The organism is uncultured Xanthomonas sp. (genome assembly GCF_964278005.1).
GTDB lineage: Bacteria > Pseudomonadota > Gammaproteobacteria > Xanthomonadales > Xanthomonadaceae > Xanthomonas_A > Xanthomonas_A sontii.
Genome location: NZ_CAXYKF010000018.1, coordinates 1 through 115,343 on the forward strand (window position 1 = coordinate 1; position 115,343 = coordinate 115,343).

The following is a 115,343-nucleotide window of genomic DNA, read 5'->3' on the forward strand; positions in this document are numbered from 1 at the left end:
AGGACTTCCCCGGCGTGTACGGCGAACTGAGCAAGGGCATCAACACCATGATGTTCGAGCACCTGGACGCCATCGTCGAGGCGGTCGAGATCCTCAACGAATACGCCAACGGCGATCTGCGCCGCGATGCGCGCCGGCTGCCCGGCAGCCGTGCGGTGCTGCACGAGTCGATGGATGCGGCCAAGGCCAGCCTGCTGGCGATCAATACCGAGATCAAGCGCCTGGCCGCCGCAGCGGCGGCCGGCGACTTCAGCGCCCGCGGCGATGCCGCGCGCTTCCAGCACGACTTCCGCCTGATGGTGCAGGACCTCAACGCGATGATGGAGGTCAGCGACGTCAATCTGGGCAAGCTGTCGGCGTTGCTGCAGTCCATCGCTGCGGGCGACCTCACCACCCGCATGCATGGCGACTTCCACGGCGTGTTCGCACGGATGCGCGAGGACGCCAACGCCACCACCGACCAGTTGACCGGCATCGTCGCGCGCATCCAGACCGCCGCCGGCAGCATCAGCGCCGCCGCCAGCGAGATCGCCAGCGGCAACGACGACCTGTCGCGCCGCACCGAGCAGCAGGCCGCCAGCCTGGAGGAAACCGCGGCCTCGATGGAAGAGTTGACCTCGACCGTGCGCCAGAACGCCGAACACGCCCGCCAGGCCAACCAGTTGGCGGTCGGTGCCGCCTCGGTGGCCTCGCAGGGCGGCATGGTGGTGGGCCAGGTGGTCGAAACCATGAGCGGCATCGAGGCCTCGTCGAAGAAGATCGCCGACATCATCTCGGTGATCGACGGCATCGCCTTCCAGACCAACATCCTGGCACTCAACGCCGCGGTCGAAGCCGCCCGCGCCGGCGACCAGGGCCGCGGCTTCGCGGTCGTCGCCACCGAAGTCAGGACCCTGGCGCAGCGCTCGGCCAACGCCGCCAAGGAGATCAAGACGCTGATCGACGAGTCGGTCGGCCGCGTTGCCGAGGGATCTGCCCTGGTCGACCAGGCCGGCAAGACCATGCAGGAGATCGTGGGCTCGGTGCAGCGGGTGACCGACATCATGGGCGAGATCTCGGCGGCGTCGCAAGAACAGTCGGCGGGCATCGAGCAGGTCAACCAGACCGTCACCCAGATGGACGAGGCCACCCAGCAGAATGCGGCACTGGTGGAGGAAGCCACGGCGGCGGCGCGCTCGATGGAAGACCAGGCCGGCCAACTCACCCAGGCGGTGGCGCTGTTCAAGATCGACACCCGCAGTACCGCGACGCGCAGCGCAACAGCGCCACGCACGCGTGCGGCCGAGGTGCTCGACCCCGCGGCCTGAGTCGCCTCGGCACGGCGGGTGATGCGCCTTCCCGGCGCGTCACCGGCCGTGCGCTGGCGCCCACACCTGGCGGCGCCGGAGCCGGCTGCGGCACACTGTGCGCCTCCCCCTCGCGAGCGCGCCCATGAAGATCGTCGAAGTCCGTCACCCGCTGGTACAGCACAAGATCGGCCTGTTGCGCGACGCGGCGCTGAGCACCAAGGGCTTCCGCGAACTGGTCACCGAGCTGGGCACCCTGCTCGGCTACGAGGCCACCGCCGACCTGGAGACCGAGACCCACACCATGGACGGCTGGGCCGGCCCGACCCAGGTGCAGCGCATCGCCGGCGCCAAGATCACCCTGGTGCCGATCCTGCGTGCCGGGCTGGGCATGCTGCCCGGCGTGCTGGCGCTGATTCCCGCCGCGCGAGTCAGCGTGGTCGGCCTGCAGCGCGACGAGGAGACGCTGCAGCCGGTGCCCTACTTCGAACGTCTCACCGGACGACTGGAGGAGCGCGACGCGCTGATCCTGGATCCGATGCTGGCCACCGGCGGCACCCTCATCGCCACCGTGGACATGCTCAAGCGCGCCGGTGCGCGGCGGATCAAGGGCATCTTCCTGGTCGCCGCGCCGGAAGGCCTGCAGGCCCTGGAAGCGGCGCACCCGGACGTGGAGGTGTACACCGCCGCCATCGACGACCATCTCAACGAGAAGGGCTACATCCTGCCAGGCCTGGGCGACGCCGGCGACCGCATCTTCGGCACCCGTCTGGGCTAGGGCGTGTCATCAATCCCCGAGCATGCCGCGCCGCGGTTGCGCATGCCTGTGGCAAGGAAGAACGAGGAAGTGGATGTGCGTCCACGCCCGAGCGATAACGCGGCCATGGGCGCGCGCAATCGCGGCCCTTCGGGTTGGGCCTGGCAGGCGCGCTGCCGGCGCCGCGCGGCTTGACCTGACGGCCAACGCCGGCAGCGCGCCTGCCAGACCCAACACGGCATACTCGGGAATCGGTGACACGCCCTGAGCGGCGCCATCCGCGCCGTCCAGCATCAGCGCTGCAGCACCTGCAGCGCGGCGCTCACGTACACCAGCGGCGCATTCCAGTTGATCGCCACTTCGTTGGTGGCGTAGCTGCATTCCTTGTCCAGGTACGACAGCGCCGGCAGCGACGACGTGTAGGCGTGCTTGCACGCGTCGGCGTCCTGCTGCCCCGGCTGCGGACCGCCCACCAGCCATCCCGGCACCGGCGTGGCCACGCCGTCGGCGATGGAGATGCGATGGTGGATGTGCATCGGCGAGCGCGCGCCAATGCCGGTGACGAAGGACAGGCCCAGCGGATTGCGGCCGAGCACGTAGTCCAGCTGCGACTGCGCGGCCTGCAGGTATTCGGGCTTGTGCTGCAACTGGTAGGCCTGCAGCAGCATCATCGCCTGGTTCAGCGCGGTGGCGTTGCTGCCCCAGTGGAAGTCGGCGTCGCGCATGGTCACGCGCCAGGCCGAGCCCTGCCACACCTGCACCAGGTGATCGGCCAGGCCCTCGATCTCGTCGGCGATCCGCGCCTGATCGGCGCGCGGGGTCAACCGCGCACGGTGCTGCGCCAGCGACATCCACGCCAGCCCGCCGACCTGACGCCAGTCGGGCACGCTGGCCGGCACCTTGCGTGCCATCGCCGCCTCGTAGAAGGCGTCGTCGGCGGTGGCCAGGTACAGCTCGGTGGCGGCCCAGGCGAACTCGTCGTCGAACTCGGTGTCGTCGTAGGCACCGGTGTGCACGTCGTCCGGCTGCCGGTAGGCCACGTCCGGATGCGCCTGCGCCCAGGCCCAGGCGCGCCGCGACGCCTCCAGCATGCGCGTGGAGATGCCGCCGAACTGCGCGTCGTACGGCGCGTAGATGCGGCTGGCCTGGGCCATCACCGCGGCGAAGTCGAGCGTGGCGGCGGTGCTCTTCTGCACCACGTAGCGCGGCGCGCGCGCCTGGTCCGGCATCTGCATGCCGGCGAAGTCCAGGTTGGTGAGCTTGTGGTACACGCCGCCGTCGTGCGGGTCCTGCATCGCCAGCAGCCACTGCAGGTTCCAGTCGACCTCGCGAAGGATGTCCGGCACGTCGCCGCCGCTGTCGGGAATGCCTTCCGGGTGCGTGCTGAAGTAGGTGGGGAACTGCTCGTAGGCGGCCAGCAGGGTATAGACGGTGATGCCGGAGCTGACCACGTACTTGTTGTAGTCGCCGGCGTCGTACCAGCCCTTGGGCGCGGCGATCACGGTGCCGGCCGGGCGCTCGGGCGAGGCCGCCGAGGCATGCACCAGCACGTGGTCGTCGGGATGGCCGGCAGCGCGCGCGTGGCGGCCGGCGTAGGTGCCGTCCAGCGCGGTGCTGGCGCGGTTGTAGTAGTAGGCCTTGAGCGCGGCGCGCGACAGCGCGTTGTAGGCGTCTTCGCCGATGGCGAAGCTGTCCGAGGGCGGCAGGCCGTCGACCTGCAGGCGGTAGCGGCCCGGCGTGCGCAACGCGGAGAAATCGGCGATGCGCACGGTCTGCTGCGCCGGCGGCCACGCCGCGGCGGCGCCGAGGGTGCCGCGCAGCACCACCTCGTCGCTGTCGGCGCGCACAATTGAGAACGCGTCGCCATGCCCATCCGGCACTACCGCCAGCTTGCTCGCGGCAGGCAGGAAACCGACCTGGTTCAGGCGGATCGGCGACGGCACGGTAGTGTCGGCATGCGAGGTGCAGCCGCCCAGCAACAGGCAGGCGAGGAACAGGCAGGACAGGGCATGGGGCAGCTTCATGCGCCGATACTGGCCGGCCATGATGACGGCTGCAAGCGCCACGTTGCGGACGCGCTGGCAGCGGTTCAAGACGCGGCGTTGGACGGCCGCATGCTGCGTTTCTGACAGCGCCGTCAGTGAGGCGTCAGCGTGGGGTCGCCATGCGGCGCCTACGGTGACGGCCTGTCCCCGCTGCCGGCGCCGCCCCGTGACCGCCCTGCCCCCACCGCCCGTTTCCCGCCGCCTGGTACCGCTCGTGCCGCTGCTGAGTGTGCTGCTGCTCGGCGGCTGCATGGCCGGCCCGGACTACGTGCGGCCGGCGCCGCCGGCCGCCGCGCAGCAGCCGTTCGAAGAGGCCGACGGCCGCTGGACGCCCGCCGCGCCGGCCGCGGCCGAGCCGGAGGTGGCATGGTGGACCCGCTATGGCGATCCGCAACTGGATGTCCTGGTCGAACAGGCCGACCGCGCCAACCAGACCCTGCGCCAGGCCGAGGCGCGCTATCGGCAGGCGCAGGCGCTGGTCGGCAGCGCGCGGGCGGCCGAGGCGCCGACGCTGGGCGTGCAGGCCGCGGCCACGCGCGAGCGCAGCGTCACCCCCAAGCCGGGGCTGCGCGACGCCGATACGCTGGGGTTCAGCGCCAGTTGGGAGCCTGACTTCTGGGGCAAGGTCCGGCGCAGCGTCGAACAGGCCGGCGACAACGCCCAAGCCAGCGCCGCCGATCTGGCGCAGGCGCGGCTGTCGCTGCAGGCCGCGGTGGTCGCCGATTACCTGCAGTTGCGCTTCGACGACCAGACCCTGGCGCTGTACCAGCGCACCCTCGCCGGCTACCGCGACGCGCTGCGGCTGACCCAGGCGCGGGTGCGCGCCGGCGTTGCCAGCGACGCCGATGTGGCCGCGGCCGAGGCCACCCTGCACAGCACCGAAGCCGCATCGACCGATCTGGCGCTGTCGCGCCGGCAACTGGACCACGCGCTGGCGGTGCTGCTCGGCCGAACCCCTTCCGAGTTCTCGCTGGCGGCCAGCGACGCACCGCTGCCGGCGCTGCCGCCAACGCCGGAGGCCCTGCCCTCGGTGCTGCTGCAGCGGCGCCCGGACATCGCCGGCGCCGAACGGCGCATGGCCGCGGCCAACGCCGGCATCGGCATGGCCGTGGCGGCCTGGTTCCCGAACCTGTCGCTGAGCGCCAGCGGTGGCTACGACGGTGCCGGGCTGGCCTCGCTGCTGAGCGTGCCGAACCGGGTCTGGGCGGTGGGCGCAGCGCTGGCCGGCACGCTGTTCGACGGCGGCGCCCGCCGCGCGCAGCGCGCGCAGGCGCAAGCCACCTTCGACGCGACCGCGGCGACCTATCGGCAGACCGTATTGAGCGCGTTCCAGGGCGTGGAGGACCAGCTCGCCGCCACGCGCGAACTGGCGCGCGAGGAGCAGCAACAGCGGCGCGCCGCCGACGCCGCGCAGCAGGCCGAGCGCGTGCTGATGGACCAATACCGGGCCGGCACCGCGCTGTACAGCGCCGTCATCACCGCGCAGGCCAACGCGCTGGACGCGCAACGCAGCTTGCTGCAGGTGCAATCGCGCCAGTTCGGCGCCCAGGTCGCGCTGCTGGTCGCGCTGGGCGGCGACTGGGACAGCGCCCGTCTCCCCGCCGTGCGCGGCGCCTCGCCGGGCGCCACGCCGGCTCCTGTCCTCCCGGAGTAACCCATGTCCACCGCCGCGCCCACCCGCCCCGCCGATCCGCCACCGCGCCATGCCATGCCACGGCGGCGCTGGCCATTCGTCGCCGCCGCAGTGCTGGTCGCGCTGCTGCTGGCGGTGTGGTTGCGCCCGCGCCACGCACCGACCAAGGCCACGCCGCCGGTGCCGGTGACCAGCGCGCCGGTGCTGCGCAAGGACGTGCCGATCCGCCAGACCGGGATCGGCACGGTGCTGCCGATCGCCTCGGTGACCGTGCACTCGCGCATCGATGGGCAACTGATCGACGTGGGCTTCAGCGAAGGCCAGGACGTCAAGGCCGGGCAGGTGCTGGCGCGGCTGGATCCGCGCATCGACCAGGCGCAACTGGCCGCGGCCACCGCGCAACTGGCGAAGGACAAGGCACAGCTGGGCAATGCGCAGGCCGACCTGCAGCGCTACACGCAACTGCTGCAGGACAACGCCACCACCCGCCAGACCCTGGACACGCAGAAGGCGCTGGTCACGCAACTGCGCGCCACCCTGCAGAGCGATGCGGCGGCGATCGACAACGCGCGGGTGCAACTGGACTTCACCACCATCCGCGCGCCGATCGACGGCCGCGCCGGCGCGCGCCTGGTGGATTCGGGCAACATCGTCCACGCCAGCGATGCCGGCGGCCTGGTGGTGCTGAACCAGATCGACCCGATCGCCGTGCAGTTCACCCTGCCCGAAAGCGCCTTCCAGCAGATCAACCGCGCACTGCAGGCCGCGCCGGCCAGCGTGGGCGTGGACGCGGTCGAGCACGGCAGCGTACAGGTGCTGGCGCACGGCACGCTGGCCCTGCTCAACAACCAGATCGACACCAGCACCGGCACCATCGCGATGAAGGCGCACTTCGCCAATTCCGGGCACACGCTGTGGCCGGGGCAGACGGTGGACGCGCGCATCACCCTGGGCATGCGCAGCGGCGCGCTGGTGGTGCCGAGCGCGGCCGTGCAGCGCAGCCAGGACGGCGAGTTCGTGTACGTGGTCGGCAGCGACGGCAGCGTGCGCGACCAGCCGGTGCGGGTGCTGGACGAGGCCGATGGCGAGAGCGTGATCGGCCAGGGCCTGCAGGCCGGCCAGCGTGTGGTGGTGGATGGGCAGTACCGCCTGCATCCGGGCGCGAAGGTGGTGGAGGCCAAGCCGGCCAGGCACGCCAAACCGGCCGCGGCAGGAGCGCACGCGTGAGCGTCTCGGCGGCCTTCATCAAACGCCCGATCGGCACCTCGCTGCTGGCCATGGCGCTGCTGTTGCTGGGCCTGGTGGCCTGGCCGCTGCTGCCGGTGGCGCCGTTGCCGCAGGTCGATTTCCCCACCATCCAGGTTTCGGCCAGCCTGCCCGGCGCCAGCCCGCAGACCATGGCCTCGAACGTGGCGCAGCCACTGGAGCGGCAGCTGTCGCTGATCCCGGGCCTGAGCCAGATGACCTCGACCAGCGCGCTCGGCTCGACCCAGGTGACGCTGCAGTTCGACCTGGACCGCAACATCGACGCCGCCGCGCTCGATGTGCAGACCGCGATCAACGCCGCGTCCGGGCAGTTGCCGAGCGGGCTGCCGAGCGCACCGAGCTTCCGCAAGATCAACCCGGCCGAATCGGCGTCGCTGATCCTGGCGGTGCAGTCGCGGGTGTTGCCGCTGACCCAGGTCAACGACTACGCCGACAACGTGCTCGCGCAGCAGATCTCGCGCATCTCCGGGGTGGGCCTGGTCAACCTGTACGGTGCGCAGAAGCCGGCGGTGCGCGTGCAGGTGGATCCGGCCAAGCTGGCGGCGCTTGGCCTGAGCCTGGAGGACATCCGCTCGGTGATCGCCACCACCACGGTGAACGCGGCCACCGGCTCGATCGATGGCGCGCGCCAGGCCTTCACTGTCTCCACCAACGATCAACTGCTGCAGAGCCAGGCCTGGAACGACGCGGTGCTGGCCTGGCGCAACGGCGCGCCGATCCGCGTGCGCGACGTCGGCACCGCGGTGGACGGGCCGGAGAACGCCAAGATCGCCGCGTGGGGCTTCGCCGGCGCCGCCGCGCCGGCCGACAGCGGCATCGTCGATGGCCGCGCGATCATGATCGCCATCACCAAGCAGCCCGGCGCCAACGTCATCGACACGGTGGAACAGGTCAAGGCCGCGCTGCCCAGGCTGATGGCCTCGATCCCGCCCAGCGTCAGCGTCAAGATCCTCGCCGACCGCACGCAGAACATCCGCGCCTCGGTCAGGGACGTGGAGTTCACCCTGCTGCTGTCGATCGTGCTGGTGGTGGCGGTGATCTTCGTGTTCCTGCGCAGCGCGGTGGTCACCCTGATCCCGAGCCTGACCGTGCCGCTGGCGATCCTCGGTACCGCCGCGCTGATGTACGTGCTCGGCTACAGCCTGGACAATCTGTCGCTGATGGGCCTGACCATCGCGGTCGGCTTCGTGGTGGACGACGCCATCGTGATGCTGGAGAACATCTACCGGCACATCGAGGACGGCATGGCGCCATTGCAGGCGGCGCTGCAGGGTGCGGCCGAGATCGGCTTCACCCTGGTCTCGATCTCGGTGTCGCTGGTGGCGGTGTTCATCCCGCTGCTGCTGATGGGCGGCATCGTCGGCCGGCTGTTCCGCGAGTTCGCGGTGACGGTGAGCCTGACCATCCTGGTGTCGCTGCTGGTGTCGCTGACCCTGACCCCGATGCTGTGCGCGCGCCTGCTCAAGCCGCACGCCGAGCAGGCGCAGGGACGCCTGGCGCGCGCGTTCGAGCACGGCTTCGACGCGCTGCTGGCGGCCTACCGGCGCGGGCTGGAGACGGTGCTGCGACACCCGCGGCTGACCCTGGCCAGCTTCCTGCTGACCGTGGCCACCAGCGTGGCGCTGTTCGTGGTGATGCCCAAGGGCTTCTTCCCGCAGCAGGACACCGGCTTCATCTCCGGCACCGCCGATTCGGCGCAGGATTCGTCCTCGGCGGCGATGCGCACGCGCATGCTGCAACTGGCCGACATCATCCGCCGCGATCCGGACGTGCTGTCCTTCGGCATGCAGACCGGCGCCAGCACCTTCAACTCCGGCACCTTCTCGATCGCGCTCAAACCCAAGGACGCAGGCCGCACCGCCAGCGCCGACCAGGTGATCGCGCGGTTGCGCAAGCGCCTGGCGCACGTGCAGGGCGTCACCCTGTTCATGCAGGCCGGGCAGGACATCAATGTCGGCGGCCGCCTGGCCCGCACCCAGTACCAATACACCCTGACCGACGCCAACCTCGACGAGCTCAACACCTGGGCGCCCAAGCTGCTGAAGGCGTTCCGGGCGCTACCGCAACTGACCGACGTGGCCTCCGACCAGCAGAACGCCGCGCCGATCGCCAGCCTGACCATCGACCGCCAGCGTGCGGCCAGCTTCGGCATCACCCCGCAGCAGATCGACGCGACCATCAACGACGCCATCGGCCAGCGCCAGGTCGCGCAGTACTTCACCCAGCTCAACAGCTACCACGTGGTGCTGGAAGTGACGCCGGCGCTGCAGGGCGATCCGTCGCTGTTCCAGCGGCTGTACGTGACCTCGCCGTTGACCGGCAAGCAGGTGCCGCTGTCCACCTTCGCCACGCTCGACACCAGCAAGACCGGCTACCTGTCGGTGAGCCACCAGGGCCAGTTCCCGGCGGTGACCATCTCCTTCAACCTGGCGCCGGGCGCGGCGCTGGGCGATGCGGTGGACGCGATCCAGCAGACCCAGGCGCAACTGCGGGTGCCGGCCACGCTCAGCGGCAGCTTCCAGGGCACGGCGCAGGCGTTCAGCGCCTCGCTGCGCACCCAGCCGTACCTGATCATGGCGGCGCTGATCGCGGTCTATATCGTGCTCGGCCTGCTCTACGAGAGCTACATCCACCCGCTGACCATCCTCTCCACCCTGCCCTCGGCCGGCGTCGGCGCGCTGCTTATCCTGATGGCCGGCGGCTACGACTTGAGCGTGATCGCGATGATCGGCATCATCCTGCTGATCGGCATCGTCAAGAAGAACGGGATCATGATGGTGGACTTCGCCCTGCATGCCGAACGCGAACGCGGGCTGTCCTCGCGCGATGCGATCTTCGAGGCCTGCCTGATGCGCTTCCGGCCGATCATGATGACCACCCTGTGTGCGCTGCTCGGCGGCCTGCCGCTGATGCTCGGCCACGGCGCCGGCTCGGAACTGCGCCGACCGCTGGGCTATGCGATGGTCGGCGGACTGCTGCTGTCGCAACTGCTGACCCTGTTCAGTACGCCGATCGTGTACCTGTACCTGGACCGCCTGCACGGCTGGTACCTGCAGCGGCGCCATGCACGTCGCGCACGCACTGCCGCGCCGGAGGCGCTGCAGCCATGAAGGTGCTGATCGTCGAGGACGAGCGCAAGACCGCCGACTACCTGCAGCAGGGACTGAGCGAACAGGGCTGCACGGTCGACGTGGCCTACGACGGCATCGACGGCCAGCACCTGGCCCTGCACTACGACTTCGACGTGATCGTGCTCGACGCGATGCTGCCGGGCCTGGACGGCTTCGCCATCCTGCGCTCGCTGCGTTCGGTGAAGAGCACGCCGGTGATCATGCTCACCGCGCGCGACAGCGTGGAGGACCGGGTCAAGGGCCTGCGCGAGGGCGCCGACGACTACCTGATCAAGCCGTTCTCCTTCATCGAACTGCTGGCGCGGCTACAGGTGCTGGCGCGGCGCGGGCGCGCCCAGGAAAGCACGCTGCTGCGCGTGGGCGAGCTGCAGATCGACATGATCAGCCGCAAGGCCATGCGCGGCCGGCAGCGGCTGGACCTGACCGCCAAGGAATTCGCGCTGCTGGCGACGCTGGCCCGGCACCAGGGCGAGATCCTGTCCAAGACCGCGATCGCCGAGATGGTCTGGGATATGAACTTCGACAGCAACACCAACGTGGTGGAAGTGGCGATCAAGCGCCTGCGCGCCAAGATCGACGTGCCGTTCGACGCCCCGCTGCTACACACCGTGCGCGGCATGGGCTACGTGCTGGAAGAACGCGAGGACGCGGCCGGGTGAGCGCGCCGGCGCGGCCCTCGATCGCGCTGCGCCTGGCCGGCCTGTTCGCGGCCACCGCGCTGCTCGGCTTCGCCCTGATCGGGCTGGTGCTGCACCAGGTGCTGGAGCACGAACTGCGCCGCCACCAGCGCGAGGAACTGCGCTCGCGCATGGACGCGGTGCAGTACATGCTGATCAACAGCCGCTCGCCGGACCTGGCCGCACATGCGCGCACGCGCCTGGCCAGCGTCTCCAGCGCGCCGGACCTGCGCTTCTGGCTGTGGAGCGAGGACCCGGCGTTCCGCTACGGGCGCGGCGCCGAGGCGATGGCGGCGGCCACGCGCGGCCGCAGCGGCCTGGTGCGCATCGGCGATCCGCAGGCGCTGGGCATTGCCGACGCGCAGCCGCTATCGTGGCAGGCCATCGGCCAGGCGCTGCCGGCCACGCCGGTGCGCCCGCCGGTGCAGTTGATCGCGGCGATGGACAGCGCACCGTTCGCGCTGACCCGGCGCCGCTTCGACATCGCCCTGGCGCTGGTCACGCTGGCCGGCACCGCGCTGGTCGGCGCGCTGGGCTACTGGACCGCCAAGCTCGGCCTGCGCCCGGTGCAGCGGCTGTCGGCCGATGCCCAACGCATCGGCCCGCACGACCGGCGGCGCCTGGACCTGCCGCGGCTGCCGCGCGAACTGGAAGATCTGGGCGCCTCGTTGAACGCGGCCTTCGACCGGCTCGATGCCGCCTACGCGCAGCAGGAAAGCTTCAATGCCGACGTCGCCCACGAACTGCGCACGCCGCTGGCCAGCCTGATCGGCCAGACCCAGGTGGCGCTGACCCGCCACCGCGACGCGCAGCAGTTGCGCCAGGTACTGCAGTCGAACCTGGAGGAACTGGAACGGCTGCGCGCGATCGTCGCCGACATGCTGTTCCTGGCCCGCGCCGAGCAGGGCCAGCGCGCGCGGCAATGCGAGGACGCGTCGCTGGCCGAGGAAGTCGGCAAGACCGTGGAATTCTTCGAGGTGCTGCTGGACGAGGCCGGCCTGCGGGTGGAGGTGCGCGGCGACGTGGTGGTGCCGGTCGAGAAGTCGCTGCTGCGGCGCGCGCTGTCCAACCTGCTGCACAACGCCATCCAGCACTCGGCCGGTCACGCGCCGATCGTGGTGGAGATCGCACAGCGCGGCGGCGAGGCGCTGATCGCCTTCTCCAACCCCAGCGTGGCGCTGGCGCCGGAGCATCTGCAGCGCCTGTTCGATCGCTTCTACCGCGGCGACGCCGCCCGCGCCAACAGCCGCGAAAGCCACGGCCTGGGCCTGGCCATCGTCAAGGCGGTGGCGAGCATGCACGGGGGGCGCGTGTTCGCGCAGCACCGCGACGGCATCACCACGATCGGGTTTTCGGTGGCACTGGACGGCACGGCTACCGGCGTGCCGGCGCACGCCGCGCTGCGCTGGTAAACCGCAACGCCGCGCTCAGGCGGCCAGTGCGCGCGCCTGCAGCGCCGGCAGTTCGTGCGCGGTGACGAAACGGCCCTTGGCATCGCGCTGCAGCTGCGCCAGCGCGCAGTCCGGATCGTGGGTGAAGAACAGGCGCACGTCGCGCGCCAGCGCGTCTTCCAGGAACGCGCGCTTCTCGTCGATCAGCAGTTCGGCGTTGCGGTCGTAGCCCATGGTGATCGGCACGTGCACCCACGAGCGGCCCGGGATCAGGTCGGCGCAGAACGCCACCCCGCCGTGCGCCAGGCCGTCCTCGCCGTGGCCGGGGCCGACGATCTCGGCCAGCATCAGCCCCGGCGTGTGGCCGTCGCTGAAACGGAATCGCACCGCCTCGCCGAGCGCGCGCGAATACTCGCCGTCGACCAACTCCAGCCGGCCGCTGGCCTCGAGCAGGCCGGGCAGCTCCGGGATGAAGCTGGCGCGGTCGCGCGGATGCGGGTGCAGCGCGCGTTGCCAGTGCGCCGCGCCTACCAGGAACTGCGCGTTGGGAAACAGCAGTTCCGGCGTGGCGCCCTCGCGGTAGGCGGCCAGCAGGCCGCCGGCATGATCGAAGTGCAGATGGCTCAGCACCACCACGTCGATGTCGGTATGGGCGAAGCCGGCGTCCTGCAGCGAATCCAGCAGCACGTGGCGCGCCTCCTGCACGCCGTAGCGCTCGCGCAGCGCCGGCGGGAAGAACGCGCCGATGCCGGTCTCGAACAGCACGGTCTTGCCGGCCAGCGGACTGGCCAGCAGCGCGCGGCAGGCCAGCGCGATGCGGTTGCCGTCGTCGGGCGCGGCCCACTGCTGCCACATCGCCTTGGGCGCGTTGCCGAACATCGCGCCGCCGTCGAGTTTCTGCGAGTTGCCTTGGATGGACCAGAGTTTCATGGCGGGGATTCGGGATTGGGGATTGGGGATTCGCAAAAGCGGGCGACGTGCGGCTCAGCGCGCCGGCGCTGTCAGTTGCAGCACTTCGGCGCTGCCGACTTCGTTGCGCGGGTCGCTGCCGCCGCTGAGCACGTTGCGGCGCTTGTCCCATTCCACGGTCTGCAGGTTGCCCCAGACGTGGCTGGAGCCGTGGCCGTCCTCGGCCGTGTCGCCGGGCAGCTTGAGCGTATGCCCCATGGCTTCCAGGCCCTTTGCGGTGGCCGCGTCGAAGGTGCCGGTCTCGGCCTCGATCACGTCCGGCAGCCACTGGTGGTGGTAGCGCGGCAGCGCGGCGACCTGCTGCGCCGTGAGACCGTCGTCGTAGCCGAGGATGCCGAGCAGCACCATGGTGATGATGCGGCTGCCGCCCGGGGTGCCGAGCACGATCGCCTTGTCCGCGTTCTCCATGAAGGTCGGCGACATCGAGCTGAGCGGGCGCTTGCCCGGCTTGGGCGCGTTGGCCGCGTAGCCCATCACCCCGAAGGCGTTGGGCGTGCCCGGACGCAGCGCGAAATCGTCCATCTCGTTGTTGAGCAGCACGCCGGTGCCCTTGGGGATCAGCCCGGAGCCGTACAGCAGGTTGACCGTCTGGGTGGCGCCGACGCGGTTGCCCTCGCCGTCGATGATCGAGAAATGCGTGGTCTCGTCGTCTTCCAGCGGGGTCGGCTGGCCGGACAGCAGGTCGCTGGGCGTAGCCTTCTCCGGGTTGATCGTCGAGCGCAGGCCCACCGCATAGTCCTTGCTGAGCAGGATGCGCTGCGGCACGTGGGTGAAATCCGGGTCGCCCAGGAAGAAGGTGCGGTCGCGGTAGGCCCGGCGCATCGCTTCCACGGTCAGGTGCACGCGGTGCACCGGGTCCATGGTCTTGAGGTCGTAGCCCTCCAGGATCTGCAGCATGCTGGCCAGGGCGATGCCGCCGGAGGACGGCGGCGGCGCGGTGGTGATGGTCCAGCCCTTGTAGTCGAAGCGGATCGGGGTGCGTTCCTTGACCGTGTAGCCGGCCAGTTCCTCCGCGGTCCAGCGCCCACCGGCCTGCTTCACGCCGGCCAGCAGCTTCTTGGCGGTGGCGCCGCGGTAGAAACCGTCGAAGCCCTTGTCGGCCAGCAGTTGCAGCGTGTTGGCCAGTTCCGGCTGCTTGAACACGTCGCCCACCGCGATCGGCCGGCCGTTGCGCAGGTAGACCTCGCGAGTGCCGGGATAGCGCTCCATCACCTTGCGCCGCGACTGGTAGCCCTCGGCCATGCGCGCGTAGACCGGGAAGCCGTCGCGGGCGATGCGGATCGCCGGCGCCAGCGACTGCCGCAGCGGCAGCCGGCCGTGCTTGGTCGCCAGTTCCACCAGCGCCGCCGGCAGCCCAGGGATGCCGGCCGACCACGGGCCGTTGATCGAGCGATCGCGGTCCAGCTCGCCCTTGGCGTCCAGGAACGCGGCCGGCGTCGCCGATTCCGGCGCGGTCTCGCGCGCGTCCAGCATCACGTCCTTGCCGGTCCGAGCGTCGTGCAGCAGGAAGAAGCCGCCACCGCCGAGGCCGGAGCTGATCGGTTCGACCACCGACAGCGTCGAGGACACCGCCACCGCGGCGTCGAAGGCATTGCCGCCCTCGCGCAGGATCTGCAGGCCGGCCTCGGTGGCCAGGCGATGGCCGCTGGCGATCGCGGCGCCGGGCGGGTGCGCGGCCGGGGCGGTGGCGGTCGCCTCGGCGACCGGCGCCTCGGCCCACGCCGACGGCGTCAGGACCAGGGCGAGCAGCAGGACACGGCGGACGAGGCTTCTCATGCGGCGGGGGGCTCCTGTGGGTACAACTCGGGGTGGTCGCGCTGCAGGCGCTGCAGCTTGGCCAGCAACTGGGCGTGGGTCTCCGGGATGGCCGGGTCGGGGTCGATGCACTCCACCGGGCACACCACCACGCACTGCGGCTCGTCGAAATGGCCGACGCATTCGGTACAGCGGGCGGGGTCGATCACGTAGATCGTCTCGCCCATGGCGATGGCCTGATTCGGGCAGGCCGGCTCGCAGACGTCGCAGTTGACGCAGAGCTCGTTGATCTTGAGGGACATGTGGCGCACTTCGGCACTGACCCGGGCAGTTTACCGGATCGGGGCGGGACGGCCCTGCGAAGGCGGCGCCGGGCGCGGAACGCTGTATCCGCCAACGTCGCGGACCGGCGGCGCTGCGTGTGCATAGTGCAAGGGCCAAATCACCTTGGACGCTCCCGTCGCCGCGCGCCGACAGGCACTGGTGGCAACTCGGCCGATGCCGGGCGTGGTGCGGGCCGGCTAGCCCAGCGGCGGCGGCAACCGCGCGCGGCTGTGGCGAATCAGCAAGGTCCTGGCGCGGAACGGAGCAAGCTTGGCCAATAGCAGCGCTCGCTCTTCGCGGTGGTAGTCGCGACTCCAGGCCAGCATCCGCGGCAGCCGCGCCAAGGTCGGCCGGTAGGCGGCGGCCTCCAGGCCCAGCCATTGCCGGCCCAGTCGCAGCACGATCTGCGCGGTGGTGCGCCAGGGTGCCGCATCGATCACCACGATGTGGTCGGCGCGCGCGAGCGCCGCGTCGGCCCATTTGAACTGCACGCCTTCGACGATCCAGTGCTCGCCCTCGACGATGCGCTGCAGCAGCGGCAGCTTCTCCTCGAGTGGACGGCGGACGTCGCCTTCGGGACGGCGGAGCCAATGCAGATCGTCCAGCGCGTGGCAGGCAATGCGGTGACGGCGGCCGAGCCGGCGCGCCAGGGTGGTCTTGCCGGCCCCGGTGGGGCCGGTGATGAAGATCCGCATCGCCTGTGCCTTGCATGGAACTGCGGAACTGCGCGACGGCTCCCGGCACGTCGGCGCGACGCGACCGCCCGTTGCGGGCGGCGCGGGATGGCGGAACCGGCACGCATCGGCGCGCCGGCCCGCGCAGGGCTTACTTGGCTTCGACGAAGATGTAGTCGGCGCCGGTCGGCTTGACCACGGCTTCGACGCGGGCGTTGTCGGCCGGAGCGCCGATGTAGACCACGCGCACGCCCTTCATGCTGTTCGCCTCGACCTTGGCGAACGCGGCGGCGATCAGGTCGGCCATCTTGGCCGAGGCCGAGGAACCGAACGCCAGCATGTTGCCCGGCTGGATGCCGCGGCCGATGGCAGTGGTGGCGCTTTCGACCTGGCGCTCGTACTTGGCCTGGAACTCCGGATCCGATTCCGGCGGCAGGTAGTACAGGAACGGGCTGTTGGTGACGTTGCCCATGTTCTGGATCGCCACTTCCTGCAGGTACTTCTTCCAGCCGGCGTCGTCGTCCTTGGCCGGGGCGGTCAGCGCGGGCTGCGCGTCGGCGGCCGGCTTGGCGGCCTCTTCCTTCTTGCAGGCGGTGAAGCCCAGGGCCAGCGAAGCGATCAGCAACGCGCGTGCGGTGGTGTTCATGGAACGGCTCCCTCTGTGTCGTCAGTGAATGGTGGTCGGCTCAGCGCTGCGCGGCGGCCTGGCGGGCCTGGACCAGCGCCTGCACCACCGACGGCGGCACGAAGCCGGAGACGTCCCCGCCCAGGCGCGCGATCTCGCGCACCAACGAGGACGAAATGAAACTGTGTTGCTCGGCCGGGGTGAGGAACAGGGTCTCCACCTCCGGGATCAGATGCCGGTTCATGCTCGCCATCTGGAACTCGTATTCGAAGTCCGACACCGCGCGCAGGCCGCGCAGCAGCACGCCGCCGCCGACCGAGCGCACGAAATGCGCCAGCAGGGTGTCGAAGCCCAGCACTTCCACGTTGCGGTGCCCGGCCAGCGCTTCGCGGGCCAGCGACACGCGCAGGTCCAGCGGTAGGGTCGGCCCCTTGGACGGGCTCTGCGCCACGCCCACGATCACCTGCTCGAACAGCGGTGCGGCACGGTTGACCAGATCGATATGGCCGTTGGTGATCGGATCGAAGGTGCCGGGATAGACGGCGATGCGGCTATGGGCCACGGTCATGCGTCGGGTACCGCGTGAAGGTCGCCGGGAAGTGTAGCAGCGGTGCGCCGGTACAGGGCAGCGCGCACCTCGCGGCTGCCGCCCTCACGGTACAGCGCCCAGGACGCCGGCACTGCGGGCGCCTGCCCGGCCGGCGACTCGAGGTACAGCCAGGCATCGGCCGCCAGCCGCGCCGGCAGGCGCTGCAGCACCGCGTCCCACAGCCCGGCGGCGAACGGCGGGTCGACGAAGGCGATGTCCGCCAGTGCCTCGGCCGGCGCCTCGGCCAGCCAGCGCAGCGCATCGCCCTGCACCACCTGCACCTGGTCCTGCGCCTGCAGCCGCGCGACCGTGGCGCGTAACTGCGCCGCCTGGCCTAAATCGCGCTCGACCAGCACCGCAGCGGCCGCGCCGCGCGACACCGCCTCCAGCCCCAGCGCGCCGCTGCCGGCGAACAGGTCCAGCACCCGCGCCCCGGGCAGCACCGGCTGCAGCCAGTTGAACAGGGTCTCGCGGACCCGGTCGGAGGTCGGGCGCAGCCCGGCCAGGTCCGGCACCGGCAGCCGCGTGTTGCGCCAGCGCCCACCGATGATCCGCACCTGGCCGCCGCCGGGACGGCTCATCGGCGGCCTCGCAGGGGCCGGGACAGGCGGGACGGGGAATGCAGGAACGGCATGGGCGGCGGGCGCGGAAACAGGGTCCGGATCATAGACCAGCGCGGTGTCGCGCGTATGCGCGGCGAGGCGCTTGAAGCCGGCCGCGGTCGCCACCATGTCGGCCGGCAGAGCCGTGCCCTCCTCCGCGCGGCCGCCCATCCTTCATGGAGCACCTACCGATGAGCGTGGAAACCCAAAAAGAAACCCTGGGCTTTCAGACCGAGGTCAAGCAGCTGCTGCAGCTGATGATCCATTCGCTGTATTCCAACAAGGAGATCTTCCTGCGCGAACTGATCTCCAATGCCTCCGACGCCGCCGACAAGCTGCGCTTCGAGGCGCTGGTCAAGCCGGAGCTGCTGGACGGCGATGCGCAACTGCGCATCCGCATCGGCTTCGACAAGGAGGCCGGCACCGTCACCATCGACGACAACGGCATCGGCATGAGCCGCGAGGAGATCGTGGCGCACCTGGGCACCATCGCCAAGTCCGGCACCTCCGAGTTCCTCAAGCACCTGTCCGGCGACCAGAAGAAGGATTCGCACCTGATCGGCCAGTTCGGCGTGGGCTTCTACAGCGCCTTCATCGTCGCCGACCAGGTCGACGTGTACAGCCGCCGCGCCGGCCTGCCGGTCAGCGAAGGCGTGCACTGGTCCTCGCGCGGCGAAGGCGAGTTCGAGGTCGCCACCATCGAGAAGGCCGAACGTGGCACCCGCATCGTGCTGCACCTGAAGGCCGACGAGAAGGACTTCGCCGACGGCTGGAAGCTGCGCGGCATCGTGCGCAAGTATTCCGACCACATCGCGCTGCCGATCGAGTTTCACAAGGAACACTACGGCGAGGACAAGGACAAGCCCGAGTCCCCGGAATGGGAAACCGTCAACCGCGCCAGCGCGCTGTGGACGCGCCCGCGCACCGAGATCAAGGACGAGGAATACCAGGAGCTGTACAAGCACATCGCCCACGACCACGAGAACCCGGTGGCGTGGAGCCACAACAAGGTCGAAGGCAAGCTGGAGTACACCTCGCTGCTGTACGTGCCCGGCCGCGCGCCGTTCGACCTGTACCAGCGCGACGCCTCGCGCGGGCTCAAGCTGTACGTGCAGCGCGTCTTCATCATGGACCAGGCCGAGCAGTTCCTGCCGCTGTACCTGCGCTTCATCAAGGGCATCGTCGATTCCAGCGACCTGCCGCTGAACGTCTCGCGCGAAATCCTGCAGTCCGGCCCGGTGATCGACTCGATGAAGTCGGCGCTGACCAAGCGCGCCCTGGACATGCTGGAGAAGCTGGCCAAGGACGACGCCGAGCGCTACCAGGGCGTGTGGAAGAACTTCGGCCAGGTGCTGAAGGAGGGCCCGGCCGAGGACTTCGGCAACCGCGAGAAGATCGCCGGCCTGCTGCGTTTCGCCTCCACCCATGGCAGCGACGGCGCGCAGACCGTGTCGTTGGCCGACTACGTGGCGCGGATGCAGGAAGGCCAGGACAAGCTGTACTACCTGACCGGCGAGAGCTACGCGCAGATCAAGGACAGCCCGCACCTGGAGGTGTTCCGCAAGAAGGGCATCGAAGTGCTGCTGCTCACCGACCGCATCGACGAGTGGCTGATGAGCTACCTCACCGAGTTCGACGGCAAGTCCTTCGTCGACGTGGCGCGCGGCGACCTGGACCTGGGCAAGCTCGACAGCGAAGAAGAGAAGCAGGCCAAGGAAGAAGCCGCCAAGGCCAAGCAGGGCCTGGTCGAGCGCATCCAGAACGTATTGAAGGACGAGGTCTCCGAGGTGCGCGTCTCGCATCGCCTGACCGACTCGCCGGCGATCCTGGCCATCGGCCAGGGCGACCTGGGCCTGCAGATGCGGCAGATCCTGGAAGCCAGCGGCCAGAAGCTGCCGGAGAGCAAGCCGGTGTTCGAGTTCAACCCGGCGCATCCGCTGATCGAGAAGCTGGACGCAGAAGCCGATGGCGAGCGCTTCGGCGACCTGGCCAAGGTGCTGTTCGACCAGGCGGCGCTGGCGGCTGGCGACAGCCTGAAGGATCCGGCGGGGTATGTGCGTCGGCTCAACAAGCTGTTGTTGGAGTTGTCGGTGTAGCCCAAGGCGCGTGATCGCGAAAAGAACGAAGCCGGCACATGCCGGCTTCGTTCTTTTGGACGAATCCTGAGTGATCGATCATTACAGTGCCTCGGAACGAGGTGACGCTATGCACGGCACCGGCCGACGTAGATAGAACTTCGAGATTGCATGACGCTCCCAGGCTTCTCGCGAAGCGCCTTGCGGGCGAGAATCCAATGACACTTTCGGATCATTTTTCGATGAACCCCAGCGACGCCATCACCCTGTCCCTGGACCAGGCCACTACCCTGGTCGAACGCATCCTGACCCACGCCGGCTTCAGCCCCGCGCACGTGCAGGCCCTCACCCACACCATCGTCGCCGGCGAACGCGACGGCTGCGCCTCGCATGGGTTGTACCGGACGCTCGGCTGCGTGGCGACGCTGCGCAACGGCAAGGTGGTGGGCGATGCCGAGCCTGTCGTGCACGACCATGCACCCGGCATCGTGCGGGTCGATGCGCGCGGCGGGTTCTCGCTGCTGGCGTTCGAGCGTGGGCTGCCGCTGTTGATCGAGAAGACCCGTGCCAATGGCCTGGCGGCACTGGCGATCAACCATTGCGTGCATTTCTCTGCGCTGTGGCCGGAAGTCGAACGCATCACCGAGGCCGGGCTGGTCGCGCTGATCTGCAATCCCAGCCACGCCTGGGTCACGCCGGCCGGCGGGCGCACGCCGCTGCTGGGCACCAACCCGCTGGCGTTCGGCTGGCCACGCGTGGACGCGCCGCCGTTCGTGTTCGACTTCGCCACCAGCGCGGTGGCGCGCGGCGAGATCGAGCTGCGCCGCCGCGGCGGCCAGCCGATTCCCGAAGGCTGGGGGGTGGACGCGACGGGCGCGCCGACCACCGATCCGGCCGCGGTCGCCGACGGCGGTGCGATGCTGACCTTCGGCGGGCACAAGGGGTCCGCGCTGTCGGCGATGATCGAACTGATCGCCGGGCCGTTGATCGGCGACCTCACCAGCGCCGAATCGCTGGCCCACGATGCTGGCGCCGGTGCGGCGCCTTATCACGGCGAACTGATCCTGGCGCTGGATCCGGCGCGCTTTCTTGGCGCCGACCGCACCGCGCATCTGGCGCGTGCGGAAGCTTTTTTTGCGGCCTACGAGGCCACCGGGGCACGCTTGCCGTCGCAACGCCGTTACCAGGCGCGGGAACGCAGCCGCAGCGAAGGCGTGCGGATTCCGCAGGCCCTGCATCAGGATCTGCTGGCCTTGCTCGACTGAAGAAGACTATTGGTAACGCGCTTCAACGCCACTCAGCGGGACATGCCGTTGTCGCGTAGAAGCGGCGTCAGCCGCGACCGGTATTACTGGTGAGGCGTCGCGGCTAAAGTCGCTTCTACAATTGAGCTTCAGCGCATCGTGTGCTCGTGTCATGCGCGCGCCAGATGCGGGTGAGCAAGCGCCCCGCCCGCACGATCCGCGGGCAGGAACGGCATTACCGCCGACGTGGAATCTCGCTAGCAGGTGGAATCGCGCCTGGCCGAGCATACCGCGGCGGGCTCCACCCGCCACGGCGCTGTCACCTGGTCGCCTGCGCAAGCAGGCTCCGCCTCAGAACTTCACCGTCGCCCGCGCCCAGTAGTAGCGGCCGAGCAGATCGTAGGTGGCCACGTCGGTGTTGGCGTTGGTGACGTTGTTGGCGTAGTACAGCGGCGGCTGCCGGTCGGCCAGGTTGTCCACGCCCACTTCGAAGCGGGTGTTCCAGGGCTTGACCTGATAGCCCACCTGCACGCTGTGGTAGACGTAGGCGCCGATGTCGCGGACCACGGCGGGCTGGTCGGCATCGGCCGACAGGCTCTGGCGGGTATCGGCGCTGCCGATCTCGGTGCGGCCGATGTAGCGGACGCGCCACGACGCGCTCCAGTCGCCCAGGTTCCAGTTCAGCGTGCCCAGTGCACGCCAGCGCGGGAAGTTGCCGTAGGCGTAGGTGTACTTGCCGGCGTTGTGGATGGTGACGGTGCTGGGGTCGGTGGTGTCGGGGTTGATGTCGTAACGGATCACGTAGGTGCCGTTGAGGCCGGCGCTGAAGTTGCCCCAGGCGGTGTCCGGCAGGCGGTAGGTGAGGCTGAAATCCGCGCCGCTGGCCCACAGCTTGCCGAGGTTCACGGTGGGCTCGGCGATGTAGTTGACGGTGCCGTTGTCGTTGCGGTGGATCAGCGCGCAGAACGCGCTGGCGTCGTTGGCATAGCACTGGTTGAGTACGGTCTGTGCCGAGACCTGGGTGATGGTGTCCTTGAGGTTGATCTTCCACAGGTCCGCGCTCATCGACAGGCCCTCGACCCAACCCGGGTCGTAGACCACGCCGAAGTCGTAGGACATGCCGGTCTCCGGCTTGAGCTGGTAGCCGGCCACTGCCGCGCCGGAGGCCTTGGCGCCGACCTGGTTGTCGGCCTGCTGGTAGCTGCCGTCGGTGGGCACGTTGGCGCAGGCGGCGGCATGGCCGCCGGTGTAGCCATTGCACGGATCGGTGACTGACGGCGAGTCGCCGGCCACGCCGGCATACAGTTCGCTGATGTTCGGCGCGCGGAACACCTGCGAGGCGGTGCCGCGCAGCAGCAGGTTCTCGATCGGGCGATACTCCAGCGAGACCTTGCTGTTGGTCTTGCTGCCGACGGTGTCGTAGTCGGAGAAGCGGCTGCCCACGGTCAGGTTGAGCGAGTGCACGCCGGGCAGCCCGGCCAGCAGCGGGAACAACGCTTCGGCATAGGCTTCCTTGACGCTGAAGCTGCCGCCGAGCACCGAGGCGCAGTACTCGATCACGCCGCACATGCCGTTCTCGTCGCCGGTCCACAGCGAATCGGCGGCGGTACTGGTGCTTTCCTTGCGATAGGAGACACCCACGGCCAGGCTCGCGGTGCCGGCCGGCAGCGCGAACAGCTCGCCGTTCGCGTTGGCTTCGAACTGCTTGACCGTATAGACGTTGGTGACGATCGGGTTGACCACCAGCGCTTCCAGCGCGGCCTTGTTGCTGGCGGCGTTGAGGTTGAACACGTCGATCGGGGTGCAGCCGGCGATCGGCGCGCCGGCGCTGCCGCACTTGACCGTGCCGTCGGCGGCCAGGAACGACGGCCCCACCGCGGCATTGAAACCGGCGTAGTCGAGGAAGCCGTAGTTGATCGACTTCTGCTTGACCTTGCCGTAGTTGAGGCTGGCATCCCACTGCCAGGAACTGTCGCCGAAGCTGCCGCGCAGGCCCGGATTGATCTGGAAATTGTAGGTGTTGTACTCGTAGCGGCGGTTGCCCAGCACCGTGGCGCGCGTGTTGAAGTTGTTGTACGAGGTGCCGGTGCTGCGGTCGGTGCCGAAGTTGACCCCGAACGGGTTGTAGTAGCTGGCCGAGGAGACCAGGAAGTTGTCGCCGTTGGCGAAGATCGGGATCGGCGCGATGATCGAGGACGAGGTGGTCTTGCTGAAATAGGTGTTGACGTAGCCTTCCAGGTGGTCGCTGAAGCGGTAGCTGCCGAGCAAGAAGGCGTTGGTGCGTTCCTGCGGGGTCTGCAGCAGGTTGTACGGCTGGTAGTTGTAGGAATCGGTGGAGGCGACGTAGCAGTGGTACTGGCTGGCGTTGGTCGGGCTGCTGCTGCCGCCGTTGAAGGTGACCCGCGAACAGCCGTTGCTGGCCGCCAGCGCCTTGGCCGCGGCCGAGCCGTCGTTGAAGCTGATGCTGCCGGTCGGCGTGGCCGAGGAGCCCTGCTTCACCCCGACGCCGTCGATCAGCGACAGCGCGTCCTTGGAATACGCGCGCGCGCCAGCCGAGACCGGATCGATGTCGTGGTAGGACAGGCCGGCGACGATGCTGCCGCGCTCGCCGGTCTTGCCGGCGGTGAGCGAGAAGTTGCGGCGGTTGCCGTCGCTGCGCGAACTGGTGCCGAAGTCGGCGCTGGCCTCGACACCGTCGAAGCCCTTGCGCAGGATGAAGTTGACCACGCCGCCGATCGCGTCCGAGCCGTACACCGCCGAGGCGCCGTCGCTGAGCACTTCCACCCGCTCGATCATGGTCGCCGGGATCGCATTGACGTCGTTGCTGGCCAGGCGCGTGCCGTTGACCAGAACCAGGGTGCGCTTGTCGCCGAGGCCGCGCAGCGAGATCACCGAGGCGCCGGTGCCGCCACCGTTGTTGGTGTTGGGATTGGTGGCGTTGCCGGCGATCGACGGCAGTTCCTGCACCAGATCGCCGAGCGTGGCCTTGCCGGTGGCTTCGATCTGCGCGCGGCTGATGGTCACCACCGGGTTGGCGGTCTCGGTATCGACGCGGCGCAGGCGCGAGCCGGTGACCACGATGCTGTCCAGGGTCTGGGTGGCGCTGTCGGCGCTCGCCTCCTGCGCCTGCGCCGCCCCTGCGCTCCCCAGCGACAGGGCAGTGGCGACTGCCAGCGCCAGCGGCGTCGCGGCATGGCGGAAGGAAGGGCGTGGCTGCGGAAACGACATGGGGCGGGCTCCTGGAAGGTGGCGAGACGAGACAGCGGAGAAACGCAGGCCGAACGACGCCATGCCGGCGCCATGCCGACGGACGGACCTGCTGGACGGTGGCGCCTGCGCGGCGCCTGCGGTGGCGTGCCTGCACCGGACCACGACGGCCTGGCGCACAACGGGGAGGCCGATCTCCTGCGCGCACGGCCGTGCGCGGCTCCCCGCTCCTGCAATGACGTCCGACGACGATGGCGGCGCTCCGGTGGCGCACGCCGGCGCCACGGCCGGTACGACGATGCGATCAGATTTTCATCACGCGGTCACACTGTGCCGTGGATGCATGGCCGCGTCTTGTCGCGATTCGCGGTTTCGCATGCGGAATCATGCATGGTCGTGCGGGGCTGCGCGCCTGCATGAGGCGCTCGTGACGAAACGTGGCGTTGTGTCGTGCAGACACCGACACGGCAGGCACACACTGTCATCGGCTGCGCACGGCGATGCCGCTGGTTGCGGTCACGCCGGGATCAGCCAGCCGCCGAACAGCGGGCCGGCGGTGTCGCCGTGCTGCGGCTCGATGCGCACGACCAACGGCTGCGCATCCCGGGTGAGCGCCGGCGGCAGCGGGTAATCGCGGTCGACGAAATCGATCACCTGGCCGCGCTCCACCGCCACTTCCACGGCAAGCTTGCCATTGATCAGGATGTTGAAGCGCCCCTTGTCGCTGCCCCAGAAGCGCAGCCGCAGTGCCAGTGGCTGCGCGCTGCCGCGCATGCGGAACTCGACGAAGCCCTTGCCGCGCACGTCGCGGCACTGCTGCCGACGGTAGGCGCCACCGAAGGAGGTATCGCTGCGCAACTGGTGCGCCTGCTCGGAGGCCTCGTCGCCGAACTGGATCATGTCCACCGCGATCGCACGCAGCTTGTCCTGCTCGGCCTGGCGCCGCGCCCGCCGCTGCGCTTCCTGCGCCCACTGCGCAGGATCCATACGCTTGAAATACAGCGCGCTGCGGCGCTCGTACTGTGCGTAGAACGGGACGAAGGTCAGGCCCGTCGGTTGCGTGCTGCTGGCCAGGAAATGGCCGGGCTGCGGCAGCTCGACGAAGCCGCGCAGCGGATCGGCCGCGGCCACAAGCGCCGGGTCCGGCGCGTCGTACGGCGTACTCACCGGCCCCAGGTCGGCGGCCAGCGCCAGCGGACCGCGCATCACCACCACCGTGTCCGCATCGCCGGCGGCGTGTTCCAGCCGCAGCGGCGTGGCCAGGTCCAGGTCGATCACGTCGCCGGCGCGCCAGTCGCGCTCCAGCGCCAGATAGCCATCGGCCAATGCCGCACGCGCGGGCTTGCCGTTCACGCGCAGGGTGTAGCGGCCCTGGCACCAGGCCGGCACCCGCAACAGCAGCCGCCGCGGCGCGCGTGCGCCGGCACGCAGTACCTGCAGGCGCACCTTGCCGTTGTCGGGCACGCCACTGTCCAGTTCCAGCGCCAGGTCGCGCTCGCTCCAGTCCAGCCGCGAGGGAATATAGAGATTCACGTACAGCGAGGTGGCGTCCTGCCAGTAGATCGCATCGCCGAACTGCGCGTGCGCTTCCATGCCGCTGCCGACGCAGCACCAGAACGAATCGAACTTGTCGGAGAAACCGCGCTCGCCGCCGCTGATCATCGGCGTCATGTAGGTGAACATGCCGGTGGCCGGATGCTGCGCGGCCATGGTGTGGTTGTGCAGCGTGCGCTCGTAGTAGTCGAAGTAGCGCGCCTGCGGCGTCCACTGGTACAGGTGCCGGGTCAGCTTGAGCATGTTGTAGCTGTTGCAATGCTCGCAGGTCTGCTCGGTCAGGAAGGCGGCGATGGTGTCCGGCTCCTGGAAATACTCGCGGTCGGCATTGCCGCCGATCACGTAGCTGTAGTGCGCGGTCACCGTCTCCCAGAAGAAGCGCGCCGCCGCGGCCGCATCGGCATCGCCGGCGACCTCGAACTGGCGCGCCTCGCCGATGAACTTGGGCACCTGGGTGTTGGCGTGGATGTGCGGCAGTTCGTCGCGCCCGGCCACGGCCGGGTCGATCACCTTCTCGTGGCGCAGGCGCTTGCCGATGGCGATCCAGCGCGCATCGCCGGTGCGCGCGCCCAGTTCGATGTAGGACTCGTTGAGCCCACCGAACTCGGTATCCAGCAGGGTCTGCATCTGCGCGTGGTCGAGCGCGTCGAACACACTGGCAAGGTAGCCGGCCAGCGGCAACAGCACCTGCAGCGCTTGTGCGTTGCCGGCCAGTTCTTGCGCGTCGAGCAAGCCGGCGAACAGTTTGTGCACCGTGTACAGCGGCGACCAGCTACCGTTGAGATTGAACTTGCTGCCCTTGATGACGCCGCGGCGCACTTCCTCGAACACCACCTTGCCGCTGTCGATGGCGCCGTTGTCGTTCTTGCGGGTGAGCCCGCCGACGTAGCCGTCCGCGTCCTTTGCCTGCGCGCGCGCCAGTTCGGCGACGATGTAGTCGATGCGCTCGCGTAGTGCGGGATCGCGGGTCTGCGCGTGCATCTTCGCCAGTGCGCTGAGGTAGTGGCCCAGCGTGTGGCCGGCGATGGTGTCGCCCTCCCAGCCGCCGTACACCGCGCCCTTCGGCGGCAGGCCGGCGTACTGCAGGAAGTTGTGCAGCAGGCGGTCCGGCTCCAGTTCCAGCAGGTAGCGGCGGTTGGTCTGCAGCGAATCCAGGAACAGCGACGGCTTCAGCGTGACCTGCTGCAAGGGCAGCGCCTGCACCCGGCCCGGGGTGGAAGCGGCGGCGTCCAGCGGGAAACGCAGCAGCCCGGCGGCTACCGCCAGTGCGCTCCATTGCAGGAAGCGGCGCCGCGAAGGATCCAGCGCGGCGCCGGCCGCGTCGGCAGCTGCGTGCGCGCAGGCGGCGCCATGCCGATGCATGCCCTGCCCGCTCATCGCCGGCCTCCCGCGTGCGAGGCGGCATGCGGGAAAGAAACGCATCGAGGCATGGACTGCTCCTGTATGAGATGTCGGGACGCCGACGCCGCAGGGCAACGACCAGCGGATCCATGGTCACTGTGTCATCCGGGTGACAGCGCGTCTTGTCCCCACTGATGCGTGCAGATGCGGATTTCTGCCGAATCACCGTGCCGACCCGGCGCTGGCGACCAGGCCCCTGCGGACAGCGTGGGCGAACGCGGCCGACACGCCAATGCGCTGCGGCTCATGCGCCACCTGCACGACGCGTCGCGTCATGCCGGGATCGCGACACCGCAGTGGTGTCGCAGCGAATGCACCGTGCATCCGCCACGACACCGCCTGGCAGTCATTGCCGGTCGATCATTGCGGCTTCGCCGTGACCTCTGGCACCGCGTCGGTCAGGTCGGCGCCATAATCGGGGTTGGTCACGGTATTCGCATCGACGTAGCCGTAGAACACGCCCTTGCTGGCCGACGCGCCGCGTTGTTCGACGTCGCCACGCAACTGCGCGGAACCGGACAGCGTGAACCCGCCGAACGCCCCCGCCGGCTTGAACACCGTATGCAACCGGGCGCGATCCTTCACCGTCACCCCGTCCTGCAGCAAGCTCAACCCGCCAACCACGGCGCCGTCCTGCACCTGCCCGCCCAGGATCGTCGCATGATCCTCGATGCGCGCATCGCCCAGCACCTTGCCACCCAGCACCCGCGCATGCGGGCCGACATAGGCGGTCGACGCGACATACGCGTTCTGGGCGACCCAGCCACCGCCGTTGGGGTGACGGCCGCCCACGCGCGTCGGCGTCGGCGCCCCGGGCTGCTGGCCCGACGGATACGCGTTCTGCAGCGTGACGCTCCACGGGTAGCGGTAGACCGAATAGTAGGACTGATCCCACTTGATCTTCTGCATCTTGCTCGGCGTCCCCATCACCACCAGATACAGGTCGCTGTCATCGCTGCGCACCTGGAACGACAGCGCGGCATCGGCGCCTCGCTGCAACGCGCTGTAGCGCGGCTTGCCGTTCGCCTCGATTGCGACCAGGCCCCAGCGCCAATCCGAATCCGGCGTACCGATCGTCTCGGGATCGTTGACCAGGCCCGGCAACGTGTCGACCGCCGACTTCTGCTGCACGTTGCCATGGAACTTCACCACGACCGCATTCGCACCCACGGTGGAAATCAGCCGGACCAGGTTGTAGCCCCACCGCTGCGGCGCCCAGTCGAACGGCACCTGGTAGACGCCTGTCTGGCCCTGCACCGGATCCAGCTGGGTCAGGCGCAGTGCGCGATCGCGATTGGTCTCATCGGCCGGGTTTTCCGGATCGAACGCGGTATTGCTGCCGTACTGCTGGCGCATCACGGCGCCATGGTCGCGACCGTCCGGGTCGGTGTAGTCCCACTGCACGTTGTGCATGGCCCAGTCGCCGAACACGTCGTTGAGCTGCGACTGGCTCCAGCCCATATTGTCGCGAATGATCGAGAACGGATCGGCATCGGCCTGGCGGGAATCGCCGGGTTTGGGCGCCTTGGCCCACAGATCGTTGATGATCGCGTAACCGAAGCGATCCTTGAGGTACTCCATGAACTGCCAGTTGCAGTAGCGGTCGCGGGTCGAGCCAAGATAGAGATGCGGGTAGTTCACCAACATCTCCGAGCACTGCACGTCGTCGTGGAAATACTGGTGCGCCATCCAGTTGGCATGCGATTCCCAGATCCAGCCGACGTACGGCGAGTCGCGCAAGCCGCCGGTACTGCCCTGCAAGCCATGGGTCAATTCATGCGCCAGGCCCCAGTGATACCCCAACTGGTCCGGATTGATCCACATGCCCATGCCGCCGCTGGCGGAGGTACCGCCGTTCAGGCCGAAGCTGTGGTCGAGGTAGACGCTGACCTTGTACTTCGTTGCCGTGTTGCAGTACGGCTCGGGAAACCCGACGCGCCCCATGTAGTCGTCCCAGATCAGCTCCAGCTCCTTGGCTGCGGAGGTCACATCGTCCTGCGACACGGCTTGTCCGTCCTTCCAGCGGAACGCGAAGTGCTGGGTTTCGTAGCGGACGGCCGGCATGTCGGTATCGCCGGGATTGGCGATCCATTGACCGGCAGTGCAGACCGCCGCGGCAGCCGCCTGCGCATGCTGCGCAGCCAAGGCCAGAACGGCCGACAGGCACATCGTGGAGACCAGACGCACGAATCGAGAAGCAGCAAGTTTCACGGCTCTACACTCCTCTTGTCCGACGACATTGGATGAATAGGACGATCGACGCGCGTTCCGCCGCACCAGCCTGCAGTGATTGAGGCATCCGCCGCCCCCCGACGGCATGCGGATCCAGGTTCGCCTCCGGCGAAACGCCAGGAACACGCCGCACGGCAGCCACTCGCGTATCGGCAATGCGTCGCCAGACTAATCCACCAAAACGCCATGCACTCGACGTTTATCCTCATGGAATCGGGATAATTCCGCACAGAGTCCGAAAATCAAACCGACGTCACAGCAGGAACATGATGCGGCCGGTACATGCCGCCGACATCAGCGGCAGCTGCTGCAACCGAAGCGCCTGCGAAGGTCGGCGAGGTCGGCTCGATCGGCATGCACGCCTCGCCTCAAGGCATGTCGCAGCGCTGCACATCCGCCGCGGTCGCCTGCGGCAGGCGCTGCGCCTGCGGCGCCAACATCTCCCACTCCTGCACCGCCAGTGCGGCGTAGCGCTCGCCGCCGCCGGATGCGTCCAGCACCGCGCGCGCGCAGCGCGTGGTCACTGGCGCGAAGCGCAGCGTCTGCCAGCGGCCGGCGACGGGCGCGCGCGCACTCTCTGCCAGCGGCCACCAACGGCCGTCGCGACGGTACTCGAGCCGCCAGCGCGCCGGCGGCGCCACGCCACTGTCCGCGCCCGGCGGATGATCGGCCCAGAACAGGATGCGACTGCCCTGCAGCGTCACCGGTTGCGCCCAGCTGTACTGCAGCCATTGCTGCGGTGGGTTGTGCGGTGTCCAACTGCCCCATAGCTGCGGCGGCAACGGATTGCGCTTGACCCGGCCGTCGTTGAGCGCGGCGATCCAGTACTGGTGCGGGATGTCCGGGCCGTTGGACGCGCTGGCCTGCGCATAACGAGCGAGGTTGCGCTGCGGCGGCAACGGCGGCTGCGGCCGCTGCGTGGGCACCACCGGCAGGATCCGCGCCGGCTGCCGGGTGTCGTCCCACTGCAGCCGGTCGATCGCCACGCTGCGGCGGAAATGCCCGCCGCCCTTGGCGTCGGCGGTGTGGTAGACCAGGTACCACTGGCCCTTGAATTGCACGATGCCCGAGTGCGAGGTGGTCGAGGACACCGGCGGCAGAATCACGCCGCGGTAGGTCCATGGCCCCAACGGCGAGGGCGCGCTGCCGTAGGCGATGCACGCGTGGTACAGCGTCGGCGTGCACTCCGACTCCGGCCCGGCATGGTTGTCGGCGTAGGCCATGTAGTAGGTGCCGTTGCGCTTGAACAGCCACGGCGCTTCGAAGTAGCCGTCCAGCGTGGTCACCGCCACCGCCTTCCCCTTCGGCGTGACCATGTCGCGTTCCAGTTCGATGCCGAACAGCTTGCCGAAGGTGCCCCAGTACAGATACACGCGGCCGTCGTCGTCGACCAGGACGGTCGGGTCGATGTTCTGGATGGCGTTGGGCACCGGCAACGACTGCGACAGGATCGGTCCCTGCGGATGCGCATCGCGCCACGGCCCCAACGGGCTGTCGCCCACCGCCACGCCGATCGCGAACGGATCGGCATTGCGCGAGTGTGCTTCCTGCACCGGCGCATACAGGTAATAGCGTTTATCCGGGCCCTGCACGATCTGCGCCGCGTAGGCGTGGCCGGGCGCCGCCCAGGCGAATACCTGCTGCGGGCGCAGCAACGTCGGGTAGTGGGTCCAGTCGCCGCGGCCGACATCGTCGGTGACCAGCAGCTGCCAACGGTCGATCACGAAGTCGTTGACCTCCGGCGGCGCTTCGTCGCGGCCGGCGATGATGTAGAGCTTGCCGTCGGCGACCAGCGGCGCGGGGTCGGCCGAATAGGCGCGGCCGTCGGCCAGGATCGGATTGCCCGGCGCATGTACCTGCCGCGACCACGGCACCGCCGGTGTCGCGGCGATGGCCGCGGCAACGCCGATGCAGGCAGTGCAGGCCACCAACAGGCAGGCGACGGCACGGCGCACGGAATGGCGGTTCATGGTGTCGTCTCCGCCTCGATCACCAGGTCCAGCCGCACCGGCAGCGTCCCGGTGCCATCGCGGCCCCGCGCCTGTCCGACCACGCTCAGGCGTGCGGGCTTGGCATAGGCGGCCGGCGCCAGCGGCGCCCAACGCACCGGCACGCGCTCGCGCGAGCCGTCGTTGTACTGCACGGAGACCAGTTCCGGCAGCACCGGCGCCTGCCCCGCAGGCATGTGCAGCGGCGGCGGCGCCTGCACGGTGGTGAGCTGGCCCGGCGCGGTCGCGCGGACCCAGATGCTGGCCGTCACCGGCACGCCGCCGTCGGCCAGGCCCTGCACCTGCAGGCGGCCCTCGCCGGCCAGCGCCGCCGCATCGACCTGCGACCAGCGCACGCCCAGCCAGGCCCAACGGCCGCCGGCGAAGTAGCCGGCGATGCGCGCCGGCAGCGTCGGCGCCTGACCCGGCGCGATGCGCACGTCCACCGCTTCGGTCGCCACCGCGCGCTCGGCGAACACCTGCCATTCGTCCAGCCCGACCGCATAGTGGCCCTCGCCCTGCGTCGCGGTCTGCAGCACCGCGCGCAAGGCCGTGGTGACCACCGGCGCGAACGTCACCCGGCTCGGCGCGCCATCGCCATGCACCGGATAGCCGCCGCGCATGGCGATGTCGCGCCACTGCGTGCCGTCGCGGTATTGCAACGTCCACGCGCGCGGCAACGCCACCCCGCCCTGCGGCTGGTCGTCCCAGAAATACAGCGCCGCCGCGTTCAGTCGTTGCGGTTGCGGCCACTCGTACTGCACCCACACCGAAGCCGGCTGCGCGCGTCCCCAACTGCCCCAGCGGCGGTCGGCGGCCGGCACCTGGTCCGGCGCCGGCAGCAGCCCATCATTGAGCGCCTGCAGGCGGTGATGGCCAGCGGTGAACTGCGCGCTCGGCGTGGCCTCGCCCTGTACTTGCAGCGTCTGCCCGGCCGGAGCCGCCGCCGCGATCACCTTGACCTCGGCGTGCCCCTGCAACGCGCCATCGTCGGCCTGCAACTGCAAGGTGTAGGCGCCGGGCACGGTGAAGCGCACCTCAGTCGTGGCCGCCTGCGGCTGCTCGAACAGCGCCGCACCGCCGGGCGGCGCCTGCAGCGTGCGCCACTGCAGAGTCAGCGTGCCGTTCGGCAACGCATCGTCGCCGACCCGGCCGGCCAGGCGCACCACGCCACCGGCACTGCTGCCGTCTTCCTGCCAGGCCTCGACCTCCGGCGCCTGGTTGCCGTGCACCGCCGGCGCCGCGGCGCCGCTGGCATAGGCCTGGATCTCCTTGATCCCGGTGCGCAGCGGGCCGGCATGGGTGACCTGCACGCGCCAGCGCTGCGCGCGCAGCGGCGGGAAACGGATGCGGTTGCGGTTGCCCTGCGCGATCGGTGCGTCACGCACCTGGCCCGGCACGGTCTTCCACACGCCGGCGTCGAAGTACTGCAGCACGTACAGCCACGGCGGCGCGTAGCCGGCGCGCGTGCCCGACGGGAAGCCGTGCTGTTCACCCGGAGGCGAGGAACTGCGATAGAAGTACACGCGTACATCGTCCAGGGTCTGCGGGCGCTGCAGATCCAGTTCCAGCCAATCGCTGGCGGCAGGCGAACCGGCGGTGCCCCAGAACGGTTCGTTGGCGGTGCTGCCGTCGACCGCGGCCGTGGCCGGGAACCCGTCGGCCGCATAGCTCGCGCTGACCGCCGCACCCTGCGCCAGATTGCGCGCGCCGGGCGGCAGCGCGATGTCGAGTCCGGCCTCGGCCAGCACCGCACCGATCCGCGCCGCGGCAGGAAACCGCACCTGTTGCGGCGCCTGCAGCGCCAGCCGATGCGCGGCCAGCACCTGCATCTGCGCGGCACCGGCATTGACCACATCCGGCAAGGCCTGCACGCGGCCACTGGCCGGGTCGTACAGCACGTGCGCCAGGCGGTCGACGGTGAAGGCCAGGTGGCCGTCCAGGTACAGCGAATAGCCCTTTGGCGCCGCTCCGCCGTAGCGGCGGCCGTCGCGATCCCAGACGATGCTCAGGTCGCGATCGCGATAGCGCAGGCAGTCGGCGACGAAATGATCCCAGCCGATATCGATGGGATACAGCTCGATCAGGGCGTCGCTGCGCGGGCGCAGGCCCATCGCATCCTCGATCACGGTGAAGTTGGTGGCGCCGAGCTGGGTGTGGTGGATCCACGAGCGATAGCCGATGTGGCCGCCATCGGCGGCGCTGCCCTGCGCCCAGAATTCGTTCTGGTCCGGGTAGCGGTTGTCGCCGTCGATGTAGTGCGCCCACGCGTTCCAGTACAGCAGCTTGCGGTAGCTGGAGGCGTCCAGGTACGGGCTCGGGTAGTCGCGCAATACGCTGCCGAGCAGGCGGAACGCCACGGTGGAATTGATCACCGAGAAATTGTTGCTGCCGCCGGCGCCGCGCGCCTGCGCGTCGGCCTGGTTGGCGGTGTAGAACGGAAACAGCGGGAACTGCCGCGCATCGGCGAACAGACGCAGCGCGCGCACGTACTTGGGGTCGTCGTCGGCATCGCCGTGCCTGGGCATCAGGCCGACACTGAAGGGGTAGTAGTTGTTGGTTTCCTTCCAGTCCACCGGCAGGCGCGGCCCATCGGCCTGGCGCTGCTTGAGCAGGTCGCCGTGCAGGCCCATGCCGTCGGCATGTGCACTGTGGTCCTGCCACAGCACATCGAGCACGGCGCGGCGGATCTTCGCCGCCAGCGCCTGCATGCGCACCGCGGTGGCGGCATCGCCGGCCAACTGCGCGGCCTGCGCGGCAGCCAGCGCATTGGCGTACACGTACGCGCTCTCGCTGCGGTCCATGCGCGGCGCGCCATGCCGCTTGGCCCAGTCGAAGGACACCGCATCGGCGTCGTTGCCGGTCATCGCCGCCCAGTCGTATTCGATCAGGCCGTTGCCGTTGCGGTCGTAGGCGCGCAGCAGCGCGTCCACGTCGTCGCTGGCGTAGCGCGCCAGTTGCCCGGCGATCGCCGGCGGGCCGCCATGCACCTGGTAGGCACGCCAGGCGGCGGCACTGAGGTACTGGGCGTAGGAATTGGACCAGTTCTCCGGCGCGCCGGGATTGTCCACGTACTTGCCGCCGCCGGCGGTCTCGCCGGCGCCGAGCCAGGAGCCGTAGGCGTAGAGCGGATCGCGCAGGTACTTGAGGTCGTCGATGAACATGCCGGTGGTGAGCACGATGGCGTTGTCGTAGCCGAGCACGCCTTCGATCGCCACCGGGAACTGGTAGTCGTTGCCGGGCACCGCCGCGTCGAGGAAATTGAAGCGCAGCAGCCACCAGCGGTAGAACAGGGTCTTGTCGAGATTGTCCTCGGGCGTGTCCAGGTACGGCAGGTTGTCGGCCCACCAGCGGTTGTAGGCGACGACGTGGTCGCGGTAGGCCTGCTGCGGCGACTGCGCGGCGATGCGCCGGTATTCCTGCAGCGAGGCAGGCAGCTCGCGCGCGATCAGCCCCAGTTGCACCTTCAGTGTCGGCGCGGTGCCGTGCGCCGGCACCGCCAGCGGCCGCGCGATGCTCGCACCATCGACCGCGAAGCCGTCGCCGGACAAGCGCGGAAACAGCGTGGTGATGGCGTTATGGGTGACGAAGGCGCCGGTTAGTTCGGCACTGTCGGGATGCGTGGCCATCGGCGAGACCGCACGCACGGTCAGGGTATGCGCCGCGCCGTCGACACTGGACACGGTGACTTCGGCCACCGCCACGTTCTGTTCGCTGATGAACTTGACCAGTTGCAGGCGCACGCCGCCACCGGCATACGCGCTGCTGAAATAGCTCGGCGTCTGTCGCCGCTGCGCGCTGTCCTCGACCAGCGCGATCGGCGCGCCGTCGCGCTCCAGTTGCAGGCGGAACAGCGCGTCGTGGCCGGTCTTGTGCACGTAGGCCACGTCGCCGACGAAGCCAGGCTCCTCCGGCTTGTGCGTGTACAGGTAGGCGGCGCGGCCGCGGGTGAACAGCCAGTTGTTGCTGTCGCCGAAACCGCCGCCGGTGCCCTGCCGCGCGAGCAGACGGTCGATCCAGAAATCGCGACCGGGCGCGCGGCCGGCACCCGTCGCCAGGTCGGCGGCGAACACCCGCTGCAACTGGCCCTGCCCCTGCCCCAGCGTGAACGCCACGCCGCTGTCCGGCAAGGGATGCGCATCACCCTTGAAGTGCGGCATGCCGATCGCGGCATTGCTGGGCTGCAGGCCTTCGCCGTCGCGGTCGAGGTCGCCGACGGCGGCTGACGCCGCCACCGCAGTCGCAGCGAACGACAGTCCAACCAGGAGAGCGATGGCGCCGCGCCGCACGCGCGATGCGGCGCCACCGAGGACAGGCATGCGACTCAAAACTCGGTCCTGATCCGCGCCCAGAAGTAGCGCCCCAGCGTGTCGTAGGTGAACGCATCGGTGTTGGCCGCGCTGGCATAGCCGTAGTAGCGCGGCGGCGTGCGATTGCCGAGGTTGTTCACGCCCAGCGCCAGGGTGGTATGCAGGCTCTCGAACTTCCGGCTCACGCTGGCGTCGTGATAGGTCACCGTGCCGACCGGGAAGTACACGCAACTGCCGTCGGCGGCGGTGTTGACGCAGAAGTCCTCGTAGGCGCTGCCGACGGTGGTGCGCCCGATCAGCCGCGTGTTCCAGCTCGCGTGCCAGGGGCCGTTGTCCCAGTCGAGGGTGAAGTTGGCGCGCCAGCGCGGCAGGTTGCCGTAGCTGGATTGTTCGCCTACGTAGTTGTGCGGATCGCCGCTGAACTTGTAGCTGGACAGGTAGGTGGCATCGACACCGGCGCGGAAGCGACCCCACGCCGTCTCCGGCAAGGCGTACTTGATGCCGACGTCGTCGCCGCGGATGTCGACCTTGCCGCTGTTGATCGCGAACGGCACGGTCACGCTGACCAGTTGCCCGGTGGGGCCGCGCTTGATCAGCGGACAGTAGGCGCTCTGGCCGTCGTAACAGTTCTGCAGCACCTGATCCAGGCCGGTGCCGTTGATCATGTCGTCCAGGGTGACGCGCCAGCTGTCCAGATTCAGCGACAGACCCTCGGCCCAGCCCGGGTCGTACACCGCGCCGATGTTGTAGGAGCGCCCCTGCTCGGGCTTGATCGCAAAGCCCGCGTTGGCCGAGCCGGTGGTGAGCACGGTGAACGAGGAGCTGTTGACGAAGCTGCCGTTGGTCGGCACGTTGGCGCAGGCCGCGGGATTGCCGCCGCCGGTGTAGCCGTTGCACGGATCGGTATAGGTGCCGGCGTCGTCGACCACGCCGTTGAACGGGGAGCCGTACAGATCGCCCAGCGCCGGCGCGCGGAACACCTGCGAGCCGGTGGCGCGGATCAGCAGGTTGTCGATCGGTCGCCATTCCAGCGCCACCTTGCTGTTGGTGGTGCTGCCCCAGTAGTCGTAGCGCGAGTAGCGCGTGCCCAGGTTGAGGTTCAGCGCCTGCGCGCCGGTCACGCCCTTGAGCAGCGGTACCAGCACTTCGGCATACGCCTCCTTGATGGTCTCGTCGTGGCCCTGGTTCATGATGCAACCGTCGTTGTAGTCGCAGTTGCCGTCGGCATCGGCCGCCGCCACCGGATTGCTGGTGCCCTGCGAGAAGCCGTTCTTGCGGAACGACAGGCCGAACGCGGCCTGCACCGCTCCGGCCGGCATCGCGAACAGGTCGCCGTTGACGCTGGCCTCGGCGAACTTCATCGTGCTCTCGTCGATCAGGTCGACCGCGCTCTGGGTGGCCTTGATGCCGGCGATGGTGGCCGGATCGTCCGGGTTGAACACGTTGATCGGGGTACAGCCGGCGATGACGTTGCCGGGCGTACCGCACTTGATGGTGCCGTCGCTGTCGCGGAACGAGGCACCCACCGCGTTGTTGAGCGCCGAGGTGATGGAGAAGCCGTTGCGCACCAGGGTGTCCTTGTAGTGCGCGTAGCCGGCCGCCGCATCCCACTGCCAGCTGCTGTCGCCGAACTTGCCGCGCAAGCCGGCGACGATGTTGGTCTGGTACATCGTCGAGGTGTAGACGCGGGTGTTGGCCGGCACCGAACGCAGCAGGTAGCGGCTGAGCTGGGCGCCGAAGGGGTTGTAGTAGTTCTGCGCGGCGTTGGGCAGTTCCAGGCCGTAGGCGGTGAGCTGCGAGGTGGTCTCGCTGCGGGTCCAGAACATGTCCAGGTAGCCCTGCACGTTCGGGGTGAAATCGAACGTGGCGTGTGCAGAGGCGTTGGTGCGCTGCACCGGGGTGATCAGGTACTGCCCGGTGTAGGAGTTGTAGCCTTCCACCGCCTGGCTGTAGGTATGGAAGTCGCTGGCGGTGACCTGGCCCGGCGCCAGGTTGGCGTTGGGCGTCAGCACGCTGCCATTGCGCAGGAAGGCGCGGGTGCCGTTGCCGCGGCGCTCCACCACCTGGCCGTTGAGATAGTTCTGCGCGGTGCGCGCGTAGTCGCGATCGCTGTCGTACAGCGCGTTCATCGAGCTGCGGCTCACGCCCAGGATCAGCCCGCCGCGGTCCCAGGTCTTGCCCCACTCCAGGCCGAGCGAGCGCCGGTTGCCGTCGCCGTGGGTGCTCAGGCCGTAGTCGGCGGTGGCGGCGAAGCCGTCGTACTTGTCCTTGAGGATGATGTTGACCACGCCGGCGATGGCGTCGGAGCCGTACACCGACGAGGCGCCGTCGGTGAGCACCTCGATGCGCTCGACCATGGCCGCCGGAATCGCGTTGACGTCCACGCCGGGCGCGGCGGCGACGCTGCTGGCCGGCCCGGCCATGCGATGGCCGTTGACCAGCACCAGGGTGCGCTCGGGGCCGAGGTTGCGCAGCGACACCAGCGCGCGACCGTGACTGAAGCCGGAGTTGAGCGCGACGTTGGGCATGTTGCCGGCCATCGCCGGCAGTTGCTGCAGCAACTGGCCGAGGGTGTCCTGGCCGCTGTCCTCGATGCGCTGGCGGTCGATGGTGATGACCGGGCTGGCGGTTTCCGCATCGACCCGGCGCAGATGGCTGCCGGTGACGCTGATGCGTTCCAGCGTGGTCGCCAGGCTATCCTGCGTCGGCGCATCCTGCGCCTGCGCCGCCGGCGCGAGCAGGGCCAGGGCGGTGCAGATCGCCGCGGCCAGCGGACCGGGCTGCGGCGCGGCGCGCCAGGAACACGGGAGCAGCGGCGCAACGCGTTCGAGCAAAGACGGCATCGGAAATCTCCTGAGCGGCAGCCTGACGATCGCCGGAACGCCGCCCTTCCCCAGGCGGCCGCCCCGTCGCCAGCGCGTGTGGCGGATACGAAAACGGACGTGTCCACGCATGCGCCATCGGATGGGACGATCCCGACGCCGCCTGCACGGCGACGCGCACGACCCATGCGCTGCGTCCCCGGTGACGTGCAGGAATCTCCCCCTTGGACATTCACTGCACGGTCACAATGTGCGCGTACGACGCGCGTGGCGTCTTGTCGTATTTATCGGGAAAACGTGCGGAATACCGCACTGCCCCGCAGGCAGGCGGGACGTTTCCGACTTTTTCGCCACTCAGCCGTAGACGGCGGAAATCGCCACCGTCGCTGCGCTGCCGGCCGGCACCAGCACGCGCTCGTTGCGCGGCCCGGACAGCGCCGCCGGCTGCCCGTCCAGTTGCACCTCCTGCAGGCGGGTGCCGGCCGGCACGCGCAGGATCAGCCAGGTGCGTGCCGGCCGCTGCGCCGGCAGCGTCACGCGGCCGTCGATGCGCTTGCGCGCCGGATCCCCGCGCAGCGCCAGCGACACCCTGCCCCAGCGCGTCGGCGCGGCGTCGATCGCGATCGTCTCGCCGCTGCCCAGCCAGTCGCGCGGCACCGCCCGCGCCAGGAACAGTTCCTCGCCGGCGCTGTCCTCGAACACCAGCATCCAGCGCAGCAGCAGCGGGATGGTCAGCTGCGCCGGGATGCAGAACAGCGGCATGCCGCCGGTGATGCCGGTGACCTCGCCCGCGGTCCAGCTGCCGCGGGTATGCACGTGGAAGCGGTGCGCGTACAGGAACAGCAGGTATTCCTCGATCCGGTCCAGGCGCAGCAACTGCTGCGCGTAGCCGTAGGAGATGAAGCCGAGCAGGTCGCGCGCCTCCGGGGTCGGCGCGGTGATGTTGCCGACCACACCGAGGCTGGTGCCGCCGTGGCCGCGCACGCAGTCGATGACCAGGTGCGCCAGGTCGTCGGGCAGCACGTCGGCCTGCAGCAGTTCGGCATAGGCGCGGTGCGGCCAGCCCTGCTCGCTGGGATGCTCCTGCTGCAGCGACTGGCGGAACGTCAGCTTCACCCCCGGCAGCGGGCCGATGTAAGGCGGCTGCAGATCGCGGCGGATGTTGCCACGCAGCGTGCGCAACAATTGCGCGGACAACTGCTGCGCGCGCCGCTGCCATTGCGCCGCGGCGGCCTGCCCACCGGGCCCGGCGATGCCGCTCCACACCGCCGCCAGGTCCTGCCAGCCGCGCACCGTCAGCGCGCTGTTGGCGTAGTACGGCTTCCACCACACCTGCGGATCGGGGAACAGGCAGGCGTCGGATTCGTTCCAGCCGTGGAGCAGGCCATGCCCCGGTGCCGATGCCGGCAGGCGCAGGCTGGCGTCGTGCAGCTCGACCAGCACCTGCGCGGTGGCGGCGATCTTGTCGCGGTGCTTGCGCAGCAGCGCGGCATCGCCGGTGTAGCGCAGGTAGCGCGCCAGCAGCGACAGGGTCAGCCCGAACTGGCCGGTCTCCGGGCCACGCATGTTGACCATGCCGTCGGCCTGCACGAAGTCACTGAAATAGCCGTCCAGCACCGCCGCCGCCTGACTGAAACGCCCCCATTCCAGGTTGGCGTACAGCGAACTGGTGAAGGTGTCCTGGAAGCCGTCGTACTCGTTGCCGTAGTAGTCGCGGTCCACCGCGCCGTACTTGGGATAGGTGCCGCCCGGACGCACCACCAGTTCGCGGGCGAAGGCGAAGCGCGCCATGTCGCGCCAACTCGCATCCGGGGTTTGCGCCTGCACAGTGTCGGCGAGCTGCGCCTGCCAGTAGCCGGCGAAGGCGAGCAGACCGCGGTAGAAATCCTCGGCGCTGCGCGGGCCGCGCCGCGGCGGGTAGTCGGGATAGCTGTAGCCGTACACGACCTTGCTGACCTTGCCTTGCTCCACCAGCGCACTGCGGTGCCAGGTCTGCACCACGAAGCGGTCCTCGGCCAGCACGTCGGCGAACAGCAGGATGTCGTAGTAGCGGCCCTCGCCGGCCGGCACTACCTTGCGCACCGCCGGCATCCAGCCGCCGAGCAGGCCTTCGCTGCGGCGCCGCACCAGCTCGTCCTTGCCCAGCTCCGGGAACGCCTGGATCGCGCGATAGCAGCGGGTGCGCCCATCCGGGTACACCGGCATGGTGTCGGCGCACTCGCGGGTGCCGACGAAGGTGGTCCACGGCAGGCGCCCGTTGTAGTCCTTGGGATCCAGTTGCGAGGCCGGCGGCGGCGCGACGTCGCGCACCTCGTCGGCGCGGGGGTCGCCGTCGCGCAGCAGGCGATCGGCGAGCAGGTCGGCATCGGCCATCGCCACTTCGGCCAGGGCCATGCCGAAGTACGGGGCCTGCGCCGCAGGGAACACCGCTTCGGTGCGCTTGCCCAGCACCAGCGCCCCGCCCGGCCCGCGCAGGGTCAGATCGCCGTCGGGCTGGCGCAGGTCTTCGTACACCTCCCAGGTCGCGCCGGCCTCGACGAACCGGCAGTGCAGGGTGTGCCCGGCGAGGGTGTCGGCCGCCAACGGCTGCAGGTGCGGCGGCGCAGGCGCACGTGCGGCGCTGGCCGCTACCGGTGTCGCGGCGGCGCGCCCGGCCAGCACTTCCACACCGGCGACCGCACCGACCGCCAGGCCCTGACGCAGGAAATCTCTCCGATCCATCTACCGTCCCCGATGCAATGCGATCGTCGCATCGTGCGCGGTGCGCGCCGCAGCGTCTTGTGCGCTGTACCGAGGATGGATGCGGAAAATCGCATAGCCGCGTGATCGCGGCGATGTTGCGCTGCGGGAACGCAACGCGTCGGCGACGGCTTACGCGAGCACGTCGAGCAGGCTGCCGATGCTGTCGTCGGCCGCGCGCAGCACCCGCGCATTGGCCTGGAACGCGGTGCGCTCGGTCAGCGTGCCGACCATGTCGTCGACCAGATCGCTGCCCTGCCCGTCGGCCTGCCGCACCTGCCCGACCACGCCACCGCCGGCACTCGCCTGGTTCACCGGCACCGAACGCTGGAACCCGTCGGTGGCGAGATTGGCGATGTTGTTGGCGCGCACCTGCAGCCCGGACGTGGCAGCGCGCATGCCGGACAGCGCGAGCGAGGAACTGGGAGCGATGGCGGTCATGGCAGGCCGTGGCACAAGGAGACTTGCCGGGATATCGGCCGAGTTCGCCGCATCTTTAGGGGCGGGAGTCGGGATTGGGGATTCGCAGGAGCGAACGCATCGGCGCCGAGAGCAAAGGCCCCTCTCCCGCCGGGAGAGGGTTGGGGCTGAGGGTACGGAAGCGCCGCGATGCCTGCGAAACCCCAATGCCTCCTCCGCCCCCTCATCCGCCCCTGCGGGGCTCCTTCTGCCGAAAGGTCAAGGAAACACGTCGAAGTATTGGCGATCGCGATCCACCCATCCATCAATTGTGCGATCGAAGTCAGATGATATTGCTGCCCTGTTCGCAGCGGACCGCGGATGGATCGCCACGTCATTCGGCCAAATTAATGTGTCATAAATATGAAATTATCTTGACGCCTCTTGAATGAACTGTTAATTTTATTTTCCTTAAAAATTCAGGGTATATATTCCGAAATACAAAATTCATTAAATAAAATTAGATTTCTTATCGAATTCCACTTGATTCACTTGACTCACTTGCAAGAGAGAAGAATGAAGATTTATAAAAAATCAGTCGTGGCATGCGCGTTGTTTTCCATTGCCGGAGCAGGCAATTGCGGAATAGGCGAGAACTCGTGGTTCTTCATGCCCTTGGAAAAAGTAACCTATGACTTCACCGCTGGCGAAGAACACATGGGCCTTGAAACAGGATGCGATTTCTTCGCCCCCGGCAATATCTTTTTTGCGATCACATACTCTGGCACGCCTGCAGCCGAAAAAAGAGTCTATGTCGAAACCGACGACCCCAGAAACGTCACGTACGACAAAGCCGCAAAGACGTTCTACGTCACAAATCCAAAGCGCATGGCAATAGGACTACCCTATGGCGGAACCTATACCATTAAAAATCGCTCATTAGCGACGATCAAAGGCGCCAACTGTGACGCCGGATTCTATTAAATCCACGATTTCCGAATGATCCGATGCCGCCACCGGAAGGCGGCATCTCTGACATTCATGCAGGCGCGCTCTACTTATCGCGCAACGCGTCCGTCCACGCCATTCCAACGCGGCGTCGGCTCCCCCAACAGATGCCGCACGAAGAAGTCGTACTGGCGCCGTTGCACGTAATCGATGGGACCGGTGGAGCGGCCGACGGTGTGTTCGCCGCCGGGCACGGCGAGCAGATCGAAGTCCTTGCCGGCCTTGATCAGTGCGTCCACCACCTGCGCGGTCGAGGCCGGGTCGACGTTGCTGTCCTGCTCGCCGACGATCAGCAGCAGGTCGCCACGCAGCTTGGCCGCATTGTCCACGCCGGAGGCGCGGGCATAGCTGGCGTCCACCGGCCAGCCCATCCACTGCTCGTTCCAGCTGATCTTGTCCATGCGGTTGTCGTAGCACCCGGCATAGGCCACGCCGACCTTGTAGAAGTCCGGATGCCGCTCCAGCGCGCCCAGCGTGCTCTGCCCGCCGGCCGACGCGCCGTAGATGCCGACGCGGCCGATGTCGTAGGACGGATCCTGTGCGGCCAGCGCCTTGTGCCAGGCGATGCGGTCGGGGAAACCGGAATCGCCGAGGTTCTTCCAGGCCACGTCGTGGAAAGCCTTGGAACGGTTGGCCGTGCCCATGCCGTCGATCATCACCACGATGAAGCCCAGGTCGGCCTGCGCCTGCATGCCGATCTGCTTGTCGCCGCCGGAGTGATAGCCGAACGGCCAGAAGGTCTTGGGCACGAAGGAATCGTGCGGGCCGGCGTAGATGTTCTCGATCACCGGGTACTTCTTGTGCGGGTCGTAGTCGCGCGGGCGCACCACCATGCCCCAGATGTCGGTCTTGCCGTCGCGACCCTTGGCGACGAAGGTCTGCGGCGCGCGCCAGCCGGCGGCCTGCAGCTTGCGGATGTCGCCGCGCTCCACCACCTGCAGCAGCCGCCCGTCGATGGCATGCAGTTCCATCACCGGGGCCATGTCCGGACGCGAATACACGTCCACGTAATGGCGCCCATCGTCGGCGATGGCCACGTCGTGGTCGGCATCGACCTGGGTCAGCCGGGTCAGGTGGCCGCCGTCGAAATCCACCGCGAACAATTGCCGGTAGTACGGATCCTTGCCCGCATCCATGCCGCTGGCGGTGAACCAGATGCGCCGCTGCGCATCGTCCACGCGCAGCACGTCGCGCACGATCCACTCGCCCTTGGTCAGCTTCGCCTTGATCCGGCCGCTGGCACCGTCGAACAGGTACAGGTGGCGCCAACCATCGCGCTCGGAGATCCACAGGATTTCCTGGCCCAGGCCGTCGACATCGTGGTGGTAGCTGCGGTCGGCGTACACGAAGGTCTTGGCGTCCTCGCCCACCGCCACATGCGCCTTGCCCGTGAACGCGTCCACCGCGATCGCGCGCATGCGCTGGAAGCCGCGCTGCACGTAGTCGAACACGAAGCTGGCGCTGTCGCGTCGCCACTGGATCGGCGAGAGCTGGTACGGGTTGGCGAACAGCGCGTCGTCGATGGGCAGGCGCTTGGGCGCACCGCCGCGCGCCAGCGCGCCGAGGTCGAACAGCACCGGCCGCTCGATGTCCACCGCATCGCCGGGCTTGGGATACAGCTGCGTGCGCACGATCGGCTGGCCGCCGCCGGGCGGCGCCGCCTCGACCCGGGTGACGCGGCGGGGGAAGCCGGGCTTCACCCGGTACAACGCCAGCCGCTGCGAATCCGGCGACCACGCAATCGTTTCCGGGTCGTAGAAATCGTCGCTGCGGCCATCGTCGGCCAGGCGCAGCGTGTGGCCGTCCGCCACCGCGCGCAGCATCAGCGCATTGCCGTCGACATAGGCGTCCCAGCGTCCGTCCGGCGAGCGCCGCGGAGTGGCATCGGCCGGCACGCTGAGATCGCGCACCACACCGAAACCGCGCGGCCGCGGCTGCGGGCCGCGGTCGGCACGCGCGCAGACGTAGGTGGTGAGCGTGCAGCGCCACGGCGTCTCATCGAGCTCGAAGGCGATCGCCGCCTGCGCCTTGCCACCCTCTGCGACGTAGGCGAAACGCGCGAACGGCAGGCGCAGCGCCGGATAGGCGGTGCCGGTTGCCGCGCCCAGCGCGCGCGCCAGCCGCGCCTGGTCGAACGCCGGCTGCTTGCGTTGGCTGGCCACGTCCTCGACCTCGAAGGCGAAACCGCCCGGCACGGTCTTGCGGTAGTAGAACGCGCCGTCGTCGCGCCACTGCGCCGGCCAGGTCACGTTCTCGGTCAGGCCGATCCAGGCCTCGCGCAGGCCCAGCGAGCGCTGGTAGTCGGCGACGCTGGGCGCGGCCTGGGCGGCACCGGCGCAGCAGGCCAGTGCCATGACGATCGATACGACGAACTTTTTCATTCGGTTTCCAAAAATCTCATGACGCGCTGTTTCCCGTAGAGCGGCTTTAGCCGCGACGGGCTGACCCGTTGACGTCTGCCGCAGCCAATCCCACAAAAAGGGACAAGAACCGTCCTACGCCTCTCCACACACGCAACGGCTACTCCCCGTCATCCTCTTCCAACGCCAGTTCCTCCGGACGCAGGCCGCTGCGCGCACCCCAGTGGTAGCAACCCAAGGCGATCGCGGCCACGCACAGCGTGTCCCAGGGATGCGCGATCCAGCCGCTGCCGCCGAAGGTGCCCAGGCGCGACACCACCAACACCAGCGCGAAGAACACGATCAGCCACAGCACACCGCGCACCTGCCGCCACAGCCGCGCACGGCCGGCGGCGTTGGGCAGGCGGTACAGCACGTACAGCGCGAACATGGCGATCTGCAGGCCAAGCAGCCACGACAGCGTGTTCCAGGTCGACCAGTACACGATCAGGCCTGCGACGATGAACGACAGCGGCCCGAGCAGCGCCATGCCGCGCAACCGGAACGGCCGAGGCAGCTCCGGCGCACTGCGCCGCAGTGCGGCCACGGTCACCGGCGCCACCGCATAGCTCAGCACCAGCGCCGCCGACACCACGTTGATCAGCGCCTCCCACGAGGGGAACGGCAGGGTCCAGAACACCGACAGCCCCAGGCTCAGCCACAGCGCCGGGCGCGGGATGCCGGAGGCGGCGTCCACCTTGGTCAGCACCGGTAGGAATCCGCCGCTGCGCGCCCAACCGTAGACCACCCGCGGCGTGGCGTTCATGTAGATGTTGCCGGTGCCGCTGGGCGAGATCATCGCGTCGCAGATCACCAGCGCCGCCAGCCAGCCCATGCCCAGCGCCAGGGCGATATCGTGGTACGGCAGCGAGAACGCCTTGTCGATGCCGCCCCAGCCGTTGACCAGATGTTGCGCCGGCACCCCACCGAGGAAGGCGAGCTGCAGCAGCACGTAGATCACCGTGGACAGCGCCACCGACAGGATCAGCGCGATCGGGATATTGCGCTGCGGATCGCGCACCTCGCTGGCCACCGACACGATCGGCGTGAGCCCGAGGTAGGCGAAGATGATGCCGCCGGCGGAGATCGCCGCTTCCACTCCGGCCGCGCCGAACGGCGCGAAGCCCTGCACGTGCAGGTTGCGCACATCGAAGTGCGCCATCAGCAGCACGATCACCAGCACCGGCACCAGGAACTTGAACACGCTGACGATGTTGTTGGCGGTGGCGAAGGTCTTGACGCTGTAGTAGTTGAGCAGGAAGAACGCGACCAGCAGCGCCAGTTGCAGCAGCCAGCCGGCGACACTGGGATGGGTGCTGCCGGCCTGGTTGAGCCAGGGGAACCACGCCGCGGCGTATTGCCGCGCCGCTTCCACTTCGATCGCGATCAGGCTGGAGAAGGCGATCAGGGTGATGAAGCCCATCAGCCAGCCCAGCAGCACGCCGTGCGAGTACTCCGGGTAGCGCACCACGCCGCCGGCGCGCGGCAGCGCCGCGCCGAGTTCGCAGTACACCAGGCCCAGCAGCAGCACCGCCACGCCGCCGGCGATCCACGAGACGATGCCGGCCGGCCCGGCGATCGCCGAGACGTGGCTGGCCGAGAACAGCCAACCGGACCCGAAGATCGAGCCCAAGCCGATGAAGGTCAGATCGGTGAGGCTCAAGCGCTTGTGGAACTTGCCTTGTGCGGCCATGGCGTCTCCCGCTGGATTGGTGTCACTGGCGATTCGATGATCTGCGGCGTTCCCTACCCTCACCCCAACCCCTCTCCCGGAGGGAGAGGGGCTTTTACTTGCCTTCTCCCCTCGGGAGAAGGTGCCCCGAAGGGGCGGATGAGGGTCCGAGCGAAGCCTCATGCAGCTGAAACACCGCACGCGCTTCGCGCCCTACCCTCACCCCAACCCTCTCTCGGGGGGAGAGGGGCTTATTGCTCCCTTCTCCCCCCCGGGAGAAGGTGCCCCGAAGGGGCGGATGAGGGTCCGGGCGAAGCCTCATGCAGCTGAAACACCGCACGCGCTTCGCGCCCCGACCCTCACCCCCCCCCGGGGGGGGGGGGGGGAGGGGCTTATTGCTTCGCCGCCTCCTTCGACCAAGGCGACTTCCCACCCTCGGCAATGAACCGGTCGATGCGCTGCTCCAGCACCGGCAGCGGCACCGAGCCCGTCTCCAGCACCGCGTCGTGGAACGCGCGGATGTCGAACTTCTCGCCCAGCGCCTGCTCCGCCTTGCGCCGCAGCTCCAGGATCTTCAACTCACCCAGGTAGTACGACAGCGCCTGGCCGGGCCAGGCGATGTAGCGGTCGACCTCGGTGGTCACCTCGTGCTCGCTGAGCGCGGTGTTGTCGCGCAGGAACGCCTGCGCCTGCTCCCGCGTCCAGCCGTCGTGGTGGATGCCGGTGTCGATCACCAGCCGGCACGCACGCCACATCTGGTAGGTCAGGTAGCCGAAGCGGTCGTACGGGGTGTCGTACATCCCCATCTCCTGCCCCAGGTATTCCGAGTACACCGCCCAGCCCTCGCCATACGCGGAAATGAAGGTGTAGCGGCGGAAATCCGGCAGGTTGTCCTGCTCGGCCGCCAACGGCATCTGCAGCGCATGACCAGGCGAAGACTCGTGCAAGGTCAGCGCAGCGAGGTTGTACAGCGGCCGCGACGGCAGGTCGTAGGTGTTGACCAGGTAGATGCCGGGGCCACCGCGGCCGCCGGTGTAGAACGGCGCCAGGTCCGCCGGCACCGGCTCGATCGCGAAGCGTTGCCGCGGCAGCCGGCCGATGTAGTCGCCGATCTTGCCGTCCACGCGCTTGGCGATCCACGCCGCGTCCTTGAGCAGTTCTTCCGGGGTCTTGGCGTAGAACTTGGGATCGGTGCGCAAATAGTGCAGAAACGCCGGGAAGGTCTGCTGCCCCGGCGGGGTCTTGAAGCCGCTGTCGACGATCGCCTGGTCCATCTCCTTGTGCAGCCGCGCCACCTCCTTCAGGCCCACCGCGTGGATCTGCTCGGGGCTGAGGTCGAGCGTGGTGTATTCGCGGATCTGCGCTCGGTAGTACGCCGCACCGTCGGGCATCGATTCGGCGGCCAGCGCCGGGCGTGCCTTGGGCAGGTATTCCTCGCGCATGAAACGCAGCAGCTTGGCGTAGGCCGGCACCACCTGCTGGGCGATCGCCGTGCGCGCCTGCGCGCGCAACTGCGCCTGCAGCGGCGCCGGGATCGTCGCCGGCATCTGCTTGAACGGGGTGTAGAACAGATTGGTCTCGCCCGGCGCCTGCGCGACCTCGGCGATCGACTGGTCGCGGCCCTGCAGGGTCACTTTGGGCTGGGCGAAACCGCGCGCCAGGCCGGCGCGCATGTTGGCGATCTGCTCGTCGAAGTAGCGCGGGATGTCGGCGAGCTGTCCGAGATAGCGCTGGTAGTCCTCGCGGTTGCGCAGGGTGGCGCGCGCGGTGAACCCCAGGTCGCTCCAGAACGCGGTGTCGCTGTTGAACGGCATTTCCCAGGCGCGGAACCGCTGCTGGTCGAGCAGCACCTGCAGTTGCTGGCGATAGACCTGGTAGTTCACCTGGTCCTGCGCCGACAACTGCGCCGGGTCGATCGCATCCAGATCATGCAGCGTCTGCTGCCAGTAGGCGGTGCGCTGCGCCTGGGTGGCCGGATCGACCTTGGGCAGGTGATCGGCGGCCTGTCCCTGCGCGTCCTCGTCGTCGGCGCCGGCGAACTGCTCCTGGCGCCATTTCCACTCGCGCTGGTACAGCGCCTTGAAGCGCGCACCGGCATCGCCAGCGGGGGCAGCGGCCGCCGGCGCGGCGATCTTTGCGGGCGCGGCGGCGGCAGCACCCTGCCAGGCCAGGGTGCACGCGATGGCCAGGGCCAGCGCCGTGCGCAGTCGGGAACGGGAGGTCATCGCGAAGTCTCCGAAGTGGCGGGGGTGCCGGCCTGGACCTGGGCGATCCAGGCATCGATGCGCGCGTCCAGCAGGTCCAGCGGCATCGCACCGCCGCCGAGGATGGCATCGTGGAAAGCGCGGATGTCGAAACGATCGCCCAGCGCGCGCCTGGCCTTCTCGCGCAGCGCCAGGATGTCCAGTTCGCCGAGCTTGTAGCCCAGCGCCTGGCCCGGCCAGACGATGTAGCGATCGGTCTCGGCCTGGATGCTGGGCTCGTCGTCGGACGGATGCGCGTGGAAGAAGTCGATCATCTGCTGCCGCGTCCAGCGCTTGTAGTGGACGCCGGTATCCAGCACCAGTCGGTTGGCGCGTAGCAGTTCGCCGGCCAGGCGGCCGTAGTCGCTGTACGGATCGCGGTAGAAGCCCACCTCCTTGCCCAGCTTCTCGGCGTACAGCGCCCAGCCTTCCACGTAGGCGTTGTAGCTGGATTGCTGGCGAAACGGCGGCAGCGGCAGGGTCTGCGCCAGCGAGATCTGCAGGTGATGACCGGGCACGCCCTCGTGATACGCGGTGGCCTCGATGTTGACCAGGGTGCGGTGCGCGTAGTCGCTGGTGTTGACCATCACCAGCCCGGGCTTGCTGCCCTGCGCATCGCTCTGCCAGTACTCGGCACCGGGCGCGGTGGCACGGAACGCCGGCATCGCGCGCACCTCCAGCGGCGTCTTCGGCAAGGTGCCGAACAGCTTGGGCAACTGCGGCTGCATCTGCGCGATGTCGTCGCGGTAGCGCTGCAGGATCTGCTCGGGCGAGGTGGCGAAGAACTTGCGATCATGGGCCACCGCCTTGCGTAGCGCAGCCAGATCGGCATAGCCGAGCTGCTTGGCGATGACGCCCATCTCGCCCTCGATGCGCGCGACCTCGGCCAGGCCGGTCTGGTGGATCTGCTCGGGCGACTGATCGGTGGTGGTCTGGGTGTGGATCGCGAAGCGGTAGCGGCGCGCACCATCGGGCAGCGACCACAGGCCTTCGTGGACGCGGCCCTGCGGCGCGTACTCATTGGCAACGAAGTCGGCGAGCTTGCGATAGGCCGGGCGCACCTGCTGGTCGATCGCCGCGATCATCGCCGCGCGCAGCCGCGGCCGCTCGGCCTCCGGCACTGCCGCGGGGAACTGCTGCAGCGGCGCGGCGAACGGACTGTCGGCCCCGGCCGGTGCGGCGATCTCGCGCACCTGCGCGGGAATGCGCTCGAGCAGGTACTTCGGCTGCACCAACCCATCCCTGGCGCCGGCGCGCGACAGCGCCACCACCTGGTCGAGCAGCGCCGGGATCGCCTGCAGGCGCTTGATGTAGTCCTCGTAGTCCTTGACGCTGGCGAACGGAAACGCCTGCGCATAGCCCGGCAGCGCCACCTGGATGCCGCCGACCGGCTCCAGCGGCATCTCGTCGTTCTTCAGCGCGATCGCCTCCAGCCGGTCGCGCAACTGCCGCTGCATCATCTGCAGGCTCAACTGCTCCTGCGCCGACAGCGCCTTGCGGTCGATCGCATCGAAGCGCGCCAGGAACGCAGCGGTGGCCTGGCGTTCGGCCTCCAGCGCGGCGAGCGAATAGTCGCTCCAGCGATCGTTGTAGCGGCTGTCGCCGATGATGCTGGCGAACTCCGGATGGTGTTCGAGCTGGTACTGCCACTGCGCGTCGAGCAGCGCGGCGAAGGCCTGCGACGGCGAGGTGCTTGCCTTGGCCGGCGCCGTTGCCGCCGGCGTGGAAGGCGCCGACGGTGCCGACGGCTGACAGGCACTCAGCAGGGCCAGTGCCAGCATGCCGACGACGGGCAGACGTATGTGCTTCATCGAGCAACTCCGCAGGGCGGCACGCGCCCGTGACACACCGCGGCGGCCGCCGCGCAAACGTTGCAGGCGGCCGCCCTACGCATCAGGCGAACGGCCGGTCGATCGCCGGCGACGGGGGCGTGAACCACTGCGCGCCGTCCTCGGTGACGTAGAAATGATCCTCCAGGCGCACACCGAACTCGCCCGGCACCACGATCATCGGCTCGTTGCTGCAGCACATGCCCGGGGCCAGCGCCAGCGCATTGCCGCGCACCAGGTACGGTGCCTCGTGGATGCTCATGCCGCAACCGTGGCCGGTGCGATGCGGCAGCCCCGGCAACTGGTAGTCCGGGCCGAGCCCGGCACGCTGCAGCACCTTGCGCGCGGCCTCGTCCACCACCGCGCAGGCCACGCCCGGCCGCACCGCGGCGAAGGCCGCCGCCTGCGCGTCGTGCTCCAGTTGCCAGATGCGTCGCTGCTTCTCGCTGGGCTCGCCGAAGATGTAGGTGCGGGTGATGTCGGAGTGGTAGCCCTGCACCGTGCAGCCGGTATCGATCAGCACCAGTTCGCCCGGGCGCAGCGCCTGCACGCCGGGAATGCCGTGCGGATACGCGGTGGCATGGCCGAACTGCACGATGCAGAAGGTCGAGCCGTTGTCGGCACCGAGCGCGCGGTGCGCCTGGTCGATGAAGCGGGTCAGTTCCGCAGTGGTGATGCCTTCGTGGATCAGCCCGGCGGCCAGCCGCTGCACGTGCAGGGTCATGTCACAGGCCTGCTGCATCAGCGCCAGTTCCGCCGGCGACTTGCGCATGCGGCAACCGTCGACGATCGCCGCCGCATCGCGGATGGCGATCCGCCCCAGCACCGCCGTCAGCCCGGTGTGCACCGCGAAGGCCGCGCCCGGGTCCAGCGCCAGGCTCTGCGCGTCCAGTTCCAGCAAGGCCTCGGCGACCAGCGCGTGCGGATCCTCGTGTTCCTGCCACAGGCGCTTGCGTACCGGCACCGACAGCACCGCGTCCAGCGAGCCTTCCTCGAACGCCGGGCAGATCAGCAGCGGATCGCCTTCGGCGGTGAGCAACATCGCCACCAGGCGCTCGCTTGCGCCCCACGGCACGCCGGTGAAATAGCGCAGCGAGGCGCCGGCGCCGATCAGCAGCGCGTCGGCACCGTGCGCACGCATCAGCGCACGCGCGTTGGCAAGGCGCTGCCGGTACTCCTGCTGTTGGATCGCCGGCGCGCGGTGCGGCCACGGCGCCAGTTGTGCGTGCGCCTGCTCCAGGGTCAACCCGCCGATCTGGGCCTGCTCGCTCATGCGCGCGGCTCCACGTCGGCGGTGCTCCAGCTGCCGTCGATCAAGCGCTGCACGCCGCCGGGATTGCGATCGCGCAGCAACGGCGGCAGCAGCGCGTCGGGCACGCCGTCATAGCTGTGCAGCGCGGCGAAGCGGCGGATCGCCGCGGGCATGCCGACGGCAGTGAAGCCCGGATGGCCGGTGCTCGGATACGGGCCGCCATGGTTCATCGCCGGGCTCACCGCCACGCCGGTCGGCATCTTGTTGCAGATCAGGCGGCCGACCCGCGGACGCAGCGCCGCGGCCAGCGCGGCGAAGGCCATGTCGTCGCTGCCATCGGCGGCGCGATAGAGCGTACCGGTGAGATTGCCCTCGAAGCTGCGCGCCAGGGCGGTCAACTGCCCCAACCCGCCGCTGCGCACGATCAGGCTGACCGGGCCGAACGCCTCGGTCTGCAGCGCCTCGGGCTGCTGCAGGAAGGCCTCGGCCGACACTTGCAGCAGGGTCGGCGCATGCCGATAGCCGGGGCCGGCATCGGCCTCGCCACCGGCCAGCACCGTGGCGCCGGCATCGCGCAGCGTGCCCACGCTGCGCTGCAGATGCTCCAGCACGCCGCGCGAGAACAGCAGCGCCGGCGCAGCCGCGGCGAAATGCGCGGTGGCCGCGGCGACGAAGGCATCGCCGGCCTCGCCCTCGGGCACCACCACGATGCCCGGGTTGGTGCAGAACTGGCCGCTGCCCATGGTGCAGGAGGCGAAGAACTCCTGCGCCAGCGCCGCACCGCGTTCGGCCAGCGCGCCCGGCAGCAGGAACACCGGATTGACGCTGGACAACTCGACGTAGGCCGGCACCCCGGCGCGGTCGGCGGCGGCCTTCAGCGCCAGCCCGCCGGCACGGCTGCCGGTGAAACCGATCGCGCCCAGGCGCGGATCGCCTGCCAGTTCCAGGCCCAGCGTGCTGTCGAAGTGATACAGCAACTGCACCGTCGCCGCCGGCAGGTCGTTGGCCAGCAGCGCCTGGTGCGCGAGCTGGGCCAGGCGCTGGCTGGTGGCCGGATGCGAGGGATGCGCCTTGGCGATGACCGGATTGCGCGCGGCGATGGCCGAGGCGAAATCGCTGCCGGCCACCGCGTTGAACGCGAACGGGAAATTGTTCGGGCCGAACACGAGCACCGGCTTGTGCAGCGGCCCCAGCTGCGCGCGCAGGCCGGCCGCGGTGTCGATCACCGGCTGCGCCCAGCTGTGGCTGCGCACTGCCTGTGCGGCCTGGCGCAACTGCCCGCTGGCGCGCGGCAGTTCCACCTTGGCCAAGCGCGGCTCCACCGGCAGGCCGGTTTCGGCATGGGCCAGCGCCACCAGGCGCTCGACGTCGGCGTCGATCGCGTCCGCATACGCATCCAGGAACCCGGCGATGCGTTCCGGCGCAGCCGCGGCCAGCGCATCGGCGCTCAGCGCCGCCGCGCTCAGCGCCGCTTCCAGGTCGGCGGCGCCGCTGATCGGGAACGACGGGCCGAACTCGCTCCCGTCGCGCGGGTCCTCGGCGCGGAAACTGCCGCGCTCTTCCAGCGAGGCCTGCCAATGGCCGGCCAGCAACAGCGGTTGCGTGCTCATCTCAGTGCCCGGGATGGGTGGCGATGGCGTGGTCGATGACCTTCAGCGCGGCCTCGCGCTCGGCGCCTTCCAGCACCAGCCGCGGCGCGCGCACGCGCTCGCTGCCCAGGCCGACCTTCTCCTGCACCAGCTTGATCAGCTGGACGAACTTGGGCACGGTGTCCAGGCGCAGCAGCGGCAGGAACCAGTCGTACAGCGCCTTGGCCGCCGGGTAGCCGCCGTCGCGGGCCAGCTCGAACAGCTTCACCGACTCCTTCGGATACGCGTTGACCAGGCCGGCGATCCAGCCCTTGGCGCCCATGCTCAGGCCTTCGACGATCGCATCGTCCATGCCCACCAGCAGCACCAGGCGGTCGCCGAGCAGTTCGCCCAGCGCGGCGAAGCGGCGCACGTCGCCGGAGGATTCCTTGACCGCCTGCAGGTTCGGGAACTCGGCGGCCAGCTCGGCGATCTGCGCCGGGCTGAAATCGGTCTTGTAGGCGATCGGGTTGTTGTACAGGATCGCCGGCAGGTCGGTGGCGGCGATCACCGCGCGCATGTGCGCGCCCATCTCGCGCCAGTCGGTGGAATACACGTACGGCGGCAGCACCATGAGGCCGCCGCAGCCGACCTGCTTGGCCGCCTGCGCCAGGCGCACGGCCTCGTCGGTGGACAGCGCGGCGATGCCCGGCACCACCGGGATGCGGCCGTCGACCGCCTGCACCAGGGTCTTCAGGATCGCCAGCTTGTCGTCGAAGCTCAGCGTGGCCGCCTCGCCCAGCGAGCCCAGCGGCACGATCGCGGTGCAGCCGGCGTCGATCATGAGCTGCGCATGCTTGGCCAGGAACGCGTGGTCGATGCTGCCGTCGGCGTTGAACGGGGTGGTGATGGCCGGCAGCACGCCGTACCAGAAGGAAGCCTTGCTCATGGATGTACACCTTGTGGAGAGTTGCGAAGGGATGCCGCGCGCGACGGCGCGGCGCAAGCGGTGTCCGGAGCGGGGTCCGGACAGGGATGGGCCAGCGCGTCCAGCCGCGCCGGGAACAGCGGCGGCCGGCGGCCGTCGTCGGAGAAATCGGCGGCGCGCGTGGCCAGGCCAAGTTCGGTCAGCGCACTGCCGCAGATGCGGCCCTGGCAGGCGCCCATGCCGCAGCGCGAGGCCAGCTTGGCGTCGCGCAGGTCGGCATGGCCCTGCAGCGCGGACAGCGGCACGTCTTCGCAGCGGCACACCAGCGTGTCCGGCGCGGCCAGCGCGTGGATGCGTGGATCCAGCGCGAACTGGCGCTGCAGCAGTTCAGCGAAGGCGCGCGCACGTCGCCGCTGCGGCTGCAGCGCCTGCGCAGCGGCGTCCTGGCCGGCGGCCAGGTGGCCGGCGATGGCGCCTTCCACCCGCGCGCAATCGCGCCCGCCGATGCCCAGCGCCTCGCCCGCTGCGTACACGCCGTCGACGCTGGTGCGCAGTTGCGCATCCACCGCCACGCACGGATGCGCGCCGCTGCGGCCCAGCCGGCAGCCCAGCAGTTGCGCCAATTCCACGTTCGGCACCAGGCCGTAGCCCACCGACAGTTGATCGCAGGCGAGACGGCGGCGGCCGCGCGGGCCGTCGATCTCCGCCTCTTGCACGCGGCCCTCGCCGTACGCGGCCAGCACCACGCTGCCGGCGTGGTAGCCGACCCCGGCCAGTTGCGTGCGCAGCGCCAGCGCCTGCAGCGCCTTGTCCGGCCAACGCAGCGGCAGCTGCGCGGCGAACGCGGCCAGCGCGCGCCACGGCGCCTGTTCGACGATGCCCAGCACCTGCGCGCCGTGGCGATGCAGCGTCGCCGCCGAGGCCAGCAGCAGCGGCCCGCTGCCGGCGACCAGCACGCGCCGCCCGCGCAGCGGCCAGCCCTGCTTGGCCAGCGCCTGCGCGCCACCTGCACCGGTCACCCCGGGCAGGGTCCAGCCCGGGAACGGCAACAGCAACTCGCGCGCGCCGGTGGCCAGCACCAGCGCGTCGTAGCCCAGCCAGCGCGGGCCATCGGGTCCATCGGTGAGCAGTTGCCGGTCCTGCGCCAGCAGCACCTGGGTCTGCGGCAGAAACGTCACGGCGCTGGCCGCCAGTTGCGCCAGGGTGCGCGCGGCCAGGCGCGGCGGCGCCTGGGCCACGTCGTGGCGCCAGATCTGCCCGCCGGCACGCGCCTGCAGATCGACCAGGCCGACGCGGCGGCCATGCCCGGCCGCGGCCAGCGCCGCCGCCAGCCCGGCCGGCCCGGCGCCGATCACCAAGACCTCGAAGTGGGTGCGCGGCTCAGCCATCGGTCCACACCTGCATGCCGTCGCGCGCCGGGGTGATGCAGGCGCGCAACTGGCCGACGCGGTCGATGCGCACCCGGCACTCGGCGCACACGCCCATGCCGCACAGCGGCGCGCGCGGCTGGCCGCTGCGCGAGCGGCGGAAATGCGTGGCCACCTGCGCCACCGCCGCGGCCACGCTGCTGCCATCAGGCACTTCGACATCGCGGCCGTCGACCTGCAGGCGCAACATGCGCGCGCTCATGCCAGCGCCCGCGCCGGCGCGTACGGCGCCGCGTCGATGGCCGTGGGCCGCTGCAGCAACTGGTCCAGCAGCAGGCGCGCACTGCCCAGCGCCGTCGTCACGCCCAGGCCCTCGTGGCCGGCCGCGACCCACACGTCGCGCCGCTCCGGCACCGCGCCCAGGTACGGGCGTCCGTCCGGCGTGGCCGGACGCAGGCCGGTCCACACCCGGATCGCCTGCAGTTGCCGCAGGCCCGGCAAGAACGCGAAGGCGCGCTCCAGCATCCGCTGCAGCATCGGCATCGACACCGCGCGGTCGGTCGCATCGAATTCGCGCGAGGAGCCGATCAGGAGTTGCCCGGTCGGCCGCGGCTGCACGTTGAACGCCACGCTGCTGCCGTCGCTGCCGTGCGCGCTGTCGGCGTAGCCCAGTTCCAGCAATTGATGGGCGACGAAGCCCGGATAGCGGTCGGTGATCACCAGTTGCCCTTTGCGCGCGCGCAGCGGCAGTTCCGGCAACAGCTCCGGCACGGCGCAGCCGGTGGCGACCAGCACTGGGCCATGCAGCGCGCTGCCGTCGTCCAGACGCACGCCGGCATCGGCCAGCGCAGTGGCGCGACGCCCGGCGTACAGCTGCGCGCCGGCGGCGCAGGCACGCTCGACCAGGTAGCGCGCCATCCGCGGCGGATACACCACCGCCTCGGCGGCCACGCGCATGCCGCCGGCCAGGCCCGGCACCAGCGCCGGCTCCAGTTGGTACAAGCGCTGCGCATCGAGCGCTTCGGCGTGCACGCCGGCCGCGGCCAGCCGCTGGATCTTGGCCGGAATCGCCTCCAGTTCGCGCGCCTCGCGCGCCACCCACAGCGTGCCGCAGCGACTGAACTCCGCCTCGGGCAGCGGCGCGAATTCTTCCCACAAACGCAGCGAGTACGCCGACAGCGCCAGTTCCGACGGATCGTCGTCCATCGCCACCAGGTGCCCCATCGCCGCGGCGGTGGAACCGCCGCCGATGCTGCCCGACTCGACGATCGCCACGCGCAGGCCGGCGGCCGCCGCCGCATCGGCGCAGGCCGCGCCGACGATGCCGGCGCCGACGACGATCAGGTCGAAACCGCTCATGCGGCGCCAATGCCCCAGGCGAACGGATCCTGCGGATCGATCAGCAACTGCGCGCGCGCAGTGATGTAGGCCTGCCCGGTGATGCGCGGCAGTACCCCGCGCGCACCGGCCGTGTAGCTACCCTCGAACACGCTGCCGAGGATGCCCTGCTGCCGCCACACCTGGCCCGGCGCCAGCTTGCCGTCGGCGGCCAGGCACGCCAGCTTGGCGCTGGTGCCTGTGCCGCAGGGCGACCGGTCGTAGGCCAGGCCCGGGCACAGCACGAAGTTGCGCGCATCGGCGCTGGCGTCCGGCGCCGGCCCGTTGATCTCGATGTGGTCGATCTCGCCGCCGTCGGCGCCGCGGATGCCCGCCGCCTCCAGTGCCAGCCGCACCGCCTCGGTGTAAGCGGTCAGCGCGCGCTGGTGGCGCAGTTCCAGCGCGCACGGCGTCTGTTCGGTGATGAAGAACCAGTTGCCGCCCCAGGCCACGTCGCCGCGCACGCGCCCGTACTCGGGCACCTGCACTTCGACGCCGGTGGCGTGGCGGTAGCTCTCGACGTTGTCGACCGAGACGCGGCCGTCGGCGTGCAGTTCCACGCCGACCGTGCCCACCGGCGTCTCGACGCGGTGCGTGCCCGCGCTCAGCCGGCCCAGTTCGGCCAGCGTGCGCACCAGGCCGATGGTGCCGTGGCCGCACATGCCCAGGTAGCCGACGTTGTTGAAGAAGATCACCGCCGCGCAGGCATCGGCGGCCACCGGCGGCAGCAGCAGCGCGCCGACCATGGTGTCCGAGCCGCGCGGCTCGCAGGCGATGGCGCTGCGCCAGGCGTCGAAGCGCGTGCGGAACAGCTCCCGGCGTTCGGCCAGGGAACCGGTTCCCAGATCGGGGAAGCCGGAGACGACGACACGGGTCGGTTCGCCGGCGCTGTGCGAGTCGATGACATCGAGTGTATGCATGGGGCCATGCTCACATTCGGCACCGCCGCCGGCTAGCAGCGTTTGCCTGTCGCCAATGCGGAAGTTCGCACAACCCGGCGACGCCCCAGGGCGTCGACTTAGGCTAGCATCGGCATTCAGGGGACGCGCGACGGCGCGCCCGCATCGCCGCCCACTCCCGCAGGTGAACGCCATGGACACTCTGATTTCGGCACTGGAACTGCAGACGCTGTTCGACGCCCTGCCGGACGTGGTGTTCTTCGTGAAGGACCGCGACGGCCGCTACACCCACGTCAACCTGACCCTGGTGCGGCGGCTGGGCAAAAAATACCGCGCCGACCTGATCGGCAAGTCGGCCGCGGACGTGTTCCCGCTGCCGCTGGGCGGCAGCTACCTGATGCAGGACCGGCGCGTGCTGTGCGGCGAGGTGATCGAGAACCAGCTCGAAGTGCACTTGTTCCCCAACCGCACCCCCGGCTGGTGCCTGACCTTCAAGCGCCCGCTGTGCGAGGGCGAGGAGGTGATCGGCGTGGTCGGCATCTCCCGCGACCTGGGCCAGCCGGACAGCCGCCATTCCGCCTACGAGCGCATCAGCCGCGCCATGGAACACATGCAGGCGCACTACGGCGACAACCTGCGCGTGCAGACCCTGGCCGACCTGGCCGAGCTGTCGGTGGCGCAACTGGAGCGGCACTTCCGCCGCGTGTTCCAGCTGACCCCGCAGCAACTGCTGACCAAGATGCGCATCGAAGCGGCGATGCGCCTGCTGCACGGCGACGACAGCATCGCCAGCATCGGCCAGTTGTGCGGCTTCGCCGACCAGAGCGCCTTCGCCCGCCAGTTCAAGGCCACCGTCGGCATGACCCCGCGCGACTACCGGTCGATGAAGGGCAAGCTGTGAAGAGCTGGGAATGGGGAATGGGGATTGGGGAATCGTTTGTTGCTGAATGCGGGCGTTGAGATAACTGCGCTGCAGATGCAGAGCCCCTCTCCCTCCGGGAGAGGGGTTGGGGTGAGGGTCCGGCGCAGCCATTGCGTCGAAAATCCGCGCTTGCCCCTGAGAGCTTGGCCTCACCGGGGACGCCCCAGTTGCGGTTGATCCATCAAAGGCACAAAAACCGCACCGACGCACACGCGTTCACGACCCACAAATCCCACCCTGCCCACCATCCCGGCACGCCCCTCTGCACCGGCCGCTCAGGTCGCAAGTGGTAGCATTCTTCGTTTCCGGTCCACGCGTCATCCATGGTCAGCCTATTCCGCCGCAACAAGCCCCAGGACAACGCCGGCGAGAGCCGCACCCAGCGCTACAGCATCGAGGAACTGGCCGCCGCCTTCCCCAAGCCGGCAAGCGCCGAGCCCGCTGCGCCTGCGCCGTCGGCGCCGCCCGCCGCTGAGGCCGCGCCCGCCGCTCCCGCACCCGCCGCCACCCCGCAGCCGACGCCCGCGCCAGTCGCAGAACATCCCGTGCAGGCGCCGGCCCCGGTCGCGGTCCCGCAGCCGCAACCGACGCCGCTGCCGCCCGCAGCGCCCACGCCGCCACCGCAGGCCTATGTGCCGGCCCCGGCCGCCGCGCCGGCACCGAGCGTGCCGACGCCAACGCCCGCCCCCGCGGCTCCAGCGCCGGCCACCGCGTCCGTGCCCGCAGCCGACGCCGACCTCGTCCGCAGCGACGCGCTGCCTGCCGCCCCGGCCGGCAAGCCCGGTTGGCGCGAGCGGCTGCGCAACAGCAGCTTCGCGCGCAGCGTCGGCAGTCTGTTCTCGCGCAATCCCAAGCTCGACGACGACCTGCTCGACGAGATCGAGACCGCGCTGATCACCGCCGACGTCGGCATTCCCGCCACCACCGCGCTGATCGAGAGCCTGCGCAAGCGCATGAAGGCGCGCGAGTTCGCCGACGCCAGGGCGCTGCAGCAGGCGCTGCGCGCCGACCTGCTGGCGATCCTGCAGCCGGTGGCCAGGCCGCTGCAGATCGACCGCAACGCCAAGCCCTTCGTGGTGCTGACCGTCGGCGTCAACGGCGTCGGCAAGACCACCACCATCGGCAAGCTGGCCAAGCGCTTCAAGGACGAGGGCCACAGCCTGATGCTGGCCGCCGGCGACACCTTCCGCGCCGCCGCGGTGGCGCAGCTGCAGGCCTGGGGCGAGCGCAACGGCGTGAGCGTGATCGCGCAGGGCCAGAACGCCGACGCCGCCTCGGTGGCCTTCGATGCGCTGCAGGCCGGCAAGGCGCGCGGCACCGAGGTGCTGATCGCCGACACCGCCGGCCGCCTGCACACCCAGACCGGGCTGATGAACGAACTGGGCAAGATCCGCCGCGTGCTCGGCAAGCTCGATCCCAGCGCCCCGCACGAGGTGCTGATGGTCATCGACGGCACCACCGGCCAGAACGCGCTGTCGCAGCTGCGCCAGTTCCACGCCGCGGTCGGCGTCACCGGTCTGGTGGTGACCAAGCTCGACGGCACCGCCAAGGGCGGCGTGGTGTTCGCCCTGGCCCGCGAATTCGGCATCCCGATCCGCTTCGCCGGCATCGGCGAGCGCCCCGAAGACCTGCGCGTGTTCGACGCCGAAGCCTTCGTCGACGCGTTGCTGCCCGACGCCCTGGGTGCCTGATCCTGAGCCCCTCTCCCACTGGGGCGACTGGGCACGGCTTGCGCGCCACTGGCGCGCGTGCCCTGGAGCGCCCGCGCCGCCAGCGCGGGCCGGGGCGCGGAGCGGGGGTTGGGGTGAGGGTACGGCGCGAAGCGTCTAGCGGGATCAGGTCCCACAAAGGCTTCGCCCGTACCCTCATCCGCCCCTTCGGGGCACCTTCTCCCGGTGGGAGAAGGAATAGCTCACCTCATCCGCCCCTGCGGGGCACCTTCTCCCGAGGGGAGAAGGAACTTCGACGCCAGCATGCGCCAGCCCTCTGACACCTTCCCTACCCGACTGCTCGCCTGGTTCGACCGCCACGGGCGCCATGACTTGCCCTGGCAGCATCCGCGCAGTCCGTACCGGGTGTGGCTGTCGGAGATCATGCTGCAGCAGACCCAGGTGGCGGTGGTCATCCCCTACTTCCTGCGCTTCCTGCAGCACTTCCCGACCCTGCCGGCACTGGCCGCCGCCGACAACGACGCGGTGATGGCGCAATGGGCCGGGCTGGGCTACTACGCCCGTGCGCGCAACCTGCATGCCGCCGCCAAGCGCTGCGTGGAACTGCACGATGGCGACCTGCCGCGCGATTTCGAGGCCCTGCATGCGCTGCCCGGCATCGGCCGCAGCACCGCCGGCGCGATCCTCAGCCAGGCCTGGAACGATCGCTTCCCGATCCTCGACGGCAACGTCAAGCGCGTGCTGACCCGCTACCACGGCATCGCCGGCTACCCCGGCCTGCCGGCGGTGGAAAAGCCGCTGTGGACGCTCGCGCACGACCACGTGGCCGCCGTGCCGAACGGGCGCATGGCCGACTACACCCAGGCGCAGATGGATTTCGGCGCCACCCTGTGCACCCGCGCCAACCCGGCCTGCGTGCTGTGCCCGCTGCAGGACGACTGCGTGGCGCGCCGCGACGGCCTGGTCGAGGCGCTGCCCACGCCCAAGCCGGGCAAGACCCTGCCCGAGCGCGAGGCGCTGGCGCTGTTGCTGGAGAACGCCGCCGGCGAATTGCTGCTGCAGCGGCGGCCGCCGACCGGCATCTGGGCCTCGCTGTGGACCCTGCCGCAGGCCGACACCGACATCGAGCTGCGCGCCTGGTACGCGCGCTGGATGCGCGGGCGCGCCTACGACGACGCCGAAGCGCTGCCGCCGATCGTGCACACCTTCAGCCATTACCGCCTGCACCTGCAGCCACTGCGCCTGCGCAAGGTCGCCATGGACGATGCGCTGGGCGACAATGCCGACCTGCGCTGGGTGGCGCGCGCCGACCTGTCGACGCTGGGCCTGCCCGCACCGATCCGCAAACTGCTCGACGGCCTCTAGCGCGCCAGCGCGCGCCGCCGCACGCACCGCCAGGAATTGTCGCCATGTCCCGCACCGTCTTCTGCCAGTACCAGCAACGCGACGCCGAAGGGCTCGATTACGTGCCCTATCCCGGCGAGCTCGGCAAGCGCGTGTTCGCGCACATCGGCAAGGCCGGCTGGCAGGCCTGGCTGGCGCACCAGACCATGCTGATCAACGAGAACCGGCTGTCGCCGCGCGATCCCAAGCACCGCGCGTTCCTGGAAGCGGAACTGGAAAAGTTCCTGTTCCAGGGCGGCGCCGACAAGCCCGACGGCTACGTGGCGCCCGACCAGGCCTCCTGAGCACCACCGCGTCGTCGCGTCACTCCCACGTACCGACGCTCAGACACCGCCAAGCGCCTGCGTTCGTCGCACCTCACCCGACCTCCAGGAGCGTCTTCAGCCGCGACACGGCCTTACCGGTAATACCCGTCGCGGCTGAAGCGTGCACCCCGGAGCCATAAGGGCGTGCCGCACAGCAACTTGCAGTGCACATGACGCAACAGGCTGCACCAGCAAGCGACGGCGCGACATCACACTAGCCGCACCACCGCGCGCGCCGCCTCGCGAATCCCGAATCCCGGCACTGCGTCAGCTCCCAGGCGCCTGCTGCGCCCGTTCCTGCACCTTGGCCTCGCGCAGTTCCTTCTCCGAGGTGCGCAGCGCCTTGACGTCGAGCGGGCGGATGCTGTCGATGCGGCACGGCAGGCGAATCGCGGCGGGGCCGCCGCCGAGCACCAGCACATCGTCGAACTTCGCCGAGACCTGGCTGCCGAAATGGGTGATGGCGATGCTGGGGGCGAAATCCAGGTCCTGGCAGGTGCCGGCGAATTCCAGCAGATAGGCCTGGTTCGGGCGCGTCCACACCGCCAGCGCGCTGTCGCCGAGTGCGGTCCAGCCGCTGAGCCGGTTGAAGTACTGGAAGTCGCGCACCGGCGCACCGGCGTGGGCGCGGTACAGGGTCAGACGCTCGTCGTCGCTGAGCCGGTTGGTGGCGCAGCCGGCCAGCACGGCCGTGGCGACGAGGGAGGACAGCAGCAGGCGTTTCATGGCAGTGCTCCCGATGGTATGGAGCGCATCATGCGCCCGCCGCCGTGCACGCGAGCGTGGATAAGCGCGCGGCGTTCAGCGACAAGGCAGCCAACGCGTGCAACGGCGGCAGCGCTTACTGCGGAGCACCACGCGCGGACTCGCAGAAGCGCTGCCGGTACTCCAGCGCCTTGGGCATCAGCGCCTGCAGGTTCTGGATGCGGGTGCCCGGATTGGGATGGGTGGAGGCGAACTCCGGTGGCGCCTGGCCGCCGCTGCTGGCGCTCATCCGCTCCCACAGCGGCACCGCCTCGCGCGGGTCGAAACAGGCCGCCGCGGCCAGCATCAGGCCCACTTCGTCGGCCTGGGTCTCGTGGCTGCGCGCGTACGGCAGCAGGTAGCCATAGCCCATCGCCGCCATCGCCATCTGCTGCTGTTGCGGATCCAGGCCGCCGGCGGCGCCGGCCATCTGCCCGATCTGGGTCAGCTTCTGCTGGGCCATGCGCTGCGCGCCATGCCGCAGCAGCGCATGCGCGATCTCGTGGCCCATCACCACCGCCATCGCGTCGGCGTTCTTGGCCACCGGCAGCAGCCCGGTGTAGACCGCCATCTTGCCGCCGGGCAGGCAGAACGCATTGGCCTGGTCGGACTCGATCACGTTGACGTCCCAGTCGAAGCCGCGCGCGTAATGCTTGGCCTGCATGCCGTGCTCGGCGGCCAGCGCGTCCTCGACCACGTCGACCTTGGCGATCAGCCGCTGCGCGATCGCACGCACCTGCTGCGCCACCTGCGACTGCGGATCGACCGGATGTTCCTGCGCCAGGATCTCCTGGTACGCCTGCAGACCCAGCGCCTTCTCGTCCTCCACATTCAACGAGCGGTCGATCAGCACCTGTTCGCCGGTGTACGGATCCTCGCTGCGGTTGGAGAACCAGTAAAACCCGGCATACACGGCAAACCCCAGCAGTACCAGCCAGCGCACCCCGCCCAGCGGTCCACGGCGGCCGCCGCCCGGTTCGCCGCCCTGGCGGCCGAAGACTTGGTTCATCGCACTCCCCCTCGCTGACTGGTGAGGCAATCTAGCGCCGGCACCGGCGCGGCGGCGTCAAATGCCGCGCACCAGGCGGAAGCCGACGCGTGCGCTGGTGCTGTCCGAATCCTGCATCAGCCGCCAGGCCGCGCGCGTCTGCTCCGGCGCATTGGCCCAGTTGCCGCCGCGCACCACCCGCGAGCGGCAGCCCGGGTTGTACCAGGCCGCGCCGTCGGCCGGCGCGCGGCGATAACTGGCGTGCCAGCAGTCGGCGACCCACTCGCTGAGGTTGCCGGCCATGTCGTGCAGGCCCCAGGCGTTGGCGGAAAAACTGGCCACCGGGGCCGGGCCCCAGAAGCCGTCGGTGTAGCCGACGAAGGCATTGCGCCAGTGCCGCCCGCTGGGCGAGACGTCGCCGCCGCCGGTGAAGTTGCCGCTGCCGCGCGGCGGCGTGCCGGCGTTGCCCCAGGGATAGCGGCCGCGGCCGCCGGCGCGCAGGGCGTATTCGAACTCGGCCTCGCTGGGCAGCCGGTAATGCCGCCCGGTCTGCTGCGACAGCCAGGCCGCATAGGCCTCGGCGTCGCGCACGCTGACGTGCATCACCGGGCTGTTCGGCGCCGCCCGCGCGCCCTGGTAGTCGGACTGCCAGTCCACGCCGTTGCGGCGCACGAAGTTGCCGCTGCGCTCGTCGTAGACGGTGGAATGGCCACGCCGGGTGGCGCGCGGGCGCGCATTGGTCGCCTCCACGAAACGGCGGAACTCGGCCACAGTGACCTCGGTGATCGACATGGCGAAACCGCGGTCGAAGCGCACGTAGTGCTGCGGCATCTCCGCCGGCGAGGCGCCGGGTTCGGTCTCGGCCGCGCCCATGCGGAAGCCGCCGTGCGGCACCACGATCATCTGCGGGCCGCGCCCGCCGTCGTGCATGCCGTCGGTGAACACCTGGCCGGGGCGGAAGCTGCCGTAGTGGGTGGCCAGGTCGATGCGTTCGCGCAGCATCGCCGCCACCGGGTCGCCGGGATCGGCGATGCGCAGCACGTCGCCCAGGCGCTCGCGCGCCGACTTCAATCCGGCCGGGGTGGCCAGATCGCGCAGGCCGGCATCGCGCAAGGCGGCGATGCGCGCCACCCGCACCTGCTCCACGCGCTCGCGCGCGTCGTGCACCGTGGGCGCGTCCTCGCGCACCCGCGCCGCGCGCGCCAGCCAACTGCCGGCGGCGGCGAAATCCGAGGCCGCCGCGGCCGTCTCGGCGCGACGGATCAGCGCGCTTTCCACCGCCGCCACGCCCTGCCGCGCGCGCGCATCGTCCGCATCCAGCAGCAACGCCTCACGGAAATTGGCCAGGGCGCCGTTGCCGTCCTCGCCCAGGCGGCCACCGCGCAGGTCGTCCTCGCCGGCGCGGTTGTAGGCCAGCACCCGCGATGCGGTCTCCACCCGCTGCTGCAGGCGCCGCACCGCCGGGTCATCGGCATCCAGCCACAGCGCCACCATCGCGATGCGCGCGGCCTGCTCGAGCGTGCGTTCGGAAAGATCCGGATCGCCCAGCGCCTGCGCGCCGAGTTGCAACAGGCGCCGCCGCGCCTTGCGCAGGCCGTCCTGGGCAACGCGATCGTTCGGCGCCAGGCTGCGGATCGCCAGGTACAGCGGAATCGCCGACTGCGCATCCTCGAACAGGCGATCTTCGGCCAGCGCGCGCGCCGCCTGGCGCCGCGCCTGCGGCAGGCCGCTGCGCGTCAGGGTCGGCAACGGCGGCTGCCAGCGCGCCACGGTCTCGGCCGCATCCTCGCCGCCGATGGTCACGCTGGGCGCCTGCACCGGCTTGGCCGGCGCCGAGTGCGCTGTAGCGGTGGCGGTGGCAGCGGCGGTCGCAGGCGCGGTCTCGGCGGCCGGCGCCGACGGCTGCCGCGCACAGCCGACCAGCGCCGCCGCAAGCATGCTCCAGACCATCACAACGCCGCTGCTGCGCACTTTTCCTCCGAACCATGGACCTTGCGACGCCATCCCGTCCGGCGCGCCGTGCGGCCGGCGGAGCGACGTTAGGCTATTCTCGCCTGCCTGAGCAAACCCTGCAGTCAACGGAAATCACGTGCCTTACTGGATCAAGCAACCCGCCGAGCTGAGCGAACGGCTGGCGCAGCGACCGGCCCGCATCGGCCTGGATACCGAATTCGTCCGCGAACGGACCTACTGGCCGCAACTGGCGCTGGTGCAGATGGCGGTGGGCGACGAAATCCTGCTGATCGACCCGCTGATCCCGGGCATGCCGCAGGCGCTGGCGCCGTGGCTGAGCGACCCGGACATCCTCAAGATCATGCACAGCGCCAGCGAAGACCTGGTCGCCTTCAAGTGCGCCTGCGGCACCCTGCCGCGGCCGCTGTTCGACACTCAGATCGCCGCCGGCCTGGCCGGGCTCGGCGCCGGCATGGGCTACCAGAAGCTGGTGCTGGAGATCACCGGCGTGCACCTGGCCAAGGGCGAGACCCGCTCGGACTGGCTGCGCCGCCCGCTGTCGCCGGCGCAGCTGGAGTACGCCGCCGACGACGTGCGCCATCTGTTCGCGCTGCACGACAACCTGCAGGCGCGGTTGCAGACCCTGGAGCGCGGCGACTGGCTGCACGAGGACGGCGAACGCCTGCTCGGTACCGTCGAGCACGACGACGGCGAACGCTGGCCGCACCTGGGCATGCGCTCGGCGCAGTTCATGGACCGCCCCGCGCAACTGCGCCTGCTGCGCCTGCTGCGCTGGCGCGACGCGCAGGCCCGGCACAACGACAAACCGCGCAGCTGGATCCTGGACAACGAACTGGCCGCCACCCTGGCGCGGTTCCCGCCGCAGGACCAACCGGCCATGCTGGCGCTGTTCGACAAACACCCCAAGGCGCCGCGCAAGCTCAGCGATGCGGTGTGGCAGGCGCTGACCACCCCACTGGCCGACGAAACCGACGCCCCGCAGGCGCTGGCCGCCAGCGACGACAACAAGGCCGCGCTGAAGCGGCTGCAGGACGCGGTGGCCGCGCGCAGCGCCGAACTCGGCCTGCCCGACGGCCTGCTCGCCTCGCGCAAGCACCTGGAAGCCCTGCTGGAAAGCGCGCAATGGCCGGCACCGCTGGCGGGCTGGCGCCGGCGCGAACTGGAACCACGGCTGCAGCCGCTGCTGGCGGCCACGCGCTGAGCGGGCGCGGCCGGGCCGATCGCGCCGCCCCGTCCGCGCAGCGCGATCGGGTCAACGATCGGGCATAAAAAAAGGCCAGGAATTCCTGGCCTTTCTTCGTTCGCTCAATACTTGAAGAGCGGGAACTTCAGATCCGGGTGGCGCGCCTTCCATTCGTTGTAGGCGGCGGTGCCTTCCCAGGCGGCGAACGCCTTCGGCGTGCGACCGCGGCCGGACCAGGTTTCGCCGGTGTGCGGCAACTGGTACTTCGGCTTGACCTCGCTGCGGCCGCCGGCGGACTTGCTGCTGGCCGGCTTGGACGCCGCGCTGGTCACGTAGGCGGCGATCTCGTTGCGCTGCTTGGCGCTGAAGAACTCGGCGAACTGCTCCAGCAGCGACAGCACATTGGCGTGCGCCGCATTGGTTTCGCCCTCGCGCGCCTGCCGCTCCTGCTCTTCCAGCTTGCGCATTTCTTCCTGCAGCTTGGCCTTGGCTTCGGCGATCTGTTGCAAGTTGCGAACTTCCGTCATGTGTAAAAGACCTGTCTTTAGGTAAAAAGGTATGAGGCGGACGGTATATTTCGTCCGGAACGAAATCACCGCGGGGGATTTCGGCTGTCGAGTATATCGACTCCATGCGCGCGCTGTAGACAAAAGGCGAACACGTTTTCCGGCCCGACCGGTCCCCTGCCCCGGCGCCGCCGATGTTGCGCTGCCCCCTTGGCACGCGGCCCCGTGCCCAGTTACACTACGCGTCTGATGTGGGGCGGTAGCTCAGCTGGGAGAGCGTCGCGTTCGCAATGCGAAGGTCGAGGGTTCGATCCCCTTCCGCTCCACCATCTTGCCGTCTTCGACGGTGCAAACGAGGTCAGACAGCCACCAGGCTCTCTGGCCTTTTTTGTTGGCCGATCCTGGGCTTGGCCGCGCTCGATCGCGCGGGGTGCGCCATCCGCTGGCGCGCCAGGCAGTCCTTCGCCGTCGTCCTGGCGGAACGGGAAGCGGATGCACTCCGCTCCTCGCCGCCGCCTCGCTCAGTCGTGCCCGTCCTGCGCCGCCTCGCCCTGGCCGGAGCGCGGGCCGCGCTCGTGCGCCTCGCGCAGCTTCTGGTCTTCCAGCCCCGGCCGCTGCTTGGCGGTGTCGTCCTGGGCACGGTCCTGCCGGCCCTCGTGGATGCCCTGCTGCTTGCCGGACTGGGTGGTCTCGTCTTTTGCCATGGTCTGCACCTCGCTGGGGCGGATGCCCGTTCGCCGCCACCCTAGCGGGGCCGCCGTGATGCATGGATCACGGCCTACCTGACGTCACGCCGCCAGCGCCGCTGCGCCGGCCTCGGCGATGTCGTCGCTGCGCAGCAGCCGCGCGCGGTCCAGCAGGATCACCAGCCGATCCTCCAGCTTGCCCATGCCCTGCAGCAGGTCGCGGCGGATATCGCTGCCGAAGGCCGGCGGCGCCTCGATCTGCTGCGGCGGCAGTTCCAGCACCTCGTTGACCGCATCCACCAGCAGGCCGAAGGACTGCGCGCCGCCGCCCTCGTCGGTGGCGGCGCTGGCGATGACGATGCAGCTGCGCCGGGTGACCTCGCTGGGCCCGCGGCCGAGCCGCGACTGCAGGTCCACCACCGGCACCACCGCGCCGCGCAGGTTGATCACCCCGCGCACGCAGGCCGGCATGGTCGGCACCGGGGTGGGCGGACGGTACTCGATGATCTCGTGGATGCCGGCGATGTTGAGCCCGAACAGTTCGCGGTCCAGCTGAAAGGTCAGGAACTGCCAGCCACCCTGCGGCGCGTGCTCAGCCGCGCTCTCGTAGCGATCGTTGTGCATGTTCTTTCCCCTCAGAAGTTGACGAACTGGCCTTCGTCCGGCGCATCCGCCAGCGCGTAGGCCGGCACCGGGCGCGCACGCGGGCGCAGTGCCTTGCCGGCGTTGCGCAGCGGCCGGGTGGCGGCCGGCCTCGGCGCCACCGGCGCGGCACGGCGCGGCGCGGCCAGGTCCTGTTCGCGGCTGAGGCGGAAGAATCCCATCGTTTGCTGCAGCGATTCGGCCTGAGTGCTCATCTGTTCGGCGGTCGCCGCCAGTTGCTCGGAGGCCGCCGCGTTCTGCTGCGTGGCCTGGCTGAGCTGCGACACCGCCAGGTTGATCTGGGTGACGCCGGAGGACTGCTCCTGCGAGGCCGAGGCGATCTCCTGCACCAGATCCGACGTTTTCTTGATGCTGGGCACGATGGTGCCGAGCAGGCTGCCGGCGCGATCGGCCAGGCCCACGCTGCTGGCGGCGACCTCGCCGATCTCCTGCGCCGCCACCTGGCTGCGCTCGGCCAGCTTGCGCACTTCGGCGGCGACCACCGCAAAGCCCTTGCCGTGCTCGCCGGCGCGCGCGGCCTCGATCGCCGCGTTCAGCGCCAGCAGGTTGGTCTGGTAGGCGATGTCGTCGATGATGCCGATCTTCTGCGCGATCTGCTTCATCGCCTGGGTGGACGCCAGCACCGCGTCGCCGCCCTCCACCGCTTCCTTGGCCGCCTGCGCCGACATGCCCTCGGTGACCTTGGCGTTGTCGGTGTTCTGCGCGATGGACGCGGTCATCTGCTCCAGCGAGGCGCTGGTCTCCTCCACGCCGGCGGCCTGCTCGGTGGCAGCCTGGCTCAGCGACTGCGCGGTGGCGCTGACTTCCTCGGAGGAACCGGCCAGCGACTGCGCGCTGGCATTGACCTCGCCCACCACCTCCGCCAGTCGCTCGACCATCGCCTGCAGCGCCACCATCGCGCTGGTGCTGTCGTTGGCGCGAGTCGGCACCTGCACGGTGAGATCGCCGCGCGCGATCCGCGAGGCCACTTCCATCACCGTGCTCGGCTCGCCGCCAAGTTCGCTCATCAGCGACCGCGCGATCAGGAAACCGATCAACGAGGCACATAGTGCCGCGACCAGGCTGCCGACGATCAGGGTCAGGTTGGTGCGCTGCTGCAACTGCTCGGCCTCGGTGGCGCGCGCAGCGAGCAACTCGCTCTCGGCGCGACGCACTTCGGCCATGCGATCGCGCATCGCGTCCATGTAGGCCTTGCCCTTGGAAGCACGCACCGCAGCGCTCAGCGCCTCCATCGTCGCCTGGCCATCGTTGACGTTCTTGCGCAGCGCGATCTGCGGATGCACCGCCTGGCTGAGCCATTGCGCCTGGGTCTGCTTCAGCGCGTTCAGGCGCTCCTGCTGCTTGGGGTTGTCGGCGGTCAGCTCCTGCGCCGTGCGCAGGTGGCTTTCGAAGCTGGCGACGCCGTCGCGGTAGGGCTGCAGGAACGCGTCCTCGCCGGTCAGCGAGAAGCCGCGCGTGCCGGTCTCGATGTTGATCAGGCTGCTGAGCGCGGCATCGACTTCGGCGATCACCTTGTAGGTGTGGGTGTTCCAGTAATTGGCCTGCGACAACGCGGACACGTTGAAGTAGGCCACGCCGGCCAGGGCCAGCAGGATGCACAGGACCACGGCGAAGCCGCCGTAGAGCTTGGTTGCGATTTTGAGATTCTTCAGCACGGCACTCTCCCGGCAATGGGCAGTTGTGACAACGACAGCGACACGGAACTGGCGGCGCGGCAGGCGCCGCCAGGGAGTGGATCAAGCGCGGCCCAGCAGCGCTTCGCTGCGGTCGCGATTGCCTGCAACGGAACGGCGCGCGGCGACGGATGGCGCACGCGGCGCCCAGCGCGAGCCAGCCGCACGCAGCGGCGCCACCGCCTCGCCGTCGTCCAGCGCGTGCGTGGCGCGGCGCGTGCCGGCGGACAACTGGAAGAACGCCATGCTGTCCTGCAACTGCACGGCCTGCGTGCTCATCGATTCGGCGGTGGCCGCCAGCTCTTCGGAGGCGGTCGCGTTCTGCTGGGTGATCTGACTCAGCTGCACCACCGCCGCATTGATCTGGGTGACGCCGGACGACTGCTCCTGCGAGGCGGCAGCGATCTCCTGCACCAGATCCGAGGTCTTCTTGATGCTGGGCACGATGGTCTCCAGCAGCTGACCGGCCTTCTCCGCCAGTTCCACGCTGGAACCGGCGACCTCGCCGATCTCCTGCGCGGCCACCTGGCTGCGCTCGGCCAGCTTGCGCACTTCCGCGGCGACGACCGCAAAGCCCTTGCCGTGCTCGCCGGCGCGCGCAGCCTCGATCGCCGCGTTCAATGCCAGCAGGTTGGTCTGGTAGGCGATGTCGTCGATGATGCCGATCTTCTGCGCGATCTGCTTCATCGCCGCGACCGTGGCCACCACCGCCTCGCCGCCCTCCAGGGTTTCCCGCGCCGCCTGCGCGGCCATGCCGTCGGTGATCCTGGCGTTGTCGGTGTTCTGCGCGATCGAGGCGGTCATCTGTTCCAGCGAGGCGCTGGTCTCTTCCACGCCGGCGGCCTGTTCGGTCGAGGCCTGGCTCAGCGACTGCGCGGTGGCGCTGACTTCTTCCGACGCGCCGGCCAGGCTCTGCGCACTGGCGTTGACCTCGCCGACCACCTGCTGCAGCTTCTCGACCATGCGCTGCATCGCCAGCAGCAGCTGCGCGGTCTCGTCGCGGCCGCGGACCTCGATCTGCATGCTCAGGTCGCCCTCGGACAGCGCATTGGCCACGCTGACCGCCTTGCCGATCGGCCGGGTCACGCTGCGGCTGATGAACACGCCCAGGCCCACGCCGAGCAACACGCCGCCGATCACGATGGCCAGCATGGTGCGGGTGCTGCTGGCATAGATCGCGTCGGTGGCGTCGTTGGCACGCGCCGCGTTGGCTTCCTTGGTTTCGCTGAGTTCGGACATCAGCGCATCCAGTTCGTCGGAGCTGCTGCGCACGCCCTTCGACAGGTCCGCCAGCTGCGCATTGCCCTGCGGCAGCGGCTCGCGCATCACCGAGTCGACGAACTGGCCGCGCCGCTCCAGGTAGGTCTTCCACACCTGGTCGAAGCGGGCCAGCTTGGCCAGCGTGGCCGGGTCGTCGAACGAGGTCCTGGCCTTGTCCATGTGCTCGACCACCTTGGCGGTGTACTTGTCGAGACTGGCGATGTGCTTGGCGCGATCCTCCGCCGTACTGGCCAACTGCAGGTTGGCGCGCGACCGGCCGGCGTTGATCAGATTGATGTTGGCCTCTTTCAGGTGCGACAGGCCGAGCAGCTCGCGCTCGTACAGCACCGTGGCGTAGTCGTTGATCCGGCCCGAGTTGCGGATGCCGACCCAGCCGATGCACGCGCCGATCGCCGCCACGATCAGGAACGCCGCCGTCAGCCTGACTCCGATTTTCATATTGCCCAACATGGTGTACCCCGATTCTTTGTGTGCGTCCGGTTGCGCAAGTGAGCGCCTCCAGCCGTCTTCCGCAGCGCCTCGCGGAGTGGACACACTCGCTCTGAGGAGAGCGAGGACGCTGCGCCGCAACGTCTGTGCGTGAGGGCTATCGGCGCCATCGACAGCGCCTTTAAATCGCGTGAAAACTGCGGAATTCCGCATAGCGCAAGCGCTGCGGCGACGTTGCATGAATGCGCAACGGGCATTGCGGCGCAGCACTCGACGCGTGTGAAGAAAGCGCCTGGGCGTCTGCGGCGCGGATGCCGCAGTTGTTCTGCAATGGCAGATGACCCCGGTTTTGCACCGAAGGCGAAGTGGGATACCAACCCCTCTAATTTGTAGACAGAATGTGAAAGCGGCGCCGATATGCCCGCCCTCGCGGTGCGCGAGCGCATGCATGGCGCCGCGTCTTCACACCATCGGCAGCGCCGCGACCGTGCGTCGTTCCGCCGCCGTGGCTCCGCGCAACAAGCGCTGCGCGCGCACGCGTTCCTCGGCATCGAGCTCCTGCAGCGCCTCGAAACGCTCGCCGACCCAGCTCGCCATCGGCACGCCGTCGCGGTACAGCACGCGCGCGCCTGCCACGCGTGGCAGCCGCGTGCCCGGGAGCACGCTGCCGAGCAGATTGGCCGGATCGGCGGCGGCCACGCACACCCAGGTGCCGTCGCCAGGCTGGCGGCGCAGTTGCCGCAGCAGACCGATCGCCTCCGGCAGGGCGAACTGTTCGCCGGACAGGCCATCGATGAAGCGCCCGCCGCGGATCTCGCCACGCGCCTCCAGGCGCTGGTAGACCCGCAACAGCTCGCGCCACGGCGGCAGCCATGCCGCCTCGCGCTCGAGCAGGCGCCAGCAGACCACGCCGTAGCGGCGCAGCAGCGTCAGCGCGACGTGCTCGACCGCCTCGCTGCGCGCGGCCGGGTCGTCGGCCTCGGCGCCGGCCCGCAACAGCGCCCAGCGCCCGGCATCCTGGATGCCGCCGTACAGCGCCATGCGCGGCCGCCGCCGCGACAGCGCCGACGGGCGCTTCGATGCCGGCACCAGCAAGGCGCGCAGGCCGGCGTAGCTGTCGCAGTGGACCCGACCGGCGGCGACCAGCTCGGCCAGCGCCGTCTCCAGTTCGGTGGAGAGCAGGCGGGTGGCCGCGGCGATCTCGTCGAAGAACGAGGCGCCATGCGCCGCGAGATGGTCGGCGACCTTGCGCGCGCGCGAGCCGAGCGCATCGGCGTCCGGCGCTGGCGACAGCCGCGACCACTGCCCGGCGCTGCGCCGCGGCAGCAGCAGGATCGGCGTGCTGCGCAGCGTCGGCGCGGCGCCGCCAGCGCCGGGGCGCAACCGCGTCCACAGCGTGCGGCCGGCACTGCAGGCCTCGTCCAGCCAGGCCGGGCGGTAGTCGCGCACCCGCGCAGGCAACAGTTCCGCCTCCCACAGCGGCGCCGCGGCCTCCACGCCCTCCAGTTGCGCCAGCACCGCGGCCAGCGCTTCGGCGCCCTCCACCTGGCCCTGTGCGTCCAGATGCTGCCAACGGAACAGGAAGCGCGCGTAGTCGCGCGGCGCCACCGGCTCGATCTCGCGGCGCAGGCGGCCAAGGGTGTAGCGGTGGATGCGTGCCAGCAGGTGCCGCTCGCACCACTCCTCGGCATCGGCGTCGGCACTGAACCGACCACCGAGCACATAGCCGTCCTGCTGCAGCGCCAGCAGCCCCGCCTGCACCTCGCGCAGCGGCAGCTGCAGCGGCGCGGCCAGCGTGGCCGCAGTGACCGGCCCCAGGCCTGCCAGCCGGCAGCGCAGCAACTCGCGCAGCGCGCTGTCGCGGTCCCAGTCGGCCACCGCGTAGCCCTCGGGACTGGCGATGGCCGGCCGCGCGCTGGTCTGTGGGTACAGCGGCGCCACCGCCGCCTGCGCTTCGGCCGTCACCCACAACGCCGCCGCGGCGCCGTCGACGCCGTGCAGGCAGGTGGCGCGCGCGGCGGCAGCCAGCTCATCCAACCACTGCCGCCACTGCGGCTGCGCGGCGGCCTCGTCCACGCTCACCACCCCGAGCGTGAGCAGCGCCTCGTGCATCTCGTCGCGGCTGCGCGGCTGCGGCCAGGCCTCCTCGCGCACCGCGTCGATCGCCTGCGGGTCCAACTGGCCGAGTTCGTCGGCGCTGTGCGGATCCTGGTAGCGGCGACTGTGCACCGCCTGGGTGCGCCGCTCTTCCAGCGGCGCGTCGTCGAGAAAGGCATAGGGCCGCGCGTCGAGCGCCTCGGCCGCCAGCGGCGAGGGCGCGGTCAGTTCGCGCGCCAGCACGCGCACCTCGCCGGCCTCGATGCCGCGCAGCAGCTGCAGCCAGCCGTCGCTGTCCATCGCCTCGTCCAGGCAGTCGCGCAGGGTCTGCGCCACCAGCGGGTGCTCGGGAATCTCGCGCTCGCCGACCAGGTTCTCCGCGCAGGCCACCTGGTCGGGAAACACCGTGGCCAGCAGATCCTCGGACTTCATCCGCTGCAGTTGCGGCGCGACCTTGCGCCCGCCGGTGAAGCGCGGCAGCGCCAGCGCGTTGGTGGCGTTCCAGCGCCAGCGCACGCCGAACAGCGGCGCGTCCAGCAGCGCCTGTACCAGCACGTCCAGCGCAGACGCGGCGCGCAGATAGCGCGCCACCTCGTCCAGGGCGAAGCTGTGCCGGGTCGACAGCGACAGCACGATCGCGTCCTCGGTCGCGGCCGCCTGCAGCTCGAAATTGAAGGTGCGGCAGAAGCGCTTGCGCAGGGCCAGGCCCCAGGCGCGGTTGATGCGGCTGCCATAGACGCTGTGGATCACCAGTTGGGTGCCGCCGGTGGCATCGAAGAAGCGTTCCAGCACGATGCACTGCTGGGTCGGCAAGGCGCCCAGCGCCGCATGCGCGCGGCCCAGATAATCGACGATCTGCTGCGCGGCGGCGGCGTCCAGCGCCAGCGGGCCGCACAGCCACTGCAGCGCCTGCGCCGCCCCGCCCTGCTCCAGCGCCTGCGCGACTTCGGCCCGCAGCCGCGACAAGCCCAGCGACAACGCATCGCTGCGCCCGGGCGCCTCGCCGATCCAGAACGGGATGTTGGGCGGTGCGCCGCGCGCGTCCTCCACCCGCACCCGCCCCGCTTCCACGCGCAGGATGCGGTAGCTGGCGTTGCCGAGCTGGAACACGTCGCCGCCCAGGCTCTCCACCGCGAAATCCTCGTTGACCGTGCCGATGGTCTGCGCCTGCGGCTCCAGCACCACGCTGTAGTCGCCGGTCTCGGGGATGGTGCCGCCGGAGGTGAGCGCCGCCATCCGCGCGCCGCGGCGCTGGCGCACGCGGCGATGCACCGCATCGCGATGCAGGTAGCCGGCGCGCGGCCCCAGCCGCGTGCTGAAGCCTTCGCTGAGCATGCGCAGCACCGCGTCGAACTGCGCGCGCGGCAACGCCGCATACGGCCAGGCGCCACGCACCAGCGCGTACAGCGCGTCTTCCTCCCACTCCTGGCAGGCCACCTCGGCGACGAGCTGCTGGGCGAGCACGTCCAGCGGCGCATCGCGCATGCGCAGCGCATCCAGTTCGCCGCGGCGCACGCAATCCAGCAAGGCCGCGCACTCGACCAGGTCGTCGCGCGACTGCGGAAACAAGCGCGCCTTCGGCGTGCCGCCCACCGCGTGGCCGGAGCGGCCGGCGCGCTGCAGGAACGCGGCGATCGAACGCGTCGAGCCGAGCTGGCAGACCAGGTCGACGTCGCCGATGTCCAGGCCCAGTTCCAGCGAGGCGGTGGCCACCAGCACCTGCAGCTCGCCGGCCTTGAGCCGGCGCTCGGCGAGCAGCCGGGTCTCGCGCGCCAGGCTGCCGTGATGCGCCGCCACCGCCTGCGTGCCGAGCAGTTCGCCCAGGTGCCGCGCGGTGCGCTCGGCCATGCGCCGGGTGTTGACGAACACCAGGGTGGTGCGGTGCGCGCGCACCAACTCGGCCAGGCGCGTATACGCCTGCTGCCACTGGTCGGCGGACATGGTCACGCTGAGCGGCGTCGGCGGCACCTCCAGCGCCAGGTCGCGGGCACGCGCATAGCCGATGTCGACGATGGCGCAGTCGGCAACGCCGTCGTGCACCGCGGCGCTGCCGACCAGGAAACGCGCGACCGCCTCGACCGGCTTCTGCGTCGCCGACAGGCCGATGCGCAGCGGCGGCACCTCGCACAGCTGCTGCAGGCGCTGCAGCGACAGCGCCAGATGGCTGCCGCGCTTGTTCGCCGCCAGCGCATGGATCTCGTCGACGATCACCGTGCGCACGTGGCGCAGCGTCTCGCGCCCGGACACCGAGCCGAGCAGCACGTACAGCGACTCCGGCGTGGTCACCAGCACATGCGGCGGGCGCCGCCGCGCCTGCGCGCGCTCGCGCTGTGGGGTGTCGCCGGTGCGTACCGCGGTGCGAATGGACACATCCGGCAAACCCAGCGCCGCCAGTTCGGCGCGGATGCCCTGCAGCGGCGCCTCGAGATTGAGCTGGATGTCGTTTGAAAGCGCTTTCAGTGGCGACACGTACAGCACCTGGGTGCGGTCGGGCAAGCCGCCTTCACGCAGGCCTTCGCGCACCAGCGCGTCCAGCGCGGCCAGAAACGCCGTCAAGGTCTTGCCCGAGCCGGTCGGCGCAGCCACCAGCGTGTGCCGCCCTGCCTGGATCGCCGGCCACGCCTGTTCCTGCGCCGGCGTGGGCGCAGCGAAACGCTGCTCGAACCAGCGTGCCACGGCGGGATGGAAGCGCGTTTGCGCCAACGACATGCGATCTCCTAAGCCACCGCCGCAACGCATGCGGAGCGCACCGACGATGCCACCGATGCATATTGTCCACGCGATTGTCTCGCGCCATCGGCTCGGCAATGAAAATGGTGACGTTATCTGGGCAATCAAGCGCATTCACGCGCGAGCGCTGTTTTTACGGGCTTTTCTATTAAGCGTTCATCGAACGACATAATGTCTACCACTCGCTCCGCATAGCGCGGTTATGTTGTCGACAGCATCACGTATCCCGGCCTAGCGTTTGCGCATGACGCATGAGCTTCGCTTCTGGGAACGGAAATGCGGCACGGCAACACCAACGAACAATGGCATCGCCCATCGCGCGTGCGGGACGCTCCATCCCGTACACGCGATCGCGGCGGCGCGTGTTCGCGTCGCCTCCGCCTCCGTGTCCCTTCGATGTCGATCTGCCGTCGCCTTGCGGCGTATGGCAGCGATGGCGGCGGCATCCGCCATCGGGTCCGGCCCTGCCGGATCGCGCATGCCTTGTCCCTTTCCACCAGCCATCGCCAAGGAGCATCACCAATGGCACAGAGCAGCCCGTTCCTCTCCAGCAACGACCTCGGCCAGCGCCGCGGCAACGACGCGCAACCGTCGCTCGGCGTCGCGCCGAACGTGTTCGAAGGCAACGACCCGGCCGCGATCGCACACGCGCTCAAGCAATCGGCCGACCTGCACGCACGCCGCCGCACCGGTCCGTATCGCTCGGCCATGTCGATGCTGACCTTCTACATCAATCGCGCCGGCGACCAGTTGCCGGAGCAGCGCCGCAAGATCCTGGAGCAGGCCAAGGACGAGTTGCGCAGCCTGTACGGCAAACCGCGCAAGGATGGCGCCGGCGATTGAGCGCAGGCACGCGCGCAGCGTGATGGAGCGAGCAGTTCCGCACGCTGCCTACGCGAGGCGCGCGCCGCCCGATTGCCGTTCTCCAACGCAGTGCCACATGATGCGGACATGGCCAAGGCATCCGACATTTCGGACCTCATCCAGCACACTGCCGCCGCGACGCAGGACGACGCGGCGCTGCTGTCGCGCATCATCCTGGCGCAGGGCGAAATCGCCGCGGCCGGCGGCGATCCGCTGCAGGTGGTCGACGTGGTCACCCACCGCGCACAGGAACTGACCCGCTCCAACGGCGCGGTGGTGGAGATGTGCGACGGCAGCGACATGCTGTACTGGTCGGCCAGCGGCGTCGCCGAGCGCCACCTCGGCCTGCGCCTGCCCAGCAACGGCAGCCTGTCCGGGTTGTGCATGCGCAGCGGCCAGGTATTGCGCTGCGACGATTCGGAAATCGATCCGCGCGTCGACCGCGAGGCCTGCCGCCGCATCGGCCTGCGCTCGATGCTGGTGGTGCCGCTGCGCTACGGCGACCGCAGCATCGGCGTACTCAAGGTGCTGGCGCCGCAACCCAACGCCTACAGCGCGCAGGACGTGCGCACGCTGGAACTGCTGGCGACCCTGGTCGGGGCGACGCTGGCGCTGGCGATGGACCGCGCCGCGCTGCAGACCGACATCACGCGCCGCCAGGACGTGGAAAAGCATGCCTTCCGCGAGAAGGCGGCGATCGCCACCCGCATCCGCGAGACCATCGCCGGCGCACGCCTGCAGATCGTCACCCAGCCGGTGCTGGCGCTGGCCTCGCAGCGCATCGTCGGCGTGGAGGCGCTGTCGCGCTTTCCGGCCAATCCGGCGCTGCCGCCGCTGCGCTGGTTCGACGACGCCAGCCGGGTCGGGCTGGCGCTGGACCTGGAACTGGCCGCCGCGCGCCAGGCACTGGAGCTGCTGACGCAGTTGCCGGCGCCGCTGTACCTGGCGATCAACGTGTCCGCGCAGACGCTGCTGCATCCGCAGTTGCAGGCGCTGCTGCACGGCCACGACCTGTCGCGGATCGTGCTGGAAATCACCGAGCAATTGCAGGCGCCGGACTATCCGCGCCTGTCCGAGCACATCGGCCTGCTGCAGCGGCAGGGCCTGCGCATCGCCCTCGACGATGCCGGCACCGGCTTCGCCAGCCTGCGCCACCTGCTGCATCTGGCGCCGGACATCATCAAGCTGGATCTGACCCTGACCCGCGGCATCGACGCCGAACCGCGCCGGCAACGGCTGGCGCTGGCGATCCTGTCCTTCGCCGCCGAAACCAATGCCGACGTGGTCGTCGAAGGCATCGAAACCGAGAGCGAACTGGCGACGCTGCAGGCGCTGGGCGCGCGCTACGGCCAGGGCTACCAGCTCGCCCATCCCGGGCCGCTGTCGGCGCATCTGGCACGCTATCCGGCAATCGACGACGGCAGCGGCTGAGAACGTCCACCGCGGGCGCGGCGCTGGCTCCTGGTTCGGGATCATCCCCCCGGCATTCCCAATAGATCGCCATACCGGCCTGGTCGCGGCTGAAGCCGCTCCTACGGAAGCGTGCGCTACGGGCGCGCGACACCCACCCTCGCCGACCCTGGGCCGCTGTCAGCGCATCTGCAGACGCTCTCCAGCAATCGCTGACGGCCTCGGTTGAGCCGCGGGCCAGGCGGCGCTCCGTCATCCTGTGCAGGGCGGCTTCAGCCGCGACGGGGCGTTACCGTTGACGCCCCGTCGCGCCTGCGCAAACGCCAGGCAAGAAAAAAGCGGGCCGAAGCCCGCTTTTCCCTGGAACGACGCTGACAGCGTGCGGCTTATTCGGCCGACGCGCCCTCGCCTTCTTCCACGGCCTTCATCGACAGGCGGATGCGGCCCTGCTTGTCGACTTCCAGCACCTTGACCTTGACCACGTCGCCTTCCTTCAGCTTGTCGCCGACCTTCTCCACGCGCTCGCTGGAGATCTGCGAGACGTGCACCAGGCCGTCCTTGCCCGGCAGGATGGTGACGAACGCGCCGAAGTCCATGATCTTGGCGACCTTGCCTTCGTAGATGCGGCCCGGCTCGACGTCCGAGGTGATCTGCTCGATGCGTGACTTGGCCGCCTGCGCGGCGATCGCGTTGACCGAGGCGATGACGATGGTGCCGTCGTCCTGGATGTCGATCTGGGTGCCGGTTTCCTTGGTGATCGCCTGGATGGTCGAACCGCCCTTGCCGATCACTTCGCGGATCTTGTCCGGGTGGATCTTGATCGTCAGCAGGCGCGGCGCGTAGTCGCTCAGCTCCGCACGCGGGGTGGTCAGCGCCTTGGACATCTCGCCGAGGATGTGCAGACGGCCGGCCTTCGCCTGCGCCAGGGCCTGCTTCATGATCTCTTCGGTGATGCCTTCGATCTTGATGTCCATCTGCAGCGCGGACACGCCGTCGGCGGTACCGGCGACCTTGAAGTCCATGTCGCCCAGGTGATCTTCATCGCCCAGGATGTCCGACAGCACCACGAAGTCGTTGCCTTCCTTCACCAGGCCCATGGCGATACCGGCCACCGGCGCCTTCACCGGCACGCCGGCGTCCATCAGCGCCAGCGACGAGCCGCAGACCGAGGCCATCGACGAGGAGCCGTTGGATTCGGTGATTTCCGAGACCACGCGGATGGTGTACGGGAACTCTTCCATGGTCGGCATCACCGCCAGCACGCCGCGCTTGGCGAGGCGGCCGTGGCCGATCTCGCGACGCTTGGGCGCGCCGAAGCGGCCGCACTCGCCCACCGAGTAGGGGGGGAAGTTGTAATGGAACAGGAAGTTTTCCTTGTACTCGCCGGAAACCGCGTCGATCACCTGGCCGTCGCGGGCGGTGCCCAGCGTGGTGACCACGATCGCCTGGGTCTCGCCGCGGGTGAACAGCGCCGAGCCGTGGGTACGCGGCAGCACGCCGGCCTGCACGCTGATCGGACGCACGGTGTCCAGCGCACGGCCGTCGATGCGCACCTTGGTGCTCAGCACCGAACCGCGCATGGTCTGGTATTCCAGCTCGCCGAACTCCTTGGCCAGGTCGGCGGCGACCCAGTTCTCGGCGGTGGCGCGCGGCGCCAGCTGCGCCAGCACGTCCTTCTTGATCGCGGCGATGGCGTCGCGGCGCTGCAGCTTGTCGCGCACCTGGAACGCGGCGGCCAGCTGCTCGCCGACGGCTTCCTTCAGCGCGGCGATCATGGCCTCGTTCTTGGACGGGGCGACCCAGTCGGACGGCTTGGTGCCGGCTTCGACGGTCAGCTCGTTGATCGCGTTGATGACCTTCTGCATCTCGCGATGGCCGAAGGTGACCGCGCCCAGCATCACCTCTTCCGACAGCAGCGCGGCTTCGGACTCGACCATCAGCACCGCGTTGGCGGTACCGGCGACGACCAGCTCCAGCTGCGAATCCTTCAGATCCGACACGGTCGGGTTGAGGATGTACTCGCCGTTCTTGTAGCCGACCTTGGCGGCGCCGATCGGGCCCTTGAACGGGGTGCCGGCCAGCGACAGGGCGGCCGAGGCGCCGATCAGCGCGGCGATGTCGCCGTCGATGTCCGGGTTCATCGACATCACCGTGGCGATGATCTGCACTTCGTTCTTGTAATCCTCCGGGAACAGCGGACGGATAGGACGGTCGATCAGACGCGAAATCAGCGTCTCCTTCTCGGTCGCACGGCCCTCGCGCTTGAAGAAGCCGCCGGGGATGCGGCCGCCGGCGTAGAACTTCTCCTGATAGTCGACCGTCAGCGGGAAGAAGTCCTGACCTTCGCGCGCGCTCTTGGCGGCGACGGCGGTGACCAGCAGTACGGTGTCGTCCATCTTGACGATGACGGCACCGCCGGCCTGGCGGGCGATCTCGCCGGTTTCGAGGGTGACGGTGTGCTTGCCGTACTGGAAGGTTTTGGTGATTTTTGCCACGGGGTTTCCTTGGATGATGCTGTCTGCAAATGGACCGCTGACGGCCCATGCCGCTGGCGGGTGGCCGGGAGGATCCGGCCGGTGGCGCGGAGCGATCCCCGGGCCACGGTACTACCCAAAACAAAACCGCGGCGCATCGCTGCGCCGCGGTGGGGTTCGTTGACTCAGCGACGCAGGCCGAGCTTCTCGATCAGCGCCTTGTAGCGCTCGCCATCCTTCTTCTTCAGATAGTCGAGCAGGCTACGGCGGCGGTTGACCATCTGCAGCAGGCCGCGGCGGCTGTGGTGATCCTTCTTGTGGGTCTTGAAGTGGCCGGTCAGCAGTTCGATGCGGGCGGTCAGCAGGGCGACCTGGACTTCCGGCGAACCGGTGTCGGCAGCGCCGCGCTTGTTTTCTTCGATGACTTTCTGGGTGTCGATGGACATGAGGTTTTTCTCTGAGATGCGGGGCCGGCAGGAACGTGCAGAGGACGCACCGCCTGGCTCGCCGATTGCGAAGGATTGCGCCGGAGCGCAGCGTGCCGGAAAGGCCGCGAAATTGTACCGGCCTCGGCCCGGAGGAACAAGGCGTTAAGACCGCGTCATGACTGAACGACAGTCAGGTAACACCCGGCGCGACCGCTGCGCGGTCACGGATTGAACATGCGCTGCGGCGCCAGCAGCCCGCTCGCATCCACCTGACCCAGGCCCAGCGGGACGCCGTCGGCGTCGAACACCGCCGCTAGGCCGGGCGCCCAGGCCGGATCGCGCAGGCGCTGGCCCATGCGGAAGCGCTGCGCCGCAGCATGTTCCAGGCGCAGCGGCGGGAAATCGGCCAGGCCGGCGGCCAGCGGCAGCACCAGCGCCTCCAGGGCCGCCGGATCCTGCGCGGCCAGGTGTTGCAGGTGCTCCAGGGTGACCATCTGCGGGTTGCGGAACGGCTCCACCCACAGCCGCCGCAGCGCGGCGATATGCGCGCCGCAGCCCAGCGCCTCGCCCAGGTCGCGGGCCAGGCTGCGGATATAGGTGCCGGACCCGCAGGCCACGTGCAGGCGCAGGCGGTCGCCGACGTGGGCGAGCACGTCGATCGCATGCACCTCGACCTCGCGCTCCGGCGCCTCGATCGCCTCGCCGCGGCGCGCCTTGACGTACAGCGGTTCGCCGCCCTGCTTGAGCGCCGAGTAGATCGGCGCACGCTGGCGGATGCGCCCGCGCAACGGCGCCAGCGCCGCCTCCAGGGTCGCTGCGTCCAGCGGCGGCACCGGTCGGGTCCGCAGCACCGCGCCCTCGGCATCGTCGCTGTCGGTGGTGACGCCGAGCACGACCTCCGCTTCGTAGGCCTTGGCCGAGCCGAGCAGCAGCCCGGCCAGCTTGGTCGCCTCGCCGAAGCACAGCGGCAACAGGCCGGTGGCGAGCGGATCCAGGCTGCCGGTGTGACCGCCCTTCTCCGCACGGAACAGCCGCCGCGCCGCCTGCAGCGCCGCGTTGGAACTCATGCCGATCGGCTTGTCGAGCAGCACGATGCCGTCGAGGCGACGGAAGACGATACGAGGCAGGCGCGGGCCGAAGACGGGCATGGGGGGTTGGGCGGGGATTCGGGATTGGGGATTCGGGATTGGCGGATCCGACCCCGGCATGGCGCGGGCGAACGGCACGCATGGAACAGCGTGACGCCAGACGGATGAAAGAGCGCCGCGATCGCGACTGCGAAACGGGCGCTCGCGTTCGGCGCCCGCACTCGAACACTGGACGCCGACGCCACGGCGTCGGCAGCGGACTCAGTCCTTGCGCGGCGCCGTGTCGGCGTCGTCGGCGGCAGGGCCGTCGTCGTCCTGCGCCTGCTGCAGTTCCGGCATGTCGCGCAGCAGATTGTCGATGCGCTCGCCGCGATCGACCGAATCGTCGTAGTGGAAATGCAGTTCGGGCACGTGGCGCAGCTTCATCGCCCGCGCCAGCTCGCTGCGCAGCTGCGGCGCCAGTTCCTTCAGGCCCTTGACCGCCTCGGCCGAGCGTTCCTGCATCAGCGCGGTGACGAACACCTTGGCATGGGCCAGATCGCGGGTGACCTCGACGTCGGACACGCTGACCGACGGCAGGCCGTGATCGCGCACGGCCGCATGCACGATCGTGCCGAGGTCGCGCCGGATCTGCGCAGACACGCGATCGGTACGGTGAAAGGATTTGGTGGGCATAGCGAAAATCTCTCTGTTCGGAATAAAGAAATCGGGAAGGGTCTGGGACGAGCGACGCACCTGCAGCGCCCCGCTCCTCCCATTCCCCAATCCCGATTCCCGATTCCCGGCTCTTACAGCGTACGCTGCACTTCGATGCGCTCGAAGCACTCGATCTGGTCGCCGGCCTTGACGTCGTTGTAGGCCTTCACGCCGATACCGCACTCGGTGCCGTTGCGCACTTCGTCGACGTTCTCCTTGAAGCGACGCAGCGATTCCAGCTCGCCCTCGAACACCACGGTGTTGTCGCGCAGCACGCGGATCGGCTTGTTGCGCTTGACCACGCCCTCCACGACCATGCAGCCGGCGACGGCGCCGAACTTGGAGCTGCGGAACACGTCGCGCACCTGGGCGATACCGATGATCTCTTCGCGGATCTCCACGCCCAGCAGGCCGGACGCCACCTGCTTCACCTGGTCGATCACGTCGTAGATGATCGAGAAGTACCGCAGGTCGATGCCGTTGGTCTCGATGATGCGCCGCGCCGAGGCGTCGGCACGCACGTTGAAGCCGATCACCGTGGCCTTGGAGGCCAGCGCCGAATTCGCGTCGGACTCGGTGATGCCGCCCACGCCGGAGTGGATCACGTTGATGCGGATCTGCTCGTTGGACAGCGCGGTCAGCGATTGCTTCAGCGCTTCCACCGAACCCTGCACGTCGGCCTTGATCACCAGGTTCAGCGACAGCTGGCCTTCGCCCTTGCCGAGCTGCGACATGATGTCTTCCATGCGGCTGCCCGCCGAGGACACCAGGCGCGACTCGCGGCGCTTGGTCTCGCGCTGCTGCGCCACGTCCTTGGCCAGGCGCTCGTCGTCGACGACCACGAAGTCGTCGCCGGCATCCGGCACGCCGGACAGGCCGAGCACCTGCACCGGGATCGACGGACCCGCCGAATCCGGCTGCTTGCCGGTCTCGTCGAACAGCGCACGCACGCGGCCGTACTGGATGCCGCACACCAGGTAGTCGCCCTTCTTCAGCGCGCCCTGCTGCACCAGCACCGTCGCCACCGGGCCGCGGCCCTTGTCCAGCGAGGACTCGATCACCACGCCGCTGGCGCGGCCTTCGGCCACTGCCCGCAGCTCCAGCACTTCGGCCTGCAGCGAGATCGCGTCCAGCAGCACGTCGATGCCCTGGCCGGTCTTGGCCGAGAGTTCGACGAACTGGGTGTCGCCACCGAATTCTTCGGCGACCACGTCCTGCGCCAGCAGCTCGTTCTTGACCCGCAGCGGATCGGCGCCGGACTTGTCGATCTTGTTGACCGCCACGATCAGCGGCACGCCGGCCGCCTTCGCATGCTTGACCGCCTCGACCGTCTGCGGCATCACGCCGTCGTCGGCCGCGACCACCAGCACCACGATGTCGGTGAGCTTGGCGCCGCGCGCGCGCATCGAGGTGAACGCGGCATGGCCCGGGGTGTCCAGGAAGCTGATGACGCCGCGATCGGTCTCGACGTGGTACGCGCCGATGTGCTGGGTGATGCCGCCGGCTTCGCCGGAGGCGACCTTGGTGCGGCGGATGTAGTCCAGCAGCGAGGTCTTGCCGTGGTCGACGTGGCCCATGATGGTGACCACCGGCGGCCGCGGCAGCTTCTCGCCCTGCGCGTCCTCGGTGTGCGCCAGCAGCGCGTCCTCGGCGTCGGCACTGCCGGCGCGGGTCGGCTTGTGGCCGAGTTCCTCGGTGACCAGCGCGGCGGTGTCGTGGTCGATGGTCTGGGTGATGGTGGCCATCACGCCCATCTTGAACAGCGCCTTGACCACATCGCCGCCCTTCAGCGCGAGCTTCTGCGCCAGGTCGGCCACGGTGATGGTGTCGCCGATCGCCACTTCGCGCACCACCGGTGCGGTCGGACGCTCGAAGCCGTGCGCGCCGCCGCCGCTGCGCGACGGCTCGGCCTGGCGACGGCCGCCGCTGTGGCTGCCGCCGCGCGGCTTGCCGCGCACGTTGGAACGGCGCGCGCGGTCGGCCGCGGACAGATGCAGCTGGCCGGCGAAGCGGCTGGTGCTGTCGTCGTCCTCGACCCCGGCGACCATCACGTGCGAGCCGCGGGTCTTGTGCTTGTTGTTGGCATTGTTGCGGTCGTCGCTGCGCGGCGCGGCCGGCTTGGCCGGATGCGCGGCGCCGGCCGGACGCGGCGCCATCGGCGGACGCGGCGCGCGCGGCGCGGCGGCGGGGGCGTTGCGGTCGGCGGCAGGCGCGGACGGCGCCGCAGCCGGCGGCGCCGACTCGGCGTCCAGCGCGGCCTGGGCCGCTCGCTGCTCGGCCTCGGCACGCTCGCGCGCTTCCTGCTCGGCCTTGCGCTTGCGCTCGATTTCCTCGGCGCGCGCGCGGTCCTGCTCGGCGAGCTTCTGCTGTTCGGCCAGATTGCGCTGCTTGGATTCCTCCAGCTTGCGCAGGATCTCGGCGCGCTCGTCGTCCACCCGTCCGCCCGCGGACGGCGCCGCACGCTCGGCGGCCAGGTCCTCGGCCGACTTCACGTAGGTGCGCTTCTGCCGGACCTCGACGTTGACCGTGGTCTTGCTGCGCCCGGCGCTGACCGTCACTTCCTGCAGCTTGCGCCGGTTCAGGGTGATCTTCTTCGGCGCGGCCTGGGCTTCTTCCTCGACCGGCTTGTCGGTCTTGCCGTGGGTACGGCGCAGGAAGCCCAGCAGCTTCATCTTTTCGGTGCTGGTGACGACCTGGTCGGGACCGCTGAACTTCATCCCGGCGTCGGCCAGTTGAACCAGCAGTTTCTCGACCGGCGTGTTCACCAGTTCGGCCAGCTTGCGGATGGTGGTTTGCTGCGACATTCGGATCCTATGATCTGGTTGGCGCCCCCTCGCCGCGTGCGAAGGTAGCGCGGATTCTAAGCCCTGATCGGGTCAGGGCGGCATTCATCGCTGACTCATTCGCCGCGCTCCAGGCGGGCGATCTCCTCGGCGCGGGCGGCCAGGATCAGGGCCGCGGCGCGGTCCTTGTCCAGGTCCTCGATGCCGAACTCGAGGATTTCGTCGGCAGCCAGATCCGACAGGTCCTCGCTGGTGCGTACGCCATGGCCGGCCAGCGCGTAGGCGGTGGCTTCGTCCATGCCCGGCAGCGACAGCAGGTCCGCCGCCGGCACACCGTCGTCGTCGCTCTCCTCGGCGGCCAGCGCCTCGTTGAGCAGCGCGTCGCGGGCACGCGCGCGCAATTCCTCGACGATGTCCTCGTCGAAGCCTTCCACCGCCAGCAGCTCGCCGACCGGCACGTAGGCGATTTCCTCGACCGAGTTGAAGCCCTCGGCGACCAGGATCGCGGCGATCTCCTCGTCCACTTCCAGCTTGTCCATGAACAGCTGGCGGGCCACGGCCTGCTCGGCCTCGGACTTGGCCGCGACCTGCTCGGCGGTCATCACGTTGAGCTGCCAACCGGTCAGGCGGCTGGCCAGGCGCACGTTCTGGCCGCCCTTGCCGATCGCCTGGGCCAGGCGGTCTTCCGCCACCGCCAGGTCCATCGAGTGCTTCTCTTCATCGACGATGATCGACTGCACCTCGGCCGGCGCCATCGCGTTGATGACGAAGTTGGCCGGGTTGTCGTTCCACAGCACGATGTCCACGCGCTCGCCGTTGAGCTCGTTGGACACCGCCTGCACGCGCGAACCGCGCATGCCGATGCAGGCGCCGATCGGATCGGTGCGGGTGTCGTGCGCCAGCACCGCGATCTTGGCGCGGTCGCCCGGATCGCGCGCGCAGGCCTTGATCTCGACCAGGCCCTGGCCCACTTCCGGCACTTCCAGCTTGAACAGCTCGATCATGAATTCCGGCGCGGCGCGGCTGATGAACAGCTGCGGGCCGCGCGGCTCCGAACGCACTTCGGCCAGGTAGCCGCGCACGCGGTCGCCGGCGCGCAGCACGTCGCGCGGGATGCCCTTGTCCTTGGGGATGAAGGCCTCGGCGTTGCCGCCCAGGTCCACGTAGATGTTGCCGCGCTCGGCGCGCTTGACCACGCCGGTGACCAGTTCGCCGACGCGATCCTTCCACGCGTCCACCACCTGCTGGCGCTCTGCCTCGCGTACGCGCTGCACGATCACCTGCTTGGCGGCCTGCGCGGCGATGCGGCCGAAGTCCGGGTTCTCGATCTGCTCTTCGATGTAGTCGCCGACGTCCACGCCCTCGGCCTCGTCGACCGCGTCCATCAGGCGGATCTGCCGGTCGGGCGATTCCATCACCACATCGTCGGCCACCACTTCCCAACGCCGGAAGGTTTCGTAGGTGCCGTCCTTGTGGTCGATGGTGACGCGCGTCAGCACGTCCTGGTCGGGGTAGCGCTTCTTCGCCGCCGACGCCAATGCGGCCTCGATCGCGTCGAAGATCACTTCGCGCGGCACGCCCTTTTCGTTGGCCACCGCGTCGACTACCAGCAACAGTTCCTTGCTCATTCTTTCGCTCCGCGCGCAGCCTCGTCGGCCGCCGGTTCGTTGGATGGTTTCTTATTGGATTTTGCGTTCTTGCCGGCCGGCTTCGGGCCCTTGCCCGGCTTGGTCGGCGCCAGACCCAGCGCCGCCCAGTCGGGCATGATCCGCGCCTTGTCGATGTTGTCGAAGTCCACCGCCAGTTCGGCGCCGTCGACCTCGAAGATGATGCGGCCGGCAGCGGCGTCGGCCTGCACGATGCGCCCCTGCAGGCGACGACGGCCCTGCTGCGGCAACTTCAGCACCACCTTGGCCGATTCGCCCACATGGCGGGAAAACTGTTCGGCGCTGAACAGCGGCCGGTCCACGCCCGGCGAGGACACTTCCAGCGTGTAGTTGCCGCTGATCGGGTCTTCCACGTCCAGTTGCGCCGACACCTCGCGGCTGACCCGCTCGCAATCGTCGATGTTGACGATGCGCTCGGGCTGCTCGGCCAGCGGCACGTCGATGTACAGGCGCAGCGTGGCGCCGCCGGGGGCCGGCAGGTATTCCGCGCCCAGCAGTTCCAGGCCCAACGCGTCCACGGTCGGGCCCAGCAGAGTCGCGATTTCGTTTGCCTTGTCGCTCACAGCCTGCCTTGCATCTGAAGGGTTGAAAAGTCGATTGCGTGCATTTCCCGGACCCCGGAAACGACAAAGGGCCCTCTGGGCCCCTTGTCCGGTAAAACTCCGGTCACGCTGGATTCCGGTTGCGACGACGGGAACATGCGTCATCGCGAAGCCCAAACTTCCCTGCCGCAGACAACCGATGCACTGGTTGCCGCTGCAGACAAAGATGGTAGCGGGGGCAGGATTTGAACCTGCGACCTTCGGGTTATGAGCCCGACGAGCTGCCAGACTGCTCCACCCCGCAGCAGAAGCGGAATTATGAAGAATCAGTGCGTCGATTGCAAGCCCTGATTTTCATCTCGATGCGGTAGCGACGCTGCCGTTCGAAGGACGCCATGATAACCGCACACGATGGAAAACGAAACAACAATCGCATCGCCGAATGCAAAAACGCCAACGCCGCCTTGCGGCGGCGTTGGCGAAAAACAGCGGGAAAACCGCCCTTTCGCGATCAGGCCAGGTGCGCGAAGGCGCGCTGGCACCACGCCATCAGCGGGCTCCAGGCCAGGCCAAAGGCCAGCAGGCCCAGCGCGTTGACGCCCAGCGCCACGCCCAGCACGCGGTCGTCGTTGGCCGGCAGCGGCGTGCCGACCGGCTCGTCGAAATACATCACCTTGATCACGCGCAGGTAATAGAACGCGCCGATCACCGCGCACAGCACCGACAGCACCGCCAGGCCGGTCCACCATAGGTTCTGGTCGGGCACCGCGACGACCGCGCCCAGCACCGCCAGCTTGGCCCAGAAGCCCAGGAACGGCGGCACGCCGGCCAGCGAGGCCATGATGCACAGCACCAGCAGCGCCATCCACGGGTTGCGCGCGTTCAGGCCCTTGAAGTCGTCGATGTTCTCGGCCTCGAAGCCCTTGCGCGACAACGCGATGATCGCGCCGAACGAGGCGGTGGACATCACCGCATAGCAGATCGCGTAGAACAGTGCCGCCGCATAGCCGCGCTCGCCGCCGCCGGCCACGCCCAGCAGCAGGAAGCCGATGTGCGAGACCGTGGAATACGCCAGCATGCGCTTGAGATTGCTCTGCGCCACCGCCATCAGGTTGCCGACCACCAGCGACAGCGCCGCCAGGCCGCCGATCACCCAGTGCCACTGCGCCGCCAGCGGGCCCACGCCCACTTCCAGCAGGCGGTAGGCCATGCCGAACGCGGCCAGCTTGGACGCCGAGCTGATGAACAGCGCGATCGGCGCCGGGGCGCCCTGGTAGACGTCCGGCAGCCACATGTGGAACGGCGCCGCGCCGAGCTTGAAGGCGACACCGGCGATCATGAACACCGTGCCGGTGAGCAGCAGCATGTGCTCGCGGCCGTTGCCGATCGCCTCGTGGATGCCGCTCAGGCTCAGCGTGCCGGTGGCGCCGTAGATCAGCGACATGCCGTACAGCAGCAAGCCCGAGGCCAGCGAACCGAGCACGATGTACTTCATCGCCGCTTCGGTGGCCATGCCGTTGTCGCGGTTGGAGGCGACCAGCGCGTAGGAGCACAGCGCCAGCAGTTCCAGGCCCAGGTAGACCATCAGCAGGCTGCCGGCCGAGACCAGGATCATCATGCCGACCGTGGCGAACAGCACCAGCACCGGGATCTCGCCCTGGTACAGCTTGCGCTCGCGCAGGTAGCTCCAGCCGTAGATCAGGGTCAGCGCGCTGAGGCCGACGATCACCGTCTTCATCACGTCGGCGGCGGCATCGCGCACGAACATGCCGTTGAACACCTCGCCCTGCCCGCCCACGCCGGCCAGCAGCATCGCGAACACCGCGACCAGGATCGCCACCGAGACGATGTGGGTCCAGGCCTTGTTGCGCTCGCTGATGAACAGATCGAGCATCAGCAGGAAGAAGGCACCAGCGGTCAGCACCAGCTCGGGCAGCAGGGGCGGCAGGTCGACGGTGGTCAGAGGCAGCAGCGCAGGGGTGGTCATCATCAAATCTCTGGAATCAATACGCTCGACGGCCGCTTACAGCTTGCTGGTGGCGATCTGCGCCGCCAGCTTCGCGATCGAGGGCTCCATCAGGTCGGTCAACGGCTTCGGATACAGGCCCAGGGCCAGCACGCCGAGCGCGAACACGCCCAGCACCAGCGCCTCGCGGCCGTTGATGTCCTTCAGCTCGGCCACGTGCGCATTGGCGACCTCGCCGAAGAACACGCGCTTGTAAAGCCACAGGGTGTAGGCGGCGGTGATCACCAGGGTGGTCGCCGCGCCGAAGGCCAGCAGCGGGTGCGCCTGGAAGCTGGCCATGATGACCATGAACTCGCCGACGAAGCCGCTGGTGCCCGGCAGGCCCGCATTGGCCATGAAGAACAGCATCGCGAAGGTCGCGAACCACGGCATCACGTTGACCACGCCGCCGTAGTCGGCGATGCGGCGGGTGTGCATGCGGTCGTACAGCACGCCGACGCAGGAGAACATCGCGCCTGACACGAAGCCGTGCGAGATCATCTGCACCATCGCGCCCTGCAGGCCCAACCGGGCCGCATCGGTGCTGCCGAAGCCGACCAGGGCGAAGGCGACGAAGCTGCCGAGGGTGACGAAGCCCATGTGCGCGATCGAGGAGTAGGCGATCAGCTTCTTCATGTCGTCCTGGACCAGGGCGACCAGGCCGACGTAGATCACCGCGATCAGCGACAGCGCGATCACCAGCCACGCCCACTCGTTGCTGGCGTCGGGCAGGATCGGCAGGTTGAAGCGCAGGAAGCCGTAACCGCCGATCTTCAGCGCGATCGCCGCCAGGATCACCGAACCGGCGGTCGGCGCTTCCACGTGCGCGTCCGGCAGCCAGGTGTGCACCGGGAACATCGGCACCTTGACCGCGAAGGCGATCAGGAAGGCGAAGAACAGCCAGGTCTGCTCCTTCGAGGTCAGCGACAGCTGGTAGAGATCGGCGAGCTGGAAGCTGCCGCCCTTCAGGTACAGGTAGATCAACCCGACCAGCATCAGCACCGAGCCGAGGAAGGTGTACAGGAAGAACTTGACCGCGGCGTAGATGCGGCGCGGGCCGCCCCAGATGCCGATGATCAGGAACATCGGGATCAGCATCGCCTCGAAGAACACGTAGAACAGCATCGCGTCGGTGGCGGAGAAGATGCCGACGGTGACGCCTTCCAGGATCAGGAACGCGGCCACGTACTGGTTGACGCGCTTGTCGATCGAGGTCCACGCGCCGATCAGCGCCAGCACCGTGACCAGCGTGGTCAGCACGATCAGCGCCACCGCGATGCCGTCGGCGCCGAGGTTGTAGCCGATGTCGTATGCCGGGATCCAGGCATGGGTCTCGACGAACTGCAGCGCGTCGCTGGCGTAGTCGAAACCGGTGAGCAGCGGCACGCTGAGCGCGAAGGTCAGCAACGCCACCAGCAGCGACGCCCAGCGCGCCGCACGCGCATCACGCAGGGCGAGCACCAGGGCACCGCCGATGATCGGCAGCCAGATCAGGATGGAGAGTAGAGGCCAGTTCGACACGTGTTCTTATTCCGTACAGGTCAACGCCAGAAATGCATCAGCACGCCCAGCAGGGCAATGAGACCGACGATCATCGCGAAGGCGTAGTGATAGAGGAAACCGGATTGCGTGCGACGCAGCAGATTGGCCGCCAGGTCGATCACGCGTGCGGTGCCGTTGACCATGACGCCGTCCACGACATGCGTATCCACCGCGCGCGACACCTTGCCCAGGCGCACGCCGCCGCCGGCGAAACCGCCGATCCAGAGCTTGTCGAAACCGTACTTGTTCTCGAGGATCCACACCGGCACCGAGAAGGTCTTGCGCGCCTTCGCCGCCAGTTCCGGCTTCCACAGGTACAGGATCCACGCCAGGGCGAAACCGGCCAGGGTCAGGAAGAACGGCGGCTGGGTCAGGCCGTGCAGGGCGAACGCGACCGGGCCGTGGAACTCCTCGGCCAGCGCGCCGACGGTGTCGCGCGCCGGATCGTAGAAGTCGACGATGCCGGTGAAGAAGCTGACCGCCTGGCCCTTGATCGCCGCCGCGGCATGGTGCCCCGCCCAGTCGGTGCCGAACAGCATCGGGCCGATGGTGAAGAAGCCGATCGCGATCGACGGGATCGCCAGCAGGATCAGCGGCACCGTCACCACCCACGGCGACTCGTGCGGTTCGTGCGCGCCGTGGTGGCCGTGGCCGTGATCGTCGTGTGCGTGATCGTCGTGGGCATGCGCACCGTGGGCGTCGTCATGATGCGCATCGTGGTGCGCATGCGCATCGCGGAAGCGCTCCTGGCCGTGGAAGGTCAGGAACAGCAGGCGGAAGCTGTAGAAGCTGGTGATCAGCACGCCGCCGAGCACGGCCCAGTAGCCGTAGGTCGCGATCCAGCCATGCGAGGTGTGCGCGTGGTGCTGCGCCGCCTCGATGATGGTGTCCTTGGAGTAGAAGCCGGCGAAGAACGGGGTGCCGACCAGCGCCAGGGTACCGATGACGCTGGTCCAGTAGGTGATCGGCATGTACTTGCGCAGGCCGCCCATCTTGCGCATGTCCTGCTCGTGGTGCATGCCGATGATCACCGAGCCGGCCGCCAGGAACAGCAGCGCCTTGAAGAAGGCGTGGGTCATCAGGTGGAACACCGCGGCCGAGTACGCCGACACGCCCAGCGCCACGGTCATGTAGCCCAGCTGCGACAGCGTCGAGTAGGCGACCACGCGCTTGATGTCGTTCTGCACGATGCCGATCAGGCCGGTGAAGAACGCGGTGGTGGCGCCGACGACCAGCACGAAGTTCAGCGCGGTCTGCGACAGTTCGAACAACGGCGACATGCGCGCCACCATGAAGATGCCGGCGGTGACCATGGTCGCGGCGTGGATCAGTGCCGAGATCGGGGTCGGGCCTTCCATCGAGTCCGGCAGCCACACGTGCAGCGGCACCTGCGCCGACTTGCCCATGGCGCCGATGAACAGGCACACGCAGATGATGGTGGAGACATTCCAGGCATGACCCTGGAACAGCTGCACCTGGGCCAGACCGCCGGCGGCATCGCTGCCCAGCACCGCGGTGGCGTTGGCGAACACGCTGGCGTAGTCCAGCGTGCCGAACCACAGCAGCACGCCGGCGATGCCGAGGATGAAGCCGAAGTCGCCGACGCGGTTGACCAGGAACGCCTTCATGTTGGCGAACACCGCGGTCGGGCGCTTGAACCAGAAGCCGATCAGCAGGTACGACACCAGGCCCACCGCTTCCCAGCCGAAGAACAGCTGCAGGAAGTTGTTGCTCATCACCAGGCTCAGCATCGAGAAGGTGAACAGCGAGATGTAGCTGAAGAAGCGCTGGTAGCCCGGATCGTCGGCCATGTAGCCGATGGTGTAGATGTGCACCAGCAGCGACACGAAGGTCACCACCACCATCATCATCGCGGTCAGGCGGTCGACCATGAAGCCGACGTGGGCCGAATAGTGGCCGACCTCGAAGAAGGTGTAGAGGTTCTGGTTGAACGGCGAGGCGCCCTGCCCGACCAGCTGGTACAGGGTCCAGCACGACAGCGCGCAGCTGACCGCCACGCCGAGGATGGTGGCGAACTGCGCGCCCTTGCGGCCGACCTGACGGCCGAACAGGCCGGCGATGATGCTGCCGACCAGCGGGGCCAGCACCACCGCGATCAGCAGACTCTTGGAGAGCGTAATTTCCATCTGCAGGTCAGCCCTTCAGCGAATCGACTTCGGCCACATTGATCGTGTGGCGGGTACGGAACAGCGTCACCAGGATCGCGAGGCCGATGGCGGCTTCGGCCGCGGCCACGGTCAGGATGAAGAACACGAACAACTGGCCGGCGGCGTCGCCGAGCTCGCGCGAGAAGGCGACGAAGTTGATGTTGACCGACAGCAGCATCAGCTCGATCGACATCAGCAGCACGATGACGTTCTTGCGATTGAGGAAAATGCCGGCCAGGGCGATGCAGAACAGCACCGCGCCGAGCGCCAGCAGATGGCCTAGGGAGATCATGGCTGGCCCTCCTGCGATGCCGGCGGAGTGTGGAGCGTGGGCTTTTCGGCGGCCATCTTGACCATGCGCAGACGGTCGCCGGCCTTGACCCGCGACTGGTCGCCCGGGTTCTGGGTCTTGATGCCGGTGCGCTTGCGCAGGGTCAGCATCACGGCGGCCACGACCGCCACGGTCAGGATGATCGCGGCGAACTCGAACGGCAGCAGGAACTGGGTGAACAGGGTCTTGGCCAGCCAGGTGATGTTGGAGGTGTCGGCGGCCTGCGCCGCGGCGTTGTCGGCCGGGAACGGCGCCGCGCTGCGCGCCTTCACGCCGATCAGGGTGACCATCTGCACCAGCATCGCCACTGCCACCACCAGGCCCACCGGCAGGTAGCGCACCCAGCCTTCGCGCATGCGGGCGGTGTCGATGTCCAGCATCATCACCACGAACAGGAACAGCACCATCACCGCGCCGACGTAGACCAGCACCAGGGTCACGCCGAGGAACTCGGCGCCCACCAGCAGCCACACGCAGGCGATGGAGAAGAACGTCAGGATCAGGCACAGCACTGCGTACACGGGGTTGCGCACGCTGATCACCGCGCCGGCGGCGACCGCGGCGATGGTGGCGAAGATCCAGAAAGCGATATTGACCCAATCCATTTCGGAACCTCAGCGGAAGGGAGCGTCGGCAGCGCGGCGCTCGGCGATCTCGGCCTCGAGCCGGTCTCCGATCGCCAGCAACTGCGGCTTGGTGACGATGTTCTCGCCGCGCTTTTCGAAGTGGTACTCCAGCACCTGGGTCTCCACGATCGAATCCACCGGGCAGCTTTCCTCGCAGAAGCCGCAGTAGATGCACTTGAACAGGTCGATGTCGTAGCGGGTGGTGCGGCGGGTGCCGTCCTCGCGCTTGGTCGAGTCGATGGTGATCGCCAGCGCCGGGCACACCGCCTCGCACAGCTTGCAGGCGATGCAGCGCTCTTCGCCGTTGGGATAGCGGCGCAGCGCGTGCAGACCGCGGAAGCGCGGCGACTGCGGGAACTTCTCCATCGGGTACAGCACGGTGTACTTGGGACGGAACGTGTACTTCAAGGTCAGCCACAGGCCGCCGAGCAGCTCGAGCAGCAGCAGGCTCTTGAAGTAATGGGTGATTTTATTCATCGCTTACACGCCCTTCTGGATCACGCCGTAGAACACCATCAATGCCGTCACCGCGATCCACACGATCGTCAGCGGGATGAACACCTTCCAGCCCAGGCGCATGATCTGGTCGTAGCGGTAGCGCGGGAAGCTGGCGCGGAACCAGATGTACGCGCTGGCGAAGAACAGCACCTTCATCAGCAGCCACGGCCAGCCGCCGGTCCAGATCCAGTTGACCCACGGCGAGATGTCCGCGGTGACCCAGCCCTGGATCGGGCTCAGCCAGCCGCCCAGGAAGAAGATCGAGACCAGGAAGCTGACCAGGATCATGTTGGCGTATTCGGCCAGGAAGAACAGCGCGAACGCACCGCCCGAATACTCGACCATGTGGCCGGCGACGATTTCCGACTCGCCTTCGACCACGTCGAACGGCGCGCGGTTGGTCTCGGCCACGCCGGACACCCAGTACACGATGAACAGCGGGAACAGCGGGATCAGGAACCAGTCGAAGAACCCGGAGCTGCCGGCCTGCGCCTGCACGATCGTGCTCAGGTTCAGGCTGCCGGCCGCGATCATCACGCCGACCAGGGCGAAGCCCATCGCGATCTCGTAGCTGACCACCTGCGCCGCCGAGCGCATCGCCCCCAGGAAGGCGTACTTGGAGTTGGACGCCCAGCCGGCCAGGATGATGCCGTACACGCCCAGCGAGGTCATCGCCAGCAGGTACAGCAGGCCGGCGTTGGCGTTGGACAGCACCAGCTTGGCGTCGAACGGCACCACCGCCCAGGCGGCGAAGGCCGGCGCCAGGGTGATCAGCGGCGCGATCACGAACATCGCCTTGTGCGAGCTGCTGGGCTGGATGATTTCCTTGAACAGCAGTTTGAAGACGTCGGCGAAGGCCTGGAAGATGCCCATGCCCACGTACATCGGCCCGTGGCGCACGTGCATCCAGCCGATCAGCTTGCGCTCCCAGACCACGTAGAACGCCACCGCGATGATCACCGGCATGGCGATCAGCAGGATCTTCAGCACGATCCACAGGACCACGCCGAGGGCGCCCAGGCCGAGGAACCACTGGTGCAGCGGATCGACCACGTTCAACAGCATCTCGTTCATGCAGCCACCACCGTCACCCGACCGGCGCCCAGCGGCGCGGTCGCGCCGTGGCCCGTTTCGATCCAGGCCGCGCCCGGCGCGACCCGCTTGTCCGTCGCCAGCGGCAACGTGGCGCTACCCGCCGCGGTACCGACCTTGACCATCTGCCCGTCGCTCAGGCCCAGGCGCGCCGCCTCGTCCGGATGCAATGCAATGCCCGGCGCGCGGTTCAGCGGATGCTGCTGCAGCGCCTGCGCGCGGCGCACCACCGCATCGGTGCGGTAGATCGCCGGACTGGCGGCCAGTTCCAGGCCCTCGTCCTGGCGTGCCGGCTGCGCCGAGCTCGCCGCGGCGACCTCGCGCGGCTGCAGGCCGTCGCGCAGCCCGGCCAGGTCGATGAACTCGAAGCCGGGCAGGCCCAGCTCGCCGCCGAGCGCGCGCAGCACGCGCCAGCCCTCACGGGCCTCGCCCGGCAGCTTGCCGCCGGCGCGGGTGCGCTGGTCGCTGCCGTTGAGGTTGGTCAGCGTCGCCTCGATTTCCGGCAACGCGCCGATCGGCAGGATCACATCGGCCACGTCGCGGGTGGAGGCGCAGGCGAAGTGGCTGAACGCCACCACCTTGGCGCCGGCCAGCGCGCTGCGCGCGGCGGCGGCGTCGGCGAAGTCCAGGCCCGGCTCCAGGCCGTACAGCACGTAGGCGCTGCGCGGCTCGGCCAGCATCGCGGCGACGTTGCGACCGCGCGGCAGCACGCCGTAGCGCGACAGGCCCAGCGCGTTGGCGCCCTGCGGGATGCGGCACAGCGCCGCGCCGGTGGCGGCGGCGAAGTCGCGCGCGGCGGCACGCAGCGCCGCGGCCTGCGGATGGTTCTCGGCCAGCGCGCCGACGATCAGCACCGCACGGCCGGCGCCCTGCACCGCGTCGCGCAGCGCGGCGTCGGCCAGCGCCTCGGCGAACTTCGACGGCGCCACGATCTGGCGGCCGGCCTGGTCGAAGGCCACGTCGAAATCGACCGGGTTGATCGAATACACCTTGGTCTGGCGCTGCATCCGCGCCTTGCGCAGGCGTGCATGCAGCAGCGGCAGTTCATGGCGCAGGTTGCTGCCCAGGATCACCACCACGTCGGCCTGCTCGATCTCCGCCAGCGGCAGCGCGAACGGTTCGGCCAGCGCGGCATCGGAGAAGTCGCGGTTGTACACGCGGTGATCGAGGTTGCCGCTGTCCAGGCCCTCGGCCAGGCGCGCCAGCAGCGCGCCCTCCTCGTTGGAGGTGGACGGATGCGCGAGCACGCCCAGCGCGTCGCCGCGGTTGGCCTTGAGGATCTCGCTCGCGGCGGACAGCCCTTCGGCCCACGACACCTCGCGCCACTGCCCGTCGACCTTGCGCATCGGCCGCAGTGCGCGGTCCTCGGCGTACAGGCCCTGGTGCGAGTAGCGGTCGCGGTCGGACAGCCAGCACTCGTTGACCGCTTCGTTGTCGCGCGGCACGGTGCGCAGCACTTCGCCGCGGCGCACGTGCAGGAACAGGTTGGAGCCCATCGCGTCGTGGTAGCCCAGCGACTCGCGCGCCACCAGTTCCCAGGGCCGCGCGCGGAACTGGAACACCTTATTGGTCAGCGCGCCGACCGGGCACACGTCGACCACGTTGCCGGACAGCTCGGTGGTCAGCGGCTTGCCGTCGTAGGTACCGATCTGCAGGTTCTCGCCGCGGTACATGCCGCCCAGCTCGTAGGTGCCGGCGATGTCCGCGGTGAAGCGCACGCAGCGCGTGCACTGGATGCAGCGGGTCATCTCGGTGGCGACCAGCGGCCCGATGTCCTCGTCCGGCACCACGCGCTTGCGCTCGTTGAAGCGGCTGACCGAGCGGCCATAGCCCAGCGACACGTCCTGCAGCTCGCACTCGCCGCCCTGATCGCAGATCGGGCAGTCCAGCGGATGGTTGATCAGCAGGAATTCCATGACGCTGCGCTGGTACTTCAGCGCCTTGTCGCTGCGGGTCTGCACCTTCATGCCGTCCATGACCGGCGTGGCGCAGGCCGGCGACGGCTTGGGCGACTTCTCGACGTCGACCAGGCACATGCGGCAGTTGGCCGCGATCGGCAGCTTCTCGTGGTAGCAGAAGCGCGGGATCGGAATGCCGGCCTTGTCGGCGGCCTGGATGATCATCGAGCCCTTCGGCACGACCAGCGACTGGCCGTCGATCTCGACGGTCACATGGCCTTCCGGCACGACCGCGGGGGTCGCGCCGGGATTGTTGGGTTGCGCGCTCATGCGGCGGCTGCCTCCACCTTCTTGCCGTCAACCATCGAATGACCGTTGACGATGTAGTACTCGAATTCGTCCCAGAACTGGCGCAGGAAGCCCTGGATCGGCCAGGCCGCCGCTTCGCCGAAGGCGCAGATGGTGTGGCCTTCGATCTGCCCGGCGACGGTGCGCAGCTGGTGCAGGTCTTCCATCGTGGCCTTGCCGGCGACGATGCGCTCCAGCACGCGATGCATCCAGCCGGTACCTTCGCGGCACGGGGTGCACTGGCCGCAGGACTCCTTGTGGAAGAACTGCGAGATGCGGCAGGCGAACTTCACGCAGCACACGCTGTCGTCGAGCACCACGATCGCGCCCGAGCCCAGGCCGGTGCCCAGCGCGCGCAGGGTGTCGTAGTCCATCTGCAGGTCTTTGAGCTGCTCGGCCTTCAGCACCGGCATCGACACGCCGCCCGGGATCGCGCCCTTGAGGGTGCGGCCCGGCTTCAGCCCGCCGGCCATTTCCAGCAGTTCGTCGAAGGTGGTGCCCAGCGGCACTTCGAAGTTGCCGCCCTTCTGCACGCAGCCGGACACCGAGAAGATCTTCGGGCCGCCGTTCTTGGTCTTGCTCAGCCCCAGGAACCACTCCGGGCCGTTGCGGATGATCGCCGGCACCGACGCGTAGGTCTCGGTGTTGTTGATCGTCGACGGCTTGCCGTACAGGCCGAAGTTGGCCGGGAACGGCGGCTTGTAGCGCGGCTGGCCCTTCTTGCCTTCCAGCGACTCCATCAGCGCGGTCTCTTCGCCGCAGATGTAGGCGCCGGCACCGAGGGCGCCGTAGATGTCGATGTCGATGCCGCTGCCGAGGATGTCCTTGCCCAGCCAGCCATTGGCGTAGGCGTCGGCCAGGGCCTGCTCGAAATGCTCGAAGGGCTCGTGGTGGAACTCGCCGCGCAGGTAGTTGTAGCCCACGGTGGAGCCGGTGGCGTAGCAGGCGATGGCCATGCCCTCCACCACCGAATGCGGGTTGTAGCGCAGGATGTCGCGGTCCTTGCAGGTGCCCGGCTCGGACTCGTCCGAGTTGCACAGGATGTACTTCTGCGGCGCGCCCTTGGGCATGAACGACCACTTCAGACCGGTCGGGAAGCCGGCGCCGCCACGGCCGCGCAGGTTCGACTGCTTGACCATCTCGATCACCTGCTCCGGCGGGATCTTCTCTTCGAGGATCTTGCGCAGCGCGGCGTAGCCACCGGTCTTCAGGTAGCTCTCGTAGGACCACGGGGTGTCGTAGTGCAGCGTGGTGTACACCACCTGGTGCGGCTGCGGCGCGGGGCCGACCGGACCGGTGGGGGCGTGGGGATGCTGTGCCATTGCCGTTACTCCAACCCGTCCAGCAATTCGTCGACCTTGTCCTTGGTCAGATGCTCATGGTAGTGGCCGTTGATGACCATCATCGGCGCGCCGGCGCAACCGGCCAGGCACTCTTCCTCGCGCTTGAGGTAGACGCGGCCGTCGGCGGTGGACTGGCCCAGCTTGCAGCCGAGCTTCTTCTCGGCGTGAGCGACCAGGTCCTCGGCGCCGTTGAGCCAGCAGCTGATGTTGGTGCAGAACGCGACGTTGTTGCGGCCGACCTTCTCGGTCTCGAACATCGAGTAGAAGCTGGCGACCTCGTAGGCCCACACCGGCGGCAGTTCCAGATACTTGGCCACGCCGGCGATCAGTTCGTCGGTCAGCCAGCCCTGGTTCTGCTCCTGCGCCGCGTGCAGGCCCTGCAGCACCGCCGAACGCTTGCGGTCCGGCGGGAACTTGCTCAGCCAGTGATCGATGTGCGCGCGCGTCTTGTCGCTCAGCACCACCATCGGATCGACGTCGCGCGCCGCTTCGAAATTACCTGTCGCCTTCATCGGTCGACCTCACCAAACACCAGATCATAGGTACCAATCATCGCCACCACGTCGGCCAGCATGTGGCCGCGCACGATCGCGTCCATCGACGACAGATGGGCGAAGCCCGGCGCACGCAGGTGCACGCGGAACGGCTTGTTGGCGCCGTCGGACATCAGGTAGCAGCCGAACTCGCCCTTCGGCGCCTCGACCGCGCAGTAGGTCTCGCCGGCCGGCACGCAGTAGCCTTCGCTGAACAGCTTGAAGTGGTGGATCAGCGCTTCCATGTCGTCCTTCATCTCGGCGCGCTTGGGCGGCGCCACCTTGAAGTTCTCGACCATGACCGGGCCCGGGTTGGCCTTCAGCCACTGCACGCACTGCTTGATGATGCGGTTGGACTCGCGCATCTCGGCCACGCGGACCAGGTAGCGGTCGTAGCAGTCGCCGTTGGTGCCGAGCGGAATGTCGAAATCGACGCTGTCGTACTTGGCGTACGGCTGCTTCTTGCGCAGGTCCCAGGCGATGCCCGAGCCGCGCAGCATGGCGCCGGTCATGCCCCAGGCATAGGCCTGCTCCGGGGTGACCACGCCGATGCCGACGGTGCGCTGCTTCCAGATGCGGTTGTCGGTGAGCAGGGTCTCGTACTCGTCCACGCGCGCCGGGAAGGTGTTGGTGAACTCCTCCAGGAAGTCCAGCATCGAGCCTTCGCGCGCGGCGTTGAGCCGCTTCAGCGCATTGCCCTTGTGCCAGCGCGATTCCTGGTACTTCGGCATGCGGTCCGGCAGGTCGCGGTAGACGCCGCCCGGGCGGTAGTAGGTCGCGTGCATGCGCGCGCCCGACACCGCCTCGTACACGTCCATCAGCTCTTCGCGCTCGCGGAACGCGTACAGCATCACCGCCATCGCGCCCAGATCCAGGCCGTTGGAACCGACCCACATCAGGTGGTTCAGGATGCGGGTGATCTCGTCGAACATGGTGCGGATGTACTGCGCACGCTTCGGCGCCTCGATGCCCATCAGGGTCTCGATCGCGCGCACGTAGGCGTGCTCGTTGCACATCATCGACACGTAGTCCAGGCGATCCATGTAGCCGATCGACTGGTTGAACGGCTTGGACTCGGCCAGCTTCTCGGTGCCACGGTGCAGCAGGCCGATGTGCGGATCGGCGCGGACCACGGTCTCGCCGTCCATTTCCAGGATCAGGCGCAGCACGCCGTGCGCGGCCGGATGCTGCGGGCCGAAGTTCATCGTGTAGTTGCGGATTTCCTGCTTGGCTTCGGCAGGATTGCTGGCGAACCCGTCGTGCGCCTGGTGGTACTCGCTCACTTGGCGGACTCCTTCTGTGCTTCGCCCGCCGCGGTCTGGTAGCGCGCATCGTCGCGGATCACGCGCGGCACGCCCACGCGCGGCTCCACCGAGGTCACCGGCTCGTAGATCACGCGCTGCTTCTCTTCGTCGTAGCGCACTTCGACGTTGCCGATCAGCGGGAAATCCTTGCGGAACGGATGGCCGACGAAGCCGTAGTCGGTGAGGATGCGGCGCAGGTCCGGGTGCCCGGCGAAGACCACGCCGAACAGGTCGAACGCCTCGCGCTCGAACCAGTTCGCGCCCGGCCAGATGTCGGTGACCGAGGCCACCACCGGCAGGTCTTCGTTCGGCGCGTAGCAACGCACGCGCAGGCGCTGGTTGTGGCGATAGGAGATCAGCTGCGCCAGCACGGCATAGCGCTGCTGCGGGACCGGCAACGGCTGGGCGCCGCCGGCAGCCTCACCGCTGGGGAACTCACCCCAGGCGAAACGGCCCACGGCCTTGCCTTCGACGCCGCGGCTGAAGCCGTGCGAGGACACGTCGGAGGTGTCCCACTCGTCGCTGCCGTAGCCGAGGTAATCGACGCCGCACAGGTCGGACAGCTGTTCGAAACCGAACTCGTCGCGCAGCGCCAGGCAGGTGGCGTGCCAGGCGTCGGCCGGCACTTCCAGGGTGACTTCGCCGCGCGGAAGGGCCACGAAGACCTGGCTGCCGGGAAAACGGGCGCCGAGTCGGTCGCTAAAGGAAGATGCTTGCTCTGCCATGGGGGCTTGGCGTGCTCTCGAGGAAAGAGGAATCAGCGCGCGATGGTCTGGGTTCGCCAGATCTTCTTCTGCAACTGCAGGATGCCGTAGACCAGGGCCTCGGCGGTCGGCGGGCAGCCCGGGACGTAGACGTCCACCGGCACGATGCGGTCGCAGCCGCGCACCACCGAATACGAGTAATGGTAGTAGCCGCCGCCGTTGGCGCAGCTGCCCATCGAGATGACCCACTTCGGGTCCGGCATCTGGTCGTAGACCTTGCGCAGCGCCGGGGCCATCTTGTTGACCAGGGTGCCGGCGACGATCATCACGTCGGACTGGCGCGGCGACGGGCGGAACACCACGCCGTAGCGGTCCAGGTCCAGGCGCGCGGCGCCGGCGTGCATCATCTCGACTGCGCAGCAGGCCAGGCCGAAGGTCATCGGCCACATCGAGCCGGTGCGCGCCCAGTTCAGCAGCGCATCGACGCTGGTGGTGACGTAGCCCTTTTCCAACAGCGGGTTTTCGCCTTCGGGACGCAGGATGTCGTCCACCCGCCCTTCCGGGATCGGGTTGGTCATCAGGCGATCCAGGGTCTGAATCACTCCCATTCCAGCGCTCCCTTCTTCCACACGTAAACAAAACCGAGGAACAGCATGCCGACGAACAGGCCCATGGTGACCAGGGAGCGAGCGCCCAGGTCCATGAACACCTGCGTCCACGGCACGATGAAGATGATTTCCAGATCGAAGACGATGAACTGGATGGCGATCAGGTAGTAGCGCACATCGAACTTCATGCGCGCGTCCTCGAAGGCCTCGAAGCCGCACTCGTACGGCGAGAGCTTCTTCAGGTCGGGACGCCGGGGACCGAGGAACCGTCCCACCAGCATCAGCGCGACGCCGATACCGGTGGCCACGATCAGAAACAGCAGGGTCGGCAAATATTCGGCCAGCACTCGCGATTCTCTCTTGCCTGTGCCCGCGCGCGTGCCGCGCAGGCATGGGATAGACGATTCTCCGGGCGAGGGCGTGATGCCTTCGCACAGAAACCGTAGCCAAACAATGGTGCCCAAGAGGGGACTCGAACCCCTACGACCTAAGTCGCTACCACCTCAAGGTAGTGCGTCTACCAATTCCGCCACCTGGGCTTGCGTAAAACCTGCGCGGCAATCCCGCCGCGCAGCATATTGTAACCGCCTTCAGTCTTTCTGCGACGGGGCAGGCGACTTTTCTTGCGCTTTTTCCGGCGCCTGCTGGGCGGCCGGGGCGGCGGCGGGGGCAGCCGGAGCCGCGGCGGCGGCCGACGGCGCCTGCGGGACCTGCAGTTCGCCGGCCGGCGCAGCCGGCGCCGGGGTGGCCGACTGCGACATCACGCCCAAGTTGGCATCGGCCGGACGCGCGCTGTGGCCGGCGTACCAGGCCATGAACAGGCTGATGGCGAAGAACACCACCGCCAGCCACTTGGTCGACTTGGACAGGAAGTTGGACGCGCCGCGCGATCCGAACACGGTGCCGGACGCGCCGGCGCCGAACCCGGAACCCGCCGCCGCACCGGCGCCGCGTTGCATCAGGATCAGCGCGATCATCGCGATCGCCACCAGCACGTAGACCACATTGAGGATGACCATCAGCATTTCGAAATCCGTCCGGACAGTACGACTTGGGGGACGAACGGCCGCCAGCGGCGGCCGTTCGCTCAACAGGTGGCCGCCGCTCGCACGATGGCCAGGAATTCCGCGGCGACCAGCGAGGCGCCGCCCACCAGCCCGCCATCGACATCCGGCTGCGCGAACAGCTCGGCGGCGTTGTCGGGCTTGACGCTGCCGCCATACAGGATCGGCAACGAATCCGCGATTCTAGCATCGCGCGCCGCCACTTCGCCACGGATGAACGCGTGCACCGCCTGCGCCTGCGCCGGGCTGGCGGTGCGGCCGGTGCCGATCGCCCAGACCGGCTCGTAGGCCACCACCGCGCGGCCGAAGCCCTCGGCGCCGACCAGATCCAGCACCGGCGCCAGCTGCGCGGCGATGACCGCCTCGGTGCGCCCGGCCTCGCGCTGCTCCAGGGTCTCGCCCACGCACAGGATCGGGACCAGCCCGGCGTGCAGGGCGGCGGCGAACTTGCGCGCGACCAGCTCGCTGCTCTCCTGGTGGTACTGGCGCCGCTCCGAATGCCCGACCAGGCCATAGTCGGCGCCCACGTCCACCAGCATCGCCGCCGACACCTCGCCGGTGTAGGCGCCCTTCTCGTTGCTGCTGACGTCCTGCGCGCCGAAGCGCAGCAGCCGGTCCTCGAAATGCTCGATCAGGTCGCCCAGGTACGGCAGCGGCGGCAGGATCACCACCTCCACGCCGTGCTCGGCCTCGTGCAGCCCGGTGACGATCTCCCGTACCAGGTCGGCGGCGAAGTGGCGGGTGCCATGCAATTTCCAGTTTCCGGCTACGATCTTGCGTCGCATCGGCGCATCTCCGGCGAAAAAGTGCCGAGAGGATAGCCGATGCGCCGCCAAGGGCAGGCATCGCCCCTGCCCCGCCCTGCGCCACGCCGCCCGCTCCACGCCCAGAGACCGTCATGACCCAGCTTCCCGGCTACGCCCTGATCACCGGCGCCTCCAGCGGCATCGGCCGCGAGATCGCCCGCGAATACGCCCGCCGCGGCGTGCCGCTGATCCTGACCGCGCGCCGCGAGGCGCAGTTGCAGGTGCTGGCCGCCGAACTGCGGCCGCAGGTGCCGGTGGAGGTACTGGTCGCGGACCTGGCCGATCCGGCGGCGCCAGCCGCGCTGGTGGCCGAGATCGAACGGCGCGGGCTGGCGGTGCGGATCCTGGTCAACAACGCCGGCTACGGCGTGCCCGGCCGCTACATCGCCCAGGACTGGGCGGTGCACGCTGCGTTCCTGCAGGTGATGGTCGGCGCGGTCTGCGAACTGACCTGGCGGCTGCTGCCGGCGCTGCGCGCCAGCGGCCACGGCCGCATCCTCAACGTCGCCTCGTTCGCCGCCCTGGTGCCGGGCGCGGACGGCCATACCCTGTACGCGGCGGCGAAGAGCTTCATGCTGCGCTTCAGCGAATCGCTGGCGCTGGAGAACGCCGACCGCGGCGTCGGCGTCTGCGCGCTATGCCCAGGCTTCACCTGGTCCGAGTTCCACGACGTCACCGGCACCCGCGAACAGATGGACGCCCTGCCGCGCTGGCTCTGGCTGCAGACCGCCGCGGTGGCCCGCGCCGGCATCGACGGCGCCGAACGCGGCAAGGTGCGCGTGGTCCCCGGCGCGGTCTACCGCGCCCTGCTCGGGCTCACGGCGCTGCTGCCCGATGCCCTACTGCTGCGGATGATGGGGCGCGGCTCGCATCGGATCAGGAGTGTGGAATGAGGCTGGGAATGGAGAAACGGGAAAGGGGAATGGGAACAGCCGCGCCTCCAAGCCGACGAAGGCCTGTAGCAACACTGGGCACGGAAACCCGCTTTTACCGATTCCCCACTCCCTATTCCCGATTCCCAGCTACTTCAGCTTGATCTCGCGCAACCTCTCTTCCAGATACCCCTGCGCGGTGATCGGCTCGGGATAGCGGCTGGGGTTGTCGGCGCTGACGCAGGACGGCAGCACGTCGATCACGAAGTCCGGGTTCGGGTGCAGGAAGAACGGTACCGAGTAGCGCGGCTGGCGCGCCTGCTCGCCCGGGGGGTTGACCACGCGGTGGGTGGTCGAGGGGTACACGTGGTTGGTCAGGCGCTGCAGCATGTCGCCGATGTTGACCACGATGGTGTCGGCGTCGGAGGTGAACGGCACCCACTCGCCCTGCTTGGACTTCACTTCCAGGCCGGCGGCGCTGGCGCCGACCAGCAGGGTGATCAGGTTGATGTCCTCGTGGGCGCCGGCGCGCACGTTGGGGATGTCGTCGGCGGTGATCGGCGGGTAGTGGATCGGGCGCAGGATCGAGTTGCCCGAATCGGTCTTGTCGACGAAGTAGTGCTCGGGCAGGCCGATGTGCAGGGCCAGCGCCGACAGCACACGCGCGCCGAGCGCATCCAGCGCCTGGTACAGGCCGTAGCCGTGGGCGCGGAAGCCGGGCACTTCGCTTGGCCACAGGTTCGGCGGCATCACCGCGCGGTACGGGGAGTCGTCGGCGATCTCGCGGCCGATGTGCCAGAACTCCTTCAGGTCGAAATGCTTGGAGTCCTTGGCGGTCTCCACGCCGAAGGCGGTGTAGCCGCGCGCGCCGCCGCTGCCGGGCAGGTGGTAGGTGCGCTTGGTCTCCTCGGGCAGGGCGAAGAACGCCTTGAACACGTCGTAGGCCGCGTCGATCTGCGCCTGGGCGATGCCATGGTTGCGGATGCCGGCGAAGCCCCACTCGCGGTAGGCCGCGCCCAGCTCGGCGACGAAGGCCTCGCGGTCGGTATCGAAACGGGTGATGTCGAGGGTGGGAATGCGCGCAGTCATGGCAGGAACCGTCATCTCGTGAGAGGAAGCAAACGCCGCGCTCAGCGCAGCAGGCGATACAGCAGGTAGAACGTGACCGCCTTGGCGACGATCACGAAGAGGGCAATGGCGATCGACTCACGCCGCGTCACGGACCGCCTCGGCCAGGGCGTCGAGGGTCTGCCGCATCAAGGCGGCATCGTCGGCCTCGACCGTGACCCGCACCACCGGCTCGGTGCCGGAGGCGCGCAGGAAGGCGCGCCCGCGCCCCTGCACCGCCGCCTGCGCCGCGGCCAGCGCGGCCTTCACGGTGTCGGCCTCGAGCGGGCGCACGCCCGGCTGCAGGCGCACGTTGACCGTCTGCTGCGGCACCTTCTGCAGCCCGGCCAAGGCCTGGCGCAGGGTCTGCCGCGAGCGCTTGAGCACTTCCAGCACCTGCAGCGCGCTGACGATGGCATCGCCGGTGGTGGCGCGGTCCAGGCACAGCATGTGCCCGGAGGCCTCGCCGCCGAGCACCCCGCCCTGTTCCACCAGTGCCTGGTGCACGTAGCGGTCGCCGACCTTGGCGCGCAGGAACGGCACCTGCAACGCGGCCAGCGCCCGTTCCAGGCCATAGTTGGTCATCAGCGTGCCGACCACCGGGCCGTGCAGGCGGCCGCTGGCCTGCCAGCCGCAGGCCAGCACGTACAGCAGACCGTCGCCGTCGACCGGGTTGCCCTGGTCGTCGGCCATCAGCACGCGGTCGCCGTCGCCGTCGAAGGCGATGCCCAGGTGCGCGCCATGCTCGCGCACGTTGGCGGCGAGGTTGTCGATGTGCATCGAGCCGACGCCGGCGTTGATGTTGAGCCCGTCCGGCGCGGCGCCGATCGCGATCACCTCCGCGCCCAGTTCGCGGAACAGCAGCGGCGCGATGTGGTAGGTCGCGCCGTGCGCGCAGTCCAGCACCAGTTTCAGCCCGCGCAGGTCGAAGCCGCGCGGCACGCTGGCCTTGCAGAACTCGATGTAGCGGCCGATCGCCTCGCGCGCGCGCATCGCCTTGCCCAGCCGCTCGGACTCGACCGTGGCGAACGGCGCGTCCAGCGCGGCCTCGATCGCCTGCTCGGTGGCGTCGTCGAGCTTCTCGCCGTGGGCGGAGAAGAACTTGATGCCGTTGTCGTAGTGCGGATTGTGCGAGGCGCTGATGACGATGCCGGCGTCGGCACCGAGAGTGCGCGTGAGGAACGCCACCGCCGGAGTCGGCATCGGCCCGAGCAACTGCACGTTGGCGCCTGCCGCGACCAGCCCGGCCTCCAGCGCCGACTCGAACATGTAGCCGGAGATGCGCGTGTCCTTGCCGATCACCACGGTCGGCCGCGCGGTGCCGCCGGCGACCAGCACGCGGCCCAGCGCATTGCCCAGGCGCATCACGAAATCGGCGGAAATCGCCCCCTGCCCGACCCGGCCACGGATGCCGTCGGTGCCGAAGTATTTGCGTTGGCTCATGCGCTGGGGAATCGGGAATGGAGAATCGGGAATCGGGAACAGCCGGAGACGTCCAGGGATCGCGACAAGCACGGGCTTGCCGCGCGATGCGACGCACGCGCGACACCACGATTCCCCATTCCCGATTCCCGATTCCCGGCCCTCATGCCGCCTCGCTCTTCGCCGGGGCCGGCTGCCGCATCATCAGCGCCAGCAGTTCGGACAGGCGGTCGCGCAGTTCGCGGCGGTCGCAGATCTGGTCGATGGCGCCATGCTCGAGCAGGAATTCCGAGCGCTGGAAGCCTTCCGGCAGGGTCTCGCGCACGGTCTGCTCGATCACGCGCGGGCCGGCGAAGCCGATCAGCGCGTACGGCTCGGCGATGTTGATGTCGCCGAGCATGGCGAAGCTGGCCGACACGCCGCCGGTGGTGGGATGGGTCAGCACCGACACGTACGGCAGGCCGGCCTCGCGCAGGCGGCCGAGCGCGGCCGAGGTCTTGGCCATCTGCATCAGCGAAAACAGGCCTTCCTGCATGCGCGCGCCGCCGCTGGCGGAGAAGCACACGAACGGTGCGCCGATCTTCAGCGCGGTCTCCGCGGCCAGGGCGAAGCGCTCGCCGACCACCGAGCCCATCGAGCCGCCCATGAAGGCGAAATCGAACGAGGCCGCGACCAGCGGCTGGCCCTTGAGCAGGCCCTGCATCGCCACCAGCGCGTCGTATTCGCCGGTGCTCTTCTGCGAGGCCTTGATGCGCTCGCCGTACTTCTTCTGGTCCTTGAACTTGAGCGCGTCGGTCGGACCCAGGCGCGCGCCGATCTCGGTCGGCGCGGTGTCGGCGTCGAACAGCGCGGCCAGGCGCGCGCGCGCGCGAATCGCCATGTGGTGGCCGCACTTCGGGCACACCTCCAGGTTCTCCTCCAGTTCCGGCCGGTACAGCACGGCGCTGCAGTTGGGACATTTCTCCCACAAGCCTTCGGGAACGCTGCGCTTCTTGCTGGGCGTGCTGTCGGTGCGGATGCCCGAAGGCATCAATTTGCTGAGCCAACTCATGCGATGTGACGATCCATTGGGCGGCCGCGAGAGCCGCAGAGGGGCGACAGTCTAACTCGGTCCCCCGGTGGCCTGCAGACGGTGGCGCATGGAGCGGCCGGGCCGGCCGGTAGCGGCGCGGCCGCCGCCAGGACGCCTGCTGCGGCCGCGCAACGCGGGACGTGCGGTAGCGTCGCCGCCATCCCGCATCGTCGACACGCAAGCGGGGGCCAGCGACGGCGCCTGCGGTCCGACCAACGATGCATGTACCGCATGCTCCGCACGCACCACATTTGCGGCAGTGCGGCAAACGCGAACGCCCGCGCAAGGCGGGGCGTTCGCAAACACACCAGGCGTACCTCAGCCCGCGTCCAGCGCCTGCCGCAGCGGCGTCAGGAACGCCAGGGCGGCGTCGCGCGCGGCCTGCGGGCTGCCGGCCTCGGCCAGCGCCGCCACCAGCGCGCTGCCCACCACCACGCCGTCGGCATCGACCGCCATGGCCTTGGCGCTGGCGGCGTCCTTGATACCGAAGCCGGCCACCACCGGCACCGGGCAGCGCGCGCGCAACTGGCGCAGGCGATCGCCGGCGGCACGGGTATCCAGCCGGTCGGCGCCGGTGACGCCGGCGAAGCTGACGTAGTACAGGTAGCCGCGCGCCGCCTCGCACAACAGGGCGATGCGCGCATCGCTGGTGGTCGGCGAGGCCAGCACGATCAGGTCCAGACCGGCGTCGGCGAAGACCGTCAGGGTCTCGGCCGACTCCTCCGGCGGCAGGTCGACCAGCAGCACGCCGTCCACGCCGGCCGCCACCGCTTCCTCGGCGAAGCGCGCGGTGCCGTGGATCTCCACCGGGTTGAGGTAGCCCATCAACACCACCGGCGTGGTGGCGTCGTCGCGGCGGAACGCGCTGACCGTCTCCAGCACGTAGCGCAGGCCGGCGCCGCGCGCCAGCGCGCGCTCGGAGCTGCGCTGGATGGTCGGGCCGTCGGCCATCGGATCGGAGAAAGGCACGCCCAGTTCGATCACGTCGGCACCGGCCTCGACCAGCGCGTGCATCGCGGGCACGGTCGCCTCCAGCGACGGATCGCCGGCGGTGAGGAAGGGGATCAGGGCCTTGCGGCCGTGGGCATCGAGTCGGGCAAAGGTATCGGCGAGGCGGTTCATGGGGGACCTATGCGCCCCTCTCCCGCCGGGAGAGGGGTTGGGGTGAGGGGAAGAGGCGAAGCGGTGCGGAATGTGAGTACGGGGCTGCGCCCGCACCCTCCTCCGGCGCTCCGCGCCGCCTTCTCCGGAAGGAGAAGGGCAAAGCGTTACAGCGTCAGCCCCTCGCGCGCGGCGATGGTGTGCACATCCTTGTCGCCGCGGCCGGACAGGTTGCACAGCACCAGCGCGTCCTTGGGCAGTTCGCGCGCCAGCTTGATCGATTGCGCCACGGCGTGGCTGGACTCCAGCGCGGCGAGGATGCCTTCGGTATGCGCCAGCAGGTGGAACGCCGCGAGCGCTTCGTCGTCGGTGATGCCCTGGTAGATGGCGCGGCCGCTGTCGGCCAGGAACGCGTGCTCCGGGCCCACGCCCGGGTAGTCCAGGCCGGCGGACACGGAGTGGGTCTCGACGATCTGCCCGTCGTCGTCGCAGATCACGTAGGTGCGGTTGCCGTGCAGCACGCCGGGGCGGCCGGCGGCGATCGAGGCGGCGTGGCGGCCGCTGCCGATGCCGTCGCCGGCGGCTTCGGCGCCGTAGATCTTCACCGAGGCGTCGTTGAGGAAGGCATGGAACAGGCCGATGGCGTTGCTGCCGCCGCCGACGCAGGCGCTGATCGCATCCGGCAGGCGGCCGTAGTCGCGCAGCATCTGCTCGCGCGCCTCGCGGCCGACGATGGCGTTGAAGTCGCGCACCATGCGCGGGTAAGGATCGGGACCGGCGACGGTGCCGATGATGTAGAAGGTGTCCTGCACGTTGGTCACCCAATCGCGCATCGCCTCGTTGAGCGCGTCCTTGAGCGTGGCCGAGCCGGAATGCACCGGCACCACCGTGGCGCCGAGCAGCTTCATCCGGTAGACGTTGATCTTCTGCCGCTCGATGTCGGTGGCGCCCATGTACACCACGCACTCCAGGCCCAGCCGCGCGGCCACCGTGGCGCTGGCCACGCCGTGCTGGCCGGCGCCGGTCTCGGCGATGATGCGGGTCTTGCCCATGCGGCTGGCCAGCAGCGCCTGGCCGATGGTGTTGTTGATCTTGTGCGCGCCGGTGTGGTTCAGGTCCTCGCGCTTGAGCAGGATCTGCGCGCCGCCCACTTCGCGGCTGAGCCGCTCGGCGTGGTAGATCGGGCTGGGCCGGCCGACGTAGTGGGTCAGGTCCTTGTCGTAGGCGGCGATGAAGGCCGGATCCTGGCGCGCGGCGTCGTAGGCGGCGGCCAGTTCCTGCAGCGGGCCGATCAGGGTCTCGGCGACGAAACGGCCGCCGTAGCGGCCGAAATGGCCGGCGGCGTCGGGAAAGGCGTGGAAGTCGCTGACGGGGACAGAGGACATGGCGCAACCGGGGGCAACAGGACAGGCCTGCACTTTAGCGCACACGTTCCCACAGAAAAACCGATAAAGTCTGACGCAATCCGTCAGGAAAACTCACATGATCAGCACGCGCCGCCTGCCCTCGCTCAACGCCCTGCGTGCGTTCGAGGCCGCTGCGCGGCTGCGCAGCGTCGGCGCGGCGGCGGCGGAACTGCATGTCACCCATGGCGCGGTGAGCCGTCAGGTGCGGCTGCTGGAGCAGGAACTGGGGCTGCCGCTGCTGCAGCGCGACGGCCGCGGCATCCGCCCGACCGCCGCCGGCACGCGCCTGTGCGAGGCGGCCGGCGCGGCGTTCGCGCAACTGCACGAGGCGGTGGCGGAACTGCGCCGTCCCGCGCGGCCGACCGCGCTGGTGCTGGGCTGCCCCGGCAGCATCCTGGCCCGCTGGATGATTCCGCGGCTGCAGGCGCTGCAGCGCGACCTGCCGTCGCTGACCCTGCACCTGTCCGCGCACGAAGGCGACTTCGCCGCCGATCTGGACGGCCTGGACGCGGCGCTGCTGCTGGGCCAGGCGCCATGGCCGGCGGACTGGCAGGTGCGCGTGCTGGCGCCGGAGCGGATCGGCCCGGTGCTCAGCCCGGCCCTGCCGCAGGCACCGGCCCTGACCGCGTCCGCGCCGGCGGCACTGCAGGGACTGCCGCTGCTGCATACGGTGTCGCGCCCGCAGGCCTGGCCGGCCTGGGCCGAGGCGCAAGGCCTGGCGCCGGCGCAGTTGCGCTACGGCACCGGCTTCGAACACCTGTACTACCTGCTGGAAGCGGCGCTGGCCGGAATCGGCGTGGCGATCGCGCCGCAGCCGCTGGTCGCCGACGACCTGGCCAATGGCCGCCTGCTGGCGCCGTGGGGCTTCGTCGACACCGGCGGGCAGTGGGCGCTGTGCGCGCGGCGGGAGCAGCAGGATCCACGGGTGGAGGCGTTGGCCGGGTGGTTGGCCGGCGAGTTGCGGGAGGATCGCGGTTAGGCGTATTGCCTGGCCTGTTCGCTGGCAATTCGCGGCGCAACCGCGCTGTACAGGACGCTTGGCCGCGACGCCTGGCGTGCGCGGGAGTGGAGGTGTCTGTCGCGGCTGAAGCCGCTCTACATGGGTGGGTGGGGCGTCGAGCGCCCATCGGCGGGCGCGCGCGTCAGCCCGGCTGCGCCGGCGCGGCCAGGCGCCGCTGCAGGTCGTCGCGCAGCCGGCTCAGCTCGACCTCGGCGGCGCGCCGCTGCTGCATGCCGTCGCGGTGGATCTCGCGCACCTCCTCCACCGTGGCGATCAGTTGCTCGTGCACGTGGCGCAGCGTGTCCATGTCGATCACCGCGCGTTGGTTGGCGCGCGCCGTGTCCACCGAGGCCTGCCGCAGCAGGTCGGCGTTGCGGCGCATGATGTCGTTGGTGGCATCGTCGATGGCGTTGGACAGCGCCGCCGCGTTCTGCTGCTCGTGCAGCGACAGCTGGATCGCGAACTGGCGCTTCCACGACGGGATGGTGATGTCGCGGACGGTGTTGAACTTCTCGATCAGTTGCAGCGCGTTGGCCTGGATCAGCCGGATCATCGGCAGCGCCTGCTCGGCCGCGTGCTGCATCACCTGCAGGTCGCCGACGCGCTTGTCGAGCAGGCGCAGGGCGGTATCGATCTCGGCGCGCTGGCCGCGCGCCTGCGGATCGTCCTGGCCCGCCAGCGCCAGGTGCTGTTGCTGCAGTTCGGCCAGGCGCAGCTTGCCGGCAGCGACGTGCAGGCCCAGTTCGCGGCGCTCGGCCTGCACCATCTGGTGCATGCGGTCGAATTCGCCCACGCGCTGGCCGAGGTTGGCCTGCTGCGCGCCGACGTCGCGCAGCAGTTGTTCGATCTGCCGGTTGGTGTCGCTGAACTTCTGCACCAGTTCGTCCTTGGACGCGCGCAGGCGATCGATCAGGCCGCCGATCAGCGGCACCCGCGAGCGCTCGCCGAGCTGGTCGAGCTTGAGCGCGCGCGCGATCCGCACCACTTCGCCGAGCTTGTCGCCGCTGGCCTCCAGGTCGCGGTTGCGGACCTGGTCCAGCAACTGGCTG

General features: G+C 69.3%; 83 protein-coding genes, 3 tRNA genes and 2 pseudogenes (1 of these 88 running past the window's edge). 20 read left to right on the plus strand and 68 right to left on the minus strand.

Annotation, left to right across the window (positions count from 1 at the left end):
* Both ACHWVH_RS11975 and upp read left to right on the plus strand, forming a co-directional pair.
* Positions 1–1,307 (plus strand): methyl-accepting chemotaxis protein (locus tag ACHWVH_RS11975; protein ID WP_394687250.1); only part of this gene is annotated, 1,307 nt, incomplete at its 5' end.
* Between the two features lie 124 nt (positions 1,308–1,431).
* On the plus strand, positions 1,432–2,064 hold the full coding sequence (gene upp / locus ACHWVH_RS11980) for a uracil phosphoribosyltransferase (protein ID WP_048489430.1): 633 nt from the start codon (positions 1,432–1,434) through the stop codon (positions 2,062–2,064).
* A 272-nt stretch (positions 2,065–2,336) separates the two neighbouring features.
* On the opposite strand, the gene ACHWVH_RS11985 is transcribed toward upp, so the two are convergent.
* Positions 2,337–4,067 (minus strand): glycoside hydrolase family 9 protein, encoded by a 1,731-nt coding sequence (locus ACHWVH_RS11985; RefSeq protein ID WP_394687251.1) that lies wholly within the window; start codon positions 4,065–4,067, stop codon positions 2,337–2,339.
* Positions 4,068–4,302: 235 nt separating this feature from the next.
* On the opposite strand from ACHWVH_RS11985, the gene ACHWVH_RS11990 reads away from it, so the two are divergent.
* From ACHWVH_RS11990 to ACHWVH_RS12010, 5 genes are read left to right on the plus strand one after another with little or no spacing between them, the layout of a single operon-like run.
* The gene (locus ACHWVH_RS11990) at positions 4,303–5,742 is read left to right on the plus strand and encodes an efflux transporter outer membrane subunit (RefSeq protein WP_394687252.1); all 1,440 of its coding nucleotides are present in this window, start codon (positions 4,303–4,305) and stop codon (positions 5,740–5,742) included.
* A 3-nt stretch (positions 5,743–5,745) separates the two neighbouring features.
* Positions 5,746–6,948: an efflux RND transporter periplasmic adaptor subunit gene (locus tag ACHWVH_RS11995; protein WP_394687253.1), complete on the plus strand. Its 1,203-nt coding sequence runs from the start codon at positions 5,746–5,748 to the stop codon at positions 6,946–6,948.
* Positions 6,945–10,097: an efflux RND transporter permease subunit gene (locus tag ACHWVH_RS12000; protein ID WP_394687254.1), complete on the plus strand. Its 3,153-nt coding sequence runs from the start codon at positions 6,945–6,947 to the stop codon at positions 10,095–10,097. Before ACHWVH_RS11995 ends, ACHWVH_RS12000 begins: the two co-directional genes overlap by 4 nt.
* Entirely contained in the window at positions 10,094–10,777 is a 684-nt protein-coding gene (locus ACHWVH_RS12005; RefSeq protein WP_267124574.1) for a heavy metal response regulator transcription factor, read from the plus strand. The genes ACHWVH_RS12000 and ACHWVH_RS12005 overlap by 4 nt, the downstream gene beginning before the upstream one ends.
* Positions 10,774–12,207 (plus strand): heavy metal sensor histidine kinase, encoded by a 1,434-nt coding sequence (locus ACHWVH_RS12010; protein WP_394687255.1) that lies wholly within the window; start codon positions 10,774–10,776, stop codon positions 12,205–12,207. The genes ACHWVH_RS12005 and ACHWVH_RS12010 overlap by 4 nt, the downstream gene beginning before the upstream one ends.
* Before the next feature lie 15 nt (positions 12,208–12,222).
* Here the strand turns inward: ACHWVH_RS12010 and ACHWVH_RS12015 are convergent, their stop codons facing one another.
* The 7 genes from ACHWVH_RS12015 to rsmD all read right to left on the minus strand — a co-directional run bounded on the left by ACHWVH_RS12015 (position 12,223) and on the right by rsmD (position 17,703).
* A complete protein-coding gene (locus tag ACHWVH_RS12015; protein WP_394687256.1) occupies positions 12,223–13,116 on the minus strand; it encodes an MBL fold metallo-hydrolase in 894 nt (297 codons plus the stop codon).
* A gap of 54 nt (positions 13,117–13,170) precedes the next feature.
* Positions 13,171–14,931, minus strand: coding sequence for a gamma-glutamyltransferase (gene ggt, locus ACHWVH_RS12020; RefSeq protein WP_394687257.1), 1,761 nt, complete (start codon positions 14,929–14,931; stop codon positions 13,171–13,173).
* Positions 14,928–15,212 (minus strand): YfhL family 4Fe-4S dicluster ferredoxin, encoded by a 285-nt coding sequence (locus ACHWVH_RS12025; RefSeq protein ID WP_017908325.1) that lies wholly within the window; start codon positions 15,210–15,212, stop codon positions 14,928–14,930. Before ACHWVH_RS12025 ends, ggt begins: the two co-directional genes overlap by 4 nt.
* A gap of 219 nt (positions 15,213–15,431) precedes the next feature.
* Positions 15,432–15,929, minus strand: a complete 498-nt coding sequence (locus tag ACHWVH_RS12030) for an AAA family ATPase (RefSeq protein ID WP_267099530.1) — start codon at positions 15,927–15,929, stop codon at positions 15,432–15,434.
* A gap of 130 nt (positions 15,930–16,059) precedes the next feature.
* Entirely contained in the window at positions 16,060–16,554 is a 495-nt protein-coding gene (locus ACHWVH_RS12035; protein ID WP_010342035.1) for a hypothetical protein, read from the minus strand.
* Between the two features lie 40 nt (positions 16,555–16,594).
* Positions 16,595–17,101 carry a pantetheine-phosphate adenylyltransferase gene (gene coaD / locus ACHWVH_RS12040; protein ID WP_010342036.1) on the minus strand — a complete coding sequence of 169 codons (507 nt, stop codon included), beginning with the start codon at positions 17,099–17,101 and terminating at the stop codon, positions 16,595–16,597.
* A complete protein-coding gene (rsmD, locus tag ACHWVH_RS12045) occupies positions 17,098–17,703 on the minus strand; it encodes a 16S rRNA (guanine(966)-N(2))-methyltransferase RsmD (RefSeq protein ID WP_267096765.1) in 606 nt (201 codons plus the stop codon). The genes coaD and rsmD overlap by 4 nt, the downstream gene beginning before the upstream one ends.
* Positions 17,704–17,915: 212 nt before the next feature.
* Here rsmD and htpG point away from each other — a divergent pair, with 212 nt between their 5' ends.
* Both htpG and ACHWVH_RS12055 read left to right on the plus strand, forming a co-directional pair.
* On the plus strand, positions 17,916–19,820 hold the full coding sequence (gene htpG, locus ACHWVH_RS12050; protein ID WP_295926726.1) for a molecular chaperone HtpG: 1,905 nt from the start codon (positions 17,916–17,918) through the stop codon (positions 19,818–19,820).
* A gap of 221 nt (positions 19,821–20,041) precedes the next feature.
* Complete coding sequence (locus ACHWVH_RS12055) at positions 20,042–21,064, plus strand: Ldh family oxidoreductase (RefSeq protein ID WP_295926729.1); 1,023 nt, start codon at positions 20,042–20,044, stop codon at positions 21,062–21,064.
* A gap of 330 nt (positions 21,065–21,394) precedes the next feature.
* On the opposite strand, the gene ACHWVH_RS12060 is transcribed toward ACHWVH_RS12055, so the two are convergent.
* The 8 genes from ACHWVH_RS12060 to ACHWVH_RS12095 all read right to left on the minus strand — a co-directional run bounded on the left by ACHWVH_RS12060 (position 21,395) and on the right by ACHWVH_RS12095 (position 41,737).
* The gene (locus ACHWVH_RS12060; RefSeq protein ID WP_295926731.1) at positions 21,395–24,271 is read right to left on the minus strand and encodes a TonB-dependent receptor; all 2,877 of its coding nucleotides are present in this window, start codon (positions 24,269–24,271) and stop codon (positions 21,395–21,397) included.
* A gap of 495 nt (positions 24,272–24,766) precedes the next feature.
* Complete coding sequence (locus ACHWVH_RS12065; protein ID WP_394687258.1) at positions 24,767–27,181, minus strand: beta-L-arabinofuranosidase domain-containing protein; 2,415 nt, start codon at positions 27,179–27,181, stop codon at positions 24,767–24,769.
* 384 nt (positions 27,182–27,565) lie between these two features.
* On the minus strand, positions 27,566–29,374 hold the full coding sequence (locus tag ACHWVH_RS12070) for an Svx/AvrXca family virulence/avirulence protein (protein ID WP_394687281.1): 1,809 nt from the start codon (positions 29,372–29,374) through the stop codon (positions 27,566–27,568).
* Positions 29,375–29,805: 431 nt separating this feature from the next.
* Positions 29,806–31,407 (minus strand): family 43 glycosylhydrolase, encoded by a 1,602-nt coding sequence (locus tag ACHWVH_RS12075; protein WP_394687259.1) that lies wholly within the window; start codon positions 31,405–31,407, stop codon positions 29,806–29,808.
* Positions 31,404–35,744 (minus strand): Ig-like domain-containing protein, encoded by a 4,341-nt coding sequence (locus ACHWVH_RS12080; RefSeq protein ID WP_394687260.1) that lies wholly within the window; start codon positions 35,742–35,744, stop codon positions 31,404–31,406. The genes ACHWVH_RS12075 and ACHWVH_RS12080 overlap by 4 nt, the downstream gene beginning before the upstream one ends.
* A gap of 5 nt (positions 35,745–35,749) precedes the next feature.
* A complete protein-coding gene (locus ACHWVH_RS12085) occupies positions 35,750–38,578 on the minus strand; it encodes a TonB-dependent receptor domain-containing protein (protein ID WP_394687261.1) in 2,829 nt (942 codons plus the stop codon).
* A 333-nt stretch (positions 38,579–38,911) separates the two neighbouring features.
* Positions 38,912–41,278 carry a Tat pathway signal protein gene (locus tag ACHWVH_RS12090; protein ID WP_394687262.1) on the minus strand — a complete coding sequence of 789 codons (2,367 nt, stop codon included), beginning with the start codon at positions 41,276–41,278 and terminating at the stop codon, positions 38,912–38,914.
* Positions 41,279–41,428: 150 nt separating this feature from the next.
* Complete coding sequence (locus tag ACHWVH_RS12095) at positions 41,429–41,737, minus strand: flagellar basal body protein (protein ID WP_152181888.1); 309 nt, start codon at positions 41,735–41,737, stop codon at positions 41,429–41,431.
* Positions 41,738–42,271: 534 nt separating this feature from the next.
* Between ACHWVH_RS12095 and ACHWVH_RS12100 the strand changes: the two genes are divergently transcribed.
* Positions 42,272–42,679 (plus strand): hypothetical protein, encoded by a 408-nt coding sequence (locus ACHWVH_RS12100; RefSeq protein WP_152181887.1) that lies wholly within the window; start codon positions 42,272–42,274, stop codon positions 42,677–42,679.
* A 74-nt stretch (positions 42,680–42,753) separates the two neighbouring features.
* Here the strand turns inward: ACHWVH_RS12100 and ACHWVH_RS12105 are convergent, their stop codons facing one another.
* The 11 genes from ACHWVH_RS12105 to ACHWVH_RS12155 form a co-directional block, all read right to left on the minus strand.
* Positions 42,754–45,084, minus strand: coding sequence for a DPP IV N-terminal domain-containing protein (locus ACHWVH_RS12105; RefSeq protein ID WP_394687263.1), 2,331 nt, complete (start codon positions 45,082–45,084; stop codon positions 42,754–42,756).
* A gap of 139 nt (positions 45,085–45,223) precedes the next feature.
* Positions 45,224–46,795: an APC family permease gene (locus ACHWVH_RS12110; protein WP_394687264.1), complete on the minus strand. Its 1,572-nt coding sequence runs from the start codon at positions 46,793–46,795 to the stop codon at positions 45,224–45,226.
* 371 nt (positions 46,796–47,166) lie between these two features.
* Positions 47,167–48,999 carry a DUF885 domain-containing protein gene (locus tag ACHWVH_RS12115; protein WP_394687265.1) on the minus strand — a complete coding sequence of 611 codons (1,833 nt, stop codon included), beginning with the start codon at positions 48,997–48,999 and terminating at the stop codon, positions 47,167–47,169.
* Entirely contained in the window at positions 48,996–50,828 is a 1,833-nt protein-coding gene (locus tag ACHWVH_RS12120; protein WP_295926747.1) for a DUF885 family protein, read from the minus strand. The genes ACHWVH_RS12115 and ACHWVH_RS12120 overlap by 4 nt, the downstream gene beginning before the upstream one ends.
* Positions 50,829–50,910: 82 nt before the next feature.
* Positions 50,911–52,119 carry a Xaa-Pro peptidase family protein gene (locus tag ACHWVH_RS12125; protein ID WP_295926751.1) on the minus strand — a complete coding sequence of 403 codons (1,209 nt, stop codon included), beginning with the start codon at positions 52,117–52,119 and terminating at the stop codon, positions 50,911–50,913.
* Positions 52,116–53,708: an aldehyde dehydrogenase family protein gene (locus tag ACHWVH_RS12130; RefSeq protein WP_152235765.1), complete on the minus strand. Its 1,593-nt coding sequence runs from the start codon at positions 53,706–53,708 to the stop codon at positions 52,116–52,118. The genes ACHWVH_RS12125 and ACHWVH_RS12130 overlap by 4 nt, the downstream gene beginning before the upstream one ends.
* Position 53,709: 1 nt before the next feature.
* Positions 53,710–54,615, minus strand: coding sequence for a dihydrodipicolinate synthase family protein (locus ACHWVH_RS12135; protein WP_017909351.1), 906 nt, complete (start codon positions 54,613–54,615; stop codon positions 53,710–53,712).
* Positions 54,612–55,982 carry an FAD/NAD(P)-binding oxidoreductase gene (locus ACHWVH_RS12140; RefSeq protein ID WP_267093810.1) on the minus strand — a complete coding sequence of 457 codons (1,371 nt, stop codon included), beginning with the start codon at positions 55,980–55,982 and terminating at the stop codon, positions 54,612–54,614. Before ACHWVH_RS12140 ends, ACHWVH_RS12135 begins: the two co-directional genes overlap by 4 nt.
* Positions 55,975–56,223 (minus strand): (2Fe-2S)-binding protein, encoded by a 249-nt coding sequence (locus tag ACHWVH_RS12145; RefSeq protein ID WP_170268107.1) that lies wholly within the window; start codon positions 56,221–56,223, stop codon positions 55,975–55,977. The genes ACHWVH_RS12140 and ACHWVH_RS12145 overlap by 8 nt, the downstream gene beginning before the upstream one ends.
* Positions 56,220–57,320: an NAD(P)/FAD-dependent oxidoreductase gene (locus ACHWVH_RS12150; RefSeq protein WP_394687266.1), complete on the minus strand. Its 1,101-nt coding sequence runs from the start codon at positions 57,318–57,320 to the stop codon at positions 56,220–56,222. Before ACHWVH_RS12150 ends, ACHWVH_RS12145 begins: the two co-directional genes overlap by 4 nt.
* Complete coding sequence (locus ACHWVH_RS12155; protein WP_295926760.1) at positions 57,317–58,258, minus strand: 4-hydroxyproline epimerase; 942 nt, start codon at positions 58,256–58,258, stop codon at positions 57,317–57,319. The genes ACHWVH_RS12150 and ACHWVH_RS12155 overlap by 4 nt, the downstream gene beginning before the upstream one ends.
* Before the next feature lie 172 nt (positions 58,259–58,430).
* Between ACHWVH_RS12155 and ACHWVH_RS12160 the strand changes: the two genes are divergently transcribed.
* From ACHWVH_RS12160 to ACHWVH_RS12175, 4 genes are all read left to right on the plus strand, one after another.
* Positions 58,431–59,138, plus strand: coding sequence for an AraC family transcriptional regulator (locus ACHWVH_RS12160; protein WP_017911046.1), 708 nt, complete (start codon positions 58,431–58,433; stop codon positions 59,136–59,138).
* A gap of 344 nt (positions 59,139–59,482) precedes the next feature.
* The gene (ftsY, locus tag ACHWVH_RS12165) at positions 59,483–60,850 is read left to right on the plus strand and encodes a signal recognition particle-docking protein FtsY (RefSeq protein WP_394687267.1); all 1,368 of its coding nucleotides are present in this window, start codon (positions 59,483–59,485) and stop codon (positions 60,848–60,850) included.
* 282 nt (positions 60,851–61,132) lie between these two features.
* On the plus strand, positions 61,133–62,194 hold the full coding sequence (gene mutY, locus ACHWVH_RS12170) for an A/G-specific adenine glycosylase (protein WP_394687268.1): 1,062 nt from the start codon (positions 61,133–61,135) through the stop codon (positions 62,192–62,194).
* Positions 62,195–62,238: 44 nt separating this feature from the next.
* Positions 62,239–62,517 carry an oxidative damage protection protein gene (locus ACHWVH_RS12175; protein WP_017912227.1) on the plus strand — a complete coding sequence of 93 codons (279 nt, stop codon included), beginning with the start codon at positions 62,239–62,241 and terminating at the stop codon, positions 62,515–62,517.
* Positions 62,518–62,805: 288 nt separating this feature from the next.
* Here the strand turns inward: ACHWVH_RS12175 and ACHWVH_RS12180 are convergent, their stop codons facing one another.
* From ACHWVH_RS12180 to ACHWVH_RS12190, 3 genes are all read right to left on the minus strand, one after another.
* On the minus strand, positions 62,806–63,264 hold the full coding sequence (locus tag ACHWVH_RS12180) for a DUF6491 family protein (RefSeq protein WP_017909671.1): 459 nt from the start codon (positions 63,262–63,264) through the stop codon (positions 62,806–62,808).
* A 115-nt stretch (positions 63,265–63,379) separates the two neighbouring features.
* Positions 63,380–64,291, minus strand: a complete 912-nt coding sequence (locus ACHWVH_RS12185) for a M48 family metallopeptidase (RefSeq protein ID WP_267096374.1) — start codon at positions 64,289–64,291, stop codon at positions 63,380–63,382.
* Between the two features lie 57 nt (positions 64,292–64,348).
* On the minus strand, positions 64,349–66,208 hold the full coding sequence (locus ACHWVH_RS12190; RefSeq protein WP_394687282.1) for an SUMF1/EgtB/PvdO family nonheme iron enzyme: 1,860 nt from the start codon (positions 66,206–66,208) through the stop codon (positions 64,349–64,351).
* Positions 66,209–66,359: 151 nt separating this feature from the next.
* Between ACHWVH_RS12190 and rnd the strand changes: the two genes are divergently transcribed.
* A complete protein-coding gene (rnd, locus tag ACHWVH_RS12195) occupies positions 66,360–67,445 on the plus strand; it encodes a ribonuclease D (RefSeq protein WP_267081693.1) in 1,086 nt (361 codons plus the stop codon).
* A gap of 104 nt (positions 67,446–67,549) precedes the next feature.
* On the opposite strand, the gene ACHWVH_RS12200 is transcribed toward rnd, so the two are convergent.
* On the minus strand, positions 67,550–67,954 hold the full coding sequence (locus tag ACHWVH_RS12200; RefSeq protein WP_017917624.1) for an H-NS family nucleoid-associated regulatory protein: 405 nt from the start codon (positions 67,952–67,954) through the stop codon (positions 67,550–67,552).
* A gap of 232 nt (positions 67,955–68,186) precedes the next feature.
* Between ACHWVH_RS12200 and ACHWVH_RS12205 the strand changes: the two genes are divergently transcribed.
* Positions 68,187–68,262: transfer RNA gene (locus ACHWVH_RS12205), tRNA-Ala, on the plus strand.
* A 192-nt stretch (positions 68,263–68,454) separates the two neighbouring features.
* Here the strand turns inward: ACHWVH_RS12205 and ACHWVH_RS12210 are convergent.
* From ACHWVH_RS12210 to ACHWVH_RS12235, 6 genes and pseudogenes are all read right to left on the minus strand, one after another.
* Positions 68,455–68,637: a hypothetical protein gene (locus ACHWVH_RS12210; RefSeq protein WP_043092554.1), complete on the minus strand. Its 183-nt coding sequence runs from the start codon at positions 68,635–68,637 to the stop codon at positions 68,455–68,457.
* Between the two features lie 84 nt (positions 68,638–68,721).
* Complete coding sequence (locus tag ACHWVH_RS12215) at positions 68,722–69,243, minus strand: chemotaxis protein CheW (RefSeq protein ID WP_043092555.1); 522 nt, start codon at positions 69,241–69,243, stop codon at positions 68,722–68,724.
* Between the two features lie 11 nt (positions 69,244–69,254).
* Positions 69,255–70,160, minus strand: a pseudogene (locus tag ACHWVH_RS12220) (methyl-accepting chemotaxis protein); the annotation flags it as partial.
* Positions 70,161–70,454: 294 nt separating this feature from the next.
* Positions 70,455–70,937: pseudogene (locus ACHWVH_RS12225) on the minus strand (CHASE3 domain-containing protein); the annotation flags it as partial.
* Between the two features lie 81 nt (positions 70,938–71,018).
* On the minus strand, positions 71,019–72,686 hold the full coding sequence (locus ACHWVH_RS12230) for a methyl-accepting chemotaxis protein (protein ID WP_295926773.1): 1,668 nt from the start codon (positions 72,684–72,686) through the stop codon (positions 71,019–71,021).
* A gap of 441 nt (positions 72,687–73,127) precedes the next feature.
* Positions 73,128–77,471, minus strand: a complete 4,344-nt coding sequence (locus ACHWVH_RS12235) for a DEAD/DEAH box helicase (RefSeq protein WP_394687269.1) — start codon at positions 77,469–77,471, stop codon at positions 73,128–73,130.
* Between the two features lie 543 nt (positions 77,472–78,014).
* Between ACHWVH_RS12235 and ACHWVH_RS12240 the strand changes: the two genes are divergently transcribed.
* Together ACHWVH_RS12240 and ACHWVH_RS12245 are read left to right on the plus strand one after the other, a co-directional pair.
* Entirely contained in the window at positions 78,015–78,335 is a 321-nt protein-coding gene (locus ACHWVH_RS12240; RefSeq protein WP_019799233.1) for a DUF3175 domain-containing protein, read from the plus strand.
* Between the two features lie 108 nt (positions 78,336–78,443).
* Positions 78,444–79,787: an EAL domain-containing protein gene (locus tag ACHWVH_RS12245; RefSeq protein ID WP_394687270.1), complete on the plus strand. Its 1,344-nt coding sequence runs from the start codon at positions 78,444–78,446 to the stop codon at positions 79,785–79,787.
* A gap of 365 nt (positions 79,788–80,152) precedes the next feature.
* On the opposite strand, the gene pnp is transcribed toward ACHWVH_RS12245, so the two are convergent.
* The 25 genes from pnp to tpiA all read right to left on the minus strand — a co-directional run bounded on the left by pnp (position 80,153) and on the right by tpiA (position 106,293).
* Positions 80,153–82,261: a polyribonucleotide nucleotidyltransferase gene (gene pnp / locus ACHWVH_RS12250; RefSeq protein ID WP_019799235.1), complete on the minus strand. Its 2,109-nt coding sequence runs from the start codon at positions 82,259–82,261 to the stop codon at positions 80,153–80,155.
* A 164-nt stretch (positions 82,262–82,425) separates the two neighbouring features.
* Positions 82,426–82,686 (minus strand): 30S ribosomal protein S15, encoded by a 261-nt coding sequence (gene rpsO / locus ACHWVH_RS12255; RefSeq protein ID WP_003467392.1) that lies wholly within the window; start codon positions 82,684–82,686, stop codon positions 82,426–82,428.
* Between the two features lie 203 nt (positions 82,687–82,889).
* Positions 82,890–83,816, minus strand: coding sequence for a tRNA pseudouridine(55) synthase TruB (gene truB, locus ACHWVH_RS12260; RefSeq protein WP_295926787.1), 927 nt, complete (start codon positions 83,814–83,816; stop codon positions 82,890–82,892).
* 201 nt (positions 83,817–84,017) lie between these two features.
* Positions 84,018–84,431: a 30S ribosome-binding factor RbfA gene (rbfA, locus tag ACHWVH_RS12265; RefSeq protein WP_267085794.1), complete on the minus strand. Its 414-nt coding sequence runs from the start codon at positions 84,429–84,431 to the stop codon at positions 84,018–84,020.
* Between the two features lie 113 nt (positions 84,432–84,544).
* A complete protein-coding gene (gene infB / locus ACHWVH_RS12270; protein WP_394687271.1) occupies positions 84,545–87,256 on the minus strand; it encodes a translation initiation factor IF-2 in 2,712 nt (903 codons plus the stop codon).
* Positions 87,257–87,351: 95 nt separating this feature from the next.
* On the minus strand, positions 87,352–88,863 hold the full coding sequence (gene nusA, locus ACHWVH_RS12275; RefSeq protein ID WP_017908136.1) for a transcription termination factor NusA: 1,512 nt from the start codon (positions 88,861–88,863) through the stop codon (positions 87,352–87,354).
* Positions 88,860–89,465 (minus strand): ribosome maturation factor RimP, encoded by a 606-nt coding sequence (gene rimP, locus ACHWVH_RS12280; protein ID WP_267093800.1) that lies wholly within the window; start codon positions 89,463–89,465, stop codon positions 88,860–88,862. Before rimP ends, nusA begins: the two co-directional genes overlap by 4 nt.
* Before the next feature lie 206 nt (positions 89,466–89,671).
* Positions 89,672–89,748: transfer RNA gene (locus tag ACHWVH_RS12285), tRNA-Met, on the minus strand.
* A gap of 207 nt (positions 89,749–89,955) precedes the next feature.
* On the minus strand, positions 89,956–91,431 hold the full coding sequence (gene nuoN / locus ACHWVH_RS12290) for an NADH-quinone oxidoreductase subunit NuoN (protein ID WP_026143462.1): 1,476 nt from the start codon (positions 91,429–91,431) through the stop codon (positions 89,956–89,958).
* A 36-nt stretch (positions 91,432–91,467) separates the two neighbouring features.
* Positions 91,468–92,970 (minus strand): NADH-quinone oxidoreductase subunit M, encoded by a 1,503-nt coding sequence (locus ACHWVH_RS12295; protein WP_394687272.1) that lies wholly within the window; start codon positions 92,968–92,970, stop codon positions 91,468–91,470.
* A gap of 20 nt (positions 92,971–92,990) precedes the next feature.
* A complete protein-coding gene (nuoL, locus tag ACHWVH_RS12300; RefSeq protein ID WP_017912008.1) occupies positions 92,991–95,138 on the minus strand; it encodes an NADH-quinone oxidoreductase subunit L in 2,148 nt (715 codons plus the stop codon).
* 7 nt (positions 95,139–95,145) lie between these two features.
* Positions 95,146–95,451 (minus strand): NADH-quinone oxidoreductase subunit NuoK, encoded by a 306-nt coding sequence (gene nuoK / locus ACHWVH_RS12305; RefSeq protein WP_017908131.1) that lies wholly within the window; start codon positions 95,449–95,451, stop codon positions 95,146–95,148.
* On the minus strand, positions 95,448–96,095 hold the full coding sequence (locus ACHWVH_RS12310; protein WP_017908130.1) for an NADH-quinone oxidoreductase subunit J: 648 nt from the start codon (positions 96,093–96,095) through the stop codon (positions 95,448–95,450). The genes nuoK and ACHWVH_RS12310 overlap by 4 nt, the downstream gene beginning before the upstream one ends.
* A gap of 9 nt (positions 96,096–96,104) precedes the next feature.
* Positions 96,105–96,593: an NADH-quinone oxidoreductase subunit NuoI gene (gene nuoI, locus ACHWVH_RS12315; RefSeq protein WP_012915532.1), complete on the minus strand. Its 489-nt coding sequence runs from the start codon at positions 96,591–96,593 to the stop codon at positions 96,105–96,107.
* 3 nt (positions 96,594–96,596) lie between these two features.
* Positions 96,597–97,688, minus strand: a complete 1,092-nt coding sequence (nuoH, locus tag ACHWVH_RS12320; RefSeq protein ID WP_017908129.1) for an NADH-quinone oxidoreductase subunit NuoH — start codon at positions 97,686–97,688, stop codon at positions 96,597–96,599.
* On the minus strand, positions 97,685–99,934 hold the full coding sequence (gene nuoG, locus ACHWVH_RS12325) for an NADH-quinone oxidoreductase subunit NuoG (protein ID WP_267093797.1): 2,250 nt from the start codon (positions 99,932–99,934) through the stop codon (positions 97,685–97,687). Before nuoG ends, nuoH begins: the two co-directional genes overlap by 4 nt.
* A complete protein-coding gene (gene nuoF / locus ACHWVH_RS12330; protein ID WP_043092569.1) occupies positions 99,931–101,274 on the minus strand; it encodes an NADH-quinone oxidoreductase subunit NuoF in 1,344 nt (447 codons plus the stop codon). Before nuoF ends, nuoG begins: the two co-directional genes overlap by 4 nt.
* A 5-nt stretch (positions 101,275–101,279) precedes the next feature.
* On the minus strand, positions 101,280–101,807 hold the full coding sequence (gene nuoE, locus ACHWVH_RS12335; protein WP_010343009.1) for an NADH-quinone oxidoreductase subunit NuoE: 528 nt from the start codon (positions 101,805–101,807) through the stop codon (positions 101,280–101,282).
* Positions 101,804–103,111 (minus strand): NADH-quinone oxidoreductase subunit D, encoded by a 1,308-nt coding sequence (locus tag ACHWVH_RS12340; protein ID WP_295926795.1) that lies wholly within the window; start codon positions 103,109–103,111, stop codon positions 101,804–101,806. Before ACHWVH_RS12340 ends, nuoE begins: the two co-directional genes overlap by 4 nt.
* Positions 103,108–103,857 (minus strand): NADH-quinone oxidoreductase subunit C, encoded by a 750-nt coding sequence (locus ACHWVH_RS12345; protein ID WP_026143244.1) that lies wholly within the window; start codon positions 103,855–103,857, stop codon positions 103,108–103,110. The genes ACHWVH_RS12340 and ACHWVH_RS12345 overlap by 4 nt, the downstream gene beginning before the upstream one ends.
* Before the next feature lie 32 nt (positions 103,858–103,889).
* Positions 103,890–104,444, minus strand: a complete 555-nt coding sequence (locus tag ACHWVH_RS12350) for an NADH-quinone oxidoreductase subunit B family protein (RefSeq protein WP_010343006.1) — start codon at positions 104,442–104,444, stop codon at positions 103,890–103,892.
* On the minus strand, positions 104,435–104,791 hold the full coding sequence (locus tag ACHWVH_RS12355; protein ID WP_010343005.1) for an NADH-quinone oxidoreductase subunit A: 357 nt from the start codon (positions 104,789–104,791) through the stop codon (positions 104,435–104,437). The genes ACHWVH_RS12350 and ACHWVH_RS12355 overlap by 10 nt, the downstream gene beginning before the upstream one ends.
* A gap of 107 nt (positions 104,792–104,898) precedes the next feature.
* Positions 104,899–104,983, minus strand: a tRNA-Leu gene (locus ACHWVH_RS12360).
* A 51-nt stretch (positions 104,984–105,034) separates the two neighbouring features.
* Positions 105,035–105,469 carry a preprotein translocase subunit SecG gene (gene secG, locus ACHWVH_RS12365; RefSeq protein ID WP_152245707.1) on the minus strand — a complete coding sequence of 145 codons (435 nt, stop codon included), beginning with the start codon at positions 105,467–105,469 and terminating at the stop codon, positions 105,035–105,037.
* Positions 105,470–105,531: 62 nt separating this feature from the next.
* Positions 105,532–106,293 carry a triose-phosphate isomerase gene (gene tpiA / locus ACHWVH_RS12370; protein ID WP_043092571.1) on the minus strand — a complete coding sequence of 254 codons (762 nt, stop codon included), beginning with the start codon at positions 106,291–106,293 and terminating at the stop codon, positions 105,532–105,534.
* Between the two features lie 113 nt (positions 106,294–106,406).
* Between tpiA and ACHWVH_RS12375 the strand changes: the two genes are divergently transcribed.
* Positions 106,407–107,207, plus strand: coding sequence for an SDR family oxidoreductase (locus ACHWVH_RS12375; RefSeq protein ID WP_295926801.1), 801 nt, complete (start codon positions 106,407–106,409; stop codon positions 107,205–107,207).
* 129 nt (positions 107,208–107,336) lie between these two features.
* On the opposite strand, the gene ACHWVH_RS12380 is transcribed toward ACHWVH_RS12375, so the two are convergent.
* The 5 genes from ACHWVH_RS12380 to trpB form a co-directional block, all read right to left on the minus strand.
* A complete protein-coding gene (locus ACHWVH_RS12380) occupies positions 107,337–108,275 on the minus strand; it encodes an isopenicillin N synthase family oxygenase (RefSeq protein ID WP_295908753.1) in 939 nt (312 codons plus the stop codon).
* Between the two features lie 117 nt (positions 108,276–108,392).
* Complete coding sequence (gene glmM, locus ACHWVH_RS12385) at positions 108,393–109,736, minus strand: phosphoglucosamine mutase (RefSeq protein ID WP_017915479.1); 1,344 nt, start codon at positions 109,734–109,736, stop codon at positions 108,393–108,395.
* A 142-nt stretch (positions 109,737–109,878) separates the two neighbouring features.
* Positions 109,879–110,766: an acetyl-CoA carboxylase, carboxyltransferase subunit beta gene (gene accD / locus ACHWVH_RS12390; RefSeq protein ID WP_017909810.1), complete on the minus strand. Its 888-nt coding sequence runs from the start codon at positions 110,764–110,766 to the stop codon at positions 109,879–109,881.
* 339 nt (positions 110,767–111,105) lie between these two features.
* A complete protein-coding gene (gene trpA, locus ACHWVH_RS12395) occupies positions 111,106–111,909 on the minus strand; it encodes a tryptophan synthase subunit alpha (protein WP_394687273.1) in 804 nt (267 codons plus the stop codon).
* A 146-nt stretch (positions 111,910–112,055) separates the two neighbouring features.
* Complete coding sequence (trpB, locus tag ACHWVH_RS12400) at positions 112,056–113,273, minus strand: tryptophan synthase subunit beta (protein WP_394687274.1); 1,218 nt, start codon at positions 113,271–113,273, stop codon at positions 112,056–112,058.
* A 97-nt stretch (positions 113,274–113,370) separates the two neighbouring features.
* Between trpB and ACHWVH_RS12405 the strand changes: the two genes are divergently transcribed.
* Positions 113,371–114,273, plus strand: a complete 903-nt coding sequence (locus tag ACHWVH_RS12405) for a LysR family transcriptional regulator (RefSeq protein ID WP_394687275.1) — start codon at positions 113,371–113,373, stop codon at positions 114,271–114,273.
* A 163-nt stretch (positions 114,274–114,436) separates the two neighbouring features.
* Here ACHWVH_RS12405 and ACHWVH_RS12410 read toward each other — a convergent pair whose 3' ends face one another.
* Positions 114,437–115,343 carry the 3' portion of a toxic anion resistance protein gene (locus ACHWVH_RS12410; protein ID WP_026144044.1) on the minus strand. It continues 191 nt past the right edge of the window, so the window shows 907 of its 1,098 coding nt (coding positions 192–1,098); the start codon falls outside the window, past its right edge; the stop codon is at positions 114,437–114,439.

Excerpts from the sequence above, each read along its gene's own strand:
- ACHWVH_RS12085 (WP_394687261.1), bottom strand. The coding sequence starts at position 38,578 with ATGCCGTCTTTGCTCGAACGCGTTGCGCCGCTGCTCCCGTGTTCCTGG.
- ACHWVH_RS12405 (WP_394687275.1), top strand. The coding sequence starts at position 113,371 with ATGATCAGCACGCGCCGCCTGCCCTCGCTCAACGCCCTGCGTGCGTTC.
- ACHWVH_RS12065 (WP_394687258.1), bottom strand. The coding sequence starts at position 27,181 with ATGAGCGGGCAGGGCATGCATCGGCATGGCGCCGCCTGCGCGCACGCA.
- glmM (WP_017915479.1), bottom strand. The coding sequence starts at position 109,736 with ATGAGCCAACGCAAATACTTCGGCACCGACGGCATCCGTGGCCGGGTC.
- ACHWVH_RS12090 (WP_394687262.1), bottom strand. The coding sequence starts at position 41,278 with ATGGATCGGAGAGATTTCCTGCGTCAGGGCCTGGCGGTCGGTGCGGTC.
- ACHWVH_RS12095 (WP_152181888.1), bottom strand. The coding sequence starts at position 41,737 with ATGACCGCCATCGCTCCCAGTTCCTCGCTCGCGCTGTCCGGCATGCGC.
- trpA (WP_394687273.1), bottom strand. The coding sequence starts at position 111,909 with ATGAACCGCCTCGCCGATACCTTTGCCCGACTCGATGCCCACGGCCGC.
- ACHWVH_RS12030 (WP_267099530.1), bottom strand. The coding sequence starts at position 15,929 with ATGCGGATCTTCATCACCGGCCCCACCGGGGCCGGCAAGACCACCCTG.
- ACHWVH_RS12140 (WP_267093810.1), bottom strand. The coding sequence starts at position 55,982 with ATGGCTGAGCCGCGCACCCACTTCGAGGTCTTGGTGATCGGCGCCGGG.
- nuoF (WP_043092569.1), bottom strand. The coding sequence starts at position 101,274 with ATGGCACAGCATCCCCACGCCCCCACCGGTCCGGTCGGCCCCGCGCCG.
- ACHWVH_RS12130 (WP_152235765.1), bottom strand. The coding sequence starts at position 53,708 with ATGAGCACGCAACCGCTGTTGCTGGCCGGCCATTGGCAGGCCTCGCTG.
- ACHWVH_RS12375 (WP_295926801.1), top strand. The coding sequence starts at position 106,407 with ATGACCCAGCTTCCCGGCTACGCCCTGATCACCGGCGCCTCCAGCGGC.
- ACHWVH_RS12245 (WP_394687270.1), top strand. The coding sequence starts at position 78,444 with ATGGCCAAGGCATCCGACATTTCGGACCTCATCCAGCACACTGCCGCC.
- ACHWVH_RS12175 (WP_017912227.1), top strand. The coding sequence starts at position 62,239 with ATGTCCCGCACCGTCTTCTGCCAGTACCAGCAACGCGACGCCGAAGGG.
- ACHWVH_RS12145 (WP_170268107.1), bottom strand. The coding sequence starts at position 56,223 with ATGAGCGCGCGCATGTTGCGCCTGCAGGTCGACGGCCGCGATGTCGAA.
- ACHWVH_RS12105 (WP_394687263.1), bottom strand. The coding sequence starts at position 45,084 with ATGAAAAAGTTCGTCGTATCGATCGTCATGGCACTGGCCTGCTGCGCC.
- nuoH (WP_017908129.1), bottom strand. The coding sequence starts at position 97,688 with ATGAACGAGATGCTGTTGAACGTGGTCGATCCGCTGCACCAGTGGTTC.
- nuoI (WP_012915532.1), bottom strand. The coding sequence starts at position 96,593 with ATGAATAAAATCACCCATTACTTCAAGAGCCTGCTGCTGCTCGAGCTG.
- ACHWVH_RS12380 (WP_295908753.1), bottom strand. The coding sequence starts at position 108,275 with ATGACTGCGCGCATTCCCACCCTCGACATCACCCGTTTCGATACCGAC.
- secG (WP_152245707.1), bottom strand. The coding sequence starts at position 105,469 with ATGCTGATGGTCATCCTCAATGTGGTCTACGTGCTGGTGGCGATCGCG.
- ACHWVH_RS12025 (WP_017908325.1), bottom strand. The coding sequence starts at position 15,212 with ATGTCCCTCAAGATCAACGAGCTCTGCGTCAACTGCGACGTCTGCGAG.
- ACHWVH_RS12185 (WP_267096374.1), bottom strand. The coding sequence starts at position 64,291 with ATGAACCAAGTCTTCGGCCGCCAGGGCGGCGAACCGGGCGGCGGCCGC.
- ACHWVH_RS12100 (WP_152181887.1), top strand. The coding sequence starts at position 42,272 with ATGAAGATTTATAAAAAATCAGTCGTGGCATGCGCGTTGTTTTCCATT.
- accD (WP_017909810.1), bottom strand. The coding sequence starts at position 110,766 with ATGAGTTGGCTCAGCAAATTGATGCCTTCGGGCATCCGCACCGACAGC.
- nuoL (WP_017912008.1), bottom strand. The coding sequence starts at position 95,138 with ATGGAAATTACGCTCTCCAAGAGTCTGCTGATCGCGGTGGTGCTGGCC.
- ACHWVH_RS12190 (WP_394687282.1), bottom strand. The coding sequence starts at position 66,208 with ATGCTTGCGGCGGCGCTGGTCGGCTGTGCGCGGCAGCCGTCGGCGCCG.
- ACHWVH_RS12240 (WP_019799233.1), top strand. The coding sequence starts at position 78,015 with ATGGCACAGAGCAGCCCGTTCCTCTCCAGCAACGACCTCGGCCAGCGC.
- upp (WP_048489430.1), top strand. The coding sequence starts at position 1,432 with ATGAAGATCGTCGAAGTCCGTCACCCGCTGGTACAGCACAAGATCGGC.
- ACHWVH_RS12055 (WP_295926729.1), top strand. The coding sequence starts at position 20,042 with ATGAACCCCAGCGACGCCATCACCCTGTCCCTGGACCAGGCCACTACC.
- nuoE (WP_010343009.1), bottom strand. The coding sequence starts at position 101,807 with ATGAAGGCGACAGGTAATTTCGAAGCGGCGCGCGACGTCGATCCGATG.
- ACHWVH_RS12060 (WP_295926731.1), bottom strand. The coding sequence starts at position 24,271 with ATGTCGTTTCCGCAGCCACGCCCTTCCTTCCGCCATGCCGCGACGCCG.
- rbfA (WP_267085794.1), bottom strand. The coding sequence starts at position 84,431 with ATGCCCACCAAATCCTTTCACCGTACCGATCGCGTGTCTGCGCAGATC.
- ACHWVH_RS12070 (WP_394687281.1), bottom strand. The coding sequence starts at position 29,374 with ATGTGCCTGTCGGCCGTTCTGGCCTTGGCTGCGCAGCATGCGCAGGCG.
- ACHWVH_RS12230 (WP_295926773.1), bottom strand. The coding sequence starts at position 72,686 with ATGTTGGGCAATATGAAAATCGGAGTCAGGCTGACGGCGGCGTTCCTG.
- ftsY (WP_394687267.1), top strand. The coding sequence starts at position 59,483 with ATGGTCAGCCTATTCCGCCGCAACAAGCCCCAGGACAACGCCGGCGAG.
- ACHWVH_RS12160 (WP_017911046.1), top strand. The coding sequence starts at position 58,431 with ATGGACACTCTGATTTCGGCACTGGAACTGCAGACGCTGTTCGACGCC.
- mutY (WP_394687268.1), top strand. The coding sequence starts at position 61,133 with ATGCGCCAGCCCTCTGACACCTTCCCTACCCGACTGCTCGCCTGGTTC.
- ACHWVH_RS12135 (WP_017909351.1), bottom strand. The coding sequence starts at position 54,615 with ATGAGCAAGGCTTCCTTCTGGTACGGCGTGCTGCCGGCCATCACCACC.
- ACHWVH_RS12110 (WP_394687264.1), bottom strand. The coding sequence starts at position 46,795 with ATGGCCGCACAAGGCAAGTTCCACAAGCGCTTGAGCCTCACCGATCTG.
- ACHWVH_RS12210 (WP_043092554.1), bottom strand. The coding sequence starts at position 68,637 with ATGGCAAAAGACGAGACCACCCAGTCCGGCAAGCAGCAGGGCATCCAC.
- nusA (WP_017908136.1), bottom strand. The coding sequence starts at position 88,863 with ATGAGCAAGGAACTGTTGCTGGTAGTCGACGCGGTGGCCAACGAAAAG.
- ACHWVH_RS12035 (WP_010342035.1), bottom strand. The coding sequence starts at position 16,554 with ATGAACACCACCGCACGCGCGTTGCTGATCGCTTCGCTGGCCCTGGGC.
- ACHWVH_RS12200 (WP_017917624.1), bottom strand. The coding sequence starts at position 67,954 with ATGACGGAAGTTCGCAACTTGCAACAGATCGCCGAAGCCAAGGCCAAG.
- ACHWVH_RS12015 (WP_394687256.1), bottom strand. The coding sequence starts at position 13,116 with ATGAAACTCTGGTCCATCCAAGGCAACTCGCAGAAACTCGACGGCGGC.
- rsmD (WP_267096765.1), bottom strand. The coding sequence starts at position 17,703 with ATGAGCCGTCCCGGCGGCGGCCAGGTGCGGATCATCGGTGGGCGCTGG.
- trpB (WP_394687274.1), bottom strand. The coding sequence starts at position 113,273 with ATGTCCTCTGTCCCCGTCAGCGACTTCCACGCCTTTCCCGACGCCGCC.
- ACHWVH_RS12180 (WP_017909671.1), bottom strand. The coding sequence starts at position 63,264 with ATGAAACGCCTGCTGCTGTCCTCCCTCGTCGCCACGGCCGTGCTGGCC.
- ACHWVH_RS12125 (WP_295926751.1), bottom strand. The coding sequence starts at position 52,119 with ATGAGCGAGCAGGCCCAGATCGGCGGGTTGACCCTGGAGCAGGCGCAC.
- ACHWVH_RS11985 (WP_394687251.1), bottom strand. The coding sequence starts at position 4,067 with ATGAAGCTGCCCCATGCCCTGTCCTGCCTGTTCCTCGCCTGCCTGTTG.
- ACHWVH_RS12310 (WP_017908130.1), bottom strand. The coding sequence starts at position 96,095 with ATGGATTGGGTCAATATCGCTTTCTGGATCTTCGCCACCATCGCCGCG.
- ACHWVH_RS12005 (WP_267124574.1), top strand. The coding sequence starts at position 10,094 with ATGAAGGTGCTGATCGTCGAGGACGAGCGCAAGACCGCCGACTACCTG.
- coaD (WP_010342036.1), bottom strand. The coding sequence starts at position 17,101 with ATGACCGTGGCCCATAGCCGCATCGCCGTCTATCCCGGCACCTTCGAT.
- htpG (WP_295926726.1), top strand. The coding sequence starts at position 17,916 with ATGAGCGTGGAAACCCAAAAAGAAACCCTGGGCTTTCAGACCGAGGTC.
- nuoN (WP_026143462.1), bottom strand. The coding sequence starts at position 91,431 with ATGACCACCCCTGCGCTGCTGCCTCTGACCACCGTCGACCTGCCGCCC.
- rpsO (WP_003467392.1), bottom strand. The coding sequence starts at position 82,686 with ATGTCCATCGACACCCAGAAAGTCATCGAAGAAAACAAGCGCGGCGCT.
- ACHWVH_RS12350 (WP_010343006.1), bottom strand. The coding sequence starts at position 104,444 with ATGGGAGTGATTCAGACCCTGGATCGCCTGATGACCAACCCGATCCCG.
- ACHWVH_RS12120 (WP_295926747.1), bottom strand. The coding sequence starts at position 50,828 with ATGAAGCACATACGTCTGCCCGTCGTCGGCATGCTGGCACTGGCCCTG.
- ggt (WP_394687257.1), bottom strand. The coding sequence starts at position 14,931 with ATGAGAAGCCTCGTCCGCCGTGTCCTGCTGCTCGCCCTGGTCCTGACG.
- ACHWVH_RS12345 (WP_026143244.1), bottom strand. The coding sequence starts at position 103,857 with ATGGCAGAGCAAGCATCTTCCTTTAGCGACCGACTCGGCGCCCGTTTT.
- nuoG (WP_267093797.1), bottom strand. The coding sequence starts at position 99,934 with ATGAGCGCGCAACCCAACAATCCCGGCGCGACCCCCGCGGTCGTGCCG.
- ACHWVH_RS12155 (WP_295926760.1), bottom strand. The coding sequence starts at position 58,258 with ATGCATACACTCGATGTCATCGACTCGCACAGCGCCGGCGAACCGACC.
- ACHWVH_RS12080 (WP_394687260.1), bottom strand. The coding sequence starts at position 35,744 with ATGCCTGTCCTCGGTGGCGCCGCATCGCGCGTGCGGCGCGGCGCCATC.
- ACHWVH_RS11995 (WP_394687253.1), top strand. The coding sequence starts at position 5,746 with ATGTCCACCGCCGCGCCCACCCGCCCCGCCGATCCGCCACCGCGCCAT.
- ACHWVH_RS12215 (WP_043092555.1), bottom strand. The coding sequence starts at position 69,243 with ATGCACAACGATCGCTACGAGAGCGCGGCTGAGCACGCGCCGCAGGGT.
- ACHWVH_RS12115 (WP_394687265.1), bottom strand. The coding sequence starts at position 48,999 with ATGACCTCCCGTTCCCGACTGCGCACGGCGCTGGCCCTGGCCATCGCG.
- ACHWVH_RS12150 (WP_394687266.1), bottom strand. The coding sequence starts at position 57,320 with ATGAGCGGTTTCGACCTGATCGTCGTCGGCGCCGGCATCGTCGGCGCG.
- infB (WP_394687271.1), bottom strand. The coding sequence starts at position 87,256 with ATGTCGCAGCAAACCACCATCCGCAAGCTGGCCGAACTGGTGAACACG.
- ACHWVH_RS12075 (WP_394687259.1), bottom strand. The coding sequence starts at position 31,407 with ATGAACCGCCATTCCGTGCGCCGTGCCGTCGCCTGCCTGTTGGTGGCC.
- ACHWVH_RS12235 (WP_394687269.1), bottom strand. The coding sequence starts at position 77,471 with ATGTCGTTGGCGCAAACGCGCTTCCATCCCGCCGTGGCACGCTGGTTC.
- truB (WP_295926787.1), bottom strand. The coding sequence starts at position 83,816 with ATGCCCGTCTTCGGCCCGCGCCTGCCTCGTATCGTCTTCCGTCGCCTC.
- nuoK (WP_017908131.1), bottom strand. The coding sequence starts at position 95,451 with ATGATCTCCCTAGGCCATCTGCTGGCGCTCGGCGCGGTGCTGTTCTGC.
- tpiA (WP_043092571.1), bottom strand. The coding sequence starts at position 106,293 with ATGCGACGCAAGATCGTAGCCGGAAACTGGAAATTGCATGGCACCCGC.